Below are 112928 nucleotides of genomic sequence, written 5' to 3'. Positions count from 1 at the left end.
CGTGTTGAGCGTGTTGCTCGCGGTCGTCGCGGTCATCGCGGGGAGACGGCTCGCGCCGCGTCTGGGCAACTGGAACGCGGCGGTCGCCGCGGGTGGCGGTTACGTCGTCGCCGTGGCGGTGGCCTGCCTTGTCCTGCCCGCCAACACCGATGCCATTCCGGCCACGTTCCCGGCTGCCCTGCTCTGGGAATTCCGGCTGGCGTCGATCGCTGTGCAGGCGTTGCTCTGGACGGCCTTCGGGCTGATCTTCGGGGCGCTCGCGGAGCGGGCGCTCCGGCCGGGGGAGGCCGCCTCGGTGGCGGCCGACAGTGCTGCCGCGCCGGTGCGTACCGCCGGCTGAAGCGGCCCCCGCACCATCGGCTGAACGGGGCCGGGCCCGTGCCTCACCGCGCGGGCCCGGCCCCGTTCGGCCGTCCGTCAGTCGCTGACGCCGACCGCGTGCCCGAACGTCTCGCGGTCCGTGACGAAGTCCAGCATGGCGCGGGCCACGTCCGCGCGGGCGATCGCGTTGGCGGCCGGGCCCGCCTCCACGGCGTGGCGGTAGGTGCCCTTGCCGTCGGCGTCCGTCAGCCGGGGCGGCCGTACCGACGTCCAGTCGAGCCCGCTCTCGCGCAGGATCGTCTCCATCAGTTCGAGATCGGTGTACAGCTCGTTGAGCGCCAGCCGCATCCCGGGCATCGACGCGGACGCGGCGGCGCTGCTTCTCGTCGGCGCCTGCTTCCACCTGGCCTTTCTGGGCCTGTTCTTCGCCCCGGATCCCCCGGAGGGCGTTCTGCGTCCGGAGAGCGAGGCGGATTTCGCGCGGGAGACCGTACGGGCGCTGCTGGCGGGTATCGCCCCGCCGGACGGAACGCTCCCGCCCGGCGTCTGACCTGTCTCGCGGGTCTTGTTCTCGGGGGTCCGTCTCGGGGATGTGACTCGCGGGTCCGGGGGTCCGTCTCGCGGGTTTGTCCCGGGCGCGGCGGGACCGGGGTCGCCGGCTCAGCGGGTCTCGGGCTCAGCCCGTCTCCGGGCTCATCTCTCGGAGCGGCGCCGGTCGCCCGCGCACAGCGCCCAGATGATGAAGAGGTCGACGGCGAGGAGCACGAGGGCCCACAGCGGATAGCGCGGGATCCAGAGGAAGTTCGAGACCGCGCCGAGACCCGCCAGGATCACACCGACCACGCGCGCCCACACCGCGCCTCTCAACAGCGCGCAGCCCGCGAGGAAGATGATGGCGCCGATGATGAGATGGACCCATCCCCAGCCGATGAGACTGAACTCGAACACGTAGTTCCGCGTCGCCAGGAAGATGTCGTCCCTGGCGATGGCGGAAATACCCGCCAGGACCGTCATCGCGCCGCCGAAGATCATGAGAACGGCGGCGAAGACCGTCCATCCGCCGGCAAGTGCCCTCTTGGCTGTCATGGGGCTCTCCCTCGGTGAGGAGACGGGTCGCGGGCCGGTGCCGGCCGGCGGCCATTGACGTCACCTCAAGGTTCCATACGTATGGGTCACCCGCATCTCGTCCGGAGGGCGGCCAGTAGAGTGCGGACTCGGTCTTCCCCCAGTTCAGAGGTGTACGGCAGTGAGCCCCGCCCAGCCCTCCGCGCCCACCGGACCTGACGGGCCCCCTGCGCCCCGGGTGCCGGTGCCGACGTCGGTGCCAGTGCCGATGCCGGTACTGCCGGTGACCGTCGTCGGCATCGGCGCCGACGGCTGGGCGGGGCTGCCCGGCGGTTCCCGGGACGCGCTGCGCGAGGCGGACGTACTCATCGGCGGCCCCCGGCAACTGGCCCTGCTCCCCGGGGAGTGCGCGGGCGAGCGGGTGCCGTGGCCGTCGCCGCTGCGGCCCGCCGTTCCCGGACTGCTCGCCGCCCGTGCCGGGCGCCGGGTCGCCGTCCTGGCCAGCGGGGACCCGATGTTCTACGGGATCGGGCGGACCCTTTCCGAAGTCCTGTCCGAGGTCCCGTCCGAGGCGATGTCCGCGCCCCTTGGTGCCGACGCCGACGCCGACGCCGACGCCCCGCGCGCCGAGGCGCTGCGCGTGCTGCCGCATCCGTCGTCCGTCTCGTACGCGTGCGCCCGGCTGGGCTGGCCGGTGGAGGACACGGAGGTGGTCACGCTCGTCGGCCGCCCCACCGAGCTGCTGGCCGCCGCCCTGCACGACGGCCGCCGGGTCCTGGTGCTCAGCGCGGGCGCCGCGACGCCCGCCGAGGTGGCGGCACTGCTGACCGAGCGCGGATACGGCCCGAGCCGGATGCGCGTACTCGAACAGCTCGGCGCGGACGAGCGTCACACCGAAGCCCTCGCCCAGGACTGGGCCGAGCCCGCCGGTGATCCGCTCAACGTCGTGGCCGTCGAGTGCCGTCGCGCGCCGGACGCGCCGCGCTTCGGCGCCGTACCCGGCCTTCCCGACACGGCGTACGAACACGACGGCCAGCTCACCAAGCGCCATGTGCGCGCCGCGACACTGGCCGCGCTCGCGCCCGCGCCCGGCGAACTGCTCTGGGACATCGGCGGCGGGTCGGGTTCGATCGCCGTCGAGTGGATGCGTACGCACCGCTCCTGCCGCGCCGTCTCGGTCGAGCGCGATCCCGCGCGGGCGGAACGTATCGGCCGCAACGCGCGGGCGCTCGGCGTCCCCGGGCTGCGCGTGGTCACCGGCGGGGCGCCGGGCGCGCTGGCCGGACTGCCGGTGCCGGACGCGGTGTTCATCGGCGGCGGGCTGACCGTACCGGGGCTGCTGGAGAGCTGCTGGGACGCGCTGCCCGCGGGCGGCAGGCTGGTCGCGAACACGGTGACGCTGGAGTCCGAGGCGCTGCTGGCCGAGTGGTACCGCCGCCTGGGCGGGGAACTCGTACGGCTGGCGGTCGCGCACGCCGTTCCGGTGGGCGGGTTCACCGGCTGGCGGCAGGCCATGCCGGTCACTCAGTGGGCGGTCACGAAGGACCACCCTCCGCGGGTCCCTTCAGTGGGCGTCCCCTCAGCAGGAGAAGAACGATGACGGTGTACTTCATCGGCGCCGGTCCCGGCGCCGCCGATCTGATCACGGTGCGCGGCGCCCGCAGGCTGGCCGCCTGCCGGGTGTGTCTGTACGCGGGCAGCCTCGTGCCGCGCGAGTTGCTGGCCGAGTGCCCGCCGGACGCGCGCCTGGTGGACACCGCGCGGATGGACCTGGACGGGATCACGGCCGAGCTGGTCCGGGCACACGAGGAGGGCCACGACGTCGCCCGGCTGCACTCCGGCGACCCGTCGGTCTTCAGCGCCGTCGCGGAGCAGATGCGCCGGCTGGACGCGGCGGGTGTGCCGTACGACGTGGTGCCGGGCGTACCGGCGTTCGCGGCGGCGGCCGCCGCGCTGAAGCGTGAGCTGACGGTCCCGACGGTGGGCCAGACGGTGATCCTCACGCGGATCGCCCAGCGCGCCACCCCGATGCCGGAGGGCGAGGACCTGGCGACCCTCGGCCGGAGCGGGGCGCTGCTCGTACTGCACCTGGCCGCGCGGTACGTGGACCGGGTCGTGGCGGAACTGCTGCCGCATTACGGGGCGGACTGCCCGGCCGCGGTGGTGGCGATGGCCAGCCGCCCGGACGAACTGGTGCTGCGCGGCACGCTGGAGGACATCGCCGGCCAGGTGAAGGCGGCGGGTGTGGTGCGGACGGCGGTCATCATGGTCGGCCGGACGCTGGGCGCGGAGCAGTTCCGCGACAGCCACCTGTACTCGGCCGACAGGGAGCGCCCGCACGCCTGTTGAAGACAGGCCCCAGGAGCGGTCTTTACCTGTCACGCCCGCATCAGGAGCGATACGAGGGTGGCGGCTGCCCGGTAGGTCCGGGGTCGTCGCCGGGCTCGGGCCGCTGTACCGGCCCGGACTGTGCGTGGTCGCGGGGCAGTCGGGACGGCAGGTATGGCGGGCCGACCCCGCGGACGTCGGAGCCTGCGGGCGGGCGTTCGGCACCAACCGCCTGTGCGGGCCGCTCGTCCTCGTGGCCGTGCTCGCCGGGCGGGTCGGTACCCTCGGCTGAGGGGCACGGACCCTGGAGGTGCTGGTGGGACTGCGGGAACGGATCGCGGCCGAACTCATGGAGACCACGCACGGCGGGGATCTCAGGCTGGAGCGGTACGCGGGGCCGCCCGGTGATCCCGGGCTGTTCGGGATCACGCCGGGGGACCCGGTGTGGCGGGTGCACGGGCATGCCACCGGGATGCTCACCGGCGGGTTCGCCGCGCTCATGCTCCAGTCGCTGCATCCGCTGGCCATGGCGGGGGTCGACCAGCACTCCGACTTCCGCGCCGATCCGGTCGGGCGGCTGAACGGAACCGTACGGTTCATCACCACGACCACCTTCGGCTCCTCGGCCGCCGCCCGCGAGGTGATCGACCTCGTCCGGCGGATCCACACCCGGGTGCACGGCACCGCCCCCGACGGCCGGCCGTACCGCGCCGACGACCCCGACCTGCTCACCTGGGTGCACACCGCCGAGGTACGCGGCTTCCTCGCCGGCCACCAGACCTACGCACCCCGGCCGCTCCGGCTGACCCCCGCCGAGTGCGACGCCTACTACCGCCAAGCCGCCCCCGTGGCCGAGGCGTTGGGCGCACGGAACGTACCGCGCACGTCCCTCGAAGCCGAGCGCTACCTGACCCGCCTCCGCCCCCAACTCCACGCCACTCCGGCCGCGTTGGACTCGGTACTGTTCCTCCGCCGCTTCGGACGCACACGACGGGAGCGGCTGGTCGTAGGCCTGCTCATGAACGCCTCGGTCGGACTCCTCCCCGACTGGGCCCGCACCGAACTCGGCATCCACCGCCCGGCCCCCGTCCGCACCGGCTGGGACCGGCCCCTGGCGACGGCCGTCGGACGCACCCTTCAGTGGGGGCTCGGGCCCTCCCGGATCCAGGCCGCCGCGCGGACGCGGCTGGCGGGGGCGCGGCAGGGATGACGTCGAGATCTTCGAGGCGTCCGGAGCAGCTTCCACCCCGCCCCTCAGGCCCTCTCCTGGGCTCTGTCGGCGCGCACGGCTGATGTGTTCGCTGTTGTGTTCGTTCGATGGCTCCACGTGAGATCCGTCCGCACGCCATACTGAGCGAGGCAATCAAACATTCAATAATTCGCCAAAGAACAGCCAAGTCGTGCGGGGGAGTTGGGTGTACGTGGTCGAGATACCGAGCACGCCCGATCCGCTCGCCGCCGCGCTGCTCAGGGTCCGGTATCCCGACGGTACGGCCGTCGGCGTCGGCTTTCTCGTGACCGGCGAACTGGCCGTCACCTGCGCCCATGTCGTGGCCTCCGCGCTCGGACTCGATGACGACGAGCGCCCCGCCGCCGGGGCGACCGTCGAGGTGGACCTGCCGCTCGGCCCGGCGGCCGGCCCGGCGGGCGGGCCCGCGGTGGTTCCGGCGGTGGTTCCGGCGGTGGTTCCCGCGGTGGTGGAGTACTGGCCCGAGGACGGCCCGTCCGGAGCCCGGGACATCGCCGTACTGCGCCTGCGATCCACCGTCCCCGGCTCCGTACCCCTGCGCATGGCCGAGGCGGACGACGTGTGGGGACACCCCGTGCGGACCTTCGGCTTCCCGGCCCGCCACGCCGACGGGGTGTGGCACGCGGGGGTGCTGCGGGCGCGGCAGGGGGCCGGCTGGCTCCAGGTCGAGCGGGCGGCGGGCAGCAACCACGCGATCAGCCGGGGCTTCAGCGGCGCACCGGTCTGGGACGAGCGGCTGGGCGCCGTGGTCGGCATGGTGGTGGCCGCCGACCCCCAGCAGCCGTCCGCGTTCCTCATCCCGACCGGCGAACTGCTGCTCGCCGTACCGTCGTTACGGGAGGTGGTGCTGCCGCCCTCGCCGTTCCGGGGTCTGTCGGCGTTCCAGGAGTCCGACAGCGAGGTCTTCCACGGCAGGGACGAGGAGAGCGACGAGGTCGCCGCGCTGGTCACCGAGCATCCGGTGGTCACCGTCTTCGGGCCGTCCGGCTGCGGGAAGTCGTCGCTGGCACGGGCCGGTGTGGTGCCCCGGCTGAGGAAGGCCGGGCACGCCGTCGTCATCGTACGGCCGGGCGGTCCGGCCGGTCTGCTCGGCGGACTCGCCATGGAGCTGACGCGGCTCACGCGGCCGGAGCTGACCGGCAGCGCGCGGCGCGAGGAGAGCCGGGTGGTGGAGGCGGAGCTCTCCGTGCACGGCTGGGGGGAGATCCTGGCGCAGCTGACGGGTACGGGCGCGGGCGCGGGGACGGGTACGGGTGTGGGCGGCGGTGCGGGTACGCGTCGCGCTCGCGGCGTACACGGTCTCGTCGTGGTCGTGGACCAGCTTGAGGAACTTCTCGACCAGGGCCAGGGCCCCACGGCCCGGTCCGCCGCCGAGGCCGTCGGCGTGCTGTTCCCCGAACACCCGCCGTCGGGGCTGCGCGTGCTGTCGACACTCCGCGCCGACTTCCTGGAAGCCGTCAGCGCGCGCCCCGGTCTGGAACGCGCCCTGCGGGGGAAGTCGCTCCTCCTGCCCACGATGTCCGCCGAACAGGTACGGCAGGCGGTGGTCCTGCCGGTGCGGGCGATCGCGTCCGTCGCGTACGCGGACGGACTGGAGCAGCGCATCCTCGCCGACTGCGGCGACGCGCACGGAGTGCTGCCGCTGCTGGAGTTCACCCTCGACCAGCTGTGGGAGCGGCAGCGGGGCGGGCTGCTCACCCATCGGGCGTACGAGGAACTCGGCGGCGTCAGCGGCGCGTTGGCGGAGCGGGCCGAGACCGTATGGCGGCGCGCGGCACGGAAGGCCGACGGGCCGGATCGGGCGGAGGGGGCCGACGAGGCCACGGCACGGCGGCTGTTCACCCGTCTGGTCCGGCTGCCGCTCGGCGGCCCGGCGGCCACGCGCCGCGTCGTGCCCCGCGCCGAGCTGGGCGAGCCGGAGTGGACGGTCGCCCGGGCGCTGGCCCGGGAACGGCTGGTGGTCATCGGCCTCGACGACGAGAAGCGGGAGACCGTCGAGCTGGCCCACGAGGCGCTGATCCGGGCGTGGGACCGGCTCGGCGGGTGGGTGGAGCGCGACCGGGACTTCCTCGCGTGGCGGGAGGGGATACGGCACGACCGGGAACGCTGGGAGGCCGCCGGGCGCGCACCGGATCTGCTGCCCGCCGCCTCGGCCCTGGACGCGGCGCGCCGCTGGGAGCGCGAGCGTGGCGAGGATCTGAGCGAGGCCGACGCCGACTTCCTGCGCCGGGGGCGCGACCGGGAGCGGACGAGAACCCGGCGCAGGCACGGGCTGTTCACCGGCATCGGCACCGTACTGGCGCTGGCGGCGGTGCTGGGCTCGCTCTTCGTCGTCCAGACCGGAGTCACCGAGGAACGCGCCGCCGCTGCGGACTCCCGCTCCATGGCGGCGACCTCGGCGGACCTGCGCACCACCGACCCGGCGCTGTCCGCGCTGCTCGCGATCTCCGCGTACCGCCGCGAGCCCACGGAGTCCGCGCGCGACGCCCTGTTGCAGAGCTATCTCACGTACGGGCGGGCCCGCTGGCTGATGTCGGGGACGCTGGGCAAGGTGGAGCGCGTCGCCGCGAGTGGCGACGGACGCGTCGTGCTGGCGACCACCAGGCTCGGACGGGCCACCCTGTTCGTACGGAGTGACGACGGGGAGATACGCGCGGCGCACCTTCCGGCGGAGGCGGAGGCGCGGTATCCGGTGGTCGCGCCGGACGGGAGCGGCGTGGGGTACATCGGGAGGGACGGCTCGCTGGTGTGGCACGAAGTGCGCCCGGAGACAGCTCAGTTGCTGGGTCCGGCCCGGACGATGGCCGTGGAGCCGACGAAGCCGACGGGCACGACCGAGACGACGGGCACGACCGAAACGACGGACACGACGGACACGACGGACACGACCGAGGCGAAGGATCGCCTCGGCCTCGTGTCTCCCCGGGGCGCGGCGATCTCCTCCGACGGCGGTCGGGTGGCGGCTGTCGTCGGCGACCATCTCGCGGTCTGGGACCTGGACAAGGGCACGGTCGTGCGTACGATCTCGCCTCCTGAGGGCCAGGACACCTTCGCGAAGGTCTGGTTCGGGCCCGACCGGGACACCCTGCTGGCGTCCGCGAACCGCGACCCCGCCTCCCTGGACGACAACGTGTACACGGTGCTGGCCTACCAGGGGTCCCGCGCGCCGCGCACCGTCGCCACGGGTGTGCAAGGGGCGGAAGTCTCCGGCGACGGAACCGCGTTGGTCCACTGCCGTGCTTCGGACGGGGCGGACCGGGGGCTCTACCGGGTGGTTCGGATCGCGGACGGCCAGGAACGCGGCCGGTTCAGGGACACCAACCAGCGGTGCCAAAGGGATCTCGTCGTCGACCGTACCGGGCTGCGGGTGGGCGTCGCGGACGGCATCCGCTCCCTCACGCGGTTGTTCGACACGGAGCGGCGGAAGCTGATCGCGGTGACCGGGACGGGGACCGAGCCGCAGGCGGGCGGCAGCAGCTTCGGTGTGCGCGAGGCGTTCCCCCGTCTCCTGGAGGACGGCGGCAGGACGTACCTGCTGAGTTATGACCGGGCCGGCGCCGTCATGACCGCCATGACCGCCGATGTCGAGGAGTTCCTGCCGCGCGACGATCGTTCCTTCGACGCACTCACACCGGACGGTTCCACCGTCATCAGCAAATCGCCCGACGGCGCGCGGCTGCGGTCCTACGCCGTGGGCCAGGGATTCAGGGAGGTCGCCTCGGCGAAGCGGCCGGACCCGGTCGCGGGAGGGGAGGCGGGCATCCGGATCAGTGGTGACGGCTCGCTGGTGGCGGATCCCGCCGTGACCGGCGAGATCCATATCCGCGAGGTGCCGTCCCTGCGACGGATCGCCACCGTCCCCACCGGGGTCCGTACCGGGTCGGTCCTCCGGTTCGCCGATGAGAGGTATCTCCTGGTCGCGACCCGCGACGTCATCGAGCGCTGGGACGCCAGGACAGGACGGCTTGCCGACCGTATCGATCTGAGCGCGACGGATCTGGCCGACACGGTGGCGGACACCCCCTTCCTCGGGTCCTACCCCAGGCAGGGGCATGTGGCTGTCCTCGGGGACACGTATATCCACGTTGTCGACCTCGGCGAAGGGCGCGAGGTGAGGGAACTCCGGATCGACATCGGGAACGATGTGACCGACGTCCGGTTCGACGCCGAGGGCACCTACATGGCGGTCCTCCGCCGGGGCGGGGTCTGGGAGCTGTGGCGGCTCGATCCGCTCCGCCGGGAGCTCGGTCCGATGCCGGGCGTCGGTGAGGGAGGCGATTTCGTCTTCGAGTTCATGGACACGGAGGGGCGCCTCCTGGTGGCGGACGCCGGGCGAGTACGGATCTACAGAGCCGGAAGCCGTACGTACGAAGCCGCCTTCGACTTCGGGACGCAGTCCGACAGCGTGCTGGGGACGTTTCCCGCCGCTGCCGCCACCCAGGGCCCGACGGTCCTGTACACCAACGACGCCCAGACGACCTCCGTACGCCTGGACCCCGAGGAGTGGGCCCGGGGACTCTGCGCGGTGATCGGACAGCGCACCCTCACGCGGGCGGAGCGGGACGCGGTACCGGCGGAGGTGCCGCCGGGGGCGGTGTGCGGGGACTGAGCGCCGGGGGCGGGTCCTGGCGGGCCCGCGAGGATCGACCGCCCCCGCGGCCTCGGAGACCAGCCGGGACGCCCCGGGCCGGCAAGCCGACCTGGGGCCTGCAAGCCGACCTGGACCGACTCCTGGGATCTACCGCCGCTGTCCACGCCGCAGTGGCATAGCGGCGAGCGCGAGCAGAATGGCGAGCCCGAGCAGCACGATCGTCCCGGGCACGGGTTGCCTGGCGCGCCAGAGCTGGACCGGAAGCCCGATCCAGGGCACGCGCAATCGGGCTACGCCTTTGAGCGCCGCGCGCCGTACCGGGGAGGAGTCGGGTGCGGAGTTGGCGTCACCTTTGGTGATCAGGTCGTTGTTGGGAAGTACCCGGTGGACCCGGTGGGTGAGCAGATGGTTCGGTCGGGTGGGGTCCTGGACCAGCACGATCCGGCCCACCGCCGGTGTGCGGTCGTGCGGTGTCGGCTGGTAGAGAACGACGTCGCCCGGCATGAGGGCGGGACGCATGGAGCCGGACTGCACCACGCCCGCTGTCCAGCCCAGCGCCATCACCGGCACATGCGCCCACACCAGCAGACCGACCATCGAGCCGACCACGGTACGTGAGATGACCACGGTGACCACGCGGATCGGGTTCGGGACGCCCTTGGCCGTAGGCCGGTCGAACGCGCCGGCGGCCAGGTCACCGGGGAAAGTCACTCGCGCTCCCGCGCTTCCCAGGTGAAGGACACCTCGTTGGTGGCGACACCTTGCGAGTTGTTGGGTGCGCTCGGGCTGAACTTCCACGCGAATCGGAAGCTCATCGAGTTGGGTGGCTTGCCGGGCAGGGTCCAGGGACCCACACCGGTGCGGAAGTCGGTGTACAGGGCCACGAACTGGTCCAGGGTGCCGTTGAACGCGGTCCTGTGCGGAGTGAAGCCGTCGCAGTCTCCGGCGTTACCACCCCTGCCCACCTCGATTTTGAGGTCGATGAAGGATTGGAAGGTGCTGGGCCAGTTCGGTGAGTTGCCGTACAGCTTGAGCGCGGTGGGGAAACTGGCGTTCGACTTGATCTCGATGCAGTTGGAGCCTGTCTCGCCGGGCCGCATGTTGTTGATGCGGAACATGGGCACTTTGCTGTCGTTGGCCAGCCCCACCGCGCCGGCGGTCCACGTGTTGCCGCTGTTGCTGCTGGTCCCACTCCAGTCGGCGTTGGTGGCACCCCAGACCAGAGCACCGCTGAGCAGTAACCCGAGCGGAACGGGCACCACCTGTGCCAGGACGTGCAGCCAGGGACGCGCCATCGCCCACTCCGTTCAATTCCGTTCAATTCCGTCGGGGCCGCAGCATATTGTTTCCCCCTGTCCCACCTGCGGCGGTGACGCTCCGTGTCGCAATCCGCACTGTCATGACATCGCGACTGATGACCACCAGCGACCGCTGTCGGCCGAACGAGGCAACGCGGTCCACGACGGCCGGCCGAGCCGGCCTGCGCGTCAGTCGACTCCCCTGAGATAGACGCGGCTGACCCGGTCGTCCAGCGGATGCACCGCGATCCGCAGGGAGTTCAGCTGCCCCTCGCACGGTGCGCAGATCTGCCCCTCCCGGACGTCGGGAAGAGTCTCGGGCTCCGCGAGACCGAGGTGGGAGAAGGGCGCAGTCGGTTCGACGGACTTACGGAGCGGCTTGTCCCGACGCGTCAGTTCGATCCGGGGCGCCAGTCCGGTGACGAACGCGTCGGCCTCCGGGGTGGACAGCGAGAAGGCCAGCAGCAGTTCGTCGTCCTGAAACCCGTTCTGGTACGCGGCCCGGCGATCGGTGGCCGTCGCGGGGACCTCGACGCCGAGCCGCTTGCCGACGCTCTCGGGCGTCGCGTCCTCCGCCCAGCTGGGCACCTGGCCGCGCGCGCCGACGGAGTCGCCGGTCGTGGCGGCCGAGCAGGAGGCCAGGACCGTACCGAGCACGACGGCCACCCCCGGAGCGAGGGCACGGCGGGACGGACTGCTCTTCACCGGACTCCTTCGCGACCCGGGTCGCTGCGGCCCACCACCGTACCCGCCCTGTCGATACAGATCACATCCACCTCCACCGGCGCCCCGCGCAGCACCCCCAGCGCCTCGTCCCGTGCCCGCCTCGCGACCTCGTCGCCGAGCGGCACGCCACGGGACTGGCACAGGCGCAGCGCCTCCAGGCCCGTGTTGGCCGCCGCCACCCGCTCCGCCAGCGGTGCGTCCGCGCCCGCCGTCAGGGCCAGTTGGGAGAGGAAGGCCTTGTCCACCTGGGAGCGGGCCGAATGGAGATCCAGGTGGCCCGCCGCCAGCTTGGAGAGTTTGGCGAAGCCGCCGCAGAGGGTGAGGCGGTCGACCGGGTGGCGGCGGATGTACTTGAGTACCGCGCCCGCGAAGTCACCCATGTCCAGGAGGGCGTCCTCGGGGAGGTCGTAGGCCGCGAGGACCGTCCTCTCCGACGTCGATCCCGTACAGCCCGCCACATGCGTGCGGCCCGCCGCGCGGGCCACGTCCACGCCGCGTCTGATCGAGTCGATCCAGGCCGAGCAGGAGTACGGGACGACGATGCCCGTCGTGCCGAGGATGGAGAGGCCGCCCAGGATGCCCAGCCTCGGGTTCCAGGTGGAGCGGGCTATCTCCGCGCCGTTGTCCACGGAGACGGTGATCTCCACATCGCCCGTACCGCCGTGGCGGGCCGCCACCTCCGCCACATGGGAGCGCATCAGCCGGCGCGGGACCGGATTGATCGCAGGTTCGCCCACCTCCAGGGGGAGACCGGGGCGGGTGACCGTACCCACACCCGGGCCCGCGCGGAAGACGACCCCCGCGCCCGGCGGCAGCAGTCGTACGGTGGCACGGATCAGGGCGGCGTGGGTCACGTCGGGGTCGTCGCCCGCGTCCTTGACGACGCCCGCCATAGCCCGGTCCCCGGCGGTCAGGTCCTCCGTGGCCAGGGCGAAGGACGGTGTCCGGTCCTTCGGCAGCGTGATGGTGACGGGGTCGGGGAACTCGCCGGTCAGCAGCGCCGTGTACGCGGCCGTCGTCGCCGCCGTCGCGCAGGCACCGGTCGTCCAGCCGGGCCGGAGGCCGGTGTGCTTGAGTTGGGCGGCGCGCCCGCCCTTCCCCTCCTCAGTCATGGAAAGACCCACCGGCGACATGGAAAGACCCACCGACGATGCGTGAACCGACCCCGACTCCGGCCCATGTGCTGATCCTCGGCGGTACGACGGAGTCGCGCCGGCTCGCCGAGCGCCTGCACGGCGACGGCCGCCTCCGCGTCACCAGCTCTCTCGCCGGCCGGGTCGCCCGGCCCGTGCCGCCGCCCGGTGACGTACGGATCGGCGGGTTCGGCGGCGCCGAAGGGCTGGCGCGCTGGCTGCGCGAGCACCGCGTGGACGCGCTCATCGACGCCACCCATCCCTTCGCCGACACCATCAGCCGTAACGCGGCACATGCCGCCGCGTTCACCCATGTTCCCCTGCTCTCTCTGCGCCGCCGCGCCTGGGTGCCGGTCGCCGGTGACGACTGGCACGTGGTCGGCTCGCTGGCGCGGGCCGCCGAGAAGCTGACCGCGCTGCGGTGCGCGCGGGTCTTCCTCACCACCGGGCGGATGGGGCTCGCCGCCTTCGCGCACCTCGACGAGGTGTGGTTCCTCGTACGGTCCGTGGACGCCCCGGAACCTCCGTGCCCGGCCCGTACGGAAGTGCTGCTCGACCGGGGGCCGTTCACCCTCGACGGGGAGCGGGAGATCCTGCGCCGCCATCGCGTCGACGCCGTGGTGACGAAGGACAGCGGCGGCGAGGCCACCGCGCCCAAGCTCACGGCCGCCCGCGAGGCGGGGATTCCGGTCGTGGTCGTCCGTCGGCCGGCCGTCCCGGAGGGGGTGTCCTCGGTGGCCACGGTCGAGGGCGCGGTGGAGTGGCTGGCTCAGCTTCGCGGGGATTCCGGGGGCGCCGGGTTTCCCACGGCCCCCGGGCTCTCCGGGTAGCGGCGCGGGGTCCAGACCACCGTCTCGCCCTCGCCTCCGCCCTCTCCCGCGCCCCGCCGCGCGGTCACCGTCCGCGACGAGCCGACCAGCAGGATCGTCCGCATGTCGACCTGCGCCGGATCGAGATCGGCCAGCCGCACGACCCGTACGCTCTCCTCCGGCCCGCCCACATCGCGGCCGAGGACGACGGGGGTGTCCGGAGCGCGGTGTTCCAGGAGGAGTTCGCGGGCCTTGCCGACCTGCCAGGTCCGGCTGGCGGAACCGGGGTTGTAGAGCGCGAGCACCAGGTCCGCGCCCGCCGCCGCGCGCAGCCGTTCGGCGATGACCTCCCACGGCTTGAGCCGGTCGGAGAGCGAGAGCACGGCGTAGTCGTGGCCGAGCGGGGCGCCGACCCGGGCCGCGGCGGCGTTGGCGGCGGTCACGCCCGGGAGTACGCGTACGGGCACGTCCCGGTACGGATCGGCGGACGCGGCCTCCAGAACGGCCGTGGCCATCGCGAAGACCCCCGGATCGCCGCCCGAGACCACGGCCACGCGCCGGCCCCGCCGCGCGAGGTCGAGGGCGAACTCCGCGCGCTCCGACTCCACCTTGTTGTCGGAGCCGTGGCGCCGCTGGCCGGGGCGGACCGGAACACGGTCCAGATAGGTGGTGTAGCCGACGAGATCCTGGGCGGCGGCGAGCGCGCCGCGCGTCTCGGGCGTGAGCCACAGCGGCCCGGCGGGGCCCGTCCCCACGACCACCACGTCACCGGTTGATCCGCTGACCTCACCGGTTGATTCGCCGGCCTCGCCGACCGGTTCGTCGGAGCCCCCGGGTACGGCACGCGCGGCGACGCGGCTCGGCAGCACCGCCACCGAGAAGTACGGGACCGATTCCGGGTCCGTGTCGGCCAGCGCCCCGGTGCGTTCGCCGCTCATCGTGGCGCGCTCGACGTACCGCGCGTCCGCCAGCCGGCCCGCGCGCTCGACCGCCCGCCGTACGGTCGGGAACGTACGGCCGAGCTTCATCACCACCGCCGAGTCCGCCGAGGCGAGCCGGGCGGTCAGCTCCTCCTCGGGCAGCGTGCCCGGCAGGATCGTCAGCACCTCCTCGCCCTCGACGAGCGGGGTGCCGAGCCGTGCCGCCGCCGCGCTCACGGACGTGACACCGGGGACGACCTCGGTCGGATAGCGGTCGGCCAGCCGCTTGTGCATATGCATGTACGAGCCGTAGAAGAGCGGATCGCCCTCGGCGAGCACCGCGACCGTGCGCCCGGCGTCCAGATGGGCGGCGAGCCGGGCGGCCGACTCGGCGTAGAACTCGTCCATCGCGCCCTGATAGCCGCCGGGGTGGTCCGTGGTCCCGGTGGTGACCGGGTAGACCAGCGGTTCCTCGATGTGGTCGGCGCGCAGATGCTCGGCGGCTATGGACCGGGCTATGGACCGGCCGTGGCGGGCGCTGTGGTACGCGATCACATCGGCCTCGGCGATGATCCGTACGGCCCGTACGGTCATCAGGGACGGGTCTCCCGGCCCCAGACCGACTCCGTACAGCCGGCCCACGCCACGCTCGCCGGCCGGGGGACGCGCGTTCGCGGCCTGCTCACCGGTGGTGGTGCTCCGGGCGCTCATTCTTCCTCGCTCGCGATCGCGTTGACGGCCGCGGCGGCGAGGGCGCTGCCGCCGCGTCGTCCCCGTACGACCAGGTGTTCCAGGCCGGAGTGGTGTCCGGCGAGCGCGTCCTTGGACTCGGCGGCGCCGATGAAACCGACCGGCACCCCGATGACCGCCGCCGGGCGCGGGGCGCCGTCCTCGATCATCTCCAGCAGCCGGAAGAGGGCGGTCGGCGCGTTGCCGACGGCCACCACCGCGCCCTCCATCCGGTCCCGCCACAGCTCCAGTGCCGCGGCGCTGCGGGTCGTCCCCAACTCGGCGGCGAGGGCGGGCACCGACGGATCGGAGAGGGTGCAGACGACCTCGTTGTCCGCGGGCAGCCGCTTGCGGGTGACCCCGCTGGCGACCATCGCCACATCGCACAGCACGGGCGCGCCCGCGCGCAGCGCCTCGCGGGCGCGGAGCACCACACCGGGGCTGAAGGCGAGGTCACGCACCAGGTCGACCATGCCGCAGGCGTGGATCATCCGCACCGCGACCCGCGAGACCTCGGCGGGCAGCCCGGTGAGGTCCGCCTCGGCGCGGATCGTGGCGAAGGACCGGCGGTATATCGCCGCGCCGTCCTTCTCGTACTCGAACCCTGTGGGCACTGTGGACACCGTGGTCTTCTCGCTCATCTCGTCATGGGGGTCATGCGTGCCGCCGCGACCGCGTCGGCGAGTTCTGGTCCTGTGGTGGTGGTGCTCGGGAGATCTCCCTGTCCCTGTACGGAGATGTCGTAGCGGCCTTCGCCCGTCGCGACCACATCCACCCACCGGCCGCGCGGATGGCCGCAGCGGCGCGCGCATCCCGACCAGTGGACGGGCAGTCCGCCCGAGCCGTGGGACACGGCATGGGCCACGGCATGGGACACCGCCGCAGTCGCGTCGGACCGTACGTCCGCCAGCGCCTTCGCGCAGCCGGGCCGGCCGGTGCAGGCGCCGACCCCGTACCAGGGAGAGCCGGGGTCGGTGATCAGCCCGGCCGTACGGAGCCGGTCCAGGACGCCGCCGGCCGCGGCCGGGGCCACCCCCGGCACGATCACTCCGCGCCACGGGGTCACGCGCAGCGGTCCGTTCGCCGTCGCCGCGAGCAGCCGCCACTGGGCCACGCTCAGCCGGCCGAGGCGGGCGTGGACGGAGAGTGCCACGGTTCCGTCGGGCGACCGCACGGGACCTGGAATGGGAGGTTCCCCTTCCCGTTCCGGCCCAATGTCCTGCGCGGGCGCCTCCGTCACGTACTCCGTCGCGATCCCGGCGTCCGCCAGCCCCGCCCGTACCGCCGCGTCCAGCCCCCGGCCGTCCTCGGCGGGCAGCTCCCTTACCCGCCAGGCCCCCGACCCACTCGCCTCCGCGAGCGTGAGGAACGTCTCCGCCGCCAACAGGGCCGCGCGCGGGGCGTCCTCGGGAGCCACGCGTGGGCCCGACCGGTTTGCCCCGGTACGTACGACGACCGATCCGTCCCGGCGTGCGAGCAACGTCACATCGGCGCCGAGGGCCGCCACATCGCCGCGTCCGTCGTCCAGCGCGAAGAGGAACCGCCCGGAGAGGGCCGCCGCCCGCGCGCTCGCGCAGAGCAGTCCGTCCAGCTCGGCAGCCCACGACTGGACGTCGGCGGAAGGCCGTTCGTCCAGTCCGGCCAACGGTGACGCGACGATGTTCCGTACCCGCTCGTGTGTCTCCGAGGGCAGCAGCCCGGCGTCGTGCAGCAGTCCGGCCAGCTCCGCGCCGCAGCTCTCGTCGAGGCCGCGCAGCTGCACATTGCCCCGGGAGGTGAGGTCCAGATGTCCGTCGCCCAGCCGCTCCGCCGCGTCCGCCGGCGCCTCCGCCTGACGGAGCGTCAACAGTCCGGCGGGCAGCCGCAGTCGGGCCAGACGGCCGTCATCGGCGGCATGCAGCCGCAGCGCGCCTGGACAGGCGTCGCCGCGCTCCCGCAGAGGAACCCGCGGGGACTCCCGTACGGCGGCCCGCGGCTCGGACCGTACGGCGGCCCGCGGGGACTCCCGTACGGCAGCCCGCGGCTCGGGCCGTACGGCAGCCCGCAGGGGGGCTTCGTCCCGGTTCACGGGTGTTGGCGAGGTGGGCGGCATGGCGGCGAGCATACCCACGTCCCCCTGCCCGCTCCCTTCCCGCCGCCCGGCCGATGCCCGGCCCCTCCCGCTCCGTACCGGCCCGCGCTCCGGGCGCCCTCCCGCGCCCGTGACCTCAGCACTTACTATGCAGACGACGGGCCTGCCCAGGCCCGTCAACGCCAGCGACGGCGTCATGGGGAGGAAGCCCGGTGCGAACCCGGCGCGGTCCCGCCACTGTGAGTCCGGCAGCAGCCGGGCGAGCCAGGAACTCCCGCCGTCCTCCACACCTCGCCCGGGGCGCGGACCCCGAGGAAGGCCAGACGCCGCATGCTTCTGCTCCTGTCGACGTCCGACACCGATCTGCTCAGCGCCCGCGCGGCGAACGCGGCGGGCGGGCCCGTCCCGTACCGCTTCGCCAACCCCGCCCGGCTCGCGCTCGACGAGCTGCCCGCGCTGCTCGACGGCGCCGACCTCGTCGTCGTACGGCTCCTCGGCGGGCTGCGCGCCTGGCAGGACGGGATCGATCTGCTGCTCGCGGGCGACCGCCCCGTCGTGGTCCTCACCGGTGAACAGGCCCCCGACGCCCAGCTGATGGAGGCGTCGACCGTCCCCATCGGTATCGCCGCCGAGGCGCACGCCTATCTCGCGCACGGCGGTCCGGCCAACCTGGACCAGCTCGCGCGGTTCCTCTCCGACACGGTCCTGCTGACCGGCCACGGCTTCGAGCCGCCCGCCGCCGCGCCCACCTGGGGCCGGGTGCCCCGTCCGGTACGGGCCACCGCGCCGGGCGCGGACCGGCCGACGGTCGCCGTGCTCTACTACCGCGCGCACCACCTCAGCGGGAACACCGCCTTCGTGGACACGCTGTGCGAGGCCGTCGAGGCGGCCGACGCCCGCGCCCTCCCGCTCTACGTCTCGTCCCTGCGCGCGCCCGAGCCCGAGCTGCTGGTGGCCCTGCGCGAGGCCGACGCCATCGTCACGACCGTGCTCGCGGCGGGCGGCACCAAGCCGGCCGAGGCATCGGCGGGCGGGGACGACGAGGCCTGGGACGCGGGCGCGCTCGCCGCGCTCGACGTACCGATCCTCCAGGCCCTCTGCCTCACCGGCAGCCGCGCCGCCTGGGCCGGGAGCGACGAGGGGCTGTCCCCGCTGGACGCCGCCTCGCAGGTCGCGGTGCCGGAGTTCGACGGCCGCCTGATCACCGTCCCGTTCTCCTTCAAGGAGCTGGACCCGGACGGTCTGCCGGTCTACGTCGCCGACCCCGAGCGGGCCGCCCGGGTGGCCGGGATCGCCGTACGCCACGCCAGGCTGCGGTATGTCACGAACGCCGAGAAGCGCGTCGCGCTGGTGCTCTCCGCGTACCCCACCAAGCACTCCCGCATCGGCAACGCGGTCGGTCTCGACACCCCCGCGAGCGCGGTGTCCCTGCTGCGCCGACTGGCCGCTGACGGCTACGACTTCGGTTCCGAACCCGTCCCCGGTCTGGCCTCGGGCGACGGCGACGAGCTGATCTACGCCCTCATCGAGGCCGGCGGCCACGACCAGGAGTGGCTGACCGAGGAGCAGCTCGCCCGTAACCCGGTCCGTATCCCGGCCGCCGACTACCGGCGGTGGTACGGCCAACTCCCCGCCGAGCTGCGCGAGTCGGTGGAGCGGCACTGGGGACCGCCGCCCGGCGAGATGTTCCTGGACCGCAGCCGGGCCGCCTCCGGCGGGGACCCGGACGGCGACATCGTGCTCGCCGCCCTGCGGCGCGGCAATCTGCTGATCCTCATCCAGCCGCCGCGCGGCTTCGGCGAGAACCCCATCGCGATCTACCACGACCCCGATCTGCCGCCCTCGCACCACTACTTGGCCGCGTACCGCTGGATCCAGGCCGCCCGCGAGGACGGCGGTTTCGGCGCCGACGCGATGATCCACCTCGGCAAGCACGGCAATCTGGAGTGGCTGCCCGGCAAGAACGCGGGAATGTCGGCCGCCTGCGCCCCCGACGCCGCGCTCGGTGATCTCCCGCTGATCTACCCGTTCCTGGTCAATGACCCGGGCGAGGGCACGCAGGCCAAGCGGCGCGTACACGCCACGCTGGTGGACCATCTCGTACCGCCGATGGCGCGCGCCGAGTCGTACGGCGACATCGCGCGCCTTGAGCAGCTGCTCGACGAGTACGCGGCGATCTCGTCCATGGACCCGGCGAAGCTGCCCGCGATCCGCGCCCAGATCTGGACGCTGATCCAGGCGGCGAAGCTCGACCACGACCTGGGGCTCGACGACCGGCCGGACGACGACGGATTCGACGACTTCCTGCTCCATGTCGACGGCTGGCTCTGCGAGGTCAAGGACGCGCAGATCCGCGACGGTCTGCATGTGCTGGGCGGCGCCCCGGCCGGCGAGGCACGCGTCAATCTGGTGCTGGCGATCCTGCGCGCCCGGCAGATCTGGGGCGGTACGGCCTCCCTGCCCGGTCTGCGCGAGGCCCTTGGACTCGACGAGTCGGCCGCGACCCGTACCACCGCCGACGAGGCGGAGGAACGGGCCCGCGCGCTCGTCCAGGCGATGGAGGACGCCGGCTGGGACCCGGCGGCGGTCCCGGGCGTGGCCGACGGCCTTCCCGAGGGGGTCGCGGCGATCCTCGACTTCGCGGCGCGCGAGGTCGTACCGCGCCTCGCGGGCACCGTCGACGAGATCGAGCATGTGGTGCACGCGCTGAGCGGCGGGTTCGTACCGGCGGGCCCATCCGGATCCCCGCTACGCGGCCTGGTCAATGTCCTGCCGACCGGCCGCAACTTCTACTCCGTCGACCCCAAGGCCGTACCGAGCCGGCTCGCCTGGGAGACCGGCCAGGCCCTCGCGGACTCCCTCCTCACCCGCTACCGCACCGACAACGGCGAGTGGCCGACCTCCGTCGGGCTGTCCCTGTGGGGTACGAGCGCGATGCGCACCTCGGGCGACGACATCGCGGAAGCGCTGGCGCTGCTGGGCGTCCGGCCGGTGTGGGACGACGCGTCGCGCCGGGTGACGGGCCTGGAGGCGATCCCGCTCACCGAACTCGGCCGCCCGCGTGTCGATGTCACCCTGCGCATCAGCGGCTTCTTCCGTGACGCGTTCCCGCACGCGATCGGGCTGCTGGACGACGCCGTACGGCTCGCCGCCTCCCTGGACGAGCCCGCCGACGCCAACTACATCCGCGCCCACGCCCAGGCGGACCTGGCCGAACACGGCGACGAACGCCGCGCCACGACCCGTATCTTCGGCTCCCGCCCCGGTACGTACGGCGCGGGCATCCTCCAGCTCATCGACAGCCGCGACTGGCGCACCGACGCGGACCTCGCCGAGGTCTACACGGTGTGGGGCGGCTACGCGTACGGCCGCGAACTCGACGGCCGCCCGGCGCGCGACGAGATGGAGACCGCGTACAAGCGCATCGCGGTGGCCGCCAAGAACACCGACACCCGTGAGCACGACATCGCGGACTCGGACGACTACTTCCAGTACCACGGCGGCATGGTCGCCACGGTCCGCGCGCTCAAGGGCACGGCCCCGGAGGCGTACATCGGCGACTCGACCCGCCCCGAGACCGTCCGCACGCGCACGCTGGTCGAGGAGACGTCACGGGTCTTCCGCGCCCGTGTGGTCAACCCCCGCTGGATCGAGGCGATGCGCCGCCACGGCTACAAGGGCGCCTTCGAACTCGCCGCGACGGTCGACTATCTCTTCGGGTACGACGCGACGACGGGCGTGGTCGCGGACTGGATGTACGACAAGCTCACGGAGACATACGTCCTGGACCCCGAGAACCGCGAATTCCTCCAGGAGGCCAACCCCTGGGCCCTGCACGGCATCGCGGAAAGGCTGCTGGAGGCGGAGTCGCGCGGGATGTGGGCGAAGCCGGACCCGGCGGTGCTGGACGCGCTGCGGGCGGTGTTCCTGGAGACGGAAGGGGAGCTGGAGGGCGAGGAGGACTGACAGCGGTCCGGTGTCCCGGTGTCCCGGTGTCCCGGTGATCCGGTCGCCCGGACCAACGAGGGCCTGCGATGACCGAGATCTCTGCCGGTCCCGCCACCACCTCGGGCCCGGCCAGGCGTTTTCGTGCGGCCTGGCCGGGTGCTCCGCTGGTCAAGCGATAGCGATCAGCGATCAGGTGATCAGGTGGGGATGGGCTTGGTCTGGGTGCAGTTCTTCCATTCGACCCAGGGGCGGGCGCCGCCGCTCTGGGGGCCGGTGGCGTATTTGGGGTCGCCGGTGATCGTCTGCGTCTTCTCTTCGTGGGTGATGTCGATCCCGAAGATCTTGAAGCCGAAGCTGACTTGTCCGGCGGAGATGCCGAAGCCGATGCCGAGTGAGGCGTTCCACCAGTCGGTGTTGGCGTTGTAGTCGAGCTTGCTGAGTTTTCCCTTGTCGTGAAGGAGTCGTTCGAGGGGGCTGGCGTCGGAGTCCGGTACTTCGGCGGCGTCGGAGGGGGAGGGCAATGGGTTGCCGGCGGGGTCGCCGTTTCCGCGCAGCCAGTCCTCGACGGTGGTGCTGTCGGCGTCGTTGTCGAGGATGAGTTCGGCTGTTTCGGTGTGGATCTGCGAGTGGGTGGTTCCGCCGCCACCGCCGACGTCGATGGTCACGGGGCCGGCGTTGGCGCCCGCCTCGACCTTGACGCCGCCGCCGTCGCCGGCTTCCTGGCTGGTGGTGATGACCAGTTTCTCCGGGTGGTGCGCGGCCCCGTCCTTCTCCTCCTGGTCGTAGGCGGCGGCGTCGTAGGTGACGGCCACCTGCTGCATCCTTTCGCCGGTGGCGACCCCTCCGATGCCGGCCGAGCCTTTGACGGTGAAGGTGTAGACGAAGGTGATCTTCCCCGCGTTCGGTCCGTTCTGGGCGCGCATGACGACGACGTCCTCGGTCATGGTGCCGGAGAGCACTTCGCCGGATATCTTGCCGAGATCCTTGGGGCCGTCGCTCTTTCCGGAGTCCTTGCCGCCCTTGCCGTTGCCCTTGAACTTTCCGCCGAAGCTCGCGTTACCGGATGCCTCGACGGAGGTCTTGGTGATGTCGACGTCCGGCGCCAGCTCCGGTTCGAGATCGGGCTTCTTCTTGTTCGCGTGGTAGCCGCAGATCATTCCCAGCTCCGAGGAGCGTGGGCCGGCGGGCCTGCTGTTGCACTCGCTCTGTGCCTTGAGGTATTCGGTGAACTGCTGTGCGTCCTCCAGGTTGGCCGCCAGGTCCGCCTGGGGATCTTCGCTCTTGTTCCCGCTGAAGAGCCACTGTCCGCCGCTGCCGCTGCCCGCCAGGTACGTGCCGCTCAGCTTGGCGCTGCCGCCCCAGTCCTTCAGGCCGGGGATGCCGGCGGAGATGCTTGCCGTGACGCCGCCGCCGGTCTCGGTCACGCGCTCCAGGGTGACGGTGCCGTCGGACCACTGCTGGAGCTTGACCGTCTCCGAGCTGCTGATCTTGATGAAGAGGATCTGGATGACGACGGTGGTCTTGGTCTGGTCCTGGGACAGCAGGCACCGCGCGGGCTCGAAGGGGTCGCCGTTGGGTACGAAGGGATCGCCGGGCCCCCCGCCTCCGCCGTTGTCGCCCCCGCCTCCGTCGCCGTCCCCGTTCCCGCCGTTCCCGTCGCCCGCGTAGTCGCCGGTGGAGCACGCCTCGGCGCCGCTGAGCGGGTGGAGTATTCGGCACACCGCGCTCTTCAGTCCGGTCGCCTCGTCGGCGGGCACGCTCAGACCGACGATCGCCGCCACGACCAGCGAGACGACACCGACCATCGCGGCGTACTCGGCCCCGCTCTGACCCCGGTCACGCCGCTCTCTGTCGACCAACCCCCGGCTTTGCCTCTGCCATCTGCGCAGCCGGTCGTTGCCCCTCGTGCCCCTCATCAGCTCTCCTCGCCCCACACCGTCCGCGAACCCCCGAGCGAGAGCAGCGTAAGGATTGGGCCGGGCCCAAACGCAGGGTCCCCGGGCCCAGTTGAGGGGCCCAGTTTCAGCCGGGCGCACCCCCTCCTACCTGCGAAAAGTGGCGTCCGGCAGACAGTTGGATGAACTCTGCGGAGACGCGTCACGGCCTCCGTGCCACCGTGCTCCCCGAGCCCGCCGAGAACCGCGAGGCCCCTCTCATAACCGTCCACACCCGCCCGGCCGTTAGGGTCGGGAACATGACCACGGAAAAGCCGTTCCTCTACGTCGTCGTGTGCGCGGCGGGCATCGCGGGCGATGTCGGCAAGCTGATCACCACCGCGCGGGAGCGGCGCTGGGACGTGGGCGTCGGGCGGCTCCAGGCGATGAGTGGCCAGGATGGTGTTGATGTCGTCCCACGTGATCAGGCCGCCCGGCGTCGGGACAGCGGCGGGAACAAGACGGTAGTGGCGGTGGAACACCTGGGCCAGGAACTCGTCCTGGCCCAGGTGGGCCGCCAGATTCAGCGGCGACAACGCTTCTCCTCCTGGATCAGTCGTTGCCGTCGGTGCGGCCGGTGCTGCCGCCGTCGGACGGGCTGACGCCGCGCTCGCGCGCGGACTGGATCCGGCGGCGAGCCCTGACCAGTCCGGCCTGAGCCGGTCCGGTCGTCGGGGCGGCGGAGTTGTTCGACATTGCTCCTCCTGGGGTTGGGGTATGGAGTGGGATTACGAACCCCGCCCCGGACGGCGCTTGATCTGTCCAAGGGCGCGGGCGGATGATCCGCCCGGGGCGGGGGGCTTATTGGGTGGTGGCGGAGACCGCGACACCGATCACGAAGCCGCACGAGCCGGCGATCACTCGGTTGTCGCGCTTGTCGGCCACCAGCGTCCCCACGCCGGCTTGTTCGGCGTCCTTCACGTCGGTCATCTCCATAGGGTGTGGGCCCCTGGAACACGCCCGCCGGGCTTGGGCAGGACGGCAGTAGCCTGGTGGGGGGCGAAGCCTCTGGGGAAGGCGAAACGAGCGTTGCCGAGGGCGCGCAGGAGTTGTCGGTTCCCGGTGAAGCGTGTGCGGGCATGCAGCCAGCGGTGGTTGTCCAGCAGATAGCCCTGTCCGACCTGAAGCATCAGGCGATGCCGGCCGGCGGTGATGGCGCTGCGAAGCACGGGGAGGTAGGGCTGGACGATCGGGCTCCAGCGAGCCAGACCGTCCTGACGCAGCCGTATGGAGATCCGCCCGTCGGCTTGGACGGTGAAGACCTGGGTGGCGTGGCCGGTGCCCGCTCCGAAGCAGGCGGTCCGGGGCTGGCAGAGCGCGACCGCTGCTTCCGGGTTCTCGCTGACGAGGCAGGCGTGGACGTCGCGTCCGTCGGCAAGGAGGGCCTCCCCGTCTGCGGACGCCGGCTGCAGACACACCAGGAGGATCAGACGCGGTGGCCTGGGTGCGCCCGACCGCTCGGTATGGGCTTGTAGCTCCCCGTTGCCAAGGCCGGCGTAGCCGGCGCGGTGGGCGTGGCTGCCGGTGTCCTGGATCAGCGTCAGACCGTCCGGCGCGCCGTGCGGGTGAGGCGTGATCGCCATCAGCCGGGAGGCGAACGCCAAGACCTCCTGTCGCGTCGTCAGCCCGTCCAGGGTGACCATGCCGGTCTTACGAAGCTGTGCGGCGATCACGTCGCTCGCGCGCGGGGCGCGGATGTCGACGTAGTGGTCCGCGAAAAGAGTCTCGGAGCCTGTGGAGGCGTCGAGCATCGCCGTACTCCTTCGATCGGGGTCGGTTCGATCAGAATGGGAAAGCGGGGAGGTCGGGGTAAAGCGACTGATTGTCGGCTCGGACAAATCGGTCGGTGCGACGGTGGATTGACGGGAGCGTGTTACGTTCCGAAGGCCCGGCTCGCACACCGCAGGACGAGGACCGCCGTCATGACGTACACGCCGCCGCTCTGGCCCGTCTCCGTGAAAGGCGTCGCGCTCGACGCGTTGGATCGTGTGCTTCTGCTGCGGAACGAGCGGGACGAGTGGGAGCTGCCCGGAGGTCGCCTGGAGGTCGGCAGCCCCGATGGTGCACAACTGCCGGACGCCAGCCCGGAAACCGCGCTGGAGCGCGAGATCCAGGAGGAGACCGGCTGGGAGGTCAAGGCCGGTCCGCTGATTGACGGCGGCGTGTGGATCTACCAGCCCATCCCCGGGCGACGCGTACTGATCGCGACCTACGGCTGCACCGTGCTGACTCCCGACCGGACGCCGGTCGTCAGTCACGAGCACAAACAGCTCGGCATGTTCACCGCTGACGAGGTGCCAGGGCTGAACATGCCCGACGGCTACAAGCAGGCCATCGCCGCCTGGTACGTCCGGGGACACGCCAACCCGTCGGACCTGGACGACGACAAGCGGACGTAGCCGACCATGGCTGAGGGCGACATCGCGACGCAGACGGGACAGCGCCGGCTCCCGCTTCCCAAGCCCTCGGCCCGGCACGCCCAGTGGCATTGGGCGACACCGCAGGCCCAACTCGTGCTGGCCACCGGAGACCTGGCGGACATCCTCCGCTTCTACCGCCGCGTGCACGGCCTGAATCAGACCGCGCTCGGTGAACTCCTCGGCTACGACAAGACGTACATCTCCGCCCTGGAACTGGGGAAGCGCGTCCTCGACGACGTCGGCTCCCGACGCCGGGTCTGCGAGGCACTGCGGCTGCCGCCCCACGTTCTCGGCATCACCGATATCACCGACACGGACCACCGGGCGATGCTGCAGTTCGGCGAGTCGACCGTCCGGCTCGCCGAGATCGCCCGGCAGTCCGGGCACGCCTCCGAAGCCGTCTCCGAGCTGTGGCCGCTCGTCGCCCGCCTCGAAGCACGTATCGACGACGGCCACACCGAGCGCGACGTCCTGCACCTGCTCGCCCGGGCCCGCGTCGGCCTCGGCGTGGCCCTGGGCAACGTGCTGCCGGAGGAACGCCTGGCCACCGCCGCGCACTGGACGGCCAAGAGCCTCGGTATCACCGAGTACTTCGAGGACCCGCGCATGACCTCGTACGTGCTGCGCATGCACGGCAACGAACTGCGCAAGGCCAACCTGCGCGGCGCGGCCGTCCAGCGTCTGTGCCGTGCCGCGGCCACCGCTCCGGACGACACCGCCCGCGCCGCCGCCCTGCCGCTCCTCGCCCGCGCCGCCGGTGCGCTGGGCAATGGTGAACTGTTCGACCGGGTGATGCGGGAGACCGACGTTCTCCTCGACCGTGTCGACCACACCAGCCTGTTCAACCCCTTCTCGCTGCACGAGATCCGCCTGCGCGGTCTCGTCTCCACAGGGCGCACCGAGGTGGCCATGCGGCTTGTGGAACAGAGTCCGGTGCCCACGACCGTTGTGGCACCGCAATGGCGTGTGATCGAGCTGATCACCGTCGCCCATGTCCAGACGCTGGCCGACGACCGCAATGGCGCCACCCAGTCGCTGGACACCGCGATCCGGGAGGCGGTGGCGCAGCGCCTTCCCCACCAGCTCCAGCGCGTCATGCGCACGGCGGGGACACGACTACCCACGCAACACGCCACAGCGGCCCGGTGTCTGGACCGGATACGAAGTGAGATGGCCGCCTCCTTTTCGTTGACGAAAGGGGCCGGGCGTACAACAGGAGCGTCTTCAACCAGGGCGTTTGGAAGCTCGCCCTGGCCGCTGTCGGCGTGATCCCTCCGCGCGAGCGTGGGGCCAAGTACCTCCAGGCGGCGCCCGAGGACGGCATGCACGCGCTGCGGCACCCGTATGCGTCGGTCCTGTTGGACGTGGGGGAGAGCATCAAGGCCCCTTCGGAGTCGCCCGACGGTCCCTCCCGGCACATGACGAGAGCGAGGTCCGAAGGCCCCGCCCAAACGCCGTGAAACCTCAGATCAGGGCCACACCAGGCAATAAGGCTGATGCCCCGCCTCATGCAAGCGATGGCTGAAGTCCTGCCATTCGTGCAGCAGTTGGTAGACGTTGTACGCGTCCCTCGGGCCGCCCCTGTCCGGGACCGTCGACCAGATGAAGGCCGCCGCGCCCACGGATTCCTCGCCGATGCCGCGCAGCGGGTCCACCACCGTCATCGGGAGTTTGACCACCGCGTAATCGGGATGCAGCACGACCAGTTCGAGCGGCGGCACTTTGTACAGAGGCATGCCCTGAATGCCCGTGAGGACCATCGCCGCTATCGTCTCCGGCTTGATCTTCGTGAACATGCCATTCATGCCGAGCTCATCGCCGCCCAGCTCCTCCGGGCGCATGGAAATGGGCACACGCGCGGCCGTGGCTCCGTCGGGCGCGCCGAAGTATTTGTAGGTCACCCCCACCCGGCCACCACTCCTGCTTTCCGGCGTTGCCGGAGGCTGCTCCCGCGCCTCACGTTCGCGCCGTCGATGCTTTCCACGCCGGGCAGGCTCGGGACCGAGGTCGTCGGTTCCCTCGCCCAGTCCGCCACCGCGATGCATATCTCCACCCGACCACTCGCAGCCATGGCCGCGCAACCCGATCATCGTGACAGTGACCTCCCCCACGAACGTCCGGTGAAACACCTGTCCGCAAGAACGTCCGAGCCTCTGACACCATGGATTCCGTGAGCTTCCCCTATGACGCCCCAGTTTCGCAGACGCTTTTCGACCGCGCGGCCCTCGTGACGCCCGGCGGCGTGAACTCTCCCGTCCGCGCCTTCCGCGCGGTGGGCGGTACGCCCCGGTTCATGGTGTCCGGTAACGGTCCATACCTCATCGACGCGGACGGCCGCGAATATGTCGACCTCGTATGTTCCTGGGGTCCGATGATTCTCGGTCATTCCCATCCAGAGGTCATCGAAGCGGTCCAGGCCGCGGTCGCCCGCGGTACGTCCTTCGGTACGCCCGGTGAGGGCGAGGTGGCGCTCGCCGAGGAGATCGTTGCCCGGGTCGCCCCCGTCGAGCAGGTACGGCTCGTGTCGTCGGGGACCGAGGCGACCATGTCCGCCATCCGGCTCGCCCGCGGTTTCACCGGGCGCGCCAAGGTCGTGAAGTTCGCCGGCTGCTACCACGGGCATGTCGACGCGCTGCTCGCCGCCGCGGGCTCCGGGGTCGCGACGCTCGGGCTGCCCGACACCCCCGGGGTGACCGGCGCGCAGGCCGGGGACACCATCGTCCTGCCGTACAACGATCTTGACGCCGTGCGCCGGGCGTTCGCCGCGCACCCCGGTGAGATCGCCTGTGTGATCACCGAGGCGTCGCCCGGCAACATGGGCGTCGTACCGCCCCGGGACGGGTTCAACGCCGGGCTCAAGGAGATCTGCGCCGCCGATGGCGCGCTGTACATCTCGGACGAGGTGATGACCGGGTTCCGTACGTCGAAGGCCGGCTGGTACGGCGTCGACGGTGTCGCGCCCGACCTGATGACCTTCGGCAAGGTGATGGGCGGCGGGTTCCCGGCCGCCGCGTTCGGCGGGCGCGCCGATGTCATGGGGCGGCTCGCCCCGGCGGGCCCCGTCTACCAGGCGGGCACGCTCTCCGGGAACCCGGTCGCCACCGCCGCGGGCCTTGCCCAGCTGAGGCTGCTCGACGACGCCGCGTACGCGAGGATCGACGCCGTCTCGCGGCAGATCCAGGGGCTGGTGACGGAGGCGCTCAGCAAGGAGGGCGTCGCCCACCGCGTGCAGACGGCGAGCAATATGTTCTCCGTCTTCTTCACGGCCGACGAGGTCCATGACTACGAGGGCGCCAAGCGGCAGGAGTCGTTCCGCTTCACCCCCTTCTTCCACTCGCTGCTGGCCGACGGCGTCTATCTGCCGCCGTCCTCCTTCGAGTCCTGGTTCGTCTCCACCGCCCATGACGAGCGCGCGATCGAGCGGATCGCCGCCGCGCTGCCGGCCGCCGCCCGCGCCGCCGCCGAAGCGACCGCCCCCGAGTCGACGGCTCCCGAGTCGACGGCTCCCGGGCGGACCCCGACCGAGCCCGCCGCCCCCGAGCCCACTGACCCGGAGAACGTCGCATGAGCAAGAGCGAAGAGATCACCGTCGTCCACCTCGTGCGCCACGGCGAAGTGCACAACCCCGACGGTGTTCTCTACGGCAGACGCCCCGGCTACCACCTCTCCGAGCTGGGCAGGCAGATGGCCGACCGGGTCGCCGAGCACCTCGCGGACCGTGACATCACTCACGTCGTCGCCTCCCCCCTGGAACGCGCGCAGGAGACCGCGGCTCCCATCGCCAAGAGCCACGGGCTGACCCTCGACACCGACGACCGGCTGATCGAGGCCGCGAACGTCTTCGAGGGCAAGACCTTCGGGGTCGGTGACGGCGCCCTGCGCAAGCCCGGCAACTGGAGATACCTCACCAACCCGTTCCGGCCGTCCTGGGGCGAGCCGTACATCGATCAGGTCGTACGGATGATGGGCGCCCTGAACACCGCGCGCGACGCGGCCCGCGGGCACGAGGCGGTCGCCGTCAGCCATCAGCTGCCGATCTGGATCGTGCGGAGCTTCGTCGAGCGGCGCCGGCTGTGGCACGACCCGCGTCGCCGGCAGTGCACGCTCGCGTCCCTGACCAGCTTCACCTATCAGGGCGACAAGATCGTCTCCGTCGGCTACTCCGAGCCCGCGCGCGATCTTGTCCCGGCCCATCTGCTCGCCGGCGCCCGGCCGGTCAAGGGTGGCGCCAAAGCCTTTGGGGCTTAGCCGGGCCCAGTCGGGCTTGGGCGGGTACAGCCGGGCATAAGTCGCGTCGGACCGGCCCTCGGCCCTCCGCCCTCATCGCTCTCCGATCCGACCCGCTGATCGCTTCTGTCGTATCTGTTGCTACATCAGTAAAGATATGACAAGTACGGGAACCTCCCCGTTCGTCATCTCATCTCACGTGTTGCCGCTTGTAAGACTTTTATGAGCGGCATACGTACAGACGAACGCGGATGGGAACGGTATGCGCGACATCAGCCGAAGGAGTCTGCTCGGAGCGGGAATTGGAGCCGCCGCCGCGATCGGGATCGCGGGCTGCTCCACCGGGCAGAGCGGCACGGTCCGGCACACGGAGGTGGGCAAGGGCGGTGAGAGCGGAGGCGCGTCGGGTGGTGCCCGCCCCCTCGCTAAAGAGGTCCGGCTCATAGGCGACGGTTCCACTTCCGACACGGGAAAGCAGCCGCACCAGCCGCCCGCCCCGGTCCCCCTGGAGCCCGGCCAGACCCCGCCGCAGTTCGTGATCTTCTCCTGGGACGGGGCCGGCGAGGTCGGCAACGGTCTCTTCCCGCGCTTCCTGGAGCTCGCGAAGAACCACGACGCGGCGATGACCTTCTTCCTCTCCGGTCTCTATCTGCTGCCCGAGTCGAAGAAGACGCTCTACCGCCCGCCGAACAACCCCGTCGGCGCCTCCGACATCGGCTATCTCACCGACGGTCATATCAAGGACACCCTCAAGAACGTCCGCCAGGCGTGGCTGGACGGTCATGAGATCGGTACGCACTTCAACGGGCACTTCTGTGCCGGCTCCGGCACCGTCGGCGACTGGACCCCGCGGCAGTGGCGCAGCGAGATCGACCAGGCCGTGTCCTTCGTCACCGAGTGGCGTACGAACAGCGGCTGGACCGATCTCGATCCGCTGCCCTTCGACTACCGCAAGGAACTGATCGGCAGCCGTACGCCCTGTCTGCTCGGCCAGGAGAATCTGCTGCCGACGGCGAAGAAGCTGGGCTGGCGTTACGACGCGAGTTCGCCCGGCGGCACGCAGCGGTGGCCGGACAAGAAGCTGGGCATCTGGGATTTCCCGCTTCAGCAAGTCCCGTTCCCCGGGCACACCTTCGAGGTCCTTTCCATGGACTACAACATCCTCGCGAATCAGTCGAAGAATTCGACGAACGGCATGACCTCGCGGTACGCGGACTGGCGCAAGCAGGCCACCGAGGCGTATCTCGGCGGTTTCAACCGCGCGTACGAGTCGAATCGCGCGCCGTTCTTCATCGGCAACCATTTCGAGCAGTGGAACGGCGGGATCTATATGGACGCCGTCGAGGAGGCGCTGAAGAGGATGGCGGGCAAGAAGGACGTACGGCTCGTCTCGTTCCGGCAGTTCACCGACTGGCTCGATGTGCAGGACCCCGCCGTACTCGACAAGCTCCGCACACTGGAGGTCGGCCAGGCTCCCGCCGGCGGCTGGAACACTTTCTTCAAAGCCTGAGAAGGGTCCGGGACGAGCCGCCGAAGAGAGCCGCCGGAAGAGCCGCCGGAAGAGCCGCGGAAGGGTCGTACAAGAGCCACGGAAGAGCCGCGGAAGAGCCGCAGAGGGGCCCGGACGCCGACCGGCCACGCGCGTGGATCTTCGCGCGGCTCTTTACAACGGGCTTTACGGGCAGCCAGGGGGGTGCGCAAGATCCCTGAAACGCCCATGCGAAACTTTTCACATGAACTCAGGCCGCGCTCCCCGACGCCGCTCCGAGCGACGATTCCGCGCCCTCCCACCGGTGGTCGTCGGTGTGGCGGCACTGACGCTCTCGGCCTGCGGGGGCGGCGGCAAGTCCGGTGGCGGCGGTGACACCAACTTCGTCACGAACACCGGTGGCATCTCCACCGTCGCGGCGGCCGACCGCAAACCCGCCAACCAGCTCTCCGGCGAGACCCTGGACGGCAAGCGGCTCGATGTGGCCGACCTCAAGGGCAAGATCGTCGTGATGAACGTCTGGGGCTCGTGGTGCCCGCCCTGCCGGGCCGAGGCCCCGCACTTCGCGAAGGTCGCCAAGGAGACCGAGTCGAAGGGCGTGGCGTTCGTCGGGATCAACACCCGGGACGCCAACAAGGGCCCGGCGCTCGCGTTCGAGAAGGACTACGGCGTCCCCTACCCGAGCCTGTACGACCCGGCGGGCAAGCTCATCGTCAACGGCTTCCCGCGAGGAAGTCTCAACCCGCAGTCCATCCCCTCCACGATCGTGCTCGACCGGGACGGGAAGATCGCGGCCCGCGCGCTGATGGCGCTCGACGCGGAGAAGCTGCGCAAGATGATCGACCCGCTGATCGCGGAGAAGTGATCCCGTGCAGGTTCTCGCCGCGACCCCCGGCATGAATGAGACGGTCTACAGCGGAGCGCTGCTGCTCGCGCTGCCGATCGCCCTGCTGGGCGGGCTCATCTCCTTCTTCTCGCCGTGCGTGCTGCCGCTCGTACCGGGTTATCTCTCGTACGTCACCGGCGTCAGCGGTACCGATCTGGCGGATGCCCGACGGGGCCGGATGGTCGTAGGCGCCACGCTCTTCGTCGTCGGCTTCACCGCGGTCTTCGTCTCGGGCGGGGCGCTCTTCGGCTACTTCGGCGGGACTCTCCAGGACCACCGCGAAGTCCTCTCCAAGGTGCTCGGCGTCCTGATGATCCTCATGGGTGTGTTCTTCATGGGGATGATGCCCTGGCTCACCCAGCGCGAATACCGCTTCCACAAGCGTCCGGTGACCGGACTCGCGGGCGCGCCCCTGCTGGGCGCGCTCTTCGGGATCGGCTGGACGCCCTGCCTCGGACCGACCATCTCCTCGGTGAACGCCCTGGCGTTCGACCAGGCGAGCGCGGGCCGGGGGGCCATACTGACCGTCGCGTACTGCCTCGGTCTCGGAGTGCCGTTCGTGCTCGCGGCGGTGGCGTTCCGCAAGGCGCTCGGGGCGTTCGGCTGGATCAAGCGCCATTACGTATGGGTGATGCGCGTCGGCGGCGCGATGATGATCCTGACCGGTCTGGCACTGCTGACCGGCGCGTGGGACAGCATCGTGCAGGACATGCAGACCTGGACCAACGGCTTCACGGTGGGGATCTAGTTCCATGAGCAAGGCGTCCACGAACGACACCGGGACCGACACCGGGACGGACACCGGGACCGACACCCCGACCGCGGCCGGCACCGGGACCGGCACCGCCGAGGCCCGCGAGGCCCGCGAGGCCCGCGACGCGCGTGAACTCGGCGACGCCGGGTCCACCCTCTCCACCGCCCCCCGCGAGGAGCGCGAGGACACCGTCATCGGCGGCCCCACCCTCGGGATCGTCGGCTGGCTCCGCTGGTTCTGGCGCCAGCTCACCTCCATGCGCGTCGCGCTGATCCTCCTCTTCCTGCTCTCCCTCGGCTCCATCCCCGGCTCGCTGATCCCGCAGACCGGCATCGACGAGATGAAGGTGCAGGACTTCAAGGAGCGGCACGAAACGCTCGCGCCGATCTATGACAGCCTCCAGCTCTTCCAGGTCTACAGCTCGGTGTGGTTCTCCGCGATCTACATCCTGCTGTTCATCTCCCTCATCGGCTGTATCGTCCCGCGCACCTGGCAGTTCGTCGGCCAGCTGCGCAGCCGTCCGCCGGGCGCGCCCAAGCGCCTCAACCGGATGCCCGCGTACGCGACGTGGCGCACCACCGCCGAGCCCGAGGCCGCCCGCGAGGCCGCGCTCACGATCCTCAAGAAGCGCCGTTTCCGGGCCCATACGGTCGGTGACGCGGTCGCCGCCGAGAAGGGCTATCTCCGCGAGGCGGGCAATCTCGCCTTCCACATCGCGCTGATCGTGATGCTGGTGGCCTTCGCGAGCGGACAGCTCTTCAAGTACGAGGGCGGCAAGCTGATCGTCGAGGGCGACGGCTTCTCCAACACCCTCACGCAGTACGACGACTTCAAGTCCGGCTCCCTCTTCGACTCGGACGAGCTGACGCCGTTCAGCTTCACCCTGGACGCGTTCACGGGAACGTACGAGCGCAGCGGGCCGCAGCTGGGCACCCCCCGGACCTTCAAGGCCGACATCCGCTACACCACGGACGCGACCGGTCCGGAGAAGAAGTCGGTCATCGAGGTCAACAAGCCCCTCAAACTCGACGGCTCGAAGGTCTATCTCATCGCCCACGGATACGCCCCCGTCGTCTCCGTCAAGGACGGCCGCGGCAAGGAGGTCTTCCGGGGCGCGGTCCCGCTGCTGCCGATCGACAACAACGTCTCGTCCACGGGCGCCATCAAGGTCATGGACGGCTACCGCGACAAGAACGGCAAGAAGGACCAGCTGGGCTTCGCCGCGTTCTTCGTGCCGACGTACGGCGGAAAGGGCTCCGGGCAGATGTTCTCCCGGTTCCCCGCCCTCGACTTCCCGGTGCTCAACATCGGCGCGTACCACGGCAGTCTCGGTGTCGACTCCGGGCTGCCGCAGAACGTGTACCAGCTGAACACCGACAAGATGAAGGCCTTCAAGGACGCCAAGGGCGGTGTTCTGAAGAAGACCCTGCTGCCGGGCGACTCGCTCACCCTGCCCGACGGCGCCGGCTCCATCACCTTCGAGAAGGAGGTCAAGGAGTGGGCGAGCTTCCAGATCACGCACGAGCCCGGTAACACCTGGGCCCTCGCCGGTGCGATCGCCGCGATCGTGGGGCTGGCCGGCTCGCTCTTCATCCAGCGGCGCCGGGTCTGGGTCCGGGCCGTACGGGGCGCCGACGGCGTCACCGTCGTCGAGATGGCGGGACTCGGCCGCAGTGAGTCCACCAGGCTCCCCGAGGAACTGGCCGAGCTGGCCGGCACCCTCTATTCAGAGGCGCCCAGCGCGCCTGATCCCGCAGAAAAGACTGTTGAAGGGGCTGAGAAGTGAATCTCGCCGCCACAGCAACCAATGAGAGCCTGGCACAGACCAGCAATGTGCTGATCTATTCGGCCATGGCCGTCTACCTGCTGGCCTTCTTCGCGCACATGGCCGAGTGGCTGTTCGGCAGCCGCAGCAAGGTCGCGAGGACCGCCGCCGCGCTGACCGGCGGCGACCGGAAGGCCGCGGCGGCGCCGGTGACGGTACGGTCCGCGCGGGAGGGCGGTTCCACGGCCGTCCTTGAGCGGCCGGAGGTCATCACCCGCTCCGCGAGCGGCACCCGCGATCTGCCCGACGGTCCCGGCGCGGCCGGCGGTGACGCGCAGGGCGATCTGTACGGCCGGATCGCCATCTCCCTCACGGTCCTCGCCTGGGGCATCGAGGCGGCCGGGGTGGTCACCCGCGCGCTGTCCGTGCAGCGGGCGCCGTGGGGCAACATGTACGAGTTCAACATCACCTTCACCACCGTGGCCGTCGGCGTCTATCTCGCGTTCCTCGCGCTGAAGAAGAACGTCCGCTGGATCGGGCTGCCGCTCATCATCACGGTCCTGCTCGATCTCGGGCTCGCCATCACCGTCCTGTACACCGACAGCGACCAGTTGGTCCCGGCGCTGCATTCGTACTGGCTCTGGATCCATGTCTCCACGGCGATCTTCTGCGGCGCGGTCTTCTACGTCGGCGGACTGACCACGGTGCTCTACCTCTTCCGTGAGCGGTACGAGTCGAAGCTCGCCGCCGGCCTCAAGCCCGGTTCCTTCGCCACCTCGGTGCTGGAGCGGCTGCCGGCCGCGGCGACGCTCGACAAGTTCGCGTACCGCGTCAACGCCGCGGTCTTCCCGCTCTGGACGTTCACGATCGTCGCGGGCGCGATCTGGGCGGGCGACGCCTGGGGCCGTTACTGGGGCTGGGACCCCAAGGAGGTCTGGTCCTTCATCACCTGGGTCGCGTACGCCTGTTACCTGCACGCCCGCGCCACCGCGGGCTGGAAGGGCCGCAAGGCCGCCTACCTGGCGCTGATCGCCCTCGGCTGCTGGCTCTTCAACTACTACGGCGTGAACATCTTTGTCACGGGCAAGCACTCGTACGCGGGCGTATAACGCCGGTACGCGCGTGCACCGGATACATCAAGAGGCGCCCTCCGCGGTATTGACTCCGCGCGGGGCGCCCCTGTATGTGCGTACGTACTTCTGTTGTCACGTCTGAAGGGCGGCTGTCAGAGCTTCGGCGGGGTGTCGTCCGCGCCGCCACCCTTCTCCGTGCCCTTTTCCGTGCCGTTCTCCTTGCCCTTCTCCTGGTCCTCCCTGAGGGAGTTGAGGAACTCCGGGTTGTCGTCGGGCGCGACCCAGCCGCCGCTACGCACCGCCCGCGTCCGCTCCCGGCCCACGATCAGCCACGAGATGGAGCCGACCAGCGGGAAAAGCAGCACCAGAATCGCCCAGATGGGCTTGGGGAGGTACCGGATCTCCTTCTCATCGGTCGTGATGCAGTCGATGAAGGCATAGATGCTGAGAGCCAACGGCACCAGAAGCATCAGCACCCGAAGCATGGAGGTCCCCTTTTGAGTGGAGAGCGAGACCGGATCGCGGCCCCTGACAGAACCAGGGTAACGAGTAACCGATCAGAGCCGGTCCGGGACGGTCAACGACTTGGCTCGCGGCACCCGACGGTAAGCCCCCGGCGGACCGCGCCGGGGAGGATGACACACTGGAGCGCATGGCTTACGACGATCTCCGCTCGCTGCTCCGGGCGCTGGAGCGCGAGGGCGACCTCAAGCGCATCAAGGCCGAAGTCGACCCGTACCTGGAGGTCGGGGAGATCGTCGACCGGGTGAACAAGGCGGGCGGGCCCGCGCTGCTCTTCGAGAACGTCCGCGGCTCGGCGATGCCCCTCGCCATGAACGTGTACGGCACGGACCGCCGGCTGCTCAAGGCGCTCGGGCTGAAGTCGTACGGCGACATCAGCGACAAGATCGGCGGACTGCTCAAGCCGGAGCTGCCGCAGGGCTTCATCGGGGTGCGCGAGGCGTTCGGAAAGCTCAGCTCCATGGCGCATGTACCGCCGAAGAAGATCAAGGACGCGCCCGTCCAGGAGGTGGTCCTCACCGGCGACGACGTCGATCTGGACCAACTGCCCGCGCTGTTCACCTGGCCCGAGGACGGCGGCTCCTTCTTCAACCTCGGTCTCACCCACACCAAGCACCCCGAGACCGGCGTCCGCAACCTCGGGCTCTACCGGCTCCAGCGCCACGACCGGCGCACCATCGGGATGCACTGGCAGATCCACAAGGACAGCCGCAACCACTACCAGGTGGCCGCCAAGCGCGGTGAACGGCTGCCCGTCGCCATCGCGTTCGGCTGTCCGCCCGCCGTGACGTACGCCTCGACCGCCCCGCTGCCCGGTGACATCGACGAGTACCTCTTCGCGGGCTTCGTCCAGGGCCGGCGCATCGAGATGGTCGACTGCAAGACCGTGCCGCTCCAGGTGCCCGCCAACGCCGAGGTCGTCATCGAGGGTTGGCTCGAACCGGGGAAGACGCTCCCCGAGGGCCCGTTCGGCGACCACACCGGCTTCTACACCCCGCAGGAGCCGTTCCCCGCGCTGACCATCGACTGTGTGACGATGCGGAAGCGACCGCTGCTCCAGTCGATCGTGGTCGGCCGGCCGCCGACGGAGGACGGGCCGCTGGGTCGTGCGACGGAACGGTTCTTCCTGCCGTTGCTGAAGATCATCGTGCCGGACATCGTGGACTACCACCTGCCCGAGTCGGGCGGCTTCCACAACTGCGCGATCGTCTCGATCGACAAGAAGTACCCCAAGCACGCGCAGAAGGTGATGCACGCCATCTGGGGCGCGCACATGATGTCGCTGACGAAACTGATCGTGGTCGTTGACGCGGACTGCGATGTGCATGATCTGCACGAGGTGTCCTGGCGGGCGCTGGGCAACACCGACTACGCGCGCGACCTCACCGTTGTCGAGGGCCCGGTCGACCATCTCGACCACTCCTCCTACCAGCAGTTCTGGGGTGGCAAGGCGGGGATCGACGCGACGAGGAAGCTCCCCGAGGAGGGCTACACCCGGGACGGCGGCTGGCCGGAGATGGTCGAGTCCGACCCGGAGACGGCGGCGAAGGTCGACCGGCGGTGGCGGGAGTACGGGCTGTGAGCAGTGCGGCGGCGGCAGTACCGCAATCGGGCAGGACCAGGGCGTTCCTTCGGCTGGTGATGATCGAGCACTCGGTCTTCGCGCTGCCGTTCGCCTATATCGCCACACTGACCGCGATGTTCCAGCTGGACGGGAACGTCCACTGGGTCCGGCTGCTGCTGGTCACCCTCGCGATGGTCGGGCTCCGTACGTTCGCGATGGCCTGCAACCGGATCATCGACCGCGAGATCGACGCGCGCAATCCGCGCACGGCGGGACGCGAACTGGTGACGGGCGCGGTCTCGGTGCGCTCCGCGTGGACGGGCGCGCTCGTCGCCGTCGTCATCTTCCTCGGGGCCGCGGCGGCGCTCAATCCGCTCTGTCTCGCCCTCGCGCCCATCGCCGTGATCCCGATGGTGGTCTATCCGTATGGGAAGAGGTTCACCAACTTCCCGCACGCCATCCTCGGTATCGCCCAGGCCATAGGCCCGGTCGGCGCCTGGCTCGCCGTCACCGGCAGCTGGTCGTGGGACGCGGTGATCCTCGGTCTCGCGGTCGGTATCTGGATCGGCGGCTTCGACCTGATCTTCGCCTGCCAGGACGTCCAGGCGGACCGCGCGCACGGCGTGCTGTCCGTACCGGCCCGGTTCGGTATCCCGGCGGCGCTGTACGGGGCGCGTGCTTGCCATGTCGTGACCGTGGCACTGCTGGTCTGGTACGCGCTGGCCACCGGCGCCGGGGCGTTCTTCTGGACCGGGCTGGCCGTCGTCGCCGGTGCGTTCCTGTACGAGCACTCGATCGTGAAGCCGGGCGATCTGTCGCGGCTGAATCGCGCGTTCTTCAGCGTGAACGGCTTCATCGGGATAATCCTCTTCGTGGCCGCGCTGCTGGATCTCCTGGTGCGGGGCCTGACGCTGTAGGGCCTGCCCGGTGCCGAGTTCAGCCCCCGCGCCGAGTTCAGCCCCGCGCCGTTATTCGCTCGTTCAGCGGGGGCGGCCTGCGGAACATGAACGCGGCCATCACCCCGCCGATCAGTCCGAAGAGATGGCCCTGCCAGCTGACGGCCGAGTTGGTCGGCAGGACGCCCCACAGGGCCGAGCCGTAGAACGCGAGGACCAGCAGACCGGTCACGATGTCCACCGCGTTGCGGTCGACGAAGCCGCGCACCAGCAGATAGCCGAGCAGTCCGAAGACCACCCCGGAGGCGCCCGCCGTGACCGTGTGGTCGGCGGCGGTGAGCCAGACGCCCAGGCCGCCGACGACCATGATCGTGAGCACGACGGCGGCGAACCGCCGCAGACCGGTCAGCGCGGCGAGGAAGCCGAGCACCAGCAGCGGCACGGAGTTGGACACGAGATGGTCGTAGCCGTGGTGCAGGAAGGCCATCGGAATGACATCGCGCAGCTCGCCGACGTCACGCGGGCTCAGTCCGTACGTACTGAGCGAGCCGGTCGCGCCGTTCACCGCTTCGAGCACCCAGAGCAGCGCGACCCAGCCGATCATGACGGCCGCGGCCGGCTTCATCCGTGAGGTCCGGCTCCGTGCGGTCGTGCCGGCGGTCGGATACGGCATCGCGGCCCCCCTCTGGTCACTGCGCGTCTGTCGGGTCTGTCGGGATGTCTCCCTGTCCGTGTTCCCGTGCTTCTGTCCCGGTGAACGTCCGGGGTACGGTCATCGGTTCCTGTCCCGGGCCGCCGGATAGGCTCGGATCCGTGAAGCCCGGATCGTACGAAGACCAGCACAGTCCGCGACAGCCCCGGCGGCCCTGGGTCGTCGGCGTCTCGGGAGCGTCGGGGACGCCGTACGCGGCGGCCGTGCTGCGGGGGCTGCTGGACGCGGGAGAGCGTGTCGATCTCGTGGTCAGCCGGGCGGCGCGGCTGACCCTGCTCGACGAGACGGGCGTCGCCTTCAGGGACGCGCGCTGGCGCGACGATCTGCGCACCTGGCTGGCGCGCGGCGCGGACGGCAAGCCGGACGCCTTCGATGTGAAGCTGAGCCGGGACGCGGCCGCGGACGACGTACGGCACTGGTCGGCCGGAGATCTGGCGGCCGGCCCTTCCTCGGGCTCGTACCCCGTGAAGGGGATGCTGATCGTGCCCGCGTCCACGGCGAGCGTGGCCGGGGTGGCGCTCGGTCTCTCGAAGGATCTGCTCCAGCGCGCGGCGAGCGTGACCCTGAAGGAGCGGCGGACGCTGGTGGTCGCCGTACGGGAGACGCCGCTCAACGGGCAGACGCTGAAACACCTGGTGACGCTGGACGAGGCGGGCGCCGTGGTGCTGCCCGCCTCTCCGGCGTTCTACGCGGGGGCGACACATATCCAGGATCTGGTGGACTTCGTCGCCGGGCGGGTCCTGGACGCGGCAGGGGTGCCGCACCGGCTGTACCGCCGTTGGGAGGGAGAGCTTGGCGGGCTCTCGCGGTGATGAGGGATGAAGGATGGGGGATGAGGGATCGGGTCGGACAGCGCCCGGGTCGGGAACCGTACGCGGGCGGGCCGTATCGGATGCGCCCGCTCAGCGCTTCTTGGCGCGGCGCCGCGCGCGACCGGCCTTGTCGGCGCCGGCGCGGCCCGCGGTGACGGCCTGATGGACACGCGAGCGGCTGGCCTGCTCCTGAAGCGAGCGCATCTGGGCGTAGGCCATCTCGATCGTGTACACGGTGGGTCTCACTCCTGAAAGATCGAAGGATCATCGTTGATCGCTTGAAAGATTCGCAGGACTTCAGCCCTGCATGCCTTAGATTCTACACGTAAACTTGCGAGATTGCTGATTAATGGAAGGCTTCAGGCATATGGACGCCGTGGATAGGCAGCTCATCCAGGCCCTCAGGGAGAACGGCAGAGCTTCGTACGCCGAGCTCGGCAGGCTCGTCGGGCTCTCCGGGCCCAGCGTCACCGACCGCATCAACCGTCTCGAAGCGGCGGGCGTCATCACCGGCTACCGCGCCACGGTCGACTCGGCCTCGCTCGGCCTCGGCGTCACCGCGCTGATCGGGATCTCGCTCTCCGACGCCGCCGACCACGAGGACGTGGCCCGCCGGATGCGCGACCTCGGGGAGATCGAGGACTGCTGGTTCATCGCGGGCGACGACTCGTACATGCTGAAGGTCCGCGCGAGCGATGTGGACGGCCTGGAGAAGACGATCCGCCGGCTGAGCGGTACGAAGGGCGTCTCCCGGACCCGTACCACCATCGTGCTCTCCACCAAGTGGGAGAACCGGGTGGGGGAATTGCCCGAAGAGGCCTGACGCCGATGGCGACGGCTTCGCCGAAGGGAGGGGCTTCGCCGGCGGAATGAGAGGGAGCGACTGTGCGCATCGTCCGTCACCACGAGTACGGCCCGTCCCGGGTACTGCGGACCGAGAAGGCGGAGCCGCCCGCCCACGGCCCCGAGGACGTGCTCGTCCGCGCGGCGGCCATCGGCGTCGACCACGCCGACGTACAGCGCCGCCTCGGCACCTTCCCGCTCGGCGCCCCGCCGCTCCCGTACTGCCCCTCCACGGACGTCGCCGGCACGGTGGTGGAGGTCGGCGACCGCGTGACCGGGATCGAGCCGGGACAGCGGGTCGTCGTATGGAACGCCCAGGACGCCTACGCGGAGTTGGTGGCCGCCCCCGCCGCGCGCGTACTGCCGCTGCCGGACGGCCTCGGCTTCGCGGAGGGCACGCTCCTGGGCTCCACCGGCCGGGTCGCCGTGCATCTGCTCCAGACCGCCCGGGTGGCCGCCGGGGAGACGGTGCTCGTGCACGCGGGCGCGGGCGCGGTCGGCCATATCGCCGTACAGGCGGCCCGCGCCCTGGGCGCGGAACGGGTCATCGCCACCGCCGGCTCGCCGCGCAAGCTGGACTTCGTACGGTCCCTCGGCGCGGACGCGGCCGTCGACTACACCCGGCCCGACTGGCCCGCGCGGGTCCGTGAGGCCGCCGGAGCCAGGCGCCGCGGGCCCGCGAAGATCGGCCGGACAGGACCTAAGGGCGTGGACGTCATCCTCGACGGCGTCGGCGGCCCCCGGCTCCTCGACGACGTCCGGCTTCTCGCGCCCTACGGACGGCTCGTGTTCTACGGGGCGTCCGGCGGCGACAGCGAGCAGCCGGCCATCCCGCTCATGGAGCTGATGGGCATGCGGCACGTGACGGGCTTCAGCATGGCCACGATGCTGCGCAGCGCTCCCGCGCTCGTGGAGGAGGGCGTACGGCTGCTGGTCCGGCTCGTCAGCGACGGCTCCGTACGGCCGGTGATCCACGAGCGCGTGCCGCTCGACGAGGCCGCCCGCGCGCATGACCTGCTCGAACAGCGCGTCAGCATGGGCCGCGTCGTGCTCGTACCGTGAGGGGCGTAGTCTCGACTGGCACGATTTGGCAGACATTTTGGCGGAGATAGTGGGAGGCGGCCTGATGACTGCATCTGTTCAGGATGTGGGTCTCAAGCGCGAGCTGGAGGCGAAGATCCGGGCCGGCGAGCGGCTGACCCGCGAGGACGGCATCGCGCTGTACGAGTCGGACGATCTGGCCTGGCTCGGCGGTCTCGCTCACGAGGTGCGCACGCGCAAGAACGGTGACGTCGTCCACTTCAACGTCAACCGTCACCTCAACATGACGAACGTCTGCACCGCCTCCTGCGCCTACTGCTCGTTCCAGCGCAAGCCGGGCGAGAAGGACGCGTACACGATGCGCATCGAGGAGGCCGTCCGCCTCGCCAAGGCGATGGAGGGCGAGAACCTCACCGAGCTGCACATCGTCAACGGCCTCCACCCGACGCTGCCGTGGCGCTACTACCCGCGCTCGCTCAGCGCGCTGAAGGAAGCCCTCCCGCAGGTCTCCCTCAAGGCGTTCACCGCCACCGAGATCCACCACTTCGAGACGATCTCGGGCCTGTCGGCCTCCGAGATCCTCGACGAGCTGATCGAGGCCGGTCTGGAGTCGCTGACCGGCGGCGGCGCCGAGATCTTCGACTGGGAGGTCCGGCAGCACATCGTCGACCACAACACCCATTGGGAGGACTGGTCGCGCATCCACCGGCTCGCGCACGAGAAGGGGCTCAAGACCCCGTCGACGATGCTGTACGGGCACATCGAGGAGCCCCGCCACCGCGTCGACCACGTACTGCGGCTGCGTGAACTCCAGGACGAGACCGGCGGTTTCCAGGTCTTCATCCCGCTGCGCTATCAGCACGACTTCGTGGACATGAAGGACGGCAAGATCCGCAACCGCCTCCAGGCCCGTACGACCATGGCCACGGGCGCGGAGGCGCTGAAGACGTTCGCGGTCTCCCGGCTGCTCTTCGACAACGTCCCGCACGTCAAGGTCTTCTGGGTGATGCACGGCGTCCAGACCGCCCAACTCGCACTCCAGCACGGCGCGGACGACATGGACGGCTCGGTCGTCGAGTACAAGATCACGCACGACGCGGACAACTACGGCACGCCCAACAAGCTCGGCCGCGAGGATCTGCTCGACCTCATCCGTGACGCGGGCTTCCGGCCCGTCGAGCGGAACACCCGGTACGAGATCATCCGCGAGTACCCGGGCCCCGACGCCGACCGCCGCGAGTCCCCGCAGCCCATGCGGGTCTGAGCGGGCGCACGGGTCCGAGAGGGATACGGAACAGGGCATACGGAACAGGGCGCACGGAACAGGGCACACGGAATGGCGCTCATATTCGAGCTGGATCCGGCGGTGGACCCCGCCCTGCGCGACGGAGTCCTCGCGCTCTGGACGGACGTCTCCAACGCGGGCGGTGCCGTCGGATTCGTACCGCCGGTCACGGTGGACGACATACGGCCCGAACTGGTCAAGCACCTCGTGGCCATGGCCGAGGGCCGGGTCCGGCTGCTGGTCGGATACGACGAGGAGGGCGCCGTCGCCGCGACGGCGTTCCTCACGCTCAACACCCACCGGCTGATGCGGCACTGGCTCTGGCTCTACACCGTGATGGTCCACCCCCGCCACCAGGGCAAGGGGTACGGCCGCGACCTGATGGCCGCCGCCGCGGACGCGGCCCGAGGGATCGAGTCCATCGAGGCGATCCGGCTCACCTGCCGTGGGGGCACGGGCGTCGACAGGTTCTACGCCTCCTGCGGCTACAAGGAGGTCGGGCGGGTGCCGGACGCGATCAGGGTCGCCCCTGGTGACGACCGTGACGACATCACCATGCTCCTCCCGCTGAACCGGTACTGAACAGGCCGTGCTTGACTGGTAGGACTCGGACATACCGCGACGTCGGACCTACGGCGACGTCAGTACGCCACGAATACGCCACGAATGCGCCACGTAGAGAAGAGAGAGGGCCCGCTGTGACCGTTTCGAAGACGAGCGCCACGATCCGGTACACCGCGATGCGTCTGGGCATCTTCGTCGGCTGCTTCGTGGTCGTCGCCGGCCTGGTCCAGTTCGGTGTGCTGCCCAAGGGGCTCGGTGACTCCAACTTCATCTGGGTGCTGCTGCTCGCGATCGTGATCTCGGCGCCGCTCAGCTTCGTCCTGCTGCGCAAGCAGCGCGACGAGATGTCCGCGCAGATCGTGGGCAAGGTGGACGGCGCGAAGTCGCGGCTGGAGGCGAACCGCGCCCAGGAGGACGGCGTCATCCAGTAAGAGGCCGCGGGGCGCCACGTAAGCGCCACGTAAGCTTTCTCACATCGCGACACCCCAGCTCCGGAGCCGTCCCTCCAGGGCTGGGGTGCCGTGTTTTCGGGCTCTTTCGGCGCTTTTTCCGGCACTTCGTACCCCAAAGAAGTCCTTTGAGCTTCCCAAAGTTCAAGTGTTAACGTGTTCGACATGAAGACAGCAGTGCGTCACCGCCGCCACCGGGGCATCCCGCTCGTGGCGCGCCTGCATGTCGATCTCTGCCGCTGTATGTCCGCGGTCTGTTGCCGCGCGGTCTGACCCGGCATCATGCAGCGGCGCCCCTTCTGAGCCTCCCGAGTCCTTGCCCTCCGGGTCCTCCCGGTTCTCCGGTCCTCCCGAGCCCTTCGAAGCACGAGCGCCGCACCCCTGTCCCGTATGGCCCCGATACGTCATGTCTGGAGTGTGTTCGTGTCCGCGAACTCCGCGTCCACCGCCCCCGAGAAGCCGGCTGAGCCCAGATCCGGCCTCCGTAATCCCAAATTCCCGTTCTGGGCGCAGATCGTCGCCGGTCTGGTTCTCGGTGTGCTGCTCGGCTGGCTCGCCCGCAGCCAGGACATCAGCTGGCTCTACACCACCCTCGACAAGATCGGCAGCATCTTCGTCCAGCTGCTGAAGCTGGCCGTGGCGCCGCTGGTCTTCTTCGCGATACTGGTGTCGATCACCAACCTGCGCAAGGTCAACAACGCGGCCAGGCTCGCCTCCCGCACGCTGCTCTGGTTCATGATCACCTCGTTGATCGCGGTCGCCATCGGCCTCGCGATCGGCCTGATCACCAACCCCGGCTCGGGCACCGGCCTCACCCCGAAGGACGGCAAGGCACCCGAGGGTTCCGGGTCCTGGATCGACTTCCTGACCGGCATCGTGCCGACCGACGTCATCACGCCGTTCACCGAGCTGAACGTCCTTCAGATCGTCTTCATGGCCGCCGTCGCCGGAATCGCGGCACTCAAGCTCGGCCCGAAGGCCCAGCCGATCCTCACCCTCAGCGAAGCCGTGCTCGAACTGCTCCAGAAGGCCCTGTGGTGGGTCATCCGGCTCGCCCCGATCGGTACGGTCGGCCTCATCGGCTTCGCCATCGCCGACTACGGCTGGGACCTCATCGGCAAGTACGCGACCTTCACCGCCGACGTCTACATCGGCTGCGCGCTGGTCCTCTTCGGTGTCTACCCGCTGCTGCTGGCCACCGTCGCCAAGGTCAACCCGCTCCAGTTCTACAAGGGCGCCTGGCCCGCGATCCAGCTGGCCTTCGTCTCCCGCTCCTCCGTCGGCACGATGCCGGTCACCCAGAAGGTCACCGAGCGGCTCGGCGTCCCGAAGGAGTACACCTCCTTCGCCGTACCGTTCGGCGCGACGACCAAGATGGACGGCTGCGCCGCCATCTACCCGGCGCTCGCCGCGATCTTCATCGCGCAGATCTTCGACGTCCAGCTGGGCATCCAGGACTATCTGCTGATCGCCTTCGTCTCGGTCGTCGGCTCGGCGGCCACCGCGGGCCTCACCGGCGCGACGGTCATGCTGACGCTGACCCTCTCCACGCTGGGGCTCCCGCTGGAGGGCGTGGGCCTGCTGATGGCGATCGACCCGATCCTGGACATGATGCGTACGGCCACGAACGTGGCGGGCCAGGCGCTGGTCCCGGTCATCGTCGCGGCACGCGAGAAGATCCTCGACCACGACGCGTACAACTCGGCCTCGGCGTCGCCGGTGGACGACTACGACAGCGCGGACGAGACGCGCGGGGCGAAGGTCCCGGTCGCCGCGTAAACCACCCGCGTCGCCGCGTAACGCACACGCGCGAAGCGCACCTCGGATCGCCCCCGTCCTCCGCTGAGGCCGGGGGCGACGTGCTGTCGGATGGCTGGTCGTCGCGCCCCGGCCTCCATAGGTGCGCCGTACACGAATCCAGGCCCGGCGGGGGTCGGCCGTCGCCTCACCTCTGGGCTCACCGCCAGGGCCACCGGTCACAATGCGGTCGATCCCGGGAGCCCCGATCATGGGATGAGCGAATCGAATGGACGACACCCGTTCGGGCGCCGGCACGGGCCCGATCCGCACCGGATGAGGGATCTGTGATGAAAGATTTCGCTGGGGCCAAGTGGGGCTACGTGACGCGCAGAATCGACGACCGGGACGCGACCGCGCCCGGTGGGTCGGTTCGCGAGCCGCAGCTCGGGGATCTTGTGGTAGCCACCGTGGCCCACCTGGGCGAGCTCGACCATCTGGAGGATGTCCATGGTCGGCGCGTCCGTCTCTACTGGGGCGACATCGTGGTGGGTGCATACGGCAACCGGTACGCCACGGACTTCTACGAGGGTTACCTGCCGACCGGGCCCAACGTTCATCTGCTGACGGCGGGCGGCCTGGTGGGAACGGTCGCCTCGGCGCATACGCGACGGCTGCCACCGACCGAGCTGAACGTGATCGGCACCCTGAACGACCGGTCCGGGATGCCGCTGTCGCTGGAACACTACGCGCGGACGCCGTCGCCGCACACGGCTCCGGATTGGGGCACTCTGGTCGTGCTCGGCTCGTCGATGAACGCGGGCAAGACCACGACGGCGTCGGCCCTGGTGAGCGGCTGGACGCGAGCCGGACTGGCTGCCGGTGCGGGCAAGGTCACCGGTTCCGGCAGCGGCAAGGACCGCTGGATGTACATCGACGCGGGCGCCAGTACCGTGGCCGAATTCCTCGACTTCGGTATGTCTTCGACGTTCGGCTACCCGGTCGAGCGGCTGCGGACCACGATGATCTCCATCCGCGATGCCCTGGTAGACGACGGTGCGGACGCGGTCGTCCTGGAGATCGCCGACGGGCTGCTGCAGTCCGAGACACGGGCGCTTGTCGAGTGCCTGCCCGGATTCGCCCACGGTGTCGTACTGGCGGCGGCCAACGCGCTGGACGCGGCGGCCGGGGTGACGATCCTGCAGGAGCTGGGGGTCCCGGTCCGCATAGTGAGTGGCCTGGTCACCGCCAGCCCCCTCGCCTCCCAGGAAGCACACGCGGCCACGGGACTGCCGGTCCTGTCCCCGCCACAGCTGGCGAACGGCGCGGCCGTGGACCTGGTGCGCGCACCGGCCCGGCAGACCGTCGCCACGGCGGAGCCCGTCGCCGACGCCGGTGTCCGGAGTTGATGCCCGTGATACCGGCGATCGTCTACATACCTGACGGACGTCCCTGGCCCGGGCAGTTGCGTGAAGCCGCCCTGGACGTCCTTGAGCTGGGGCCGGCCGAAGTGGTGCTGCCCGAGGCCACGGTCCGTGACGAGCGCGGCGGGCGGCTGTTCGACGGCTCCACGTTGATGTTCGAACCCGCGGCCGGTGGCGGCCCCCTGGCCGACGCCGTCGCGGACCGGCAGGCCCGAGCATTCGGCGTGATCAACACGGCCTTCCACGTCCAGCGTGCCCTGCGGTTCGCTTCAGCCCTGCTCGGCCACCCTCTTCCTCACCTGCTGGTCAGAATCGGGATGCACAACCAGCCCCGCCGCTGGCGCGGAGGGCACTACCGGCTTCCCAGGGCGTCGCTCACGGACGAGCCCGCCGCTCTCAGCTGTGCGGGCGAGGTCCATCTGGGGGGCGGCGCCGGATTCGTCCCGGCACCAGGTGGCGGCCGGTATTTCCACGCCCCCGCACACAACGCCGCGATCATCTGTCACGAGGTCGGCCATCATCTGTGCCGGCACACCGCGGACTTCCGGCTCAACAGGCTGCGTCCCCCGGCGCAGCAGACCAACCTGAAGGTCGCCCTGGACGAGGGCACAGCAGATGTCCTCACGGCCATCCTGCTGGGCACCTCGGACATCTACGGCTGGCACCGCGGGGCCATCGCCGAGTGGGACCAGCGGCGCCGCAAACTGCAGCCCCGGTGGACAATGGCGCACTTCCTGGGCGGACGGGACCAGGACCCGCACGCCGACGGAACCGTGTGGGCATCGGCATGCTGGTCCGCCCGTGAGCGGGTCGTCGCCACGGGCGCCGACGCCGCGCGCTTCGACGCGGCGCTGCTGCGCGGCATGGAGTCGACCGGAGCCGATGCCGCCCGGCTGACCAAGGACGCTTTGAACGAGCGCCGCCAGTTCTCCCGGCTGCTGTCCGCGATCACGCGTGCCGCCCCGGGACTCGCGCCGGTGGTGCTGACCGCCATGGCCGAGCACGGCGTTCACCCCGGCGCGAGCAACACAGCTCTCAAAGACGCAGCCCGCGCCGAACTGGTCGGGGAGGTGGGCGGATGAAGTCCCGCCGGGACGATGTGGGAATGCTGCGGCACCTGTGGCGATTCCGTTCCTACGGGCGCCCGCACCTGCGCACGCTCACGCTCGGCGTGGGACTGCGCATCGGAGAACTGATCGCCGACCTGGCGGCACCCTGGCCGCTGGCGCTGGTCATCGACAACGTACTCAAGGGCCGGTCCAGCGGCCCACTGACCTGGCTCACGGGCATCGTGGGCTCGTCCCCGCTGGCCATGCTCAGCGTGGCCGCCGCCGCACTGCTGCTGATCACTCTCGCCTCGGGGGCGTTCGACTACCTCGGTGACCGTGTGATGAACAGCGCCGGAGAGCAGATCACCGCGGAGATCCGCACGGACGTCTTCGCCCACATGCAACGGCTCCCCATGAGCTACCACGACCGGCAGGCCGTCGGGGAACTGACCAGCCGCGTCGCGATCGACACCAGCCGGATCCAGGACGCTCTGGTCGACCTGTTCTCCACACTTCTGCCCGGACTGCTGGCCCTCTCGGGCTACGCCACCGTCATCCTCTTCGTCGACTGGCGCCTGGGGTTGATCGCGATCGGGGGCGCCCCGCTGATATTCCTCACGGCCGCCCGCTACACCCGGCTGACCCGCCAGACGGAACGGCGGCAGCGCGCCGCCGAAGGACACCTCGCCGCCTTCGTCACCGAATCCCTTCAAGGCATCCGAACCATCCACGCCTTCGGCCGCCAGGACCTGCACGATGAACACTTCGCCACCAGCAACAGCACCACCCTCAGCGCCGGACTGCGCAGCGTCGAACTGCGGGCCCGATTCACCCCGCTGCTCGAAGCCGCCGCCGCGGTGGCCACCGCGGCACTGCTGTGGGCGGGCGGCCTCGGTGTCGTGAACCACTGGTGGAGCGTCGGGCTGCTGGTCGTGGTGACCAGCTACCTCAAGGACATGATCAAGCCCATGCGATCGATGTCCCGCCTGTCGATCACCTTCCCCCAGGGCGCGGCCTCCGCGGAACGCGTCGCCGCCATCCTCGACCAGCCACCCCCGCCCCCGACACCACACCGGCGCCTGCCCGACCGCGCCACCGGCCGAATCGACCTGCACGACATCACCCTCGACTACGGCCGCGGCCCCGTCCTGAACCACTTCGACCTCACCATCCACCCCGGCGAACACCTCGCGCTGCTCGGACCCAACGGCTCCGGCAAATCCACCGTGCTCTCCCTCATCGCCGGGCTCTACCCGCCCACCCGCGGCCGCCTGCTCCTCGACGGACTCCCCCTCGCAGACATCCCCACCATCTGGCTGCACCGCCAGATCGCAGTCGTGCTGCAGGACACGTTCCTGTTCTCCGGGACCATCGCCGACAACATTCGCTACGCCCGACCCGACGCCGGCCCGCACGAGGTCGCCGGGGCGGCGGAGGCGGCCCTGGTCACCGAGTTCACCGAACGCCTGCCTGATGGCCTGGGCACCCGGCTCGCCGACCGGGGCGCCGGACTGTCCGGCGGCCAGCGCCAACGCGTCGGCATCGCCCGCGCCCTGCTTGCCGACGCCCCCGTTGTGCTGCTCGACGAACCCACCACGGGACTGGACAACGCCGCCGAAGACCTCGTCGTCCGCGCGCTCGGCCGCCTGGTCGAGAGCAGAACGGCGGTCATGACCACCCACCGGCCGGCGATCACCCGCCTTGCCACCCGCACCCTCCATCTCGACGACGGCACCCTGCTCACGTGCCGCGGTCCGTCCTCGGCGTCGGCGTCGGCCCGGCGGGAGGCCGCGCGGGCGACCCGGCGGGCCGCCTGACGGGGCGCGATCGAGGCGATGGACCTGAGACGGCCGGAAGATCACGGGCCGGGTGTCCGCGCTTCCGGCGAACCGTAGGCTTACCGGGGTTTGTTGACCGGCGGGGTTGTCGGCAGTGCGGGAGGAAGTCTGACGTGGGTGCGGTGAGCGCCGGCCGACCGTCAGCTGTGGACCGGTCTGGTGGCGTTCTTCGCGCACACGGCGGCGAACTCGGACGGCTGGGCGGTACTGCACCATCAGGCGCGTACGCACGGCGAGCCGTTCGCGGCCGAGGCCACGAAGACGCGGGACACGCTGGTCGCCTATGTGATGGGACTGATCGGCGCGACGGCCCGCGAGGCGCACGGCGCGCCCGATCTGGCCGACCGGGATGTGGCCGGGCTGGCCCAGGCGCTGGTGGGCGCCGCGGAATCGCTCGCGGCGTGGGCGAACGGGACTCCGGGCATCTCGGCGAAGGAGGCCGCGGCGACGCTGATGAACTTCGCCTGGACGGGCCTCGGGAACCTCATGGTGGGGGAGCGCTGGACGGAGAAGGCGCGGGGGAGGGCGGAGGGGACGGAGACCCGGGGGGAGGGGCCGAGGGGTAGTCGGGGTGGCCCCCACCCGCCATGACCCACTCCGGGTGCCCCCGACTACCCCCCATCCCGAACCCGCGCCCACTCACTTTCCCCGCACGGCCACTCGTATACAGTCCGGCCCATCGAATTCGAACAGGAGTTCCATATTTCGATATTGGTGAATGATGAGGTCCGATGGGGAAGCGGAGCCGGAAAGGCAGGAGCCCCGCTGTCCCCCACCCGAGTGGGGAAAGCAGGGCTCCTTGGTTACTGCGTAAGTCGTGCGCGATCGCCGACCCGGGCAACTAGGCCGGGGTGACGTTCTCCGCCTGCGGGCCCTTCGGGCCCTGAGTGACGTCGAAGTTCACGACCTGGTTCTCCTCAAGGGAGCGGAAGCCGGTCGCGTTGATCGCGGAGTAGTGGACGAAGACATCCGGGCCGCCGCCGTCCTGGGCGATGAAGCCGAAGCCCTTTTCAGCGTTGAACCACTTGACGGTTCCGGTAGCCATAAGCCCTCCTTGGGCCAAAGGGTTGCCCTGCTCCAGAACCTGCAAAGAAGTCTGAAAACTACAAAAGCCTGCGGGTCACATGCTCCGCAGGCTCTGTACTGCAAGGGAAACCAAACTGCAACTTGCGGCGAGCCTAGCACGCAGCACATGTCCAGCGGTAGAGGGAAAGATCACTTCACCCGGACGTTTGTATAGGGCTCTGACGTGCTGACGAGCCACGCCGCAACCGAGCCCCGGAGCGCTCCCGCACCCGACGCGGGTCTAGCCTCGCGCTGTGGACAGTCCAGCGGAAAGTACAGCGGCAGAAGCATCACGGGCATCAGAGGCATCAGAGGCATCAGGGGCATCCGGCGCGGCGGCACCTCCGGCCGTGACCCCCGTGACCCCCGTGATCCCCGAGATCACCGGGTCCCCCGAGACCTCCGAGACCCCCGAGATCACCGGGTCCCCCGAGGCCCCTGTGGCGGCCGGTGGTGACGACGATCAACGCAGTCGGCCGCGTGTCGGCCATATTCAGTTCCTGAACTGCCTGCCCCTCTATTGGGGCCTCGCCAGGACCGGCGCCCTTCTCGATCTGGAGCTGACGAAGGACACTCCCGAGAAGCTCAGCGAACAGCTGGTGCGAGGCGAGCTGGATATCGCTCCCGTCACCCTCGTCGAATTCCTCCGCAATGCCGACGACCTTGTCGCCTTCACCGATCTCGCGGTCGGCTGCGACGGACCTGTCATGTCCTGCGTCATCGTCTCGCAGGTACCGCTGGACCAGCTGGACGGCGCCCGGGTGGCTCTCGGCTCCACGTCCCGTACGTCGGTACGCCTGGCCCAGCTGCTGCTGAGCGAGCAGTACAAGGTCGCCCCCGACTACTACACGTGTCCGCCGGATCTCGGTCTGATGATGCAGGAGGCCGAGGCGGCCGTCCTGATCGGTGACGCCGCGCTGCGCGCCTCGCTCTACGAGGCTCCCCGGCTCGGCCTCCAGGTCCACGACCTGGGGCAGATGTGGAAGGACTGGACCGGCCTGCCGTTCGTCTTCGCTGTGTGGGCGGCGCGCAAGGACTATCTGGCGCGCGAGCCGAAGGTCGTACGGAAGGTCCACGAGGCCTTCCTCGCCTCCCGGGATCTCTCCCTTGAGGAGGTCGCGAAGGTCGCCAAGCAGGCGGCACGCTGGGAGACCTTCGACGCGGAGCTGCTGGAGCGGTACTTCACGACGCTCGACTTCCGCTTCGGCCCCGACCAGCTCGCGGGCGTAAGGGAGTTCGCACGCCGTACCGGCCCGACGACCGGATTCCCGGCCGATGTACGTGTCGAGCTGCTCAAGCCCTGACCTCCGCCGTACCCCTACCCCCTAGTCTGCTGAGTGGAAGTCCGTCGGGACAGACACAGGACAGGACTCGACTGGACTCGACAGGGTTCAAGAGGGGGACGGGGGACGGGGAATGCAGCCGCTGGAGGCCGGCGATCCGGCGACCATCGGTCCGTACCGGCTGCTCGGGCGGCTGGGGTCGGGCGGAATGGGCAGGGTCTATGTCGCCCGCTCGCAGGGCGGCCGTACGGTCGCGGTCAAGGTCGTCCATCCGCACTTCGCGATGGACGAGGAGTTCCGGGCCCGCTTCCGTCGCGAGGTGGACGCGGCGCGACGCGTCGGTACGGGCCCCGACGGGCCCCGCTGGTCGGCGCCAGTGCTGGACGCCGGTCCGGAGGCAGCCGTTCCGTGGGTGGCCACGGCTTACGTAGCGGGCCCTTCACTGACCCATGCCGTCGGGACGTACGGGCCGCTGCCCGAACATTCCGTACGCGCGCTGGGCGCCGGTCTCGCGGAGGCGCTGGCGGCCGTGCACGGCCTCGGGCTGGTGCACCGGGACGTCAAGCCGTCGAACGTACTGCTCGCCCCGGACGGACCCCGGCTGATCGACTTCGGTATCGCGCGTGCCACGGACGGCACCGCCTCGCTCACCTCGACCGGTGTCTCGGTCGGATCGCCCGGCTACATGTCGCCCGAACAGATCCTCGGCAAGGCGGTCACGGGCGCGGCGGACGTCTTCTCGCTGGGTGCGGTACTGGCGTACGCGGTGACGGGTACGAGCCCCTTCCCCGGCGACTCCTCGGCCGCGCTCCTCTACAAGGTGGTGCACGAGGAACCCGAACTGGGCTCCCTGCGCGGCGAACTGCGGGAACTGGTCGCGGACTGCCTGGCCAAGGACCCGTCCTCACGGCCTGCACCGGCCGACATCGTGCGCCGGCTCGTCACCGATGGGGCCGGCGGGGCCGGCGGTGCCGACGGGGCCGACCGGGCCCGTGGCGTGGAGGGGCTGGTGGCCGCAGGCTGGCTGCCGGTTCCGCTGGTCGAGGAGGTCAGCCGGGCGGTGGTCCGGCTGCTGCACCTGGAGGCGGCGGCTCCGCCCGTGAACGTACCGGCGGTCTCCCCGGGCGACTCACCCGAGGACGCCTCGCTTCCCGGGCCGCGGTTCTCCGTATCGGTCTCCGCCGACACCAGTACGGGAACGGGAACGGCGACGGGGACGGGAACGGTGACGGGAACGGGCCCCGACTCCGACAACACCACCGGCACCGGCACCGGCACCGGACGTCGCGCGCGCAAGGTCAGTTGCACGGTGGCCCTGGCCGTCGCGGGTGCCATGGCCGCCGTGATGGTGGGCAGCGCGTTCCTCTTCGATCTCCTGCCCGGCGGTGGCGACAACGACTCCGTCTCCAAGGACCAGGCCAATCCGTCGTCAACCGTCGCGGCCTCGAAGCCCGCGACCGGCGACGGGTCCGGGTCCGGGTCCGGTTCCGTACCCGCCGAACTCGTCGGTATCTGGGACGGCGAGGTCACCGCCGCCGGACTGCCCGCCGGCACGATGAAGGTGACCATACAAACGGGCTCCACCGGCGAGCGGGTCGGCAAGGCCGAACAGACCGACATACTCGGCAACTTCATCTGCGAGGACCTGCTCACCCTCACCGGTGTCGAGGGCAACACCCTCGTGGTCGACGCCCGGCGCGGTCCGCGCAGCAAGGACATGTGCACCGAGAGCACGACCGGCCTGCGGCTCGGCCTCGAAAGGGACGGTCTGCGCTACCTCTCCGAGGACGCGCGGGCGGGCAGTCCCACCGGCATCCTGACGAAACAGAGGTGAGCGGCCCGCTTCCGCGCACAGCCGACCGCACCGATCCGCACAGCCGACCACACCGCACAGCCGACCGCCCCGCCCCGCGCGGCACCCGCACCGCCCTCCCATCGCCCCCCATGGCACTCGCGGCTCGCCACCACCCCTGGCGTACGCTGGATCGGTCTCACAGACCCCTTGGGAAGGACCCGCACCGGTGACCGAGAAGGCCGACCTCACGTCCGTAAAAGTCACTGGCAGCCTCACTGATGTCCTGGACCGCGCCGCCGCCGGTGGCCGCGTCACCCCCGAGGAAGCGCTCGACCTCTACCGCTCCGCGCCGCTGCACGCGCTCGGCGCCGCGGCCGACGCCGTACGCCGTCGCCGGTACGCGGGGACCGAGCACATCGCGACGTACATCATCGAGCGGAACATCAACTACACCAACGTCTGTGTGACGGCCTGCAAGTTCTGCGCCTTCTACGCAGCGCCCAAGGACACCGCCAAGGGCTGGAGCCGCGACCTCGACGACATCCTGCGCCGCTGCGCGGAGACCGTGGAGCTGGGCGGCACGCAGATCATGTTCCAGGGCGGCCACCACCCGGACTACGGCGTCGAGTACTACGAGAAGCACTTCGCCGCGATCAAGAAGGACTTCCCGCAGCTGGTCATCCACTCCCTCGGCGCCTCCGAGGTCGAGCACATGGCCCGGATCTCCGGTGTCTCCGTCGAGGAGGCGATCCAGCGCATCCACGCCGCCGGTCTCGACTCCTTCGCGGGCGCGGGCGCCGAGTTGCTGCCCGCGCGCCCGCGCAAGGCGATCGCGCCGCTCAAGGAGTCCGGCGAACGCTGGCTGGAGATCATGGAGACCGCGCACGGGCTCGGGGTCGAGTCGACGTCCACGATGCTCATGGGTACGGGCGAGACCAACGCCGAGCGCATCGAGCACCTTCGGATGATCCGTGACGTACAGGACCGGACGGGCGGCTTCCGCGCCTTCATCCCGTACACCTACCAGCCCGAGAACAACCACCTGAAGGGCCGGACGCAGGCCACCCTCTTCGAGTACCTGCGCATGATCGCGATCGCGCGGATCTTCCTCGACAACGTCGCTCACATCCAGGGCTCCTGGCTGACCACGGGCAAGGAGGTCGGCCAGCTGTCGCTGCACTACGGCGCCGACGACCTCGGCTCGATCATGCTGGAGGAGAACGTCGTGTCCTCGGCCGGTGCCAAGCACCGTTCCAACCGGCTGGAGATCATCGATCTGATCCGCAAGGCGGGCCGCGTCCCGGCACAGCGCGCCACGACGTACGAGCACCTTGTCGTGCACGACGACCCGGCGAACGACCCCGTCGACGACCGGGTCCAGTCGCACATCTCGTCGACGGCGATCGAGGGCGGTACGGCACACCCCGAGCTGAAGCTCATCGCCACCAACTGAGCCAGTCGACCGGGAGGCCGCGCGGTGGAGACCTTGCATGTGGCCGACGAGCTGCGCCGCGCCTGGGACGCCGCCGAGCCGATCAAGGGCGGCAGCGTCGTGGTGGCAGGCGACCGGATCGGCGCGGTCGGTACGTTCGAGGAGCTGCGGGAGCGGTTCCCGGGCGCGCGGGTGCGGAAGTGGGCCGGGGTGCTCGGTCCCGCCCGTGTCCACGAGGGGCCGCTGCCCGACGCCCCGACCCCGCGCGAGCGGATCCACGCCGTACTGAAGCTGGGCGCGGTGGCGGTCCTGTCCGAGCACGCCACGGCCCCGGGGCTGCGCGCCGCCGCCGCGCGCGTGGGCGTCCTCGTACTGCCCGCCGTCCGGCGTACGGAGATCACCGAGACGGAGCGCGCCGATCTCGCCGTGTTCGACGCGGACGGACGCTGCGTCGCCACGGTGTGCGCGGGCCGGCTGGTGCACCGCCGCGCGTAGCGCCCCGAGGCCCGGGAGCGGAGGCGTACGGGGGAGTGGCCCGGCCCGGTCGGCACCCGCCCTGCCACAATGGAGCGCGTGACCCGAGCCTCCCTGGACAAGCAGCCGCACGAAGTCATCTCGATGTTCGACGACGTGGCGGAGAAGTACGACCTCACGAACGATGTGCTCTCGCTCGGCCAGGCCAGGCTGTGGCGCAAGGAGGTCGCCAAGGCCGTGAAGGCCCGCCCGGCGGAGAAGGTCCTCGACCTGGCCGCCGGCACCGCCACCTCCTCGATGTCGCTCGCCGCGACCGGTGCGTACGTCGTGCCCTGCGACTTCTCCCAGGGCATGCTGCGGGAGGGCAAGAAGCGGCACCCGTGGATGCCGTTCACGGCCGGGGACGCGACGAAACTGCCGTTCGCCGACGGGGTCTTCGACGCGGTGACGATCTCCTTCGGCCTGCGCAACGTCCAGGACACGGACCTCGCGCTGCGCGAGCTGTACCGGGTGACGAAGCCCGGCGGGCGGGTCGTGATCTGTGAGTTCTCGCACCCGACGTGGGCGCCGTTCCGTACGGTCTACGAGGAGTACCTGATGCGCGCGCTGCCGCCGACCGCGCGTGCCGTGTCCTCCAACCCCGACGCGTACGTCTATCTCGCCGAGTCGATCAGGGCCTGGCCGGACCAGCCCGCCCTCGCGGCGCGGCTGAAGGGGGCGGGCTGGTCCAAGGTGGCATGGCGGAATCTGACGGGCGGGATCGTGGCGCTGCACCGGGGCGTACGCCACTGATCGGCAGGGGCTACCGGCTCGCAGCTCTCGCAGCTCTCGCAGCTCTCGCAGCTCTCGCAGCTCTCGCAGCTCTCACTGCCCTCCCTGTTCCCGCAGCTCTCACTGCTCTCACTGTTCCCGCAGCTCTCACTGCTCTCACTGCTGTCACAACTCCAGCCGGAAGCAGTACGCGGTGTCCCCCGTTGACGCGATCGGGTACGTCTCCGCCAGCTCCATCCCGAGCCGCCGCGTCACCGCGACCGAGCGTTCGTTGCGGGAGTTGACCATCGCCACGACCCGGCCCACCCCCGCCGCGCGCACCCGCTCCAGCGTGGCCCGCGCGGCGGCCGTCGCGTAACCGCGCCCCCAGTACGTCCGCCCCAGCCGCCAGCCGATCTCGATCTCGCCGACCGGCCCGAACGTCTCGTGCGGCCAGGGCTGGGCGCCGGTGAAGCCGATCACGTCACCGTCGTCGTCCGTCATCGTCCAGAAGCAGAAGCCGCGCTCGGCGTCGTGCCTGCGCTGCCGGGCGGTCAACTCCTCGTACACGGACATCTCCGCCGAGGCGCCGCCGTGGAACTCCATCACCTCGGGGTCGTCGAAAACCCGGTGCCAGCGGAACGCGTCCTCCTCCGTGGGGACGCGGAGCTGCACCACAGGGAGCGGTTGGGTCATGTTGTTCACGAGGGCAACCCTTCGGTGGAGGTAACGGTGCACCCCCATAGACTGCACATGCCCCGTGCCGCCAGGTACCCAAATTCGAGTCTTCGGGAGAACCCGCTGTGACCGAGCCCCTCTCCGAAAACCGCGCAGATGTGATTGTCGTGGGTGCCGGCCCGGCCGGTTCCACCACCGCCTACTACCTCGCCAAGGCGGGCCTGGACGTCCTGTTGCTGGAGAAGACCGCGTTCCCGCGCGAGAAGGTCTGCGGCGACGGCCTCACCCCGCGCGCCACGAAGCAGCTCGTCTCGATGGGCATCGACATCTCCGAAGAGGCCGGCTGGCTGCGCAACAAGGGGCTCAGGATCATCGGCGGCGGTGTACGGCTCCAGCTGGACTGGCCGGATCTGGCCGCCTACCCGGACTACGGCCTGGTCCGTAAGCGTGACGACTTCGACGAACAGCTCGCCCGCCAGGCGCAGAAGGCCGGCGCGCGGCTGCACGAGCGGTGCAACGTCGGTGCCCCGATCACCGACGACCGCACCGGCCGCATCACCGGCGTACACGCCAAACTGGGCGAGGAGAAGACCCCGGTCACCTTCCACGCGCCGCTCGTCGTCGCCGCCGACGGCAACTCGACCCGGCTGTCCCTGGGCATGGGCCTGCACCGCCGGGAGGACCGGCCGATGGGCGTCGCCGTTCGTACGTACTTCACCTCACCCCGCCACGACGACGACTACCTGGAGTCCTGGCTCGAACTGTGGGACCGGCGCGGCCCCGGCGCGGACCGACTGCTTCCCGGCTACGGCTGGATCTTCGGCATGGGCGACGGCACGTCCAATGTCGGCCTCGGCATCCTCAACTCCTCCTCCGCCTACAAGGAGCTGGACTGGCGCGAAGTGCTCAAGGCGTGGTGCGCCTCGATGCCGGAGGACTGGGGCTACACGCCGGACAACATGACGATGCCGATCCGTGGCGCCGCGCTGCCCATGGCGTTCAACCGCCAGCCGCACTACACCAAGGGCCTGTTGCTGGTGGGTGACGCGGGCGGCATGGTCAACCCGTTCAACGGAGAGGGCATCGCGTACGCCATGGAGTCCGGCCAGATCGCCGCCGACGTCATCGTCCAGGCCCACGCCCGCGCGACCCCCGCCCAGCGCGAGATGGCACTGCTCCACTACCCGAAGGTCCTCAAGGAGACCTACGGCGGCTACTACACGCTCGGCCGCGCCTTTGTGAAGCTCATCGGCAACCCGAAGGTCATGAAGATCGCGACGCAGCGCGGTCTGACGCATCCGCTGCTGATGAAGTTCACGCTGAAGATGCTGGCGAACCTGACGGACCCGACGGGCGGCGACGCGATGGACCGCATTATCAATGGGCTGTCGAAGGTGGCCCCCAAGGCGTAAGACGGAGGGGGTAAGGCGCAGGGCTCGCCTCGGCCCTGGAACCCGTCGGCCCTGGAACCCGTCGGCCCTGAAACCCGCATCGGCGCTGGAACCCGCATCGGCCTCGGGTCCAATGGGAGGCCGTCTCAGCCTCGGGTCCACTTCTTCAGGGCGGCCCGGTCGGCGAAGTTTCCCACGTTCGTGTCGACCGGGGTGTCCGTGTATTGGTGGAACTTCCACGCCGCCTTGATCCGGGGCTTCCCGGCGGTCACATAGTCGGCGATCCACAGCGCGTCGCCCGCGTTGCTGGTGGTGTCGCGGTGCAGCCAGTAGTACTGCCCGCAGTACAGCCCCACCCGATGATTGGACCCGCGCAGCCGCTTCACCTCGGCAAGGAACGTGTCTTTCTCGGCGCACGAGACCCCGTCGTCCTCCCAGTCGGCGAACAGCGGGTCGTACTCGACGCTGGCGCACTCCGCGACGAAATACCGCGCCTGCGCCTTCATGTCACCGGGCCGCAGGAAGTGATAGAACCCTGTCACCAGCCCGGCGCCCCGGGCGCGCGCGGCCTGCGCGTTCATCTTGGGGTTGACGTACGACGTGCCTTCGGTGGCCTTGATGAAGACGAAGTCGAGGCCGGCCGTGCTGTAGCTGGAACTCTGGTGTGACGAGACGTCGATGCCTTTTGTGGTCATGGGGGGAGGCCTCCTGCGCGGTGGTTCAAGTGTTTCAACTCTCCTCTACCCAACCGTGGTTCGTAGGGATCGCGCTGGCGTATCGGCGACAGCCACGACATCTTTACGAGTGAAATCCCGCAGCTGAGGGAACTCGCGCCTGTCCTCGCACTCCGAGCACTTCGCCCATCCGGCGATCACGCGCGCGACGCGGCAGGGGGAGGCGTCCGTCGAGGCGCGGCGTGGGCCCGGCGTGGGCCCGAGGTAGGCCCGTGGGCCCTTCGGAATGGGCCTTGTGCGTACGTACTGTGCCGATATACGTGCCACGGGTGGACGCCTGGGCCGGAGATCTTAAGCAGTTTGCTGGAAGGGTTTTCCCTTGTCGGACTCACAGGGCCTGGCGTTTCAGGCCGGCATACCCGCGCAGCGCTGGGAGTTGCCGAGAGCGCTCGCCGCGACCCGGGTTCTGCTGTATCTGATGTTCGCTCTCACGTTGCTGGGCGGCGTCGGCGTGGTGAACTCGCTGCTGGAGCTGGGTACTCATATCACGCCGACGCTCTCTCTGCTGGCGCTGTACGCGGTGGCGCCGGGGATCGTCGCGGTGATTCTGGCGCGGCGACTGTGGACGGGTGGGAGAGTCGTCTGGTTCGCGTTGGTCGGGCTTCAGGCGTGGCTGTTGGTCGGCAGTGTGGTGAATCTGTACGGGGGTTCGGCGCGGGGGCTCAGCCAGCTTCTGTTGCCGGGTGCTCTGCTGGCGTTGGTGAGTGCGGGTGCCGGCCGGGCCTGGTTCGAACTGCCCGTCGAGCAGCGGGCTGTGAGGCCGCGTTGGACGCGCGAGCGGTTGCGTCGGGAAGCGTTTCCGTCGATTCCGCACATGATCGGGTGGCGCCGGAACCGTGGTCAGGGGACGGTCGAGTACGTAGGCATGGTCGGTCTGGTCGCTCTGATCATCGGCACGCTGGTTCTCAGTGGCGTGGGGACTCAGGTCGCGAACGGTCTCCAGACGGCGGTCTGCAACATTCTTGGCGGTGACTGCGAGAGCGACACGGTCGCCGGCGGCGGTGGTGACTCCGGTGGTGGTGACTCCGGTGGTGGTGACAACGGTGGTAACTCCGGCGGTGGGAACAGCGGCGGTGGATCCGATGGTGGGTCTGACGGCGGTGGGTCTGATGGAGGTTCGGACGGCGGTGGTTCGGACGGTGGTGGTTCGAATGGCGGCGGGTCCAACGGTGGTGGTTCGAACGGTGGCGGCTCGAACGGCAGTGGTGGGAACAGCGGCGGTGGATCCGACGGTGGGTCTGACGGTGGTGGGTCTGATGGAGGTTCGGACGGCGGCGGTTCCAACGGTGGCGGTTCGAACGGTGGTGGATCTGATGGCGGTTCGGACGGCGGCGGGTCCAACGGCGGTGGCTCGAACGGTGGTGGATCTGATGGAGGTTCGGACGGCGGCGGTTCCGACGGCGGCGGTTCGAACGGTGGCGGTTCCAACGGTGGTGGCTCGAATGGTGGGTCCGACGGCGGTAGTTCGGACGGCGGTTCCGACAGTGGTGGTTCGGATGGCGGCGGTTCGGATGGCGGTGGTTCCAACGGTGGCGGTTCGAGCGGTGGTGGCTCGAATGGCGGCGGTTCCAACGGTGGCGGTTCGAGCAGCGGTGGTGGTTCGAATGGTGGTGGTTCGAGCAGCGGTGGTGGCTCGAACGGTGGTGGCTCGAACGGTGGTGGTTCGAGCAGCGGTGGCGGTTCCAACGGCGGCGGTTCGAGCAGTGGTGGCTCCAGTGGTGGTGGGTCGAGCAGCGGTGGTTCCAGTGGTGGTGGGTCGAACGGCGGTTCCGGCGGAGGTTCGAACTGCACGTCGGTCATGGGCCCTGCGGGCATCATCACGCACTGTGATGACCCGGATGACCCGGATGAGCCGGATGAGCCGGATGAGCCGGATGACGACGACAAGGACGATGACAAAGACAAGGACGACGACGGCAAGGAAACCGTTTGCAATCCGGTCATGGGTCCTGCGGGTATCACCCAGCACTGCACGGAGGTGGATAAGCCGGACGAGCCGGATGACGACGACAAGGATGACGACAAGGACGACTGTCGGAACAAAAATGTCGCCTTCTACGGCAGTGTGACCGCTGGCGCATCCGGCAGCGGGCGCTACACGCTCGCCTCGGCCGGTACTCGTACGCCCGTTGTCTTCAGCGGCAGCGTCCTCGCGGCCGGCTCCGGATTCTCCACTCTGAACCTGATGTCCACGGTCTCCGGGTCCACCATCGCCGGTGTCGACGCGTTCGACGATGTGAAGGACCGGCTCACCATCGCGATCGGCCTCACGGACCCGCCGCCTCCGCCGATCAAGGAAGACCCCGAGCCGGAGCCCGAGCCGGAACCGGAACCGGAGCCCGAGCCGGGGCCGGAGGACTGCCCCGTCGGCAAGCCCAACCCCAACCCTCATCCAGAGGTGATGGAGGACGACTACGACATCAAGATCACGGGTGTCGACCAGGAAGACATCAAGTGGCGCGACTCGGACGAGCCTCTGTACCGCTTCGATGACCGTCCCCCCGAGGACATCTTCCTGAACGGCTTCGATCCGAAGAATCCGGACAACGGGGATCTGTACGACTACGTCACGCAGAACACGGACTCGGCGTTCGTCGGGACAACGAGGAACGAGCAGCCGGATCTGCTCTACGAAGACAGGAAGTACCGCTACGACATCGATCCGCCGGGGGGAATCGACGTCAACGGGACCCTCGGGGACAACAGTCGCTGGTCCAGCGAAGAGGAGGTCGCCTTCCCCGGCGGGATCGATTCGAGGTACATCAAGGGCGCCTGGGAGATCAACCCGGACGGTAGTTTGGGCAAGTACATACCGAACGACAAGTGGTACGAGCCGCCGAACGAGCGAGACTGACGGCTGAGCCGTACGTATGGCCCTGTGCGGTGACCGATCGGTCACCGCACAGGGCCGTCGTCATGCCGGGTGCTGAGGGGGAGCGGGACGGGGCGTACGGTCCACTCCGTCCAGAGGCCACGGTGACTGAGCGAGAATCCACACGGCTCGCCCCGGTGCAGCGCCCCGACCGCGCCGATACAGCCGCCACCGTCCACCCAACTCAGGGCGCGCTTGAGCTCGATGGGGGTGAGGGTGGCGGCGAGGTCGCGAACGGCCTTGCGGATGGCGCGGATCGCTTCGACGGGGGTGGTGGCTACGTGGTGCGATGCGTCGGCGATGCCGTCGACGGAGAGCGGGCTGTAGGTGACCCGCTCGCACCAGAAGGCTTGGTCTGTGCCGGAGTTGGGCATGGTGGGGCCTCCTGGCGGGCGGCATGGGCACTTCGCGCGGCGGGTGGGTGGAGCTGGGGGTTGTCCCCTGCCTTTGGCCGGCGTGACGAGCGGCGGGCAGGGGACAACCTTTCTGGACTCCCCCAACTGGCGCAGAAGGAGGGGGAGTTGTGCGACGCGCAGCGGGCACGGCACGGCAGAGCTGTGCCGAGGGTTCTGCCCGTGGCGGCGACACGTGGAGACGTTAGCGTTTGCTGCGGACGCGTATCAAGTGTTTACGTCTAACGAGTGATACGGCATATGCCGATGGGTAGTACGAGAGGGTGCGCGGGATCAGGCTAGGTCGTCGAAATCACCCTGCTTGGCGCCGTCGAGGAAGGCGCGGAGCTGGGTGCGGGTGGTGTGGATGACGACGTCGGGGGTGTCGCTCTCGCGCATGAGGATCTGGCCGTCGTGCTCGGCGAGTTCGAGGCAGTTGCTGCCATCGGCATTTGAGGACCTTGAGGATTTACGCCACTGAATATCCATACCTTCATGCTTGCCGTGGTGTCCCGGCAGCGAAACGGGCGGTCCCACCTGCGCCGGTGGGGCCGCCCGTCTCGGGGATGTGGTGGTCGCTCAGGCGAGGTTGTCGAACTCGCCTTCCTTGGCGCCGTCGAGGAAGGCGCGCAGCTTGGCGGGGGTGGTGTGGATGATGACGTCGGGGTTGTCGCTCTCGCGCATGAGGATCTCGCCGTCGTGTTGGGCGAGTTCGAGGCAGTTGTTGCCTTCAGCGTCCGAAGACTTCGAGGACTTACGCCACTGAATATCCATTGTTCTCACGCCTTCATACTTGTTGTGCGATCTTGCGGATGAAGTCTCGTGAACTCTCCGGATCGAGCGACCGCTCCTCAGTCCGATCCAGCACCGCTCGATAGTTCGCGAGACGCGTATCAGCATCCAGGAACTCCGGCCCGGTTGCTGTTTCCATCTGTACGGTATCGAGCTGCGGAACCGGCCCGTACACGTAGTGTGTCGAACTGCTTGCGTTCGGGAAACCGCCCGCCGTGAACGGGATCGCACGGATGGTGACGTTGTCGCGATCCGACTCCTTGAGCAGGTAGTCGAGCTGGCTACGGGCGATCTTGGAGCCGCCATACGTCATCCGTAGTCCGGCCTCGTGGATAAGGAACGTGCAGTTAGGAGGGTCTTCCCGGTCGAGTACGTCGCGCCGCTTCAGTCGATGCGAGAGTAGGCGGCGCTGGCGCGCGGGACTCGGCGATGGCACGGCTTGCGCGAAGACTGCGCGCACGTAGTCCTCGGTCTGGAGCAGGCCGGGCATATGCATGATCTGGACGGCTCGAATGCCGGTGGCGTGATGTTCCAGTTCGGCAAGATCGAGTGGACCACTGGAGAGGTCGCCTCGGTAGTCTTCCCACCATCCGTTTATGCGCTCTGCGGCCATGTCGGCGAGTGCGTCGATGTAGGCCTTGTCGGGGCATCCGTAGCTGTCGGCCCATGCGCGAACTCGTTCGGCACTCACACCGAATCGCCCGGATTCGGTGTTACTGATGGTGGTGCGGTCTGTACCGAGCAATGTTGCAGCCTCGGCCAGCATCATGCCGGTGTGCTCCCGGATCTTGCGCAACTCCGCACCCAATCGACGCTGGCGCGCAGTGGGCGCCTTCCTCGGTGGCATCGGCCTCTCCTCTTGTTTAGCTCAGCATTGCGAGTGTCCTGATGGTAGTCCACTCGTTACCAAGACGCTCCAAGTGCGTACAACATGTCGTACGTGACGCTATGGTCGTCTCAGCATCGCGTCGCACGTCAGTAAGACCGAAGTGCAGCCGCTTTGGCGCGCCTTGAGGCGCGCTGTCGCGGTCATCGCCACGGATGGCGGGCCACGCGTCAGTTCAGACCGCACCGCGTTGGGAGAACGACATGACCACCGTGACCGCCACCGCAACCCCCGTACCCCCGCCACCTCAAGACAGCGAGACCTACCGGCTCGCCCTGCCTAACACCGCGAGCGCGGCCAAGGTCGCGCGTGACTTCGTCACGTCGCTGCTGGGGGTGAACCGGCACCGCGGCCTCGTCGATGACGCACGACTCTGTGTGACCGAGGTGGTCACCAACGCCCACCGCCATACCCATACGTCGCTGATCCGCGTGCATGTGACGGTCGACCACAAACAGGCGACGGTCTCCGTGGCCGACGACAAGCCCTGGGCCTTTCCTGTGCCGGCCGAACCGGTTGCCGTGTGCGTGGGGCGTGAACAAGAAGGCGGGCGGGGGCTGATGCTCGTGGACAGCCTGGCCCGTGCGTGGGGATTCACGATCTACGGTGGCCGCTCGCCCAAGCTGAAGGCGGTCTGGTTCACGCTGTCCGAGGCCAGGAACGAGGTGGCCGGGTGATGGAACCCGTAACGGACCCGGCGCTGTGGGGTGTTGTGTCGATCGCGTTGAGTGCGATCGTGCTGGTGGTGGGGGTGTTGTACGCGGTGATGCCGAGCCCGGAGGGTGCTCTTCCGCCGGTGCCGCTCGATGCGGAGGAGGGGTTCACGTACACGTGCTACTGCTGCCCCGACCCGGTGCGTGTGACGGTCCGTGCGCCGCAGGCGCACTTGGTGGGGCGGGTGGCGGGTGGTCGACGTCAGGTCAGGACCGAGGGGTAGTCGGGGGCACCCGGTGCGTTCGATGGCGGGTGGGGGCCGCCCCTCAGGCTTCAGTTTCGCGGTTCCGGGTCGGGCGTCAAGGGCGCTCCTGCGTCGCGTCGGCTGCGCCGATTGCGCTTCGCTCCACCCTGGACACCCGCCCCTCCACCGCAAGTGCAGCTTTGAGGGGGGCGGCCCGGGGGAGGGGTCCCCGGAGGGGATCCGTGGGTGGGGGCGGTCCGTTGCCGACCGTCGGTCCGGTGGGTGGGGGCGCGGCAGTGGAGTGGGGCGGCCCGGCACCGGCTCAGCGGGCTGGTGTGGGTGGGTGGTTGGGACTCATGCCCCGCCGCCGGGGCCCGTTGTCGGGTGGCACCTGTTGGCTGGGGTGGACGAGCCCGCCACCCGTCCCCTATGTCCCAGTTTGGAAGGGGCTTTGGGGAGTCCTCCGGCGGGTGATGCGTCCTGAGGTCGGTTAAGTCGTCCCTACGACACATCACCGCCCCTGACCGGCCCACTCGGCGCCTCACCAGTCACAGCCACCCCATCAGCCGCGCTCCTGGGTGGCTCAGGGGCTGCGAGGGGCCTGTCCGGGGGGTGGGGTGCCCGCTAGGGTCGGCTCCGTGGATGGAGATGAGGATGCCCTTTTGGCAGAGCAGATCGCTTACTACCGGGCCCATGCGGGCGGGTACGACCGGCCTTATTCCGAGCGTGAGGATCTGCGGGGGCTGCTGGCTGCGGCTGACGATCTGCCGATCGTGGGTGATGTGCTGGAGTTGGCCTGCGGAACGGGTCAGTGGACCAAGGCGCTTGCCGGGCGGGCGCGTTCGGTGACCGCTGTCGACGCTTCGGACGAGACGCTGGGCGTCGCGCGTGCGCGGGTTGCCTCCCCGCACGTCCAGTTCATCCAGGCCGATCTGTTCTCCTGGCGGCCGCCGCGCCGCTACGACACCGTGTTCTTCGCCTTCTGGCTCTCCCACGTCCCGCCGTCCCGACTACGGGATTTTTGGGGCACGGTCGCCGCCGCGCTCGCGCCGAATGGTAAGGCGATCTTCGTTGACGATGGCCCCGCCGAGGCCGCGCGCGAAGAAGTTCTGGAGGAGCAGTCCGCCCCTGCGGTGCTGCGGCGCCTCGACGACGGCAGCCCGTATCGCGTCGTGAAGGTCTTCCACGACGCCGCCAAGCTCACTGGCGAGCTCGCCGCGCTGGGGTGGTCGGCCGATGTACGGCACGTGGGTGGCAGCTTCATCGTCGGCACCGCGGAACCCCCGGCCATGCGGCCTGCGCCGCGTTGATCCGTTCGAACCGGCCGGTAACAAGGAGCGGACCGCATTGCCGTGCGGACTGCGGCGTGCGGTTCGGGTGCAACCCCGTCAGTCTGGTACCGGGCCGTCAATGGCGCATCTCGGCGGCCCGGCCGCGGGACTTTGGCGTTCCTCGGCCAGCGGTACTGCTCTTTCTCCGCATCGGAGTGGTCTCTCTTCCCGCTCGGTTTTCGGCGGCTTTCCACCGTCAACGTGTGAAGTGTCCGAACATTTCTTCACAAGGAGAAAACTCATGCGTATTCGTACAGCAGTCGCCGCCGCCGCTCTCGCCGCTATGGCTGTCCTGGGCGGTGCGGGTGCCGCCTCAGCCGCGAGCTGGGAGCACGACGGACGGGGAGAGAGCTTTGACGTCTCGACCTGGATCAAGGAAAGCTTCAACACGGTTGTGATCTTCGGCGAGAAGTGACGCCGTTTTCTCACCGGCCCCCCGCGGGTTCACCGCGGGGGGCCGGGTGCGTTCGGACGGGAAAGCCGCGCTGTGCTCGGGTCAGAAGTCCCGTGGCCTGTACCTCCAGCAGTTCGCGGAGCGTCGCGGTGAAGTCCATCCGCATGACGGCCAGCGCGGGGTCGGCCTCGTAGGCGGCCAGCATCGCGGCCGAGGGCTGTGCGTGGGTCCAGACCGCGCCGGTCGACATGAAGGCGGCGGTGGCGTACTTCGTCGCGTCGTGTTCGTCCAACTCGGGTAGGTGCGCGCGGATCAGCCTGACCAGGACGGTGACGTTGGCCAGGGTGGCGCGCTTGTGCTCCGCGGCGACGCGCGGGGAGACGTTCCGTTCCAGCACCGCGGCCTGCGCGCTGATCAGGTCGCAGAGCACCGGGCGGGCCGCGAGTGTCCGCGCGAACGCGCCGGCGAGCTGGTCGCCGCGTTCGTACGGTCCGGTGGTCGCGTCGACCGCCGTGGTGAGGGCGCCGTCCAGCAGGTCCAGCCACTCCCGCAGCGCGGTGTCCAGCAGTTCGAGCAGGACGGCCTCGCGGGACTCGAAGTAGCGCAGCACGTTCGACTTCGCCAGACCGACCCGTCGGCTCAGCTCGTTGAGGCTCACCTGTGCCACGGGCATCTCGGTCAGCATCGCCGCCGCGGTGTCCAGGATCGCCTGCCGACGTACGGCGCGCTGCTCCTCGCTGCGGGCGCGCTGGAAGGGCGTTGTCATGGCCCCAGGCTACAGACCCCTGGTCTGTTGTTAGTAGACCGGCGGTCTGCTAGCGTCCATAACAACAGACCGACGGTCTAGTAGAAGGAGTCGCCATGTACGTCGTCCCCGACCGGAGCGGGAAGCTCGCCGTCGTCACCGGCGCCAACAGCGGGACCGGCAAGGAAGCGGCCCGGCGGCTCGCCGGCGCGGGGGCGCACGTCGTGATGGCCGTCCGTACGGTCGCCAAGGGCGAGCGGGCCCGCGCCGAGATCCTGGCCCAGCACCCGGACGCCCGACTGGAGGTGCGCCGGATCGATCTGGCCGATCTGGCCTCCGTCCAGGAGTTCGCCGACGGGCTCATCGCAGACGGCACCCCGCTCGATCTGCTGGTCAACAACGCCGGGGTGATGGCCCCGCCCACCCGGCTGACCACGGCCGACGGCTTCGAGCTCCAGCTGGGCAGCAACTACCTCGGCCCCTTCGCGCTGACCGTCCGGCTGCTTCCGCTGCTGCTCTCCGCCACCGCGCCGAGGGTGGCCACGATGAGCAGCGGGACGGCCAACTACGGCCGTATCCACTTCGAGGATCTTCAGTGGGAGCGCCGCCGCTACAGCCCCAACCTCTCCTACGCGCAGTCCAAGCTCGCCAACCTCATGATGACCCGGCAGCTCGCGGCCCTCGCCGCCGAGCGCGGCTGGCAGTTGCTGAGCACCGGCGCGCACCCCGGCTACACCCGCACGAACCTCCAGACGACGGGGCCGAGTCTCGGCACCGGCAAGCCGCCGCGCGGGCTGCTCACGTCCCTCACCTTCCTGCCCTCGCAGGACGTACAGCAGGGCGCGGAACCCCTGCTGTACGCGGCGGCCGATCCCGGTGCCGTCGCGGGTGGTTACTACGGTCCGGGCGGACGGTTCGGACTGGTCGGCCCCACGGCCACCGCCCGTATCACCCGCCGGGCCCTCGACTCCGCCGCCAACGCCCGTCTGTGGGCCGAGTCCGAGCGCCTTACCGGCGTCGCACTGCCCGCCCCCGCCGCCTGACAGGAGCGGGGCGACGCGTCCCGCGGCGAACTCCGGAGTGGGCCGTGGCGGCTGGAGCCGACGTAGTGGGAGAGGTTCCCGAGGGAGGCGTGGTTGCCCGAGACGTCTACGGTCCGGGAGCATGTGGCGACGGACCGTGGCCGCCGGACTGGGGGGACCCGCTCATGCCTGCTTTATCCGCGCGCCGGGACTTGGCCACTCGCGTGGTTGAGGGCCTTACCTCACCGTTGCTGAACGCGGTGATCGGGGTCATCGGAGTAGCGGTGCCGGTGGCGGCTTGGGTCAACGACACCGCCAGGGCGAAGAACGCCCTCTTCGCCGTGGAGACCGTGCTGGTACTTCTCCTGGTGGCCAACCATATGTGGTTGCGCAGCGCATACATCACGCTTCGGAGAGCCAACAGTCGTGAGATGGCCGACAGCCAGTACTTCGACCTTGTGCGTTCTCAGCTGGAGAGCGAACTCATCGCGGATTTCGGGGAGATCGCGGACGGGCATCTTCAGGTGTACGCGTCGGAGGTGCCCCGGCTTTCCGTGTTGTTGTACAGGGTCCTCATCGATGGCGGGTCCGAGCCCAAGCGGGTTCTCGCGGCCGACCTGACCACGAATCCGAACCTGCTCACCCAGCGGCGGGAGTATCTCGCCGTCAATCGCCGGCTCATCGAGGCGGGTGGCACGATCCAGCGGCTGTTCATCGCCTGGGCCACCGACCTGGCCCGTGAGGATTTCGCGAGGGCGCTGCTGCCGCTGATCAATCACCACCGGTCGCTCGGCGTGCAGTGCGGCATCGCGGTGCGTGACCGGTTCCGCGCGGATCAAGCCATCGACTTCGTCGTGGTCTCCGGGGCGGCGGTGCTGGTGGAGGAGGACCAGGGGGATGCCGATTACACGCGTGGCCGCTCCTCGGTGTACTTCAAACAGGTCGACCGCTGGACCGGCCGTTTCGAGTCGATCTGGGGACACGGCACGCTGTCCGCCCCGTTCATGCTTCAGTCCTACGAAGCCGTGGTCCGCCCGATGATCGATGCGGGGATCTGGGATGCCGCCCGGGTGCGGACGGCTGTGAACGAGCTGTGAGAACGGCGGTACCCGGCAGGTGGGCGCGACGTCAGTAGAATGGCTGCTACCAGCCGGTCTGCGGGGCCGGTGCGAGTCGGAAAGCGGTCCTCGTCAGCCATGCCACATCTCTCGATCGCCAAGACCCACGGGTCGCGTAACGACATCTTCGTGATTGACGGCTCCCCCGATGATCACTTCGCCGCTGCCGATCTGTCCCGTGCGGTGGAACGGCTGTGTGACCGGCGGACGGGCCTGGGCAGTGACGGTGTGTACTTCCTCGCTGATAACGGCGACGGGTCCGCCAAGGCGTGGTTCTTCAATCCGGACGGCTCGCCTGCTCTGCTGTGCGGTAACGGGATGCGCTGCGCCGGCCGGCTGCTGCTCGATCGATACGACACCGAATCCGCTGTCGTGCACACCGGCCCGTATAGTTTCACCGTCCGCAGGGCTGACGACACCCCGCAGGGTGTGGTTCAGGTCGCGGTTGAGCTGCCTCCCGTCGACTTCACCCCCGCCGCCCCCATCGTGGCCGATGTGCAGTGGCCGTTCGTGGGCCAGGTCCTCCCGGCGTTCCACGCCACCCGCGCCGTGTCGGCTCTGGCGGTGCCCAACTCGCACCTGGTCAGTATCGTCGGCGCCTACGACGAAGCGGAGTTGGTGGAGACGGGACGCAGGGTTGCCGACGCCCCCGATTCGTTTCCGATCGGTGCGAACGTCTCCTTCGTTCTGCCTTTGGACGACACGGAGGTATTCGTTCACACGTTCGAGCGTGGTGCCGGGCTGACCCCCTCCTGCGGCTCCGGCGTGGCGGCGTCGCGGGCGGTGTCCTCCAAGCTGGGCCTGGTCGATCCCGATGTCCGGCTGCGGGTCCGTAACCCCGGCGGCCCTGCGCGCACCTGGTTGCAGGAGAGCGGAGGTCAGTGGCAGCCCGTCCTGGAAGGCAACGCCACCGTGGTCTACCGCACCGAACTCGACCCGGCCGACCTCTTGGGCGACAGCCCGCTGGAGTTCACCGGTGAGACGTATCTTCCGGAGATCAACGCCTTCACCGCGCTGTTCGACGATAATCTCAAGGCGTTGCACGCAGCCGGAGTCAACCCGACCATGATTTAGGGCGTGTTGGAGAAGTCCTGGTCCCCGCACCAGCGCTTATCGCGCGGGGATGGCATCGGACTGTCGCCCATGGTGGATCACGGGGCGGGTGCGGGGTCATGAGGATGGGGCATGCTCACACCTTTAGGGATTATCGCGGCCGGAATCGCCTTGCGGCAGTTCGACCGATGGTGGTTCAGCCCGGCGCGGGGGCGTCAGTTCGCAGGATCATTGCGGGCCGTCATGGCCTTGCAGCGCAGCAGGGCCAATAACCTCACGCCGGTGCTCCTGCTGGTCGGGCACTGGCTGGAACTTGTCGGCTGGTGGCAACTGGCCGCACGCACGGGCCCCATCGGGTGGGGTGCCGTCGTTCTGGTCGCGTCGGTGAAGTTCCGGCATTTGCAGGAGGTCAGCCACTTCACGGTGCATGGAGTGCTCACCCGTGACGGCGCCCTGGGTATCGCGTTGACCGAGGCGATGGTGCACGCCCCGCTCGGCTTCGTACCCGTGCCGGTACGGCGCGACAAACACGTCCGTCAGCATCACCCCAGCGCCACAGTCGCCGGGGTGGACCCCAACCTCGCCGAACTCCACCGGGCGGGCCTGCGCCCCGAGGCCGGCTCCGGTCGATTCGCTGTGGCTGTGGTCTTCCCCCTGACCCTTGGCGGGCTGGCTGACACCTGTCGCGGCCTGGCCGTCAATCTGGATCCGCGCGGCGCCGGTTGGTCGCGCCTGTGCGTTTTCGCGGCCGTTCCGCTCGCTCTGGGGATTCTCCTCGGCTGGCCCGCCGCCGTGTTCGGCTTTCTCGTCCCGCGGCTCCTGTTCTACCCCCAACTGGCCTGGATGTCCCTGTTGGTTGAACACCGCTGGTTCGACGCCGAGCGGGCTACGGGCGGCCCTGCCGCCATCGAAGCCGCCCGCTGTCTGCGTCTGTATCCGCGCAATCGCGTCCTGGCTCTGCTGGCTCGTGGCACCTGGCTCCCATATGGAGATTTGTTCCACTATGCCCACTCGGTTCACCCAGCCGTGCGTTGGAACTATCTGCCTGCCCTGGAACGCGGCATCGGCACACCCGCGTACACCCCACGTGGCTTGTTGATCGGCAGCTCCACCGTGGTCGCCCACCACCGTCGCGCGCTCGCGGACGCGCGGGCGTCGGGCCGTACGGCAGGTGTCACGCAGCCTGCCGCGCGTGCCGACGGGTGACTTCCTCGGCGCGGAGACCGAAGCGGGGACGGGCCCCGGGGGCAGGCGGAGGCGGCCCGTCACGCGCGACACGTACCCGCATCCCCCCCCGAGCGGGATGCGGGTACGTGTCGTATGCGTATTCGTGCCGATATGTCAGAGGACGCGGACCGCGCCGCTCGGCGGGTCCCAGTCCAGGGACTTCTTCACCACACCGCTGCTGGGGTTCTGCGCGCCGATGAACTCGCCGCCGCCGGCGTAGATCGCCGTGTGGTACGCGCTGCCCGCGCCGCCCCAGTAGAGGATGTCTCCCGGCTGGAGGTTGCTCAGGGAGACCTGGGTGCCGGCGGTCGACTGGTCCTGCGAGACGCGCGGGAGGTCGACGCCGATCTGGCGGTAGGCGGCCTGGACCAGGGCGGAGCAGTCCCAGGCGTTGGGGCCCGTCGAGCCCATGATGTACGCGTCGCCGAGCTGGGCCTGGGCGAAGGCGAGCACGGACGCCGCGGAACCGGTGGCCCCCGAGGTGGTCTTCGAGGACGTGGAGACGACCGAGCCGGAGGAGGAGCCGGAGTTCGACGAGGAGGGCGCCGAAAGCGTGGTGCGCTCCGCGGCACGGGACGCGCGCTCGGCGGCGGCCTTGGCGCGGGCCTCTTCGGCCTTCTTCTTGGCCGCGGCCTCGGCCTTGCGCTCCGCCTCGGCCTTGGCCTTCTTGGCGGTCTTCGCGGCCGTGGCCGCCGCGGCGTCCTGCTGGGCGCGCAGGTCCAGGGAGTTCGCGACGCGCTGCGTGGCCTCGGCGGACCTCGTGAAGTCGCCGACGAGCCCGGAGGTGAGCGTGGGCATTTCTATGGTCTGGGTGGTCACCGGCTCGGCGTTCGCCGGTCCGGCGGCACCTGCGACCGCGATGGTGCTGAGGACGCCACCGGCAACTCCGCTACGGAGGACGACTTTCGACGCGCTGCGGCGGGGCTTCCGGTGGCTGGGTATGTGAGCGGTGTGGGACATGAGAACTACGGCTATCAGGTGGAACCTGGTTCCCGTCAAGCAAGGTGTGTTGCGCCACAGTTACGTTCGGAATCTGTGAATCCGCTTAGCCTCGGGTCTTATTGACGCCGTAACGGGCAAACCGGGCATGGGTGATCATGGCTGTGATCACGGTCTTTCTGATAAACGTCCGAATTGCCCGCCGCTTACCACCCCTTCACACTCATGGCCAAGCCCTCTTGTCTTGACGGTTGAGTGGAGTGGTACAGGTCACAGAGTGGTCACCGCTCGGCGGCCGGAACGATCACGGAGTCCGCTCGGGGTGATCTCGGGGTCTTCCCGTGCGCTCGGACGCTTCCCTGAGGACGCCCGCGGAGCTGTCCCGGTTGCTCGTGAATGCGCGCACGTGTCCACGTCGGTCCGCACTTCCCCCTCGCGCGAGTGACCATCGAGCCCTGTAGCACGGTATACTGTTTCATTGCAAATTTGCTTGTACGGTGCATCGCTTGATAGAGCAACGCGCCCCCGACCAGCGGAAACGAGCTCGGTTGTCACATCTGGTGACCGCTCGGCCGCTTCACGTATGAAGATCACCGCTCATCCGACTTCATGATCCTTCGTCGGGTGGTGGAGATCACAAGGCTGTTGCTGCACCCCGTGTCGCAGATCACAGACCACCGGGCATAAGATGCGGGGCAGTCGGGCTTGTGAACTGCCTCACATGTACGCGATCTTCAGTGATCGTGGCGGGGCGGCGAGGCGAACCGCCCGGTGCGATCCAACGGTCAAGGACGACTGGAAGGAGCTGAGGGGCGTGAATTCCTACGCACCCATCCTCGTGCTCGGCGCCCTCGGGGCTGGGTTTGCGATCTTCTCCGTGGTCATGGCCACGCTTATCGGCCCAAAGCGCTACAACCGGGCCAAACTTGAAGCGTACGAGTGTGGCATCGAACCCACGCCGACGCCGGCCGGAGGCGGCCGTTTTCCCATCAAGTACTACCTGACGGCGATGCTCTTCATCATCTTCGATATCGAGGTCGTCTTCCTTTACCCCTGGGCCGTCACCTTCGACGCCCTGGGGATTTTCGGGCTCGTGGAGATGCTGCTCTTCGTGCTCACCGTCTTCGTCGCCTACGCGTATGTGTGGCGGCGCGGCGGTCTGGAATGGGACTAAAGGGGCTGAGGGGCCACCAATGGGACTCGAAGAGAAGCTGCCGAGCGGCTTTCTGCTGACCACCGTCGAACAGGCCTCGGGCTGGGTGCGGAAATCATCCGTCTTCCCCGCGACCTTCGGCCTCGCGTGCTGCGCCATCGAGATGATGACGACCGGCGCGGGGCGGTACGACCTGGCGCGGTTCGGGATGGAGGTCTTCCGCGGTTCGCCGCGGCAGGCCGATCTGATGATCGTGGCCGGGCGGGTGAGCCAGAAGATGGCGCCGGTTCTGCGGCAGGTCTATGACCAGATGCCCAACCCCAAGTGGGTGATCTCCATGGGGGTTTGCGCATCATCGGGCGGAATGTTCAATAACTACGCGATTGTCCAGGGTGTGGATCATATTGTCCCTGTCGACATCTATTTGCCCGGCTGCCCACCGCGCCCCGAGATGCTGATGGACGCCATTCTCAAGCTCCACCAGAAGATCCAGAGCTCCAAGCTCGGGGTCAACGCGGAGGAAGCGGCCCGTGAGGCGGAGGAGGCGGCCCTCAAGGCGCTCCCGACGATCGAGATGAAGGGGCTGCTGCGGTGACCGGCGACCAGGGATCCGGAGAGCGGCCCTCCGGAAACAACGTTCCGTCCGCGCGCGAGGACACCGGCGAGCCCATCCGCGTACAGAAGGGCATGTTCGGCGCCAATAACGGCGGCGACACCTCCGGATACGGCGGGCTCGTCAGGACCGTGCTGCTGCCGGGCGCCTCCGCCCGGCCGTACGGCGGCCCCGGCGGGTCCTTCGACGAGATCGCCGACGAGCTCGAAGGCGCGCTGGAGGAGCAGGGGCTCCTCCCGGAGAACGCCATCGAGAAGACGGTCGTCGACCGCGCCGAACTCACCTTCCACATCGCCCGTGAGTATCTCGTCCAGGTGGCGCGCACCCTGCGCGACGACCCGGCGCTGCGCTTCGAACTCTGTACGGGGGTGTCGGGCGTCCACTACCCCGGTGACAAGGGCCGCGAGCTGCACGCCGTCTACCATCTGCGCTCGCTCACGCACGGCCGGCTGATCCGTGTCGAGGTCTCCGCGCCGGACGCCGACCCGCATGTGCCGTCCCTGGTCGAGATCTATCCGACCAACGACTGGCACGAGCGCGAGACGTACGACTTCTTCGGGCTGATCTTCGACGGCCACCCCGCCCTGACCCGGATCATGATGCCGGACGACTGGCAGGGCTTCCCGCAGCGCAAGGACTATCCGCTCGGCGGGATCGCCGTCGAGTACAAGGGCGCCCAGATCCCGGCTCCGGACCAGCGGAGGTCGTACTCCTGATGTCTGCACCCCACGCACCCCACACCCCGCACGCCACGCCCCGCGCGACCACCGAGGGCACCGTATATACGGTCACCGGTGGCGACTGGGACGAGGTCGTCCAGTCCGCCGCCAAGGCCGACGACGAGCGGATCGTCGTCAACATGGGTCCCCAGCACCCCTCCACCCACGGAGTGCTGCGGCTGATCCTGGAGATCGAGGGCGAGACCGTCACCGAGGCCCGCTGCGGCATCGGCTATCTGCACACCGGTATCGAGAAGAACCTCGAATTCCGCAACTGGACGCAGGGCACCACCTTCGTCACGCGCATGGATTACCTGACGTCGTTCTTCAACGAGACGGCGTACTGCCTGGGCGTGGAGAAGCTGCTCGGCATCGAGGACGACATCCCGGACCGGGCCACGCTCATCCGCGTCCTGCTGATGGAGCTGAACCGGCTCTCCTCGCACCTCGTCTGTATCGCCACCGGCGGTATGGAGCTGGGCGCGACGACGATCATGATCTACGGCTTCCGTGATCGTGAACTGATTCTCGATGCCTACGAGCTGATCACCGGCCTGCGGATGAACCACGCGTTCATCCGCCCCGGCGGACTCGCCCAGGATCTGCCCCCGGGCGCCGTCGACCATCTGCGCGAGCTGCTGAAGACGCTGCGGAAGAACCTGCCGGAGTACGACAAGCTCGCCACCGGCAACCCGATCTTCAAGGCCCGGATGCAGGACGTCGGCTATCTCGATCTGACCGGCTGCATGGCGCTGGGCGCCACAGGACCGATCCTGCGCTCCGCCGGGCTCCCGCACGATCTGCGCAGGAGCGACCCGTACTGCGGTTACGAGACCTTCGAGTTCGAGGTCCCGACCGCCGACAGCTGCGACGCGTACGGCCGCTTCCTCATCCGCCTGGAGGAGATGCGCCAGTCGCTGCGGATCGTCGAACAGTGCCTGGACCGGCTGGAGCCCGGCCCGGTGATGGTCGCCGACAAGAAGATCGCCTGGCCCGCGCAGCTCGCGCTCGGCCCCGACGGTCTGGGCAACTCGCTCGACCACATCAAGAACATCATGGGCACGTCCATGGAGGCTCTGATCCATCACTTCAAGCTGGTGACGGAGGGCTTCCGGGTCCCGCCGGGACAGGCGTACGCGGCCGTGGAGTCGCCCAAGGGCGAACTCGGCGCGCATGTCGTCTCCGACGGGGGCACCCGCCCGTACCGGGTCCACTTCCGCGACCCGTCCTTCACCAATCTCCAGGCCATGGCGGCGATGTGCGAGGGCGGCCAGGTCGCCGACGTCATCGTCGCCGTCGCGTCCATCGACCCCGTGATGGGAGGTGTCGACCGGTGACCACCACACCGCCCAACGCAGAGGTGAGCCTGGGGATGCCACAGCTCCCCGCTCCCGACTACCCGGCCGATGTACGCGCCAGGCTGGCAGCGGACGCCAAGGAGATCATCGGCCGCTACCCCGGCTCCCGGTCCGCGCTGCTCCCCCTGCTGCACCTCGTGCAGTCCGAGGAGGGGTTCGTCTCCCGTACGGGGATGGCCTTCTGCGCGGAACTGCTCGAACTGACCACCGCCGAGGTCACGGCCGTCGCGACCTTCTACTCCATGTACCGCCGCAAGCCGGGCGGCGACTACCAGGTCGGCGTCTGCACCAACACGCTCTGCGCGGTGATGGGCGGCGACGCCATCTTCGACGAGCTCAAGGAGCACCTGGGCGTCGGCAACAACGAGACGACCGAGGACGGCAAGGTCACCCTCGAACACATCGAGTGCAACGCGGCCTGCGACTTCGCGCCCGTCGTGATGGTGAACTGGGAGTTCTTCGACAACCAGACGCCGGACAGCGCCAAGCGGCTCGTCGACGACCTGCGCGAGGGGCAGACCGTCCAGCCCACCCGCGGCGCCCCCCTGTGCACGTACAAGGAGACCGCGCGCATCCTCGCCGGCTTCCCCGACGAGCGCCCCGGCGCCGTCGAGGCCACCGGCGGCGCCGGACCCGCGTCGCTGGCCGGCCTGCGGCTCGCCAAGGGCGAGGCACCCCAGCGGGTGGTACGGCCCCGGGACGGCGCGCATCCGCAGAACGAATCGCAGCCGGGCGCAGCCGAGGAGGGGGAGTGATGACGATGGCCGCCGCGCTCAACGAGAACGGGACCAGCCCCGAGAAGATCCTCGCGCCCGTCCTGTCCGCCTTCTGGGACCAGCCGGAGTCCTGGACGCTGGAGACCTACGAGCGGCACGAAGGGTACGAGGGGCTGAAGAAGGCCCTCGCGATGCCGCCCGACGACGTCATCGCGTACGTCAAGGACTCGGGCCTGCGCGGCCGCGGCGGCGCGGGCTTCCCCACCGGGATGAAGTGGCAGTTCATCCCGCAGGGCGACGGCAAGCCGCACTATCTCGTCGTCAACGCGGACGAGTCGGAGCCGGGCACCTGCAAGGACATCCCGCTTCTCTTCGCCAATCCGCACTCCCTCATCGAGGGGATCGTGATCGCCTGCTACGCGATCCGCTCGCAGCACGCGTTCATCTATCTGCGCGGCGAGGTCGTCCCCGTACTGCGCAGGGTGCACGAAGCGGTGCGCGAGGCCTACGCGGCGGGGTATCTCGGCAAGAACATCCTGGGCAGCGGGCTCGATCTCGATGTCATCGTGCACGCGGGCGCGGGCGCGTACATCTGCGGTGAGGAGACCGCGCTGCTCGACTCCCTGGAGGGCCGTCGCGGACAGCCCCGGCTGCGTCCTCCCTTCCCGGCGGTGGCGGGCCTCTACGCCTGCCCCACTGTGGTGAACAACGTCGAGTCCATCGCGTCCGTTCCCGCGATCCTCAACCGCGGCAAGGACTGGTTCAAGTCGATGGGCAGCGAGAAGTCCCCGGGCTTCACGCTCTACTCGCTCAGCGGCCATGTCACCACCCCGGGCCAGTACGAGGCCCCGCTCGGCGTCACCCTGCGCCAGCTGCTCGACATGAGCGGCGGCATGCGGGCGGGCCACCGGCTCAAGTTCTGGACACCGGGCGGCTCTTCGACCCCGATGTTCACCGACGAGCACCTCGATGTCCCGCTGGACTACGAGGGGGTGGGCGCCGCCGGCTCCATGCTCGGCACGAAGGCGCTCCAGTGCTTCGACGAGACCACCTGCGTCGTCCGGGCCGTCACCCGCTGGACCGAGTTCTACGCCCATGAGTCCTGCGGCAAGTGCACGCCGTGCCGCGAAGGCACGTACTGGCTGGTGCAGTTGCTCCGCGACATCGAGGACGGCAAGGGACAGCTGTCCGATCTCGACAAGCTCAACGACATCGCCGACAACATCAACGGCAAGTCCTTCTGCGCGCTCGGCGACGGCGCCGCGTCCCCGATCTTCTCCTCGCTGAAGTACTTCCGCGAGGAGTACGAGCAGCACATCACCGGCAAGGGCTGCCCCTTCGACCCCGCGAAGTCCGCCGTCTGGGCAGACCGGAACCCGCACCTGGAGGTGAACGCATGACCGTGACGACGAGCGCTCCCTCCGGCGGCGGCGAGCCGGCGGTCCCGCCCGAGGACCTTGTCTCGCTGACCATCGACGGCATCGAGATCTCCGTCCCCAAGGGGACCCTGGTCATCCGCGCCGCCGAACTCCTCGGCATCGAGATCCCGCGCTTCTGCGACCATCCGCTCCTCGACCCGGCAGGCGCCTGCCGCCAGTGCATCGTCGAGGTGGAGGGCCAGCGCAAGCCGATGGCCTCCTGCACCATCACCTGCACCGACGGCATGGTCGTCAAGTCGCAGCTGACCTCCCCGGTCGCCGAGAAGGCCCAGCGCGGGGTGATGGAGCTGCTGCTCATCAACCACCCGCTGGACTGCCCGGTCTGCGACAAGGGCGGCGAGTGCCCGCTCCAGAACCAGGCCATGCAGGTCGGCGAACCGGACACCCGCTTCGAGGGCAAGAAGCGCACGTTCCAGAAGCCCGTCCCGATCTCCACACAGGTGCTGCTCGACCGTGAGCGGTGTGTGCTGTGCGCGCGCTGTACGCGGTTCTCCAACCAGATCGCGGGCGACCCGATGATCGAGCTGATCGAGCGGGGCGCGCTCCAGCAGGTCGGCACCGGCGAGGGCGACCCGTTCGAGTCGTACTTCTCCGGCAACACCATCCAGATCTGCCCGGTCGGGGCGCTGACCTCGGCCGCGTACCGCTTCCGCTCCCGCCCCTTCGACCTGGTGTCCTCGCCGAGCGTCTGCGAGCACTGCGCGGGCGGCTGTGCCACCCGCACCGATCACCGGCGCGGCAAGGTCATGCGGCGGCTGGCCGCCAACGACCCCGAGGTCAACGAGGAGTGGCTGTGCGACAAGGGGCGGTTCGGCTTCCGCTACGCGCAGAAGCCCGACCGGCTCACCACCCCGCTCGTACGCAACGAGGACGGCGTCCTCGAACCGGCGAGCTGGCCCGAGGCGCTGGAGGCCGCGGCCCGCGGGCTGAGCGCCGCGCGCGGCCGGGCGGGGGTCCTCGCGGGCGGCCGGCTCACCGTTGAGGACGCCTACGCCTACGCCAAGTTCGCCCGGGTCGTCCTCGACACGAACGACATCGACTTCCGCGCGCGCGTGCACAGCACCGAGGAAGCCGACTTCCTGGCCGCCCATGTCGCGGGCCACGGCCGTGACCTGGACGGTACGGGGCTCACGTACACCACGCTGGAGAAGGCTCCGGCCGTGCTGCTCGCGGGCTTCGAGTCCGAGGAGGAGGCGCCCGGCGTCTTCCTGCGGCTGCGCAAGGCGCACCGCAACCACGGCCAGCGCACATTCTCGCTCGCCACCTACGCCACCCGCGGCCTGGAGAAGGCAGGCGGCACGCTGCTGCCGGCCGCGCCGGGCACCGAGACCGAGTGGCTGGACGCGCTGGCGGCCAACCCGGTCAGCGCCGGACTCGAAGGGGACGGTGAACGGGCCTCCCAGGCGCTGCGCGAGCCGGGCGCCGTGATCGTCGTCGGCGAGCGGCTGGCGGCCGTACCGGGCGGGCTCACCGCCGCCGCGCGGGCCGCCACCGCGACCGGCGCGAAGCTGGTGTGGATCCCCAGGCGGGCCGGTGAGCGCGGCGCGGTGGAGGCGGGCGCGCTCCCGTCGCTGCTGCCCGGCGGCCGTCCCGCCACCGACCCGCGGGCCCGTGAGGAGACCGCGGCGGTCTGGGGCGTACCCGAACTGCCGCGCCAGTACGGCCGCGACACCGGCCGGATCATCGAGGCCGCCGCCACCGGCGAGCTGACCGCCCTGGTCGTCGCGGGTGTCGAGGTCGCGGATCTGCCGGACCCGGCGGGCGCGCGGGCCGCGCTGGACGCCGTCGGCTTCCTCGTCTCGCTGGAGCTGCGGCCCAGCGAGGTCACCGAGCGGGCCGATGTGGTCTTCCCGGTGGCCGCCGTCGCGGAGAAGTCCGGCACGTTCCTCAACTGGGAAGGCAGGGCGCGGCTGTTCGAGGCCGCGCTGAAGCCGGAGCAGATGACCCGGCGGCTGGCACCGACCGACGCGCGCGTGCTGCACATGCTGGCCGACACGCTCGCCGCCACCTCGGACGCCGACGGGCTCGGCGACTTCGGACTGCCGGACCTGAGGGCCGTACGCACCGAGCTGGACCGGCTCGGCCGCTGGGAGGGACCGCGCGCCACCGAGCCGCTGGAAACGTCCCGTCCGGTGCCCAGGCCCGGCGAGGGCGAAGCCGTCCTCGCGGGCCACCGGCTCCTGCTCGACCTCGGCCTTCTCCAGCAGGGCGACGACGCGCTGGCCGGCACCCGGCACGCGGCGGTCGCCCGGCTCTCCGCCACGACGGCCGCCGAGACCGGCGTCAAGAACGGCGACGAGCTGTCCGTCACCGGCCCTTCGGGCACGGTCACGCTCCCGCTCCAGGTCACGGAGATGCCGGACCGGGTGGTCTGGCTGCCGTTCAACTCGACGGGCGGCGGGGTCCTCGCGGACACCGGCTCCCGGCCCGGCACGCTCGTCCGTATCGGCCCGGCCGAGCCCCGCGACGCGGCCACGGAAGCACCGGAGGTGCGCGCATGACCGCCCTCGCCCAACTCGCGACGGCCCCGGGGACCGTTCTCGCCGCCGAGGACCTGTCGATGTTCGGCCGCGACCCGTGGTGGCTCGTGGTCGTCAAGGCGGTGTTCTGCTTCGCGTTCCTGCTGCTGACCGTGCTCTTCGCCATCGTGTGGGAGCGCAAGGTCGTCGCCTGGATGCAGCTGCGCATCGGTCCCAACCGGCACGGCCCCTGGGGCATGCTCCAGTCGCTCGCCGACGGCGCCAAGCTGATGTTCAAGGAAGACATCATCGTCAAGCGCGCGGACAAGGTGGTCTATGTCCTCGCGCCGATCATCGCGGCGGTGCCGGCGTTCATGGCGATCGCCGTGATCCCGTTCGGACCGGCCGGCAACGAGGTCTCGATCTTCGGCCACCGCACCACGATGCAGCTGACCGACCTGCCGATCGCGATGCTCTACATCCTCGCGGTCGCCTCGGTCGGGATCTACGGCATCGTCCTCGCGGGCTGGTCCTCGGGATCGACGTATCCGCTGCTCGGCGGGTTGCGCTCGTGCGCGCAGATGATCTCGTACGAGATCGCCATGGGCGCCGCGTTCGCGTCGGTGTTCCTCTACTCGGGGTCGATGTCGACCTCGGCGATCGTCGAGGCCCAGGCCGACCGCTGGTACATCATCCTGCTGCCGGTCTCCTTCATCATCTACATCGTCACGATGGTGGGCGAGACCAACCGCGCCCCCTTCGACATGCCGGAGTCCGAGGGCGACCTCGTCGGCGGCTTCAACACCGAGTACTCCTCGATCAAGTTCGCGATGTTCATGCTCGCCGAGTACATCAACATGGTCACCGTCTCGGCCGTCGCGACCACGCTCTTCCTCGGCGGCTGGCGCGCCCCGTGGCCGATCTCCACCTTCTGGGAGGGCGCGAACCACGGCTGGTGGCCGCTGCTCTGGTTCGTCGTCAAGGTCCAGCTGCTGCTGTTCTTCTTCATCTGGCTGCGCGGCACGCTGCCGCGTGTGCGCTACGACCAGCTGATGAAGCTCGGCTGGAAGGTCCTGATCCCGGTCTCGGTGGTCTGGCTGATGGTCGTCGCGACCGTACGGGCCCTGCGCAACGAGAACTACGGCTTCCAGTCGATCGTGCTGTACGTCCTCGGGGCGGTCATCACGATCCTGCTGCTCTCCTTCGTCGTGGACATCTTCCGCGACAGGAAGGAGAAGGCCGCGGCGGCGAACGAACCGGAGCCCCCGGCCTTCGACCCGATGGCGGGCGGATTCCCCGTACCGCCGCTGCCCGGACAGGAGTTGCCGCCCGTACCGCGCAGGCGGCCACGACGTGACCGCGAGCTGATTGTCAGTGGTGGGGTCAATACTGTGAGTGACGGTACCGAGAGTGACGGAAAGGAGGCTGACAGTGTCTGAATCTTCGCCGGGGGACATCCCGCGTCCCCCCCGGAATCCGGTGGCCGGCTTCGGCGTGACCTTCAAGGCCATGTTCAAGAAGCGGCTGACCGAGCAGTACCCGGAACAGCAGAAGGAGACGGCGCCGCGCTTCCACGGCCGGCATCAGCTGAACCGGCATCCGGACGGGCTGGAGAAGTGCATCGGCTGCGAGTTGTGCGCCTGGGCGTGCCCGGCGGACGCGATCTATGTGGAGGGCGCGGACAACACGGACGAGGAGCGCTACTCCCCGGGGGAGCGCTACGGCCGCGTCTACCAGATCAACTACGCGCGCTGCATCCTGTGCGGTCTGTGTATCGAGGCCTGCCCGACCAGGGCGCTCACGATGACCAATGACTTCGAGCTGGCCGACAGCTCCCGCGAGAACCTGATCTATACGAAGGAGCAGCTTCTCGCGGGCCTTCAGGAAGGCATGGTCGAGACGCCGCACTCGATCTTCCCGGGCACCGACGAACAGGACTACTACCGGGGGCTGGTCACCGAGGCCGCGCCGGGTACGGTCCGGCAGGTCGCGGTGAGCAAGGGCGAGAAGCCGACGGACGAGGAGGTCGGTGCATGAGCCTGCTCGCCGCGTCGTCCCTCGCGTCCGTCATGCCTGTTTCCTCCTTCACCTCCTCCTTCACCTCCGCTTCTTCCCTCACCTCGGCCGCCACGACGACCTCGACCGGTGAGGCCGTCCAGTTCTGGATCCTCGGCACCGTCGCCGTGATCGGCGCGCTCTGCACGATCCTGATGAAGAAGGCCGTGCACAGCGCGCTGTGCCTGGCCGCCACGATGATCGTCCTGGCGGTCTTCTATCTCGCCAACGGGGCGTATTTCCTGGGCGTGGTGCAGATCGTCGTCTACACCGGCGCGATCATGATGCTGTTCCTCTTCGTGGTCATGCTCGTCGGTGTCACCGCGGCCGACTCCCTCAAGGAGACGCTGAAGGGCCAGCGTTGGTGGGCGGCCGCCTGCGGGCTGGGCTTCGGAGTCCTGCTCATCGCCGGGATCGGCAACGCCTCGCTGAACTCCTTCACCGGACTCGGCCAGGCCAACGCCGGCGGCAATGTCGAGGGACTGGCCGCGCTGATCTTCACGCGGTACGTCTTCGCCTTCGAGATCACCGGCGCACTGCTGATCACCGCGTCGGTCGGCGCGATGGTGCTCACGCACCGGGAGCGGACCGAACGGGCCAAGACCCAGCGGGAGCTGGCCGAGGAGCGCGTACGCAAGGGCACGCAACTGCCCCCGCTGCCCGCCCCCGGTGTCTACGCCCGGCACAACGCGGTGGACATCGCGGGTCTGCTGCCCGATGGCACCCCGTCCGACCTGACGGTCAACAAGACCCTGAAGGACCGCGGACAGATCCGCGATGTGTCGAACGAGGCCATCGAGGACCTCAAGGCGCTGGAGCGGCGGTCGTCGGAGCGGCTGGGCCGCGAGGATGAGGAGGTCAAGCGATGAATCCGGTCAACTACCTCTATCTCGCCTCGCTGCTGTTCACCATCGGCGCGGCCGGGGTGCTGATCCGGCGGAACGCGATCGTGGTGTTCATGTGTATCGAGCTGATGCTGAACGCCTGCAACCTCGCGTTCGTCGCCTTCTCCCGTATGCACGGCAATCTCGACGGCCAGATCATCGCCTTCTTCACGATGGTCGTCGCCGCCGCGGAGGTCGTGGTCGGGCTCGCGATCATCGTGTCGCTGTTCCGTTCCCGCCACTCGGCCTCGGTCGACGACGCCAGCCTGATGAAGCTCTGAGGGGTCGCTGAATCGTGGAGAACTTGATTGCGCTGCTCATCGCGGCGCCTCTGCTCGGAGCGGCGGTCCTGCTGTGCGGTGGGCGTCGGCTCGACCGCGTGGGCCACTGGCTCGGCACACTGCTGGCCGCCGCGTCCTTCGTGATCGGTGTCGTGCTCTTCAGCGACATGCTCGGCAAGAGCGGCGAAGGCCGCTCCCTGCACCAGCATCTGTTCAGCTGGATCCCCGTCGAGGGGTTCCAGGCGGACGTCGCCTTCCAGCTCGACCAGCTGTCGATGACCTTCGTCCTGCTGATCACCGGTGTGGGCACGCTCATCCATATCTACTCGATCGGGTACATGGAGCACGACGAGCGGCGCCGCCGCTTCTTCGGCTATCTGAACCTGTTCCTGGCGGCGATGCTGCTGCTGGTCCTCGCCGACAACTACCTGCTGCTGTACATGGGCTGGGAGGGCGTCGGGCTCGCCTCGTACCTGCTCATCGGGTTCTGGCAGCACAAGCCCAGCGCGGCCACGGCCGCCAAGAAGGCGTTCCTGGTCAACCGCGTCGGCGACATGGGTCTGTCGATCGCGATCATGCTGATGTTCACCACCTTCGGGACCTTCGCCTTCGGCCCCGTCCTGTCGTCCACGGGCGACGCGACGGAGGGCAAGCTGACGGCGATCGGCCTGATGCTGCTGCTGGCCGCGTGCGGCAAGTCGGCCCAGGTGCCGCTCCAGTCCTGGCTCGGTGACGCGATGGAGGGCCCGACCCCGGTCTCGGCCCTGATCCACGCGGCGACGATGGTGACGGCGGGCGTGTATCTGATCACCCGCTCCGGCGCGATCTTCAACGCGGCGCCGGACGCACAGCTGGTGGTCGTGGTGGTCGGCGCGGTGACGCTCCTCTTCGGTGCGATCGTCGGTTGCGCGAAGGACGACATCAAGAAGGCCCTCGCGGGCTCGACGATGTCGCAGATCGGCTACATGATCCTGGCGGCGGGCCTCGGCCCGATCGGCTATGTCTTCGCGATCATGCACCTGGTGACGCACGGCTTCTTCAAGGCCGGGCTCTTCCTCGGCGCCGGTTCGGTCATGCACGGCATGAACGACGAGGTCGACATGCGGAAGTACGGCGGCCTGCGGAAGTACATGCCGATCACGTTCGTCACGTTCGGCCTCGGCTATCTGGCGATCATCGGCTTCCCCGGGCTGTCCGGCTTCTTCTCCAAGGACAAGATCATCGAGGCCGCCTTCGCCAAGGGCGGTACGGAGGGCTGGATCCTCGGCGCCGTCACGCTGCTGGGCGCCGCGATCACCGCGTTCTACATGACGCGCGTGATGGTGCTGACGTTCTTCGGCGAGAAGCGCTGGCAGCCGGACGAAAAGGGACACGAGCCGCACCCGCACGAGTCCCCGAAGCCCATGACCATCCCCATGATCATCCTGGCCTTCGGCTCGGTCTTCGCCGGCGGGTTCTTCTCCATCGGTGACCGCTTCCTGCACTGGCTGGAGCCCGTCACCGGGCATTCGCACGGGAACCCGCCGGTCAGCGCGGCGACCGTCACCACCGCCACCGTGGTCGTCATGGTCCTCGGAGTCGCCCTCGCCTGGTTCATGTACGGACGCAAGCCCGTGCCGGTGGCCGCCCCGCGCGGCTCGCTGCTCACCCGCGCCGCCCGCCGCGATCTCTACCAGGACGACTTCAACCATGTGGTCCTGGTCCGCGGCGGCGAGCACCTCACCCGCTCGCTGGTCTATGTCGACCACACCCTGGTCGACGGAGTGGTCAACGGCACCGCCGCGTCGTTCGGCGGGCTCTCCGGCCGGCTGCGCAAGCTGCAGAACGGCTACGCCCGCACCTACGCGGTCTCGATGTTCGGAGGTACGGCAGTGCTCATCGCCGCGACCCTGCTGATGAGGGCGGTGTGACGGACATGTCGTTCCCGCTCCTGACGGCCACGGCCGCGCTGCCCGCGGTCGGCGCGATCGTCACGGCGGCCGTCCCGGCCGCCCGGCGCACCGCCGCCAAGTGGCTGGCGCTGCTCTTCTCGCTCGCCACGCTCGTGCTCGCCGCCCTCGTGGTGGTCCGCTTCGAGCCCGGTGGCGCCCGCTATCAGCTCACCGAATCGCACGCCTGGATCTCGGACTTCGGGGTCCGTTACGAGCTGGGCGTGGACGGCATCGGGGTGGCGCTCCTCGCGCTGACCGCGCTGCTGATCCCCTTCGTGATCCTGGCCGGCTGGCATGACGCCGACCCGCTGGAAGAGGTGAACCCGAACCGCCGGTGGCGGCCGACCCAGGGCTTCTTCGCGCTGATCCTGATGGTCGAGGCGATGGTGATCCTCTCCTTCGAGGCCACCGACGTCTTCCTCTTCTACATCCTCTTCGAAGCCATGCTCATCCCGATGTACTTCCTCATCGGCGGCTTCGGCGACCGCGCCCACAGCGGCGGGGACGAGGCGGCGGCCACCCAACGCTCGTACGCGGCCGTCAAGTTCCTCCTCTACAACCTGGTCGGCGGCCTGATCATGCTGGCCGCCGTCATCGGGCTCTATGTCGTCGCGGGCAGCTTCTCGCTCTCCGAGATCGCCGAGGCGCGGGCCAACGGCTCGCTGTCCATCGCGACCGACACCGAGCGATGGCTCTTCCTCGGTTTCTTCTTCGCCTTCGCGGTGAAGGCGCCGCTGTGGCCGCTGCACACCTGGCTGCCCAACGCCATGGGCGAGGCCACCGCGCCCGTCGCCGTACTGATCACCGCCGTGGTCGACAAGGTCGGCACGTTCGCGATGCTGCGCTTCTGCCTCCAGCTCTTCCCGGAGGCGTCCAAGTGGGCCACCCCGGTGATCCTGGTGCTCGCGCTGATCAGCATCGTCTACGGGGCGCTGCTCGCGGTCGGCCAGCGGGACATGAAGCGGCTGATCGCGTACGCGTCGATCTCCCACTTCGGCTTCATCATCATGGGCATCTTCGCGATGACCAGCCAGGGCCAGTCGGGCGCCACGCTCTACATGGTCAACCACGGGATCTCGACGGCCGCGCTGATGCTGGTGGCCGGCTTCCTGATCACCCGGCGCGGCTCGCGGCTCATCGCGGACTACGGCGGGGTGCAGAAGGTCGCGCCGGTTCTCGCGGGGACGTTCCTGATCGGCGGGCTCGCGACGCTCTCGCTGCCGGGGCTCTCCCCGTTCGTGAGTGAGTTCCTGGTCCTAGTCGGCACGTTCAGCAGGTATCCGGTGATCGGCATCATCGCCACCATCGGCATCGTGCTCGCCGCGCTCTATGTCCTCGTGCTCTATCAGCGCACGATGACCGGGCCGGTGAAGGCCGAGGTCAAGTCGATGCCGGATCTGCGCGTCCGGGAGCTGGTGGTCATCACTCCGCTGATCGCGCTGCTCCTCTTCCTGGGCGTCTATCCGAAGCCGCTGACCGAGATCGTCAACCCGGCGGTGGAGCACACGCTCTCCGACGTACAGCAGACCGATCCCAAGCCCGAGGTGGAGGCCGCTCCATGAGTGCGACTGTCGTCCACAGCCTGTGGACAACGACGGCGGCCGACGGGATCACCAAGATCCCGGCCCCGAACATCGAGTACGCGCAGCTGTCACCCGTACTGATCGTGCTGGGCGCGGCGGTCCTGGGCATCCTGGCCGAGGCGTTCGTCCCGCGCCGGGGCAGGTACCACACCCAGCTGTTCCTCTCCGTGGTCGCCCTGGCCGCCGGTTTCGCCGCGGTGGTCGGGCTCGCGGCCGGCGGATACGGCACGACCAAGAAGCACATCGCGGCCATGGGCGCCATCGCGGTCGACGGCCCGGCGCTCTTCCTCCAGGGCACGATCCTGCTGGCCTCGATCGTCGCCGTATTCACCTTCGCCGAGCGCAAGCTCGACCCGGAGGCCCACGGCAACCGCGTGGACTCGTTCGTGGCGCAGGCCGCGGCCGTACCGGGCAGCGACACCGAGAAAGCGGCGGTCAAGGCCGGGTTCACCACCACCGAGGTGTTCCCGCTGGCCCTGTTCGCCGTCGCGGGCATGCTGGTCTTCCCGGCCGCCAACGATCTGCTGACGCTCTTCATCGCGCTGGAAGTCTTCTCGCTCCCGCTCTACCTCCTGTGCGCCCTCGCCCGCCGCAAGCGGCTGATGTCGCAGGAGGCGGCGGTCAAGTACTTCCTGCTGGGCGCCTTCTCGTCGGCGTTCCTGCTCTTCGGGATCGCCCTGCTGTACGGATACGCGGGCTCCGTCTCGTACGCGCGGATCGCGGAGGTCGTCAACGGCACCGTCCAGAACGTCAACCCGGCCCTCGCCGACACCATGGGCAATGACGCGCTGCTGCTGATCGGCGGCGCGATGGTGCTGATGGGGCTGCTCTTCAAGGTCGGCGCGGTGCCGTTCCACATGTGGACCCCGGACGTCTACCAGGGCGCGCCCACACCGGTCACCGGCTTCATGGCCGCGGCGACCAAGGTGGCGGCCTTCGGCGCGCTGCTGCGGCTGCTGTATGTCGTGCTGCCGGGGCTGCGCTGGGACTGGCGGCCGGTGATGTGGGGCGTCGTCATCGTCACGATGCTGGGCGGCGCGATCGTCGCCATCACCCAGACGGACATCAAGCGGCTCCTGGCGTACTCCTCGATCGCGCACGCGGGCTTCATCCTGGCCGGTGTGATCGCGGGGACGAGCCAGGGCATCTCCTCCGTCCTCTTCTATCTGGCGGCGTACTCCTTCGTCACGATCGGCGCGTTCGCGGTCGTCACGCTGGTGCGCGACGCGGGCGGCGAGGCGACGCATCTGTCCAAGTGGGCCGGGCTCGGGCGGCGTTCACCCCTGGTGGCCGCGGTCTTCGCGGTCTTCCTGCTCGCCTTCGCCGGTATCCCGCTGACCTCGGGCTTCTCCGGGAAGTTCGCGGTCTTCAAGGCGGCGGCGGAGGGCGGCGCGGGTGTGCTGGTCGTGATCGGTGTGATCGCCTCGGCGATCGCCGCGTTCTTCTACATCCGGGTCATCGTGCTGATGTTCTTCAGCGAGCCGAAGCCGGAGGGCCCGACGGTCGCGGTGCCGTCGGCGCTGACCACGACGGCGATCGCGGTCGGCGTGGCGGTCACGCTGGTCCTGGGCGTGGCCCCGCAGTACTTCCTCGACCTGGCGGGCCAGGCGGGCGGGTTCGTGCGGTAGAGCGCCGTCCCTGGAGTCCCTGGAGTCCGTGGAGTCCAGGGACTCCAGGGATACAGCCGGACTGCCCGGCACCCGTCGCGGGTGCCGGGCAGTCCGGCTGGTACCGGGCAGTCCGGTTCAGGCGGGCACGATCCGGCCCGTGACCTCGCCGAGGCCGACCCGGGTGCCGTCCGGGCCCGGGGCCCAGGCGGTCAGGGTGACCTCGTCGCCGTCCTCCAGGAACGTCCGCTTGCCGTCAGGGAGCTCAAGGGGCTCGGTGCCGTTCCAGGTGAGTTCGAGCAGGGAGCCGCGCTGCTCGCGCCCGGCGCCGCTGACCGTGCCGGACGCGAAGAGGTCGCCCGTACGGAGCGAGGCGCCGTTGACCGTCATATGGGCCAGCTGCTGGGCCGCCGTCCAGTACATCGTGGAGAACGGCGGCTCCGAGATCACCCGGCCATTGAGCGAGACGGAGATCCGCACGTCGAAGCCGCCCGGCTCCTCGTCGTCCGCGTCGTCCAGATAGGGAAGCAGCTGGGCGGTACGGGCCGGGGGCGCCACCCGGGCCGCGTCCAGGGCCTCCAGCGGGGTCACCCACGCCGAGACGGACGTGGCGAAGGACTTCCCGAGGAACGGGCCGAGCGGTACGTACTCCCATGCCTGGATGTCACGCGCCGACCAGTCGTTGAGGAGCGACAGCCCGAAGACATGGTCACGGAACGACGCCTGCTCCACCGGACTGCCCTGCCGCGAGGGCGTCCCGACGACAAAGGCGACCTCCGCCTCGATGTCGAGCTTGACGGAGGGCCCGAAGACCGGCGCCGGGTCGGAGGGCGCCTTGCGCTGTCCCGACGGGCGCGTCACATCCGTACCGGATACGACGATCGTGCCGGCCCTGCCGTGGTAACCGATCGGCAGATGCTTCCAGTTGGCGGGCAGCGCGTCTCCGTCGGGGCGGAAGATCCGGCCCACATTGGTGGCGTGGTGCTCGCTCGCGTAGAAGTCGACATAGTCCGCGATCTCGTACGGCAGATGCAGGGTGACCGAGCCGAGCGGATGGAGAAGGGGCTCTATGTCCGCGCGGTGCGCGGGCACCGTGACCCATGCGGTGAGGGCCCGGCGGACATCGCGCCAGGCCGTACGGCCCGCCGCCATCAGGGGGTTGAGGCTCGGCCTGGCCAGCAGCGCGGCGTACGGGGAGCCCAGGGCGTGCGCCGCCGCTCCCGCGTCGAGCACGTGGTCGCCGATACGGACCCCGAGCCGGCGGCGGTCGGGCTCGTCGGCGGTGGAGAAGACCCCGTACGGGAGGTTGTGCGGGCCGAAGGGGTCTCCCTCGGCCGGTTCGAGCGGGCTCTGCTCGGGCATTGGTGCTGCCTCGCTTTCCGGATCGATGCAGGACACGTTACGTCGCTGTTGCCCAGCCGCGGCAGTGGCAAAAAGTCCGCCTTGACCCAAAAGGGTGGCGTGTGCCGGGTAGTTCGCGGACCGTACCCGCGGTAGCCCCGGCGGCGGACCTGTTCCACCGTCAGATCGCCGCCGTCCGGCCCGCCGCGCCGCCCCGTCCCGTCCCGTCATACCGTCGGCCCGCCGCGCCGCCCGTTCCGGGATCGGATCACCCCGCCGTGCGCGGAATCCGCTTCTCCCAGGTCCGGTGGAAGACCACCTCGGCGCCGTCGTGGCAGATCACCTCGTTGGAGGTGATGAAGTCCGCCACGTCGCAGCTGATCTCCGACCGGGTCTCGACCCGGGTGTCCCAGGCAAGATCGGGCCGGTGCAGCCGGATCCGCCAGTCCGACCGGGTGGTGGCCGACAGCGGGTCGCTCTCCTGGATCGTGTACGTCTCCAGCGCGTCTTCGGTGCATTCGAGACCGTCCGGATAGACGCGGGTGCCGCCGTGGCGCGGATCGACCTCCAGCCGCCACAGCCCCCGCGCCACATCCCGGATCACCAGCCGCTCGGGCCGCTCCTCGTCCAGTGTCAGCGGCCGGACCACGCCCATCGGTGCCGCCTGCTCGGCCGGCTCGAACGAGATCGCCCGGTCCACGGCGTCGGTGTCGGGGGTGGCCGTACGGACCGGCAGTTCGAGCGAGCTGCCGGCCGGGTCCAGGGTGAAGCCCGCCGACTCCGCGCGCGGCCAGATCCACGGCCAGTACGCGGACGACACCGCGAGCCGGACGCGGTGTCCCGGCGGGAAGGTGTGCCCGATGCCGTTCAGCTCGAAGGTGACGTCCTCGGTCGCACCCTCGGGCCAGGGCACGGTCCGCTCCCGGCCCTCCCTGGCCGACAGATTGAGGACGCCGCGCGTGACGAGGGTGGACGAGCCGTCCGGCGCGACATCGCAGAGCCGGGCGATCACCTGTCCGGCGGGGACCTCCAGCCGCAGTCGCAGCCGGACACGCGGGCGGCCCAGGATCTCGATCAGCCCGCCGGTGACGGGGAATTCGAAGCAGGCGGACCTCGCGTCCTCGTCGCGCTGGTCGGGCGGCAGATCCGCGTCATTGCCGAACGGGAAGAAGCCGCCCGCGTCCAGACCCGTCTGCTGCGGGGAGTCGACGACCACCGGCTCGCCCTGGAAGGCGTACGGGACGACGGTGACGTTCGGCGAGGGCCAGGCGGGTTCGCCGGCCCAGCGCCCCGGCAGCTCGGGATAGACGGTCGCGGGCGGGTGCGAGGCGCTGATCCAGGAGCGCAGCGGCGGCTCGGCCATGATCCCCGTGTCCGCGCCCTTCAGCCACTGGTCCCACCAGCGCAGGGTCTCCTGGAGGAAGCCGATCGCCGGTCCGGGCGGCAGCCCCCGGTCCGGGTACTGGTGCGACCAGGGCCCGATCAGCCCCCGTACCCGCGCGGGATCCAGCCGCTCCACCAGCCGCAGCACGGTGTCGCGGTACGGGTCGTGCCAGCCGCCGACGGCCAGGACCGCCGCCTTGATCGCGCCGTAGTCCTCGCGGACGCTGTCGTGCCGCCAGTACGCGTCCCGGGTCTGGTGGGCCAGCCAGGTGTGGATGAGGGGATCGACGGCTTCGAGGCGGTTCAGCCACAGCTCGCGCCAGCCATCCCCGGCGAACACCGGGTCCGGTGGCCGGGCGGTGAAGGCCAGCATCGTGGCCGCCCAGGCGTGCATGTCCACGGCGAGCACCGAGCCGCCCAGATAGTGGACGTCGTTGTCGTAGCGGTCGTCGGACGAGCAGACGGTGACGATCGCCTTCAAGGGCTCCGGTGCGCGTACGGCGAGCCGGAGCGCGTTGCAGCCGCCCCAGGAGATCCCGAACATACCCACGCGGCCGGTGCACCAGGGCTGTGCGGCGAGCCAGTTGATCACCTCGACGCCGTCGGCCAGCTCGGTCGCGTCGTACTCGTCGCCCGGCAGCCCCTCGCTGTTGCCGTGCCCGCGCACATCGACCCGTACGGACGCGTAGCCGTGGCCCGCGTACCAGGGGTGGCGCTGCCAGTCGCGCGGCGCCGTCCAGTCGCTCAGCCGGTACGGCAGATATTCGAGCAGCGCGGGGACCGGCTCGTCGGTGAGCGGGCGCCAGACACGCGCGTACAGCCGGGTGCCGTCCGGGAGGGGGACGCGTACGTCCGTGTGGGTCGTCTCGTACGGGAAGTCGGTGCGGATGGCGGGGGTCATACCGGTCACCTCACGATCACCCAGGTCCTGTCCGGACAGGACGGGACTTCGGACTTACTCGTCTAGGGGGACGGACGCGGAAGGCGTGATCACCGCCGGGCGGTGGTTGCTCCCCGTTCGCTCGGGGTTCGGTCGTTGTTCCGGACAAAACGACTGCTCCTGGTCGTACAGCTGATCCCGAACATACCGGCGGGTCCGGGAAGGCGCCCACGGTGATCGAAAGGCGACCGGATAGGCTGACTTGAGTGGAGACAGCGACACATCGACAATCCGTGTGATCGTCAGCAGACAGGAGTACCTCTCGTGACCGTCGTCGGGCCGTTCGGGCTGAGCGTGCGGGACCAGGCTCTTGAGGCCGATGTCCAGACCGGGTTGGCGGCTGTCGAGGCGGGACTGCTCGATGCCACCAAGAGCGACGTGCCCTTCATCACGGAGGCGGCCCAGCACCTGGTACGGGCGGGCGGCAAACGCTTCCGGCCCTTGTTGGTCATGCTCGCGTCACAGTTCGGCGATCCGTACGCGCCCGGTGTCGTCCCCGCGGCGGTGGTCGTCGAGCTGACCCATCTCGCGACGCTGTACCACGACGACGTGATGGACGAGGCGGAGGTCCGCCGTGGCGTGGCCAGCGCCAACGCCCGCTGGGGCAACTCGGTCGCCGTCCTCACGGGTGACTTTCTCTTCGCGCGCGCGTCGCACATCCTGGCCGACCTGGGGCCCGAGGCGGTACGGATCCAAGCCCAGGCGTTCGAACGGCTGGTGACGGGCCAGATCCTGGAGACCGCGGGACCGCGCGACGGACGCGACCCGGTCGCGCACTACCTCGATGTACTGGGCGGCAAGACCGGTTCGCTGGTCGCCGTCTCCTGTCACTTCGGCGCGATGACCTCAGGCGCGGACGAGTCGGTCGTCGACATCCTCACCCAGTACGGGGAACGGCTCGGCGTCGCCTTCCAGCTCGCGGACGACGTCCTCGACATCGCCAGCGACTCGCACGAGTCGGGCAAGAAGCCCGGCACGGATCTGCGCGAGGGCATCCACACGCTGCCTGTGCTGCTGCTGCGCGCCCAGGCCGAGGCGTACGGCCGACCCGACGACCTCGCGCTGGTCGAGCTGCTGGACGGCGATCTGGCGGACGACGCGCGGCTCTCGGAGGCGCTGCGGCTGCTGCGCGCGCATCCCGCCCTGGAGCAGGCGCGCAGGGACACGGTGCGGTACGCGCAGGAGGCGCGGGCGACGCTCACGCCGCTGCCCGAGGGGTACGCGAAGTCCGCGCTGCTCGAACTGTGCGACGCGGTTGTCCACCGGGCGGGCTGACGCACGGCGTGGTCTGACGTCGCGTGAGTCGGCGGAATCCTGTCTTCCCCCTAGTGGATGCGGGAAGCATCTCATCGGTATGTCATCCCAGAGCAGTAGGGCAAGTTGCGCCCCCGGTCTGACGCCTTTCGCGGGGCCGTTTGGTCAGATGGTCAATACCACTCCTGACCAATTCGGGTGAGACTGGCGGCGCGGAGTGGACGAGTGCACGGGACGGAAGGCCGCCGACCACGGAGGTAGGGCACACATGGCACCGAACGACAGCGCACGGATCACCGAGGAGGACAGGGAGCCCGGCGAGGGCCGCCGCAAGGCGGCGCGCTACGCGCTCCCCGTCGCGGTGGCGGGGGTGGCTGCGGCGACCATCGGGCTCGTCCCGGCACTCGCCGCGACCGGCGACCCCGAACTGCCGGAGATCAGCGCGCAGCAACTCATCGAGAAGATCGCCGCGTCGGAGACCGAGCGGCTTTCGGGCTCCGTGAAGATCACCACGGACCTGGGGCTCCCGTCGCTGGCCGGCCTCGGCGACCTGGCGGGCGGCGCGCTCGCCGGTGGCAAGGGCGGGCCGGGCGGATCGGGTCCCACCGACGGCTCGTCGGCGGACCCGAACGCCAAGCTGATGGAGCTCAGCTCCGGCACGCACACGCTGCGGGTCGCGGTGGACGGCCCCGACAAGCAGCGGCTTTCGATCCGCGACACCGCCGCCGAGTACAGCGTGATCCACAACGGCGGCGAGGTCTGGGCGTACGACAGCGCCTCCAACGAGGCGTACCACGCGACCGCCCCGAAGGACGCGGCCGAGGGGGGTGAGAAGGACGCCCCCAAGGACGCGCCCAAGGACGCGCTGAAGGACATCCCGGCGACCCCCAAGGAGTTCGCCGAGCAGGCGCTGAAGGCTGCCGGCGACACGACATCCGTGAGCGTCGGCGGTACGGCGAAGGTCGCCGGACGCGATGCGTACCAGCTGCTCATCAAGCCCAAGCAGAGCGGTTCGACGGTCGGCTCGATCAAGGTCGCGGTCGACGCGGAGACCGGTACCCCGCTGAAGTTCACGCTGTCGCCGAGCAGCGGTGGCAAGGCCGTGGTCGACGTCGGCTTCACCGAGGTCGACTTCTCCAAGCCCGCCGCGTCCACGTTCGACTTCACTCCGCCCAAGGGCGCGAAGGTGACGCAGGGCGAGGACGGGGGCTTGGGCGAGCACGGCAAGAACGGAGCCCGGGAGCTGCCCAAGGGTGAGGACGGCGCCAAGGGGACCGAGGAGCAGAGCGGTCCGAAGGTCATCGGCGAGGGCTGGAACGCCGTCTACGAGCTGAAGACCGGCGCCGGCGAGGGCATCGCGGGCGCGGCCGGTGCGGACGCGGCGAAGCCGGGCGATGTCCCGGCCGAGGCGCAGCGGTTCCTGGACGCGCTGGGCGACAAGGTCACCGGGAAGTTCGGCTCGGGCACGGTCTTCAAGACCCGTCTGATCAACGCCCTGATGACGGACGACGGGACGGTGTACGTCGGCGCGGTGACACAGGACGCGCTGGTCAAGGCCGCCAACGAGGCGAAGTAACGATCCGGCAGGTCCGGCATGTTCCGCCCCGCCGTACGCTCCGTACGGCGGGGCGGAACGCTGACCGGGCCCGGTCCGTTCTCTTACCGCCGATGGGTGACCCGCCGATGGGTGACCGGCCGATGGGTGACCGGCCGATGGGTGACCGAGGAGGGAGATGAAAGCCGTGCTCGATGAGATCGATGCGCGTGATGAGATCGATGTGATCGAGACGCGTGGACTCACCAAGCGGTACCGCGGCGGGCAGCTCGCCGTGGACCGGCTCGATCTCGCCGTCCCCGGCGGCAGCGTCTTCGGCTTCCTCGGACCCAACGGGTCCGGCAAGACGACCACGATCCGGATGCTGATGGGGCTGATCGAGCCGACCGCGGGCTCGGCCTCGCTCCTCGGCCGGCCCATGCCCCGCGCGGCCCGCGCCGTACTTCCCCAGGTCGGCGCCCTGATCGAGGGGCCCGCGCTGTACGGGTACTTGTCGGGCCGGGACAACCTCGTACGGTACGACTCCGCCGACCCGACGGCCGATCCCCGTACCCGCCGCGCCCGGGTGACCGACGCCCTGGACCGGGTCGGGCTGACCGCCGCCGCGGGCAAGAAGGCGAAGGCGTACTCCCTCGGCATGAAACAGCGGCTCGGGCTCGCGTCGGCGCTGTTGCGACCGCGCCGGCTGCTGGTGCTCGACGAGCCCACGAACGGGCTGGACCCGCAGGGCATGCGGGAGATCAGGACCCTGATACGGGAGCTGGCGGCGGACGGCACGACCGTCTTCCTCTCCTCGCATCTCCTCGACGAGATCGAGCAGGTGTGCACGCACGCGGCCGTGATGGCCCAGGGGCGGCTGATCACGCAGGGGCCGGTGGCCGAGCTGGCGGCCGGGACCCGGGGCCGGCTGGCCGTCACCACCCCCGACCCCGGCGAGGCCGCCCGGGTGCTGAAGGAGCTGGGGGTCACCGATGTGGTCGTGGCGGAGGACCGGGTGAGCGGGGAGCTGCCCACGGGCGGGGCGGAGCCGGTGGACCCCGCCGACCTCAACGCGGCGCTCGTACGGGCAGGGGTGCGCGTCCGGGCCTTCGGCCAGGAGCGCGCCTCGCTGGAGGACGCCTTTGTCGCGCTGACGGGGGAGGGCTTCGATGTCGCGGGCTGAGGCGGGGACGGGGACGGGGACCGCGGCTGAGGCGGGGACGGGGGCGGGAGCGCTGGAGACGGAAGCGCTGGAGCCCCTGGCCCCGGCCCGGGACCGGGAGCGCCGGCTGTGGTGGACGTTCGGGCTGCTGCGCTCCGAGCTGACCACCACCTTCCGGCGCTGGCGGACCCTCGCGCTGCTGGGTGTGCTCGCCGCCGTACCCGTCCTCATCGGGATCGCCGTGAAGATCGAGACGAGCGACGGCGGGGGAGTGGGCCCGGGTGGCGGGGCGAACGGACCCGCGTTCCTGACGCAGATCACCAACAACGGACTGTTCCTGGTCTTCGCCGCGCTCGCCGCGACGCTGCCCGTCTTCCTGCCGATGGCGGTGGGGGTCATCGCGGGCGACGCGATCGCGGGCGAGGCCAACGGCGGAACACTGCGCTATCTGCTGGTCGCGCCAGCCGGGCGTACGAGACTGCTGCTCGCCAAGTACGCGTCCACGCTGGCCTTCTGCCTGGTCGCGACGCTCGTCGTGGCGGCCTCGGCGCTCGCCGTCGGCGCGCTGCTCTTCCCGCTCGGTGATGTCACCACGATCTCGGGCACCCGGATCTCCTTCGGCGACGGGCTGCTGCGGGCCCTGCTGATCGCGGTGGCCGTGGCCGCCTCGCTGCTGGGGCTGGCGGCGGTCGGTCTGTTCGTCTCCACCCTGACCAACAGCGGGATCGCGGCGATGGCGGCGACCGTCGGGCTGCTGATCACGGTGCAGATCCTGGACACGATCCCGCAGCTGCACGCGATACAGCCGTATCTCTTCCCGCACTACTGGCTGTCCTTCGCGGATCTGCTGCGCGAGCCGTTCTACTGGGACGACATCGGCCGGAATCTGGGGCTCCAGGCGCTGTACGCGGCGGTGTTCGGCTCGGCGGCCTGGGCGCGCTTCACGACGAAGGACATCAACGCCTGAGCCGCACCCGACCCGGGGGGCCGGGGGCCGGGAGGTCGGGGGCCGGGAGGCCGGGAGATACGAGCGGCTGCCCGCGTGCGCACAGATTGCAGCACGCGGGCAGCCGCGGTCTCAGGGAGAGCGGTCGCGGTCTCAGAAGGTGAGGCGCCAGCTGTCGATATAGCCGGTGTCCTGGGCGGCCACGTCCTGGACCCGCAGCCTCCAGACGCCGTTCGCGGTCTCGCTCGACGCGTTCACCGTGTACGTGGCGATCACGTTGTCCGCCGAGTCGCTGCCGCTGGAGTCCTTCAGCCGGTAGACCGTCCCGCTCGGGCCGATCAGGTCGATTACCACGTCACCCCGCCAGGTGTGCTTGATGTCCACACCCACCTTGAGCGCGGCGGGGGCGTTGCCCGTACGGCCGGAGACGGTCACCGCCGAGGTGATGGTGGGTCCGTTGTCCGGGATGGTGACATCGTCGACGGTCTCGAAGACCTCGCCCGACGGGCCGGAGGAGTTCGCCGACAGCGTCCAGACCGCGTGGGCGACGGCATCGCTGTTGCGGTCGAGCGCCGTGTCGTTGATGTTGGCCGTGGTGTCGCAGGAGGAGTGGTAGCAGCGGTCGAAGGACTGCCCCGAGGTGCCGCCCCACTTCTGTGCCTGCGCGGCGGTCTTGATGTAGTCGGCGCCGCTGAAGAGCCCGCCGACCGGGACGCCCACGTTCTTGAACGGAGCGTGGTCCGAGCGGCCGTCGCCCTCGGTCTCGATCTCCGTCGCGACGCCGAGGCCCGCGTAGTAGTCCTTGAAGGTCTGCTCGATGGTCGGGTCGTCGTCGTAGACGAAGTAACCGGCGTTCGGGCTGCCGATCATGTCGAAGTTCAGATATCCGCTGATCTTCGCGCGCTCGGCGGTCGGCAGATTGTTCACGTAGTACCGCGAACCGACCAGACCCAGCTCCTCCGCGCCCCACCAGGCGAACCGCAGATGCTTCGCCGGCTGGAGCTGAGCCCGGGAGACGGCGAGGGCGGTCTCCAGGATGGCGGCGGAGCCTGATCCGTTGTCATTGATCCCGGCGCCCGAGGTGACCGAGTCGAGATGCGAACCGGACATCACGACCTGGTTCGGATCGCCGCCCGGCCAGTCGGCTATCAGGTTGTAGCCGGTGGCGCCGCCGGACGTGAACTGCTGTACGGAGGTGGTGAACCCGGCCGCGTCCAGCTTGCCCTTGACGTAGTTGACGGAGGCCAGATAGCCGGCGCGGCCATGGGCGCGGTTGCCGCCGTTGGCGGCGGCGATGGACGAGAACTGGGTGAGATGCGCCTTGACATTGGCGAGCGGTATGTCGGGGGCCGCGAGCGCGGTGGACGCGGAGGACGCGGCGGGCGTGGACTGCGCCGGTCTCGTGGAGACCGGAGGCGCGGCGGGCGCCGCTGACACGGCGGGCGCGGCGGCGGCGAGCAGCCCGGCGGCGGCGAGTCCGGCGACCGCGGCGCGGGTGGGTATTCGGCTGGGTCGGACGGGCCGGCCGGGTATGCGGTGGGCTCCGGGAACGGAGAGTTTCATGTGGGGGCTCCGGATTCCGTACGAGGACAGGACGGAACGTGCGAGACGCCCCACGACGACGGCGTCGCGGGGCGTTGGAGCTGTGCGGGTGCTGCTGGTGGTGCGCTGTGCGTGCTGAATGCTCGGGGAGAGCTTGACTCGCCGTCAAGAGCGTAAACAGGTCAGTGGTGTTCGCTGACCGGACGGGACTTTCGCAACACGTCCTAGGCCACGCAGAACTCGTTGAGTTCAGGGTCCGCCATCACGACCCACTCCCCGCCGGGCTCCTTCACATGGCGGACCACCGTCGCTCCCAGCCCCTCCAGACGTTCGACCTCGGCCTCCCGCTGACCGGGACCGGGGTGCAGGTCGAGATGGATCCGGTTCTTGGTGGTCTTGGCCTCCGGCACACGCTGGAACAGGATCCGGCGGCCCAGGCCCATGCCGCTCTCCTCCTCGTACGGCTCGTCCGGATGGCGGACGGCGGCCAGATCCCGCCAAGCCCGGCGGCCGTGCGCTTCCAGGACGTCCGCGTCCGTCACGTGGCCGAGGCTCAGCAGCTTCTCGACCAGGACGCTGTGGTCCTCGACGAGATAGCCCAGAGCCGCCGCCCAGAAGCCGGCTTGGGCGTGCGGATCGGCCGCGTCGATGACGAGTTTCCAGTGCACGGGCTTGGCAGACGAATTCATGTAACCAGTTATATTGGTTACATGACAGAGCCCGCAACAGGCAGGACGGGCATGCTTCTTCAGCCGCTCGACGGGGGCCGCCCCTTCCGGTTCGACCCGGGCACGCTCTGCCTGGAGCTGCTGATGACCGGCGGCCCGGGGATATACGCGCGGCACGAGGTGCTGCACGACCCCGCGGCGCTGGTGGAGTGGGTACGACGGAGCCGGCTCGCGCCGGGGCTCGAACGGGTGCTGTCGCTGCGGCAGGAGGATGTACGGGACGCCCGTACGGTGCGGGACGCGCTGCTGCGGCTGGCCCTGGACCGTGCCCGTGGCGGAGAGTTGGCGGCGGCGGACCTCGCGGTGATCAACGCCGCGGCGGCCGAGCCCCCGCTCGTGCCCCGTATCGCGTCCGACGGGACCCGCGCCTGGGCCCCGGGCGCCACCGGGCCGGGACTGCTGTCGACCGTCGCGCGCGACGCCGTCGACCTGTTCACCGGGCCCTTCGCGACACGGGTGCGCGAATGCGCCGCGCATGACTGCTACTTGCTCTTCGTCGACACGTCGCGGCCGGGCCACCGCCGCTGGTGCACGATGGAACGGTGCGGTACGCGCAACAAGGTGCGGGCCCACCGCGCCCGCACCGACACCACCTGAGGAAGAGGCTCTACGGGGAGCCGGGCGTGCCGGGCGCGCCGGGTGTGCCGGGTGATTCCGAGGGGGTACCGGTGGTGGTCATGGCGGCGGGGGAGGGCGCCGGCTCCGTGACCGGGAGCGGGCCTCCCGCCTGTGCCGAGGCAGAGGGAAACCCGGAGGCTGAGGCCGTCGCCGTCGCCGTCGCCGTCGCCGCCTCCGACGCCAGGCGCAGCGCCTCCGACCGTGTACGCCGCGCGTTCCGCAGCGCGTCCCAGGTCAGGATCGCCAGGGCCAGCCAGACGAGCGAGAAGCCCGCCCACCGCTCCGGCGGCATCGCCTCGTGGAAGTACGTGATCCCCAGCACGAACTGGAAGACCGGCGCCAGATACTGGAGCAGTCCCAGCGTCGACAGCGGCACCCGGATCGCCGCCGCGCCGAAGCAGATCAGCGGCAGCGCGGTGACCACGCCCGTCCCGGCGAGCAGGGCCATCTGGCCCGTACCCTCCGAGCCGAAGGTGGCCGAGCCGGACGCGCCCAGCCACACCAGATAGCCGAGTGCGGGCAGGAACAGGACCGCGGTCTCGGCGGCCAGCGACTCCAGACCGCCGATGTTGATCTTCTTCTTGACCAGGCCGTAGGTCGCGAACGAGAAGGCCAGTACGAGCGAGATCCAGGGCGGCTGTCCGTAGCCGACGGCGAGGACGAGCACGGCGGCCACGGCGACGAAGACCGCCGTCCACTGGGCGGGCCGCAGCCGTTCCTTGAGCAGCAGAACGCCCATGGCGATCGTTACCAGCGGATTGATGAAGTAGCCCAGCGAGGCTTCGACAACACGGCCGGAGTTGACCGCCCAGATGTAGAAACCCCAGTTGAGGGAGATCGTGGTGGCGGCCACGGCGATGAGTCCGAGCTTGCGGGGCCGGCGTATCAGCTCCGGTATCCAGGCCCAGCGGCGCAGCACCAGCAGCCCGATGGCGACGAACGCCAGCGACCAGACCATCCGGTGGGCCAGGATCTCCATCGCCCCGGCCGGTTCGAGCAGGGGCCAGTAGAGCGGCACCAGTCCCCACATCCCGTAGGCACCGATCCCATACAGCAGCCCCGCCCGCTGGACCGGCAGTCCTGCCCGCTGGACCGGCAGTCCCGCCCGCTGGGCCGGTAGTCCTGCCCGCTGGTCGCCGTCCGCCTTCACTGACCCTCCCCGCCACAGACGCGCCGTCCCGGCACGGCGCCCCCACGAAGGTAGCGCCGCGCGGGCCGCGATGTCATGTCCGTATCGTCATACGGTCATGACGCGATGCGGGAGGAGGGGCGCGCGCACCCCGGGCCCCGGAGCCGTCCCGGGGAGTCAGCCCTTGAGCGCCTCGGCGACCGTGTCGGCGAGCGGGGTGGTGGGGCGGCCGGTCAGCCGGGCCAGATCCCCCGTCGTGCCGGCCAGCAGCCCGCGCTCGATCGCGTGGTCCACGTCCACCAGGATCGCGGCCATCGGCTCGGGCACCCCCGCGCCGGTGAGGATCCCGAGAAGCGTCTCGGCCGGCACGTTGTTGTACGCGATGGTCCTGCCGGTCTGCCGCGAGAGCTCCGCCGCGTACTCGCCCAGCGACCACGCCGTGTCGCCGCTCAGCTCGTACGCCTTGTTCAGATGCCCCTCACCGGTCAGTACGGCCGCCGCCGCGGCGGCGTAGTCCGCGCGGGCGGCGGCGGCGATCCGGCCCTCGCCCGCGGCGGCGACGACGGCGTCGTGCTCCAGCACGGGCGCGAGGTTGGCGGTGTAGTTCTCGGTGTACCAGCCGTTGCGCAGGAAGGTGTACGGCAGCCCGGAATCGAGGATCAGCCGCTCGGTCGCCTTGTGCTCGGCGGCGAGGTCGAAGTCGGCCTGGGGGCCGCCCAGTACGCCGGTGTACGCGAGTTGGGCCACGTCCGCCGCCCGCGCGGCGTCGATGACCGCGGTGTGCTGCGGCACGCGCTGCCCGACCTCGCTGCCGGAGATCAGCAGGACACGGTCACCGGCCCGGAACGCGTCCGCCAGCGTCTCGGGCCGGCTGTAGTCGGCGACCCGAAGCTCGACACCGCGCGCCACCAGACCCGCGGCCTTCTCCTCGTTCCTTACGACGACGGCGATTCCGTCGGCAGGAACGCCGTCGGTCAGCAGGGACTCGATGACCAGCCGGCCGAGCTGTCCGGTGGCTCCGGTGACAACGATGCTCATGGGGGGCTCCAGTTCGGGTGGATATGCGCGGATCGGCACTCTCTGGTGCTCACCCTAGGGTCGACACTAACCAAGCGAAAGTACCCACCTTGAAGTAAGGTACTGGCATGGCCGTAAGTAAGCAGGCGTGGAAGCCGGAGAGGCCGGAGAAGTCGGCGAAGTCGGACGTCACCCCGTCCATCTGCCCTTCCCGGCTGGTGCTGGAGCATGTCACCAGCCGCTGGGGGGTGCTCGTGCTGGGCGCCCTGCTGGAGCGCTCGTACCGCTTCAGCGAACTGCGCCGAGAGATCGGCGGGGTCAGCGAGAAGATGCTCGCGCAGACACTCCAGACCCTGGAGCGCGACGGCTTCGTCCACCGCGATGCCAAGCCCGTGATCCCGCCGCGCGTGGACTACTCCCTGACCGAGCTGGGCCGGGAGGCCGCCGAGTATGTGTGCGATCTGGGGCGCTGGACGGAACGGCGGCTGGACGACGTGTTCAAGGCCCGTCAGGCATACGACGAGGCCCGGACCTCGTAGGAGATCCGGGCCCCGGAGAACCGAAACGTTCCAGCCCTGAGCCTTGGCCTTGGCACAGTGCTTGGCCGACTAGCCGACGACGGTCCAGGTGTCGCCACCGGCGAGCATCGTGGCCAGATCGCCCTTGCCCTGGCGCTCGACGGCCGCGTCCAGCTGGTCCGACATCAGGGTGTCGTAGACGGGCCGCTCGACGCTGCGCAGCACCCCGATGGGGGTGTGGTGCAGCGTGTCCGGGTCCGCGAGACGGGACAGCGCGAACGCGGTGGTGGGGCTGGCCGCGTGCGCGTCATGGATGAGGATCCGCGACTCGTTCTCGGGCGTGACGGCCACGACCTCCAGATCACCGGTGGCCGGGTCGCGGACCACGCCCTTCTTGCCCTCCACGCCGAAGCGGATCGGCTGCCCGTGCTCCAGCCGGATCACGGCTTCCTCGGCCTTCTCCCTGTCCTTGAGGACCTCGAAGGCGCCGTCGTTGAAGATATTGCAGTTCTGGTAGATCTCCACCAGCGCGGTACCCGGGTGGTCGGCGGCCTGGCGCAGCACTTCGGTGAGGTGCTTGCGGTCGGAGTCGACCGTACGGGCCACGAACGACGCCTCCGCGCCGATCGCCAGCGACACCGGGTTGAAGGGTGCGTCCAGCGAACCCATCGGGGTCGACTTGGTGATCTTCCCGAGCTCGGAGGTGGGTGAGTACTGGCCCTTCGTCAGCCCGTAGATCCGGTTGTTGAACAGCAGGATCTTGAGGTTGACGTTCCGCCGCAGCGCGTGGATCAGGTGGTTGCCGCCGATGGAGAGCGCGTCGCCGTCGCCGGTGACCACCCAGACCGACAGATCGCGGCGCGAGGTCGCCAGGCCGGTGGCGATGGCGGGGGCGCGGCCGTGGATGGAGTGCATCCCGTACGTGTTCATGTAGTACGGGAAGCGCGAGGAGCAGCCGATGCCGGAGACGAAGACGATGTTCTCCTTGGCGAGGCCCAGCTCGGGCATGAAGCCCTGGACCGCGGCCAGCACCGCGTAGTCACCGCAGCCGGGGCACCAGCGGACCTCCTGGTCCGACTTGAAGTCCTTCATGGACTGCTTGGCCTCGGCCTTGGGGACCAGCGTCAGCAACTCGTTCGCATCAGACATCGATGGCCTCCTTGAGGGCCGTGGCCAGCTGCTCGGCCTTGAACGGCATGCCGTTGACCTGGTTGTACGAGTGGGCGTCGACGAGATACTTCGCCCGCAGCAGCGTGGCGAGCTGGCCGAGGTTCATCTCCGGCACGACGACCTTGTCATAACGGCCAAGGATCTCCCCGAGGTTGCGCGGGAAGGGGTTGATATGACGCAGATGCGCCTGGGCGATGGGCGTGCCCGCCCTGCGCAGCCGACGGACGGCGGCGGTGATCGGGCCGTAGGTGGAGCCCCAGCCCAGGACCAGTGTGCGGGCGCCGTCCGGGTCGTCCACGGTCAGATCGGGGACCTGGATTCCATCGATCTTGGCCTGGCGGGTGCGCACCATGAAGTCGTGGTTGGCCGGGTCGTACGAGATATTGCCCGTGCCGTCCTGCTTCTCGATCCCGCCGATTCGGTGCTCAAGACCCGGTGTGCCGGGCACCGCCCACGGGCGGGCCAGGGTCTGTGGGTCGCGCTTGTACGGCCAGAACACCTCGGTGCCGTCGGCCAGCTCGTGGTTGGGCCCGGTCGCGAACCGCACCCGCAGATCGGGCAGTTCGTCCGTCTCCGGGATCCGCCAGGGCTCGGAGCCGTTGGCGAGATAGCCGTCGGAGAGCAGGAAGACGGGGGTGCGGTAGGTCAGCGCGATCCGCGCGGCCTCCAGGGCGGCGTCGAAGCAGTCCGCCGGGGTCCGCGGCGCGACCACCGGCACCGGGGCCTCGCCATTGCGCCCGTACATCGCCTGGAGCAGATCCGCCTGCTCGGTCTTGGTCGGCAGTCCGGTGGAGGGACCGCCGCGCTGGATGGCGACGACCAGCAGCGGCAGCTCCAGCGAGACCGCCAGACCGATGGTCTCCGACTTGAGCGCCACACCCGGGCCCGAGGTGGTGGTGACGGCGAGGGATCCGCCGAACGCCGCGCCCAGCGCCGCGCCGATGGCCGCGATCTCGTCCTCGGCCTGGAAGGTCCGTACGCCGAAGTTCTTGTGCCGGGACAGCTCGTGCAGGATGTCCGAGGCCGGGGTGATCGGGTACGAGCCGAGGTAGAGCGGCAGGTCCGCCTGGTGGCCGGCGGCGATCAGGCCGTACGCCAGCGCCAGGTTCCCGGAGATATTGCGGTACGTGCCGGTCGGGAACGCGGTATTGGCCGGGGCGACCTCGTAGGAGACCGCGAAGTCCTCGGTGGTCTCCCCGAAGTTCCACCCGGCCCGGAACGCGGCGACATTGGCCTCCGCGATCTGCGGCTTCTTGGCGAACTTGGCCCGCAGGAACCTCTCGGTGCCCTCCGTCGGCCGGTGGTACATCCAGGAGAGCAGCCCGAGCGCGAACATGTTCTTGGAGCGCTCGGCCTCCTTGCGGGAGAGACCGAACTCCTTGAGCGCCTCGATCGTCAGCGTCGTCAGCGGCACCGGGTGCACCTGGTAGCCGTCGAGCGAGCCGTCCTCCAGCGGTGAGGTCGGATAGCCGACCTTGGCCATCGGGCGCTTGGTGAACTCATCGGTGTTCACGATGATTTCCGCGCCGCGCGGCACATCGCCGATATTCGCCTTCAGCGCGGCCGGGTTCATGGCCACGAGCACATTGGGTGCGTCACCCGGGGTGAGGATGTCGTGGTCGGCGAAGTGCAGCTGGAACGAGGAGACGCCCGGCAGCGTCCCGGCGGGAGCCCGGATCTCGGCCGGGAAGTTCGGCAGGGTCGACAGGTCGTTCCCGAACGACGCCGTCTCCGAGGTGAACCGGTCACCTGTCAGCTGCATCCCGTCACCCGAGTCACCCGCGAAACGGATGATGACCCGGTCCAGACGGCGGACTTCCTTCTCGCCTGCGCCCTCCTGTCCGGACGCGGGCGCGCGCTGGTCACCGACGGCGCGATCGCTCTCACTCGCGTCGTCGGCCCCATCGGCCTGCTCGGCTGGGCTACTGACCTGGCTGGTCACTGAACTGGACCTCCCTCGGGCGGCGGCTCGGGACCGGCCGGCCGCCCGGCAGTCCCGGAAGCCACCCTACGTCGGTAAGGGTCGCCTTCCCTTGACTGATCGAATGATGGACGCCAGTTTGAGACGTTCTCGCGCGCCAATTTGTCATATTTTGCCCACCCCCGATGGGATTCATGAAGGTCGTTCCGCTCTCATCCTTTAGTTCTAGGGCTTTCGTCCCACCACGCATCCCGCGTGTGCGGCTGACGAGGCGCCAGGCAGGACCTTCCCCGGTCAGGACCTCAGATACGTCAGCACGGCCAGCACCCGGCGGTGATCCCCATCACTAGGGGAAAGCCCAAGCTTCAGAAAGATATTGCTGACATGTTTCTCGACCGCGCCGTCGCTCACGACCAGCTGCTTGGCGACCGCCGAGTTCGTCCGCCCCTCGGCCATCAGCCCGAGGACCTCACGCTCGCGGGGCGTCAGCCCCGCCAGCACGTCCTGCTTCCGGCTCCGGCCCAGCAACTGGGCGACCACCTCGGGGTCCAGCGCGGTCCCGCCCCTGGCCACTCGGACGACGGCGTCCACGAACTCCCTGACCTCGGCCACCCGGTCCTTGAGCAGATACCCCACGCCCCGGCTGCTGCCGGCCAGCAGCTCGGTCGCGTACTGCTCCTCGACGTACTGCGAGAGCACCAGCACCCCGATCCCCGGATGGTCCCGGCGCAGCCGCACGGCAGCCCGTACCCCCTCATCGGTGTGGGTCGGCGGCATCCGTACGTCCGCGACCACCACATCCGGCAGCGCGCCCTGGTCCGCCAGATCACCCACGGTCTTGATAAGCGCCTCCCCGTCACCGACACCGGCGACGACATCGTGCCCGCGGTCGGTCAGCAGCCGGGTCAGGCCCTCCCGCAGCAGCACTGAGTCCTCGGCGATGACGACCCGCACTCTGTCCTCCACGATGTTGCCGCCCCCATGAGGTGAGATCTGTCCCCTGTGTGCCCTCCAGCATCCCAGTATTCGGATCGCTCCGCGCCCACCCGCCAGGAAATGGGCCCCACCGCCTGGTGAAGCCTCCCGGGCGGGGGCGCCCGGAAGGCAGCACACCGTACGAGGTCGCACCGTACGAGGTACGCCGTACGCAGTCACGCCGTACGAGGTCGCCGTACGAGGTCACGCCGTACCTCGCTCCATGAGCGTCAGCAGCGTCAGCCCCGCCAGGGCAGCTCCGCCGTCACCGTCGTCGGACCGCCGGCCGGGGAGTCGATGACCAGGATCCCGTCCACCGCGTCCAGCCGCTCCGCCAGCCCGGCCAGTCCGCTGCCCGCCGTCGCGTCCGCCCCGCCCCTGCCGTTATCCGTGACCTGAAGCATCAGCCGGTCCTGCGTCTGCCACACCTCCACCGTCGCCAGGCTCGCCCTGGCGTGCTTGCTGACGTTCTGCAGCAGCTCGGAGACCGTGAAGTAGGCGATCCCCTCGATCGCGGCGGCCGGCCGGCAGGGGAGATCGACCTCCACCTTCACCGGGACCGTGCAGCGGGAGGCGACGGCGGACAGCGCCGCGTCCAGTCCCCGGTCGGTGAGGACGGCCGGATGGATGCCGCGCGCCAGATCGCGCAGCTCCTGGAGCGCCGTCTTCACCTCGCCGTGCGCCTCGCCGACCATACGAGCCGCGGCCTCCGGGTCCTCCGCCAGCTTCTCCTTCGCCAGCCCCAGATCCATGGCCAGGGCCACCAGCCTGGCCTGCGCGCCGTCGTGCAGATCGCGTTCGATACGGCGCAGATCGGCGGCGGCCGTGTCGACCACCACCCCCCGGTCCGACTCCAGCTCCGAGACCCGGGTGGCCAGCCGGGACGGGCCGAGCAGCCCCATCACCAGCAGCCGGTCCACCGTCGCCAGGCCGCGTATCAGCCAGGGGGAGAAGAGCACCAGCACCAGCCCCACCACGGAGGTGGCGGCTATCTCGAACGGGGTGTCCAGGAAGAAGCCGTCCCCCGCGCCGTCGCTGTAGATCGCGATTCCCGACTGGTCGAGATGGTCAGGAAACACCCAATGCCACAGCGGATACGAGAACAGCCCCCAGCCCACGCTCCAGAACGTCAGGGACACCACGAACGCGAACACCGCCCACGGGAAATGCAGGATCGCGTAGAGCAGATGGCGCCAGGACACCCCGCTCTTCAGCACCGCGCCGACCCAGGACATCAGCCCGCTCTTCGCGCCCCGGGCCGGCGCCGGATCCGGCACATCGAGCCCCAGCAGCCCCCGCGCCCGCGCCCGCTCCATCATCCCGAAGCCGCGGCAGCCGGCCAGCCCCACCGCCAGCACGGGCACCCCGAGGAAGGTGACCAGCAGCCCCGCCCCGAGCGCGATGGTCACCATCGCGTAGCTGAACAGCACCGTGCTGATGGGCAGGCTGAGCAGCAGATAGCCGAACTCGCGCCAGGTGCGCCCCTCCACCGGGGCGCGCAGGGCCGGCGGAAGGAAGTGGGGCCGCGGCTGCGATCCGTAATCCAAGGCCATGGGTGTGGTCCGTTCTGCGAGCGGGCTGAAGGAGAGCGGGCTGCGTGCTTCCATGTCCTCCATGCTCCCGGGGCCGGAGCGCCCGCACCATGAGGCCGGTCTCCGTCTTTGCCCTGGGGTTTTCCCCACCCCCGAGGTGTGGTCGCGCCCCCCCCGGAGCCGAACTCAGCCCTTACCGCGCCGCCGCCACGGCAGCTCCGCCGTGACGATCGTCGGCCCGCCGGCCGGGGATTCGAGGACGAACAGACCGTCGACCGCGTCGAGCCGCTCGGACAGCCCGGACATGCCCGTACCGCCGTCCAGCCGCGCGCCACCGCGCCCGTCGTCCTGCACCTGGATCAGCAGCCGGTCGTCCCGTCGCCACACATCCACCGCCGCCATCCGCGCCTCGCTGTGCTTGCTGACGTTCTGCAGCAGCTCGGAGACCGTGAAATACGCGATGCCCTCGATCGCCTCGGCCGGCCGCTCGTCCAGATCCACGGTCACCTTCACCGGGACCGTGCAGCGGGAGGCGATGGAGGAGAGCGCCGCGTCCAGCCCCCGGTCGGTGAGGACGGCCGGATGGATACCGCGCGCCAGATCGCGCAGCTCCTGCAACGCCAGCTTCACCTCGCCGTGCGCCTCGTCGACCATGCTCGCCGCCGTCTCCGGATCCTCCAGCAGCTTCTCCTTGGCGAGGCCGAGCCCCATGGCCAGGGCCACCAGCCTGGCCTGCGCGCCGTCGTGCAGATCGCGTTCGATACGGCGCAGATCGGCGGCGGCCGTGTCGACCACCACCCCCCGGTCCGACTCCAGCTCCGCGATCCGCCGCTCCAGCTCGTCGGAGGGCGAGAGCAGCGCCCGCACCATCGCCCGGTCGACATTGGCGAGCCCGCGCGCCACGTAGGGGAGGACCGGCCAGAACACGAAGAGGCCGGTCAGCGTGACGCCGAACGTCAGCACGCCCCAGGGCAGCCGGATGAACTCGTACAGCACGGTCCGCCAGGCCACCGGATCCTTCAGCCCGGCCCATATCCGGCCGAGCAGCCCGTCGGGGCGCCGTCCGGGGCCGTGCAGCGGGCTCGGCTCGTCGATCCGTACCCCGAGCAGCGCGCGCGCCCGCGCCCGCTCCGCCCGGCCGAGCAGCCGAGCGCCCGCGAGACCGCAGACCAGCCACGGCAGCCCGACCACCGTCACCGAAAGCCCCACACCGGTGGAGACCGTGAACACCACATAGATGAATCCGACCAGCGAAGCCGGAAGGTTCACCAGGAGGTGCGCGATCTCCTTCCAGGTGTGCCGGTCGAACGCGAAGCGCGCGGGTGGCGGACGGTCATCGTCGGGGAGGCTGCTGCTCACGGTCATAAGGACCAAGCCTGCACGTAGCGGATGGCGCGCGCCATGGGGTAGCTGGGCCCGCCGGAGTAGGGATAACCCCACTATGCGGGACGCGGCTGCTTACCGAACCTTTAACAGGGCCTAGACTCCCGTCCGTACAGATCGTCGAAGAAGCTGCTACGAGGTCAGGGAGCGAGGGGCGGACGTGTCGCAACCGACCGTTCTCGCGTCGGACTACTTCCAGAGCTATTCGGTGGTCGGACTGCTCGCGGTCGTCGGCGTGCTGTTCGTCGCCGTCGCCTTCGGGGCGGGCCGGCTGCTGCGGCCGGTGGTGCCGACGCCGGAGAAACTGCTCACCTACGAATGCGGCGTGGACCCCGTGGGCGAGGGCTGGGCACACACCCAGGTCCGCTACTACGTCTACGCGTTCCTCTATGTGATCTTCGCCGTCGACTCGATCTTCCTGTTCCCCTGGGCGACCGTCTTCGCCGCCCCCGGATACGGCGCCACGACGCTGGTCGAGATGTTCATCTTCCTCGGCTTCCTGGCCGTAGGACTGCTCTACGCATGGAAGAAGGGCGTCCTGGAATGGACGTGACCCCCACTCCCGCTCCCGAACTCCTGCCAACCGTGTCCGCCGACGGGCCCGCCGACGGGCCCGCCGGGATCGGAACCGGAGACGCGACCGGTATCGGAGACACGAGCGGAAGCGGAAAGCGGCTCGGTGTGCTCTCCCGGCTGGCACCGCAGCCCATGAAGGTGGTCCTCAACTGGGGCCGCCGCTACAGCCTCTGGGTCTTCAACTTCGGACTCGCCTGCTGCGCCATCGAGTTCATCGCCGCGTCCATGGCCCGGCACGACTTCATCCGGCTCGGAGTGATCCCCTTCGCCCCGGGACCGCGCCAGGCCGACCTGATGGTCGTCTCCGGCACCGTCACGGACAAGATGGCGCCGGCCGTGAAGCGGCTGTACGAGCAGATGCCCGAGCCCAAGTACGTGATCTCCTTCGGCGCCTGCTCCAACTGCGGTGGCCCGTACTGGGACTCCTACTCCGTGACGAAGGGCGTCGACCAGATCATCCCGGTCGACGTCTACGTACCGGGCTGCCCGCCCCGCCCCGAGGCGCTGCTCCAGGGCATCCTGAAGCTCCAGGAGAAGATCGCCCGCGAATCGCTCGGCGAGCGCTACGCCTCGGCCGGCCGGCCGTCGGCCGCCGCACTGCGCAGCGGACTGGTCACCCCGCCACCGCCGCCGACGCCGGGGGAGAGCGCTTCGTGAACGCATACGACCGGCTGCCGGACGCCGCCGCCGAGTTCTTCGGCGAGGGGGCCACGGCCGA

Annotated in this window: 103 protein-coding genes, 3 pseudogenes and 1 riboswitch (2 of these 107 cut by a window edge); of the genes and pseudogenes, 70 read left to right on the top strand and 36 right to left on the bottom strand. The window is 69.8% G+C overall.

Annotated features, from left to right (window positions below):
* On the top strand, nt 1-340 hold the 3' end of the coding sequence (locus ACFRMN_RS04340) for a CbtA family protein (protein WP_383012924.1). It extends 488 nt beyond the left edge of the window; only the last 340 of its 828 coding nucleotides appear in the window; its start codon lies off the left edge, out of view; its stop codon occupies nt 338-340.
* A gap of 77 nt (nt 341-417) precedes the next feature.
* Here ACFRMN_RS04340 and ACFRMN_RS04335 read toward each other — a convergent pair whose 3' ends face one another.
* The gene (locus tag ACFRMN_RS04335) at nt 418-669 is read right to left on the bottom strand and encodes an NAD(P)H-binding protein (RefSeq protein WP_383012921.1); all 252 of its coding nucleotides are present in this window, start codon (nt 667-669) and stop codon (nt 418-420) included.
* Here ACFRMN_RS04335 and ACFRMN_RS04330 point away from each other — a divergent pair.
* Nucleotides 653-871 (top strand): hypothetical protein, encoded by a 219-nt coding sequence (locus tag ACFRMN_RS04330; protein WP_383012918.1) that lies wholly within the window; start codon nt 653-655, stop codon nt 869-871. The two genes, ACFRMN_RS04335 and ACFRMN_RS04330, sit on opposite strands and share 17 nt — an antisense overlap.
* A gap of 143 nt (nt 872-1014) precedes the next feature.
* Here the strand turns inward: ACFRMN_RS04330 and ACFRMN_RS04325 are convergent, their stop codons facing one another.
* Entirely contained in the window at nt 1015-1407 is a 393-nt protein-coding gene (locus ACFRMN_RS04325; RefSeq protein WP_383012915.1) for a hypothetical protein, read from the bottom strand.
* A 247-nt stretch (nt 1408-1654) separates the two neighbouring features.
* Between ACFRMN_RS04325 and cbiT the strand changes: the two genes are divergently transcribed.
* From cbiT to ACFRMN_RS04305, 4 genes are all read left to right on the top strand, one after another.
* Nucleotides 1655-2986 carry a precorrin-6Y C5,15-methyltransferase (decarboxylating) subunit CbiT gene (gene cbiT / locus ACFRMN_RS04320; protein WP_383012912.1) on the top strand — a complete coding sequence of 444 codons (1332 nt, stop codon included), beginning with the start codon at nt 1655-1657 and terminating at the stop codon, nt 2984-2986.
* Nucleotides 2983-3735, top strand: a complete 753-nt coding sequence (gene cobM, locus ACFRMN_RS04315) for a precorrin-4 C(11)-methyltransferase (protein WP_383012909.1) — start codon at nt 2983-2985, stop codon at nt 3733-3735. The genes cbiT and cobM overlap by 4 nt, the downstream gene beginning before the upstream one ends.
* 328 nt (nt 3736-4063) lie before the next feature.
* Nucleotides 4064-4924: an oxygenase MpaB family protein gene (locus ACFRMN_RS04310; protein WP_383013068.1), complete on the top strand. Its 861-nt coding sequence runs from the start codon at nt 4064-4066 to the stop codon at nt 4922-4924.
* 211 nt (nt 4925-5135) lie between these two features.
* The gene (locus tag ACFRMN_RS04305; RefSeq protein WP_383012906.1) at nt 5136-9572 is read left to right on the top strand and encodes a hypothetical protein; all 4437 of its coding nucleotides are present in this window, start codon (nt 5136-5138) and stop codon (nt 9570-9572) included.
* A gap of 129 nt (nt 9573-9701) precedes the next feature.
* On the opposite strand, the gene ACFRMN_RS04300 is transcribed toward ACFRMN_RS04305, so the two are convergent.
* The 4 genes from ACFRMN_RS04300 to ACFRMN_RS04285 form a co-directional block, all read right to left on the bottom strand.
* Entirely contained in the window at nt 9702-10265 is a 564-nt protein-coding gene (locus ACFRMN_RS04300) for a signal peptidase I (protein WP_383012903.1), read from the bottom strand.
* A complete protein-coding gene (locus tag ACFRMN_RS04295; RefSeq protein ID WP_383012900.1) occupies nt 10262-10849 on the bottom strand; it encodes a hypothetical protein in 588 nt (195 codons plus the stop codon). Before ACFRMN_RS04295 ends, ACFRMN_RS04300 begins: the two co-directional genes overlap by 4 nt.
* A 192-nt stretch (nt 10850-11041) precedes the next feature.
* Nucleotides 11042-11557 (bottom strand): hypothetical protein, encoded by a 516-nt coding sequence (locus ACFRMN_RS04290; protein WP_383012897.1) that lies wholly within the window; start codon nt 11555-11557, stop codon nt 11042-11044.
* Nucleotides 11554-12690 (bottom strand): cobalt-precorrin-5B (C(1))-methyltransferase, encoded by a 1137-nt coding sequence (locus ACFRMN_RS04285; protein WP_383012894.1) that lies wholly within the window; start codon nt 12688-12690, stop codon nt 11554-11556. The genes ACFRMN_RS04290 and ACFRMN_RS04285 overlap by 4 nt, the downstream gene beginning before the upstream one ends.
* A 38-nt stretch (nt 12691-12728) precedes the next feature.
* Between ACFRMN_RS04285 and ACFRMN_RS04280 the strand changes: the two genes are divergently transcribed.
* The gene (locus tag ACFRMN_RS04280) at nt 12729-13541 is read left to right on the top strand and encodes a cobalt-precorrin-6A reductase (RefSeq protein WP_383012891.1); all 813 of its coding nucleotides are present in this window, start codon (nt 12729-12731) and stop codon (nt 13539-13541) included.
* Here ACFRMN_RS04280 and ACFRMN_RS04275 read toward each other — a convergent pair.
* From ACFRMN_RS04275 to cobG, 3 genes are all read right to left on the bottom strand, one after another.
* Nucleotides 13481-15034 (bottom strand): precorrin-2 C(20)-methyltransferase, encoded by a 1554-nt coding sequence (locus ACFRMN_RS04275; RefSeq protein WP_383013065.1) that lies wholly within the window; start codon nt 15032-15034, stop codon nt 13481-13483. The two genes, ACFRMN_RS04280 and ACFRMN_RS04275, sit on opposite strands and share 61 nt — an antisense overlap.
* A 113-nt stretch (nt 15035-15147) precedes the next feature.
* Nucleotides 15148-15810 carry a precorrin-8X methylmutase gene (locus ACFRMN_RS04270; RefSeq protein WP_383012888.1) on the bottom strand — a complete coding sequence of 221 codons (663 nt, stop codon included), beginning with the start codon at nt 15808-15810 and terminating at the stop codon, nt 15148-15150.
* Complete coding sequence (gene cobG, locus ACFRMN_RS04265; RefSeq protein ID WP_383012885.1) at nt 15807-17261, bottom strand: precorrin-3B synthase; 1455 nt, start codon at nt 17259-17261, stop codon at nt 15807-15809. Before cobG ends, ACFRMN_RS04270 begins: the two co-directional genes overlap by 4 nt.
* 180 nt (nt 17262-17441) lie before the next feature.
* Nucleotides 17442-17514, top strand: a riboswitch (cobalamin riboswitch).
* A 56-nt stretch (nt 17515-17570) separates the two neighbouring features.
* Here cobG and cobN point away from each other — a divergent pair.
* The gene (cobN, locus tag ACFRMN_RS04260; RefSeq protein WP_383012882.1) at nt 17571-21206 is read left to right on the top strand and encodes a cobaltochelatase subunit CobN; all 3636 of its coding nucleotides are present in this window, start codon (nt 17571-17573) and stop codon (nt 21204-21206) included.
* A 179-nt stretch (nt 21207-21385) separates the two neighbouring features.
* Here the strand turns inward: cobN and ACFRMN_RS04255 are convergent, their stop codons facing one another.
* Nucleotides 21386-23104, bottom strand: coding sequence for a hypothetical protein (locus ACFRMN_RS04255; protein ID WP_383012879.1), 1719 nt, complete (start codon nt 23102-23104; stop codon nt 21386-21388).
* A 278-nt stretch (nt 23105-23382) separates the two neighbouring features.
* Here ACFRMN_RS04255 and ACFRMN_RS04250 point away from each other — a divergent pair.
* Nucleotides 23383-23493, top strand: a pseudogene (locus tag ACFRMN_RS04250) (flavoprotein); the annotation flags it as partial.
* A gap of 430 nt (nt 23494-23923) precedes the next feature.
* Here the strand turns inward: ACFRMN_RS04250 and ACFRMN_RS04245 are convergent.
* Nucleotides 23924-24052 carry a hypothetical protein gene (locus ACFRMN_RS04245; RefSeq protein WP_383012876.1) on the bottom strand — a complete coding sequence of 43 codons (129 nt, stop codon included), beginning with the start codon at nt 24050-24052 and terminating at the stop codon, nt 23924-23926.
* Nucleotides 24049-24873 (bottom strand): TauD/TfdA family dioxygenase, encoded by an 825-nt coding sequence (locus ACFRMN_RS04240; protein ID WP_383012873.1) that lies wholly within the window; start codon nt 24871-24873, stop codon nt 24049-24051. Before ACFRMN_RS04240 ends, ACFRMN_RS04245 begins: the two co-directional genes overlap by 4 nt.
* A 171-nt stretch (nt 24874-25044) precedes the next feature.
* Between ACFRMN_RS04240 and ACFRMN_RS04235 the strand changes: the two genes are divergently transcribed.
* From ACFRMN_RS04235 to ACFRMN_RS04225, 3 genes and pseudogenes are all read left to right on the top strand, one after another.
* Nucleotides 25045-25521 carry an NUDIX domain-containing protein gene (locus ACFRMN_RS04235; RefSeq protein WP_383012870.1) on the top strand — a complete coding sequence of 159 codons (477 nt, stop codon included), beginning with the start codon at nt 25045-25047 and terminating at the stop codon, nt 25519-25521.
* 6 nt (nt 25522-25527) lie between these two features.
* A complete protein-coding gene (locus ACFRMN_RS04230) occupies nt 25528-26811 on the top strand; it encodes a helix-turn-helix domain-containing protein (RefSeq protein WP_383012868.1) in 1284 nt (427 codons plus the stop codon).
* Nucleotides 26718-26936: pseudogene (locus ACFRMN_RS04225) on the top strand (site-specific integrase); the annotation flags it as partial. The gene ACFRMN_RS04230 and the pseudogene ACFRMN_RS04225, both read left to right, overlap by 94 nt.
* Before the next feature lie 75 nt (nt 26937-27011).
* Here the strand turns inward: ACFRMN_RS04225 and ACFRMN_RS04220 are convergent.
* Nucleotides 27012-27587 (bottom strand): hypothetical protein, encoded by a 576-nt coding sequence (locus tag ACFRMN_RS04220; RefSeq protein ID WP_383013062.1) that lies wholly within the window; start codon nt 27585-27587, stop codon nt 27012-27014.
* Between the two features lie 116 nt (nt 27588-27703).
* On the opposite strand from ACFRMN_RS04220, the gene hemL reads away from it, so the two are divergent.
* From hemL to ccsB, 7 genes are all read left to right on the top strand, one after another.
* Nucleotides 27704-29110, top strand: a complete 1407-nt coding sequence (hemL, locus tag ACFRMN_RS04215) for a glutamate-1-semialdehyde 2,1-aminomutase (RefSeq protein ID WP_383012865.1) — start codon at nt 27704-27706, stop codon at nt 29108-29110.
* Nucleotides 29107-29790, top strand: coding sequence for a histidine phosphatase family protein (locus ACFRMN_RS04210; RefSeq protein ID WP_383012862.1), 684 nt, complete (start codon nt 29107-29109; stop codon nt 29788-29790). The genes hemL and ACFRMN_RS04210 overlap by 4 nt, the downstream gene beginning before the upstream one ends.
* Before the next feature lie 241 nt (nt 29791-30031).
* Nucleotides 30032-31279: a hypothetical protein gene (locus ACFRMN_RS04205; RefSeq protein WP_383012859.1), complete on the top strand. Its 1248-nt coding sequence runs from the start codon at nt 30032-30034 to the stop codon at nt 31277-31279.
* Nucleotides 31280-31502: 223 nt separating this feature from the next.
* Nucleotides 31503-32123, top strand: a complete 621-nt coding sequence (locus tag ACFRMN_RS04200) for a TlpA family protein disulfide reductase (protein WP_383012856.1) — start codon at nt 31503-31505, stop codon at nt 32121-32123.
* A gap of 31 nt (nt 32124-32154) precedes the next feature.
* A complete protein-coding gene (locus ACFRMN_RS04195; protein ID WP_383013059.1) occupies nt 32155-32892 on the top strand; it encodes a cytochrome c biogenesis CcdA family protein in 738 nt (245 codons plus the stop codon).
* Between the two features lie 4 nt (nt 32893-32896).
* Nucleotides 32897-34684 (top strand): cytochrome c biogenesis protein ResB, encoded by a 1788-nt coding sequence (locus ACFRMN_RS04190; RefSeq protein ID WP_383012853.1) that lies wholly within the window; start codon nt 32897-32899, stop codon nt 34682-34684.
* Complete coding sequence (gene ccsB, locus ACFRMN_RS04185; protein WP_383012850.1) at nt 34681-35772, top strand: c-type cytochrome biogenesis protein CcsB; 1092 nt, start codon at nt 34681-34683, stop codon at nt 35770-35772. The genes ACFRMN_RS04190 and ccsB overlap by 4 nt, the downstream gene beginning before the upstream one ends.
* A gap of 116 nt (nt 35773-35888) precedes the next feature.
* On the opposite strand, the gene ACFRMN_RS04180 is transcribed toward ccsB, so the two are convergent.
* Entirely contained in the window at nt 35889-36221 is a 333-nt protein-coding gene (locus ACFRMN_RS04180) for a PLD nuclease N-terminal domain-containing protein (RefSeq protein ID WP_383012847.1), read from the bottom strand.
* A gap of 167 nt (nt 36222-36388) precedes the next feature.
* On the opposite strand from ACFRMN_RS04180, the gene ACFRMN_RS04175 reads away from it, so the two are divergent.
* On the top strand, nt 36389-37840 hold the full coding sequence (locus ACFRMN_RS04175) for a menaquinone biosynthesis decarboxylase (protein WP_383012844.1): 1452 nt from the start codon (nt 36389-36391) through the stop codon (nt 37838-37840).
* Nucleotides 37837-38739 carry a menaquinone biosynthesis prenyltransferase MqnP gene (gene mqnP / locus ACFRMN_RS04170; RefSeq protein WP_383012841.1) on the top strand — a complete coding sequence of 301 codons (903 nt, stop codon included), beginning with the start codon at nt 37837-37839 and terminating at the stop codon, nt 38737-38739. The genes ACFRMN_RS04175 and mqnP overlap by 4 nt, the downstream gene beginning before the upstream one ends.
* A gap of 37 nt (nt 38740-38776) precedes the next feature.
* Here the strand turns inward: mqnP and ACFRMN_RS04165 are convergent, their stop codons facing one another.
* A complete protein-coding gene (locus ACFRMN_RS04165) occupies nt 38777-39391 on the bottom strand; it encodes a rhomboid family intramembrane serine protease (RefSeq protein ID WP_383012838.1) in 615 nt (204 codons plus the stop codon).
* A 140-nt stretch (nt 39392-39531) separates the two neighbouring features.
* Here ACFRMN_RS04165 and ACFRMN_RS04160 point away from each other — a divergent pair, with 140 nt between their 5' ends.
* Nucleotides 39532-40242 carry a UbiX family flavin prenyltransferase gene (locus ACFRMN_RS04160; protein ID WP_383012835.1) on the top strand — a complete coding sequence of 237 codons (711 nt, stop codon included), beginning with the start codon at nt 39532-39534 and terminating at the stop codon, nt 40240-40242.
* A gap of 90 nt (nt 40243-40332) precedes the next feature.
* Here ACFRMN_RS04160 and ACFRMN_RS04155 read toward each other — a convergent pair whose 3' ends face one another.
* The gene (locus ACFRMN_RS04155; protein ID WP_383012832.1) at nt 40333-40476 is read right to left on the bottom strand and encodes a hypothetical protein; all 144 of its coding nucleotides are present in this window, start codon (nt 40474-40476) and stop codon (nt 40333-40335) included.
* A gap of 133 nt (nt 40477-40609) precedes the next feature.
* Here ACFRMN_RS04155 and ACFRMN_RS04150 point away from each other — a divergent pair, with 133 nt between their 5' ends.
* The 10 genes and pseudogenes from ACFRMN_RS04150 to ACFRMN_RS04105 form a co-directional block, all read left to right on the top strand.
* A complete protein-coding gene (locus ACFRMN_RS04150; protein WP_249948422.1) occupies nt 40610-41065 on the top strand; it encodes an Lrp/AsnC family transcriptional regulator in 456 nt (151 codons plus the stop codon).
* 62 nt (nt 41066-41127) lie between these two features.
* Nucleotides 41128-42147, top strand: a complete 1020-nt coding sequence (locus ACFRMN_RS04145; protein WP_383012829.1) for a zinc-binding alcohol dehydrogenase family protein — start codon at nt 41128-41130, stop codon at nt 42145-42147.
* 64 nt (nt 42148-42211) lie between these two features.
* On the top strand, nt 42212-43390 hold the full coding sequence (gene mqnE / locus ACFRMN_RS04140) for an aminofutalosine synthase MqnE (RefSeq protein WP_383012826.1): 1179 nt from the start codon (nt 42212-42214) through the stop codon (nt 43388-43390).
* A gap of 72 nt (nt 43391-43462) precedes the next feature.
* A complete protein-coding gene (locus tag ACFRMN_RS04135; RefSeq protein WP_383012823.1) occupies nt 43463-43993 on the top strand; it encodes a GNAT family N-acetyltransferase in 531 nt (176 codons plus the stop codon).
* Nucleotides 43994-44151: 158 nt separating this feature from the next.
* On the top strand, nt 44152-44406 hold the full coding sequence (locus tag ACFRMN_RS04130; RefSeq protein ID WP_383013056.1) for a DUF4229 domain-containing protein: 255 nt from the start codon (nt 44152-44154) through the stop codon (nt 44404-44406).
* A gap of 441 nt (nt 44407-44847) precedes the next feature.
* Nucleotides 44848-46203, top strand: coding sequence for a dicarboxylate/amino acid:cation symporter (locus ACFRMN_RS04125; protein WP_383012821.1), 1356 nt, complete (start codon nt 44848-44850; stop codon nt 46201-46203).
* 308 nt (nt 46204-46511) lie between these two features.
* Nucleotides 46512-47570: a DUF1611 domain-containing protein gene (locus ACFRMN_RS04120; protein WP_383012818.1), complete on the top strand. Its 1059-nt coding sequence runs from the start codon at nt 46512-46514 to the stop codon at nt 47568-47570.
* Complete coding sequence (locus tag ACFRMN_RS04115; RefSeq protein WP_383012815.1) at nt 47570-48667, top strand: hypothetical protein; 1098 nt, start codon at nt 47570-47572, stop codon at nt 48665-48667. Before ACFRMN_RS04120 ends, ACFRMN_RS04115 begins: the two co-directional genes overlap by 1 nt.
* Complete coding sequence (locus ACFRMN_RS04110) at nt 48664-50451, top strand: ABC transporter ATP-binding protein (RefSeq protein WP_383012812.1); 1788 nt, start codon at nt 48664-48666, stop codon at nt 50449-50451. Before ACFRMN_RS04115 ends, ACFRMN_RS04110 begins: the two co-directional genes overlap by 4 nt.
* A 150-nt stretch (nt 50452-50601) precedes the next feature.
* Nucleotides 50602-51063 (top strand): annotated as a pseudogene (locus ACFRMN_RS04105) (hypothetical protein); the annotation flags it as partial.
* A gap of 250 nt (nt 51064-51313) precedes the next feature.
* On the opposite strand, the gene ACFRMN_RS04100 reads toward ACFRMN_RS04105, so the two are convergent.
* On the bottom strand, nt 51314-51517 hold the full coding sequence (locus ACFRMN_RS04100; RefSeq protein WP_017948713.1) for a cold-shock protein: 204 nt from the start codon (nt 51515-51517) through the stop codon (nt 51314-51316).
* Nucleotides 51518-51977: 460 nt separating this feature from the next.
* Here ACFRMN_RS04100 and ACFRMN_RS04095 point away from each other — a divergent pair, with 460 nt between their 5' ends.
* The 5 genes from ACFRMN_RS04095 to ACFRMN_RS04075 all read left to right on the top strand — a co-directional run bounded on the left by ACFRMN_RS04095 (nt 51978) and on the right by ACFRMN_RS04075 (nt 57313).
* Nucleotides 51978-52841: a menaquinone biosynthetic enzyme MqnA/MqnD family protein gene (locus tag ACFRMN_RS04095; protein ID WP_383013053.1), complete on the top strand. Its 864-nt coding sequence runs from the start codon at nt 51978-51980 to the stop codon at nt 52839-52841.
* Nucleotides 52842-52953: 112 nt separating this feature from the next.
* The gene (locus ACFRMN_RS04090; RefSeq protein WP_383012809.1) at nt 52954-54654 is read left to right on the top strand and encodes a serine/threonine-protein kinase; all 1701 of its coding nucleotides are present in this window, start codon (nt 52954-52956) and stop codon (nt 54652-54654) included.
* A 187-nt stretch (nt 54655-54841) separates the two neighbouring features.
* Nucleotides 54842-56068 (top strand): cyclic dehypoxanthinyl futalosine synthase, encoded by a 1227-nt coding sequence (gene mqnC, locus ACFRMN_RS04085; protein ID WP_383012806.1) that lies wholly within the window; start codon nt 54842-54844, stop codon nt 56066-56068.
* Between the two features lie 24 nt (nt 56069-56092).
* Entirely contained in the window at nt 56093-56542 is a 450-nt protein-coding gene (locus ACFRMN_RS04080) for a hypothetical protein (protein ID WP_383012804.1), read from the top strand.
* A 78-nt stretch (nt 56543-56620) separates the two neighbouring features.
* Nucleotides 56621-57313: a demethylmenaquinone methyltransferase gene (locus ACFRMN_RS04075; protein ID WP_383012801.1), complete on the top strand. Its 693-nt coding sequence runs from the start codon at nt 56621-56623 to the stop codon at nt 57311-57313.
* A 144-nt stretch (nt 57314-57457) separates the two neighbouring features.
* Here the strand turns inward: ACFRMN_RS04075 and ACFRMN_RS04070 are convergent, their stop codons facing one another.
* Nucleotides 57458-57967 (bottom strand): GNAT family N-acetyltransferase, encoded by a 510-nt coding sequence (locus tag ACFRMN_RS04070; protein ID WP_383012798.1) that lies wholly within the window; start codon nt 57965-57967, stop codon nt 57458-57460.
* A gap of 107 nt (nt 57968-58074) precedes the next feature.
* Between ACFRMN_RS04070 and ACFRMN_RS04065 the strand changes: the two genes are divergently transcribed.
* Complete coding sequence (locus tag ACFRMN_RS04065; protein ID WP_383012795.1) at nt 58075-59361, top strand: geranylgeranyl reductase family protein; 1287 nt, start codon at nt 58075-58077, stop codon at nt 59359-59361.
* A 125-nt stretch (nt 59362-59486) separates the two neighbouring features.
* Here the strand turns inward: ACFRMN_RS04065 and ACFRMN_RS04060 are convergent, their stop codons facing one another.
* On the bottom strand, nt 59487-60035 hold the full coding sequence (locus tag ACFRMN_RS04060; RefSeq protein WP_383012793.1) for a glycoside hydrolase family 25 protein: 549 nt from the start codon (nt 60033-60035) through the stop codon (nt 59487-59489).
* A gap of 358 nt (nt 60036-60393) precedes the next feature.
* On the opposite strand from ACFRMN_RS04060, the gene ACFRMN_RS04055 reads away from it, so the two are divergent.
* A complete protein-coding gene (locus ACFRMN_RS04055; protein WP_383012790.1) occupies nt 60394-62928 on the top strand; it encodes a hypothetical protein in 2535 nt (844 codons plus the stop codon).
* A 41-nt stretch (nt 62929-62969) separates the two neighbouring features.
* Here ACFRMN_RS04055 and ACFRMN_RS04050 read toward each other — a convergent pair whose 3' ends face one another.
* The 4 genes from ACFRMN_RS04050 to ACFRMN_RS04035 form a co-directional block, all read right to left on the bottom strand.
* Nucleotides 62970-63320, bottom strand: coding sequence for a hypothetical protein (locus ACFRMN_RS04050; protein ID WP_383012787.1), 351 nt, complete (start codon nt 63318-63320; stop codon nt 62970-62972).
* 312 nt (nt 63321-63632) lie between these two features.
* A complete protein-coding gene (locus ACFRMN_RS04045; protein WP_383012784.1) occupies nt 63633-63827 on the bottom strand; it encodes a DUF397 domain-containing protein in 195 nt (64 codons plus the stop codon).
* A gap of 90 nt (nt 63828-63917) precedes the next feature.
* The gene (locus ACFRMN_RS04040; RefSeq protein ID WP_383012782.1) at nt 63918-64112 is read right to left on the bottom strand and encodes a DUF397 domain-containing protein; all 195 of its coding nucleotides are present in this window, start codon (nt 64110-64112) and stop codon (nt 63918-63920) included.
* A 13-nt stretch (nt 64113-64125) separates the two neighbouring features.
* Nucleotides 64126-64977, bottom strand: coding sequence for a helix-turn-helix domain-containing protein (locus ACFRMN_RS04035; RefSeq protein ID WP_383012779.1), 852 nt, complete (start codon nt 64975-64977; stop codon nt 64126-64128).
* Nucleotides 64978-65219: 242 nt separating this feature from the next.
* Between ACFRMN_RS04035 and ACFRMN_RS04030 the strand changes: the two genes are divergently transcribed.
* The 4 genes from ACFRMN_RS04030 to ACFRMN_RS04015 all read left to right on the top strand — a co-directional run bounded on the left by ACFRMN_RS04030 (nt 65220) and on the right by ACFRMN_RS04015 (nt 67660).
* Nucleotides 65220-65693 carry an ATP-binding protein gene (locus tag ACFRMN_RS04030; RefSeq protein ID WP_383012776.1) on the top strand — a complete coding sequence of 158 codons (474 nt, stop codon included), beginning with the start codon at nt 65220-65222 and terminating at the stop codon, nt 65691-65693.
* A complete protein-coding gene (locus ACFRMN_RS04025) occupies nt 65693-65953 on the top strand; it encodes a hypothetical protein (RefSeq protein ID WP_383012773.1) in 261 nt (86 codons plus the stop codon). Before ACFRMN_RS04030 ends, ACFRMN_RS04025 begins: the two co-directional genes overlap by 1 nt.
* Nucleotides 65954-66576: 623 nt before the next feature.
* Nucleotides 66577-67224 carry a class I SAM-dependent methyltransferase gene (locus tag ACFRMN_RS04020; protein WP_383012770.1) on the top strand — a complete coding sequence of 216 codons (648 nt, stop codon included), beginning with the start codon at nt 66577-66579 and terminating at the stop codon, nt 67222-67224.
* 262 nt (nt 67225-67486) lie between these two features.
* Complete coding sequence (locus tag ACFRMN_RS04015; protein ID WP_383012767.1) at nt 67487-67660, top strand: hypothetical protein; 174 nt, start codon at nt 67487-67489, stop codon at nt 67658-67660.
* Between the two features lie 10 nt (nt 67661-67670).
* On the opposite strand, the gene ACFRMN_RS04010 is transcribed toward ACFRMN_RS04015, so the two are convergent.
* Nucleotides 67671-68405: a TetR family transcriptional regulator gene (locus ACFRMN_RS04010; protein WP_383012764.1), complete on the bottom strand. Its 735-nt coding sequence runs from the start codon at nt 68403-68405 to the stop codon at nt 67671-67673.
* A 95-nt stretch (nt 68406-68500) separates the two neighbouring features.
* On the opposite strand from ACFRMN_RS04010, the gene ACFRMN_RS04005 reads away from it, so the two are divergent.
* The 4 genes from ACFRMN_RS04005 (at nt 68501) to ACFRMN_RS03990 (ending at nt 72783) form a co-directional block, all read left to right on the top strand.
* Nucleotides 68501-69427, top strand: a complete 927-nt coding sequence (locus ACFRMN_RS04005) for an SDR family oxidoreductase (RefSeq protein WP_383012762.1) — start codon at nt 68501-68503, stop codon at nt 69425-69427.
* A 320-nt stretch (nt 69428-69747) separates the two neighbouring features.
* A complete protein-coding gene (locus ACFRMN_RS04000; protein ID WP_383012759.1) occupies nt 69748-70503 on the top strand; it encodes a hypothetical protein in 756 nt (251 codons plus the stop codon).
* Nucleotides 70504-70602: 99 nt separating this feature from the next.
* Nucleotides 70603-71598: a diaminopimelate epimerase gene (gene dapF, locus ACFRMN_RS03995; protein ID WP_383012756.1), complete on the top strand. Its 996-nt coding sequence runs from the start codon at nt 70603-70605 to the stop codon at nt 71596-71598.
* A 222-nt stretch (nt 71599-71820) separates the two neighbouring features.
* Entirely contained in the window at nt 71821-72783 is a 963-nt protein-coding gene (locus ACFRMN_RS03990) for a fatty acid desaturase (protein ID WP_383012753.1), read from the top strand.
* A gap of 135 nt (nt 72784-72918) precedes the next feature.
* On the opposite strand, the gene ACFRMN_RS03985 is transcribed toward ACFRMN_RS03990, so the two are convergent.
* A complete protein-coding gene (locus tag ACFRMN_RS03985; protein WP_383012750.1) occupies nt 72919-73764 on the bottom strand; it encodes a C40 family peptidase in 846 nt (281 codons plus the stop codon).
* A 793-nt stretch (nt 73765-74557) separates the two neighbouring features.
* Here ACFRMN_RS03985 and ACFRMN_RS03980 point away from each other — a divergent pair.
* The 14 genes from ACFRMN_RS03980 to nuoN are packed head-to-tail and all read left to right on the top strand — an operon-like array spanning nt 74558 to nt 90562.
* Nucleotides 74558-74917, top strand: a complete 360-nt coding sequence (locus tag ACFRMN_RS03980; RefSeq protein WP_383013050.1) for an NADH-quinone oxidoreductase subunit A — start codon at nt 74558-74560, stop codon at nt 74915-74917.
* A 19-nt stretch (nt 74918-74936) separates the two neighbouring features.
* Entirely contained in the window at nt 74937-75491 is a 555-nt protein-coding gene (locus tag ACFRMN_RS03975) for an NADH-quinone oxidoreductase subunit B family protein (protein WP_046505025.1), read from the top strand.
* Entirely contained in the window at nt 75488-76225 is a 738-nt protein-coding gene (locus tag ACFRMN_RS03970; RefSeq protein WP_383012748.1) for an NADH-quinone oxidoreductase subunit C, read from the top strand. The genes ACFRMN_RS03975 and ACFRMN_RS03970 overlap by 4 nt, the downstream gene beginning before the upstream one ends.
* A complete protein-coding gene (locus ACFRMN_RS03965) occupies nt 76225-77565 on the top strand; it encodes an NADH-quinone oxidoreductase subunit D (RefSeq protein WP_383012745.1) in 1341 nt (446 codons plus the stop codon). The genes ACFRMN_RS03970 and ACFRMN_RS03965 overlap by 1 nt, the downstream gene beginning before the upstream one ends.
* 35 nt (nt 77566-77600) lie before the next feature.
* Nucleotides 77601-78341: an NADH-quinone oxidoreductase subunit NuoE gene (gene nuoE / locus ACFRMN_RS03960; RefSeq protein ID WP_383013047.1), complete on the top strand. Its 741-nt coding sequence runs from the start codon at nt 77601-77603 to the stop codon at nt 78339-78341.
* Nucleotides 78341-79702: an NADH-quinone oxidoreductase subunit NuoF gene (nuoF, locus tag ACFRMN_RS03955; protein WP_383012742.1), complete on the top strand. Its 1362-nt coding sequence runs from the start codon at nt 78341-78343 to the stop codon at nt 79700-79702. Before nuoE ends, nuoF begins: the two co-directional genes overlap by 1 nt.
* Nucleotides 79699-82242, top strand: a complete 2544-nt coding sequence (locus tag ACFRMN_RS03950) for an NADH-quinone oxidoreductase subunit G (protein ID WP_383012739.1) — start codon at nt 79699-79701, stop codon at nt 82240-82242. The genes nuoF and ACFRMN_RS03950 overlap by 4 nt, the downstream gene beginning before the upstream one ends.
* The gene (nuoH, locus tag ACFRMN_RS03945; protein ID WP_383012736.1) at nt 82239-83639 is read left to right on the top strand and encodes an NADH-quinone oxidoreductase subunit NuoH; all 1401 of its coding nucleotides are present in this window, start codon (nt 82239-82241) and stop codon (nt 83637-83639) included. The genes ACFRMN_RS03950 and nuoH overlap by 4 nt, the downstream gene beginning before the upstream one ends.
* Nucleotides 83632-84237, top strand: a complete 606-nt coding sequence (nuoI, locus tag ACFRMN_RS03940; protein ID WP_383012733.1) for an NADH-quinone oxidoreductase subunit NuoI — start codon at nt 83632-83634, stop codon at nt 84235-84237. Before nuoH ends, nuoI begins: the two co-directional genes overlap by 8 nt.
* A gap of 32 nt (nt 84238-84269) precedes the next feature.
* Entirely contained in the window at nt 84270-85124 is an 855-nt protein-coding gene (locus ACFRMN_RS03935) for an NADH-quinone oxidoreductase subunit J (RefSeq protein WP_383013044.1), read from the top strand.
* Nucleotides 85121-85420, top strand: a complete 300-nt coding sequence (gene nuoK / locus ACFRMN_RS03930; RefSeq protein WP_030351371.1) for an NADH-quinone oxidoreductase subunit NuoK — start codon at nt 85121-85123, stop codon at nt 85418-85420. The genes ACFRMN_RS03935 and nuoK overlap by 4 nt, the downstream gene beginning before the upstream one ends.
* A gap of 14 nt (nt 85421-85434) precedes the next feature.
* Nucleotides 85435-87330 (top strand): NADH-quinone oxidoreductase subunit L, encoded by a 1896-nt coding sequence (nuoL, locus tag ACFRMN_RS03925; protein ID WP_383012730.1) that lies wholly within the window; start codon nt 85435-85437, stop codon nt 87328-87330.
* Between the two features lie 5 nt (nt 87331-87335).
* Nucleotides 87336-88913, top strand: a complete 1578-nt coding sequence (locus ACFRMN_RS03920; RefSeq protein WP_383012727.1) for an NADH-quinone oxidoreductase subunit M — start codon at nt 87336-87338, stop codon at nt 88911-88913.
* Entirely contained in the window at nt 88910-90562 is a 1653-nt protein-coding gene (gene nuoN, locus ACFRMN_RS03915; RefSeq protein WP_383012724.1) for an NADH-quinone oxidoreductase subunit NuoN, read from the top strand. The genes ACFRMN_RS03920 and nuoN overlap by 4 nt, the downstream gene beginning before the upstream one ends.
* Nucleotides 90563-90679: 117 nt before the next feature.
* On the opposite strand, the gene fahA is transcribed toward nuoN, so the two are convergent.
* Both fahA and ACFRMN_RS03905 read right to left on the bottom strand, forming a co-directional pair.
* The gene (gene fahA / locus ACFRMN_RS03910; RefSeq protein ID WP_383012721.1) at nt 90680-91903 is read right to left on the bottom strand and encodes a fumarylacetoacetase; all 1224 of its coding nucleotides are present in this window, start codon (nt 91901-91903) and stop codon (nt 90680-90682) included.
* A gap of 247 nt (nt 91904-92150) precedes the next feature.
* Entirely contained in the window at nt 92151-94166 is a 2016-nt protein-coding gene (locus tag ACFRMN_RS03905) for a CocE/NonD family hydrolase (RefSeq protein WP_383012718.1), read from the bottom strand.
* A 303-nt stretch (nt 94167-94469) separates the two neighbouring features.
* Between ACFRMN_RS03905 and ACFRMN_RS03900 the strand changes: the two genes are divergently transcribed.
* The 4 genes from ACFRMN_RS03900 to ACFRMN_RS03885 all read left to right on the top strand — a co-directional run bounded on the left by ACFRMN_RS03900 (nt 94470) and on the right by ACFRMN_RS03885 (nt 99122).
* On the top strand, nt 94470-95480 hold the full coding sequence (locus ACFRMN_RS03900; RefSeq protein WP_383012715.1) for a polyprenyl synthetase family protein: 1011 nt from the start codon (nt 94470-94472) through the stop codon (nt 95478-95480).
* A 247-nt stretch (nt 95481-95727) separates the two neighbouring features.
* Complete coding sequence (locus ACFRMN_RS03895; RefSeq protein WP_383012712.1) at nt 95728-97035, top strand: outer membrane lipoprotein carrier protein LolA; 1308 nt, start codon at nt 95728-95730, stop codon at nt 97033-97035.
* 157 nt (nt 97036-97192) lie between these two features.
* Complete coding sequence (locus tag ACFRMN_RS03890; protein WP_383012709.1) at nt 97193-98176, top strand: ATP-binding cassette domain-containing protein; 984 nt, start codon at nt 97193-97195, stop codon at nt 98174-98176.
* On the top strand, nt 98163-99122 hold the full coding sequence (locus ACFRMN_RS03885; protein WP_383012706.1) for an ABC transporter permease: 960 nt from the start codon (nt 98163-98165) through the stop codon (nt 99120-99122). Before ACFRMN_RS03890 ends, ACFRMN_RS03885 begins: the two co-directional genes overlap by 14 nt.
* Nucleotides 99123-99254: 132 nt before the next feature.
* Here ACFRMN_RS03885 and ACFRMN_RS03880 read toward each other — a convergent pair whose 3' ends face one another.
* Nucleotides 99255-100664: a M28 family metallopeptidase gene (locus tag ACFRMN_RS03880; RefSeq protein ID WP_383012703.1), complete on the bottom strand. Its 1410-nt coding sequence runs from the start codon at nt 100662-100664 to the stop codon at nt 99255-99257.
* A gap of 203 nt (nt 100665-100867) precedes the next feature.
* On the bottom strand, nt 100868-101332 hold the full coding sequence (locus tag ACFRMN_RS03875; RefSeq protein ID WP_383012700.1) for a VOC family protein: 465 nt from the start codon (nt 101330-101332) through the stop codon (nt 100868-100870).
* 21 nt (nt 101333-101353) lie between these two features.
* On the opposite strand from ACFRMN_RS03875, the gene ACFRMN_RS03870 reads away from it, so the two are divergent.
* Nucleotides 101354-101968, top strand: a complete 615-nt coding sequence (locus tag ACFRMN_RS03870) for a CGNR zinc finger domain-containing protein (RefSeq protein ID WP_383012697.1) — start codon at nt 101354-101356, stop codon at nt 101966-101968.
* Nucleotides 101969-101978: 10 nt separating this feature from the next.
* Here ACFRMN_RS03870 and rarD read toward each other — a convergent pair whose 3' ends face one another.
* Together rarD and ACFRMN_RS03860 are read right to left on the bottom strand one after the other, a co-directional pair.
* Nucleotides 101979-103019, bottom strand: a complete 1041-nt coding sequence (rarD, locus tag ACFRMN_RS03865; protein WP_383013041.1) for an EamA family transporter RarD — start codon at nt 103017-103019, stop codon at nt 101979-101981.
* A 276-nt stretch (nt 103020-103295) separates the two neighbouring features.
* The gene (locus ACFRMN_RS03860) at nt 103296-104156 is read right to left on the bottom strand and encodes an SDR family oxidoreductase (protein WP_383012694.1); all 861 of its coding nucleotides are present in this window, start codon (nt 104154-104156) and stop codon (nt 103296-103298) included.
* A gap of 107 nt (nt 104157-104263) precedes the next feature.
* Between ACFRMN_RS03860 and ACFRMN_RS03855 the strand changes: the two genes are divergently transcribed.
* Complete coding sequence (locus tag ACFRMN_RS03855; protein WP_383012691.1) at nt 104264-104674, top strand: winged helix-turn-helix transcriptional regulator; 411 nt, start codon at nt 104264-104266, stop codon at nt 104672-104674.
* Between the two features lie 69 nt (nt 104675-104743).
* Here the strand turns inward: ACFRMN_RS03855 and ACFRMN_RS03850 are convergent, their stop codons facing one another.
* The 5 genes from ACFRMN_RS03850 to ACFRMN_RS03830 form a co-directional block, all read right to left on the bottom strand.
* Nucleotides 104744-105802, bottom strand: a complete 1059-nt coding sequence (locus tag ACFRMN_RS03850) for a 2-oxoacid:ferredoxin oxidoreductase subunit beta (RefSeq protein WP_383012689.1) — start codon at nt 105800-105802, stop codon at nt 104744-104746.
* Nucleotides 105795-107765, bottom strand: a complete 1971-nt coding sequence (locus tag ACFRMN_RS03845) for a 2-oxoacid:acceptor oxidoreductase subunit alpha (protein WP_383012686.1) — start codon at nt 107763-107765, stop codon at nt 105795-105797. The genes ACFRMN_RS03850 and ACFRMN_RS03845 overlap by 8 nt, the downstream gene beginning before the upstream one ends.
* A 273-nt stretch (nt 107766-108038) precedes the next feature.
* Nucleotides 108039-108698 carry a response regulator gene (locus tag ACFRMN_RS03840; protein ID WP_383013038.1) on the bottom strand — a complete coding sequence of 220 codons (660 nt, stop codon included), beginning with the start codon at nt 108696-108698 and terminating at the stop codon, nt 108039-108041.
* A gap of 260 nt (nt 108699-108958) precedes the next feature.
* Nucleotides 108959-110272, bottom strand: coding sequence for a sensor histidine kinase (locus ACFRMN_RS03835; RefSeq protein ID WP_383013035.1), 1314 nt, complete (start codon nt 110270-110272; stop codon nt 108959-108961).
* 165 nt (nt 110273-110437) lie between these two features.
* Nucleotides 110438-111616: a sensor histidine kinase gene (locus tag ACFRMN_RS03830; protein WP_383012683.1), complete on the bottom strand. Its 1179-nt coding sequence runs from the start codon at nt 111614-111616 to the stop codon at nt 110438-110440.
* 178 nt (nt 111617-111794) lie between these two features.
* On the opposite strand from ACFRMN_RS03830, the gene ACFRMN_RS03825 reads away from it, so the two are divergent.
* The 3 genes in view from ACFRMN_RS03825 to ACFRMN_RS03815 are tightly spaced (each overlapping or abutting the next) and all read left to right on the top strand, a layout consistent with a single transcriptional unit that may run on beyond the window.
* Nucleotides 111795-112187, top strand: coding sequence for an NADH-quinone oxidoreductase subunit A (locus ACFRMN_RS03825; protein ID WP_240045916.1), 393 nt, complete (start codon nt 111795-111797; stop codon nt 112185-112187).
* Entirely contained in the window at nt 112178-112867 is a 690-nt protein-coding gene (locus ACFRMN_RS03820) for an NADH-quinone oxidoreductase subunit B (protein WP_383012680.1), read from the top strand. Before ACFRMN_RS03825 ends, ACFRMN_RS03820 begins: the two co-directional genes overlap by 10 nt.
* A protein-coding gene (locus ACFRMN_RS03815) for an NADH-quinone oxidoreductase subunit C (RefSeq protein WP_383012677.1) crosses the window boundary here: on the top strand, nt 112864-112928 show its 5' end (the start). The gene runs 829 nt beyond the window's last position; the window shows 65 of its 894 coding nt (coding positions 1-65); it begins with the start codon at nt 112864-112866; its stop codon lies beyond the right edge, outside the window. Before ACFRMN_RS03820 ends, ACFRMN_RS03815 begins: the two co-directional genes overlap by 4 nt.

This window comes from Streptomyces sp. NPDC056835 (genome assembly GCF_042789485.1).
Classification (GTDB): Bacteria; Actinomycetota; Actinomycetes; order Streptomycetales; family Streptomycetaceae; genus Streptomyces.
Note: the sequence above shows the minus strand (reverse complement) of the source record. Positions and strands in the feature narration are given on the sequence as shown.

Coding starts and splice junctions, on each gene's coding strand:
- nuoF (WP_383012742.1), top strand. CDS start 78,341: ATGACGATGGCCGCCGCGCTCAACGAGAACGGGACCAGCCCCGAGAAG.
- ACFRMN_RS04235 (WP_383012870.1), top strand. CDS start 25,045: ATGACGTACACGCCGCCGCTCTGGCCCGTCTCCGTGAAAGGCGTCGCG.
- ACFRMN_RS03820 (WP_383012680.1), top strand. CDS start 112,178: ATGGACGTGACCCCCACTCCCGCTCCCGAACTCCTGCCAACCGTGTCC.
- ACFRMN_RS04285 (WP_383012894.1), bottom strand. CDS start 12,690: ATGACTGAGGAGGGGAAGGGCGGGCGCGCCGCCCAACTCAAGCACACC.
- ACFRMN_RS04025 (WP_383012773.1), top strand. CDS start 65,693: ATGGAACCCGTAACGGACCCGGCGCTGTGGGGTGTTGTGTCGATCGCG.
- ACFRMN_RS04335 (WP_383012921.1), bottom strand. CDS start 669: ATGCGGCTGGCGCTCAACGAGCTGTACACCGATCTCGAACTGATGGAG.
- ACFRMN_RS04195 (WP_383013059.1), top strand. CDS start 32,155: ATGAATGAGACGGTCTACAGCGGAGCGCTGCTGCTCGCGCTGCCGATC.
- fahA (WP_383012721.1), bottom strand. CDS start 91,903: ATGCCCGAGCAGAGCCCGCTCGAACCGGCCGAGGGAGACCCCTTCGGC.
- ACFRMN_RS04230 (WP_383012868.1), top strand. CDS start 25,528: ATGGCTGAGGGCGACATCGCGACGCAGACGGGACAGCGCCGGCTCCCG.
- ACFRMN_RS03895 (WP_383012712.1), top strand. CDS start 95,728: ATGGCACCGAACGACAGCGCACGGATCACCGAGGAGGACAGGGAGCCC.
- ACFRMN_RS03985 (WP_383012750.1), bottom strand. CDS start 73,764: ATGTCCCACACCGCTCACATACCCAGCCACCGGAAGCCCCGCCGCAGC.
- ACFRMN_RS04165 (WP_383012838.1), bottom strand. CDS start 39,391: ATGCCGTATCCGACCGCCGGCACGACCGCACGGAGCCGGACCTCACGG.
- ACFRMN_RS04070 (WP_383012798.1), bottom strand. CDS start 57,967: ATGACCCAACCGCTCCCTGTGGTGCAGCTCCGCGTCCCCACGGAGGAG.
- ACFRMN_RS03850 (WP_383012689.1), bottom strand. CDS start 105,802: ATGTCTGATGCGAACGAGTTGCTGACGCTGGTCCCCAAGGCCGAGGCC.
- ACFRMN_RS03920 (WP_383012727.1), top strand. CDS start 87,336: ATGTCGTTCCCGCTCCTGACGGCCACGGCCGCGCTGCCCGCGGTCGGC.
- ACFRMN_RS03885 (WP_383012706.1), top strand. CDS start 98,163: ATGTCGCGGGCTGAGGCGGGGACGGGGACGGGGACCGCGGCTGAGGCG.
- cobN (WP_383012882.1), top strand. CDS start 17,571: ATGCTTCTGCTCCTGTCGACGTCCGACACCGATCTGCTCAGCGCCCGC.
- ACFRMN_RS04060 (WP_383012793.1), bottom strand. CDS start 60,035: ATGACCACAAAAGGCATCGACGTCTCGTCACACCAGAGTTCCAGCTAC.
- nuoN (WP_383012724.1), top strand. CDS start 88,910: ATGAGTGCGACTGTCGTCCACAGCCTGTGGACAACGACGGCGGCCGAC.
- ACFRMN_RS03990 (WP_383012753.1), top strand. CDS start 71,821: ATGGCCTTGCAGCGCAGCAGGGCCAATAACCTCACGCCGGTGCTCCTG.
- ACFRMN_RS04220 (WP_383013062.1), bottom strand. CDS start 27,587: ATGCATCGCGGTGGCGGACTGGGCGAGGGAACCGACGACCTCGGTCCC.
- nuoK (WP_030351371.1), top strand. CDS start 85,121: ATGAATCCGGTCAACTACCTCTATCTCGCCTCGCTGCTGTTCACCATC.
- ACFRMN_RS04310 (WP_383013068.1), top strand. CDS start 4,064: ATGGAGACCACGCACGGCGGGGATCTCAGGCTGGAGCGGTACGCGGGG.
- ACFRMN_RS04295 (WP_383012900.1), bottom strand. CDS start 10,849: ATGGCGCGTCCCTGGCTGCACGTCCTGGCACAGGTGGTGCCCGTTCCG.
- ACFRMN_RS03975 (WP_046505025.1), top strand. CDS start 74,937: ATGGGACTCGAAGAGAAGCTGCCGAGCGGCTTTCTGCTGACCACCGTC.
- nuoE (WP_383013047.1), top strand. CDS start 77,601: ATGCCACAGCTCCCCGCTCCCGACTACCCGGCCGATGTACGCGCCAGG.
- mqnE (WP_383012826.1), top strand. CDS start 42,212: ATGACTGCATCTGTTCAGGATGTGGGTCTCAAGCGCGAGCTGGAGGCG.
- ACFRMN_RS03950 (WP_383012739.1), top strand. CDS start 79,699: ATGACCGTGACGACGAGCGCTCCCTCCGGCGGCGGCGAGCCGGCGGTC.
- ACFRMN_RS04280 (WP_383012891.1), top strand. CDS start 12,729: ATGCGTGAACCGACCCCGACTCCGGCCCATGTGCTGATCCTCGGCGGT.
- ACFRMN_RS04275 (WP_383013065.1), bottom strand. CDS start 15,034: ATGACCGTACGGGCCGTACGGATCATCGCCGAGGCCGATGTGATCGCG.
- cobM (WP_383012909.1), top strand. CDS start 2,983: ATGACGGTGTACTTCATCGGCGCCGGTCCCGGCGCCGCCGATCTGATC.
- ACFRMN_RS04005 (WP_383012762.1), top strand. CDS start 68,501: ATGTACGTCGTCCCCGACCGGAGCGGGAAGCTCGCCGTCGTCACCGGC.
- ACFRMN_RS04205 (WP_383012859.1), top strand. CDS start 30,032: ATGCGCGACATCAGCCGAAGGAGTCTGCTCGGAGCGGGAATTGGAGCC.
- ACFRMN_RS04135 (WP_383012823.1), top strand. CDS start 43,463: ATGGCGCTCATATTCGAGCTGGATCCGGCGGTGGACCCCGCCCTGCGC.
- ACFRMN_RS03835 (WP_383013035.1), bottom strand. CDS start 110,272: ATGGCCTTGGATTACGGATCGCAGCCGCGGCCCCACTTCCTTCCGCCG.
- ACFRMN_RS04050 (WP_383012787.1), bottom strand. CDS start 63,320: ATGCCCAACTCCGGCACAGACCAAGCCTTCTGGTGCGAGCGGGTCACC.
- ACFRMN_RS03880 (WP_383012703.1), bottom strand. CDS start 100,664: ATGAAACTCTCCGTTCCCGGAGCCCACCGCATACCCGGCCGGCCCGTC.
- ACFRMN_RS04100 (WP_017948713.1), bottom strand. CDS start 51,517: ATGGCTACCGGAACCGTCAAGTGGTTCAACGCTGAAAAGGGCTTCGGC.
- ACFRMN_RS03860 (WP_383012694.1), bottom strand. CDS start 104,156: ATGAGCATCGTTGTCACCGGAGCCACCGGACAGCTCGGCCGGCTGGTC.
- ACFRMN_RS04270 (WP_383012888.1), bottom strand. CDS start 15,810: ATGAGCGAGAAGACCACGGTGTCCACAGTGCCCACAGGGTTCGAGTAC.
- ACFRMN_RS04035 (WP_383012779.1), bottom strand. CDS start 64,977: ATGCCACCGAGGAAGGCGCCCACTGCGCGCCAGCGTCGATTGGGTGCG.
- ACFRMN_RS04040 (WP_383012782.1), bottom strand. CDS start 64,112: ATGGATATTCAGTGGCGTAAGTCCTCGAAGTCTTCGGACGCTGAAGGC.
- ACFRMN_RS04015 (WP_383012767.1), top strand. CDS start 67,487: ATGCGTATTCGTACAGCAGTCGCCGCCGCCGCTCTCGCCGCTATGGCT.
- ACFRMN_RS04200 (WP_383012856.1), top strand. CDS start 31,503: ATGAACTCAGGCCGCGCTCCCCGACGCCGCTCCGAGCGACGATTCCGC.
- ACFRMN_RS03855 (WP_383012691.1), top strand. CDS start 104,264: ATGGCCGTAAGTAAGCAGGCGTGGAAGCCGGAGAGGCCGGAGAAGTCG.
- ACFRMN_RS04130 (WP_383013056.1), top strand. CDS start 44,152: ATGCGTCTGGGCATCTTCGTCGGCTGCTTCGTGGTCGTCGCCGGCCTG.
- hemL (WP_383012865.1), top strand. CDS start 27,704: ATGGATTCCGTGAGCTTCCCCTATGACGCCCCAGTTTCGCAGACGCTT.
- ACFRMN_RS03905 (WP_383012718.1), bottom strand. CDS start 94,166: ATGACCCCCGCCATCCGCACCGACTTCCCGTACGAGACGACCCACACG.
- nuoH (WP_383012736.1), top strand. CDS start 82,239: ATGACCGCCCTCGCCCAACTCGCGACGGCCCCGGGGACCGTTCTCGCC.
- cbiT (WP_383012912.1), top strand. CDS start 1,655: ATGCCGGTACTGCCGGTGACCGTCGTCGGCATCGGCGCCGACGGCTGG.
- ACFRMN_RS04175 (WP_383012844.1), top strand. CDS start 36,389: ATGGCTTACGACGATCTCCGCTCGCTGCTCCGGGCGCTGGAGCGCGAG.
- ACFRMN_RS04210 (WP_383012862.1), top strand. CDS start 29,107: ATGAGCAAGAGCGAAGAGATCACCGTCGTCCACCTCGTGCGCCACGGC.
- ACFRMN_RS04180 (WP_383012847.1), bottom strand. CDS start 36,221: ATGCTTCGGGTGCTGATGCTTCTGGTGCCGTTGGCTCTCAGCATCTAT.
- ACFRMN_RS04090 (WP_383012809.1), top strand. CDS start 52,954: ATGCAGCCGCTGGAGGCCGGCGATCCGGCGACCATCGGTCCGTACCGG.
- ACFRMN_RS04120 (WP_383012818.1), top strand. CDS start 46,512: ATGAAAGATTTCGCTGGGGCCAAGTGGGGCTACGTGACGCGCAGAATC.
- ACFRMN_RS03875 (WP_383012700.1), bottom strand. CDS start 101,332: ATGAATTCGTCTGCCAAGCCCGTGCACTGGAAACTCGTCATCGACGCG.
- ACFRMN_RS03870 (WP_383012697.1), top strand. CDS start 101,354: ATGACAGAGCCCGCAACAGGCAGGACGGGCATGCTTCTTCAGCCGCTC.
- ACFRMN_RS04010 (WP_383012764.1), bottom strand. CDS start 68,405: ATGACAACGCCCTTCCAGCGCGCCCGCAGCGAGGAGCAGCGCGCCGTA.
- ACFRMN_RS04030 (WP_383012776.1), top strand. CDS start 65,220: ATGACCACCGTGACCGCCACCGCAACCCCCGTACCCCCGCCACCTCAA.
- ACFRMN_RS03830 (WP_383012683.1), bottom strand. CDS start 111,616: ATGACCGTGAGCAGCAGCCTCCCCGACGATGACCGTCCGCCACCCGCG.
- ACFRMN_RS04115 (WP_383012815.1), top strand. CDS start 47,570: ATGCCCGTGATACCGGCGATCGTCTACATACCTGACGGACGTCCCTGG.
- ACFRMN_RS04240 (WP_383012873.1), bottom strand. CDS start 24,873: ATGCTCGACGCCTCCACAGGCTCCGAGACTCTTTTCGCGGACCACTAC.
- ACFRMN_RS03890 (WP_383012709.1), top strand. CDS start 97,193: ATGAAAGCCGTGCTCGATGAGATCGATGCGCGTGATGAGATCGATGTG.
- ACFRMN_RS04110 (WP_383012812.1), top strand. CDS start 48,664: ATGAAGTCCCGCCGGGACGATGTGGGAATGCTGCGGCACCTGTGGCGA.
- ACFRMN_RS03935 (WP_383013044.1), top strand. CDS start 84,270: ATGCCTGTTTCCTCCTTCACCTCCTCCTTCACCTCCGCTTCTTCCCTC.
- dapF (WP_383012756.1), top strand. CDS start 70,603: ATGCCACATCTCTCGATCGCCAAGACCCACGGGTCGCGTAACGACATC.
- ACFRMN_RS04150 (WP_249948422.1), top strand. CDS start 40,610: ATGGACGCCGTGGATAGGCAGCTCATCCAGGCCCTCAGGGAGAACGGC.
- ACFRMN_RS04045 (WP_383012784.1), bottom strand. CDS start 63,827: ATGGATATTCAGTGGCGTAAATCCTCAAGGTCCTCAAATGCCGATGGC.
- rarD (WP_383013041.1), bottom strand. CDS start 103,019: ATGTGGGGACTGGTGCCGCTCTACTGGCCCCTGCTCGAACCGGCCGGG.
- ACFRMN_RS04255 (WP_383012879.1), bottom strand. CDS start 23,104: ATGAGGGGCACGAGGGGCAACGACCGGCTGCGCAGATGGCAGAGGCAA.
- ACFRMN_RS03965 (WP_383012745.1), top strand. CDS start 76,225: ATGTCTGCACCCCACGCACCCCACACCCCGCACGCCACGCCCCGCGCG.
- ACFRMN_RS04190 (WP_383012853.1), top strand. CDS start 32,897: ATGAGCAAGGCGTCCACGAACGACACCGGGACCGACACCGGGACGGAC.
- ACFRMN_RS04325 (WP_383012915.1), bottom strand. CDS start 1,407: ATGACAGCCAAGAGGGCACTTGCCGGCGGATGGACGGTCTTCGCCGCC.
- ACFRMN_RS04245 (WP_383012876.1), bottom strand. CDS start 24,052: ATGACCGACGTGAAGGACGCCGAACAAGCCGGCGTGGGGACGCTGGTG.
- cobG (WP_383012885.1), bottom strand. CDS start 17,261: ATGCCGCCCACCTCGCCAACACCCGTGAACCGGGACGAAGCCCCCCTG.